Source organism: Chryseobacterium sp. Y16C, assembly GCF_022488405.1.
GTDB lineage: Bacteria > Bacteroidota > Bacteroidia > Flavobacteriales > Weeksellaceae > Chryseobacterium > Chryseobacterium geocarposphaerae.
Genome location: NZ_CP092711.1, coordinates 4554963 through 4670305, shown reverse-complemented (window position 1 = coordinate 4670305; position 115343 = coordinate 4554963). Strand labels below are relative to the sequence as shown.

General features: G+C 35.0%; 97 protein-coding genes, 4 tRNA genes and 3 rRNA genes (2 of these 104 cut by a window edge). 57 read left to right on the top strand and 47 right to left on the bottom strand.

Going from position 1 to position 115343, the window contains the following annotated elements:
- The 3 genes from prfB to MKS83_RS21280 form a co-directional block, all read right to left on the bottom strand.
- Nucleotides 1-833, bottom strand: partial view of a peptide chain release factor 2 gene (gene prfB / locus MKS83_RS21290; protein ID WP_100374893.1) — the 5' portion only. 280 nt of this gene lie to the left of the window's left edge; the window shows 833 of its 1113 coding nt (coding positions 1-833); the start codon lies at nt 831-833; its stop codon lies off the left edge, out of view.
- 101 nt (nt 834-934) lie between these two features.
- A complete protein-coding gene (locus MKS83_RS21285) occupies nt 935-2041 on the bottom strand; it encodes an NAD(P)/FAD-dependent oxidoreductase (protein ID WP_240581244.1) in 1107 nt (368 codons plus the stop codon).
- A gap of 152 nt (nt 2042-2193) precedes the next feature.
- Nucleotides 2194-3555 (bottom strand): AAA family ATPase, encoded by a 1362-nt coding sequence (locus MKS83_RS21280; protein ID WP_240581243.1) that lies wholly within the window; start codon nt 3553-3555, stop codon nt 2194-2196.
- 116 nt (nt 3556-3671) lie between these two features.
- Between MKS83_RS21280 and MKS83_RS21275 the strand changes: the two genes are divergently transcribed.
- From MKS83_RS21275 to MKS83_RS21265, 3 genes are all read left to right on the top strand, one after another.
- On the top strand, nt 3672-4574 hold the full coding sequence (locus MKS83_RS21275; protein ID WP_240581242.1) for an ABC transporter ATP-binding protein: 903 nt from the start codon (nt 3672-3674) through the stop codon (nt 4572-4574).
- Nucleotides 4575-4576: 2 nt separating this feature from the next.
- Nucleotides 4577-5422 (top strand): ABC transporter permease, encoded by an 846-nt coding sequence (locus MKS83_RS21270; RefSeq protein WP_240581241.1) that lies wholly within the window; start codon nt 4577-4579, stop codon nt 5420-5422.
- Between the two features lie 116 nt (nt 5423-5538).
- Entirely contained in the window at nt 5539-6210 is a 672-nt protein-coding gene (locus MKS83_RS21265) for a hypothetical protein (protein WP_240581240.1), read from the top strand.
- A gap of 115 nt (nt 6211-6325) precedes the next feature.
- On the opposite strand, the gene msrB is transcribed toward MKS83_RS21265, so the two are convergent.
- The 4 genes from msrB to MKS83_RS21245 all read right to left on the bottom strand — a co-directional run bounded on the left by msrB (nt 6326) and on the right by MKS83_RS21245 (nt 8823).
- Nucleotides 6326-7435, bottom strand: a complete 1110-nt coding sequence (gene msrB, locus MKS83_RS21260) for a peptide-methionine (R)-S-oxide reductase MsrB (RefSeq protein ID WP_240581239.1) — start codon at nt 7433-7435, stop codon at nt 6326-6328.
- Nucleotides 7436-7445: 10 nt separating this feature from the next.
- A complete protein-coding gene (locus MKS83_RS21255) occupies nt 7446-7904 on the bottom strand; it encodes a DUF417 family protein (RefSeq protein ID WP_240581238.1) in 459 nt (152 codons plus the stop codon).
- Between the two features lie 79 nt (nt 7905-7983).
- Nucleotides 7984-8235, bottom strand: coding sequence for a hypothetical protein (locus tag MKS83_RS21250; RefSeq protein ID WP_240581237.1), 252 nt, complete (start codon nt 8233-8235; stop codon nt 7984-7986).
- Nucleotides 8236-8268: 33 nt separating this feature from the next.
- Nucleotides 8269-8823, bottom strand: coding sequence for an RNA polymerase sigma factor (locus MKS83_RS21245; RefSeq protein ID WP_240581236.1), 555 nt, complete (start codon nt 8821-8823; stop codon nt 8269-8271).
- A 408-nt stretch (nt 8824-9231) separates the two neighbouring features.
- On the opposite strand from MKS83_RS21245, the gene alaS reads away from it, so the two are divergent.
- The 7 genes from alaS (at nt 9232) to MKS83_RS21210 (ending at nt 18539) form a co-directional block, all read left to right on the top strand.
- Nucleotides 9232-11835, top strand: a complete 2604-nt coding sequence (gene alaS, locus MKS83_RS21240; RefSeq protein WP_240583213.1) for an alanine--tRNA ligase — start codon at nt 9232-9234, stop codon at nt 11833-11835.
- A gap of 192 nt (nt 11836-12027) precedes the next feature.
- Nucleotides 12028-14484 carry a DUF5686 family protein gene (locus MKS83_RS21235; protein WP_240581235.1) on the top strand — a complete coding sequence of 819 codons (2457 nt, stop codon included), beginning with the start codon at nt 12028-12030 and terminating at the stop codon, nt 14482-14484.
- Nucleotides 14485-14565: 81 nt separating this feature from the next.
- Nucleotides 14566-15078, top strand: coding sequence for a hypothetical protein (locus tag MKS83_RS21230; RefSeq protein WP_240581234.1), 513 nt, complete (start codon nt 14566-14568; stop codon nt 15076-15078).
- Nucleotides 15079-15127: 49 nt separating this feature from the next.
- Entirely contained in the window at nt 15128-15307 is a 180-nt protein-coding gene (locus MKS83_RS21225; protein WP_240581233.1) for a hypothetical protein, read from the top strand.
- Nucleotides 15307-15975 carry a hypothetical protein gene (locus MKS83_RS21220; protein ID WP_240581232.1) on the top strand — a complete coding sequence of 223 codons (669 nt, stop codon included), beginning with the start codon at nt 15307-15309 and terminating at the stop codon, nt 15973-15975. Before MKS83_RS21225 ends, MKS83_RS21220 begins: the two co-directional genes overlap by 1 nt.
- A 128-nt stretch (nt 15976-16103) precedes the next feature.
- Complete coding sequence (locus tag MKS83_RS21215) at nt 16104-18293, top strand: hypothetical protein (protein WP_240581231.1); 2190 nt, start codon at nt 16104-16106, stop codon at nt 18291-18293.
- A 9-nt stretch (nt 18294-18302) separates the two neighbouring features.
- Nucleotides 18303-18539 carry a hypothetical protein gene (locus MKS83_RS21210; RefSeq protein WP_100374878.1) on the top strand — a complete coding sequence of 79 codons (237 nt, stop codon included), beginning with the start codon at nt 18303-18305 and terminating at the stop codon, nt 18537-18539.
- A 110-nt stretch (nt 18540-18649) separates the two neighbouring features.
- Here MKS83_RS21210 and folP read toward each other — a convergent pair whose 3' ends face one another.
- Nucleotides 18650-19495, bottom strand: coding sequence for a dihydropteroate synthase (gene folP, locus MKS83_RS21205; RefSeq protein ID WP_240581230.1), 846 nt, complete (start codon nt 19493-19495; stop codon nt 18650-18652).
- A gap of 112 nt (nt 19496-19607) precedes the next feature.
- Between folP and MKS83_RS21200 the strand changes: the two genes are divergently transcribed.
- The 4 genes from MKS83_RS21200 (at nt 19608) to tpiA (ending at nt 22526) form a co-directional block, all read left to right on the top strand.
- Nucleotides 19608-20174: a DUF1599 domain-containing protein gene (locus MKS83_RS21200; RefSeq protein ID WP_240581229.1), complete on the top strand. Its 567-nt coding sequence runs from the start codon at nt 19608-19610 to the stop codon at nt 20172-20174.
- A 1-nt stretch (nt 20175) separates the two neighbouring features.
- A complete protein-coding gene (locus MKS83_RS21195; protein ID WP_240581228.1) occupies nt 20176-21285 on the top strand; it encodes a BT_3928 family protein in 1110 nt (369 codons plus the stop codon).
- A 46-nt stretch (nt 21286-21331) separates the two neighbouring features.
- A complete protein-coding gene (locus MKS83_RS21190; protein ID WP_240581227.1) occupies nt 21332-21682 on the top strand; it encodes a TerB family tellurite resistance protein in 351 nt (116 codons plus the stop codon).
- Nucleotides 21683-21767: 85 nt separating this feature from the next.
- Nucleotides 21768-22526: a triose-phosphate isomerase gene (tpiA, locus tag MKS83_RS21185; protein ID WP_240581226.1), complete on the top strand. Its 759-nt coding sequence runs from the start codon at nt 21768-21770 to the stop codon at nt 22524-22526.
- 117 nt (nt 22527-22643) lie between these two features.
- Here tpiA and MKS83_RS21180 read toward each other — a convergent pair whose 3' ends face one another.
- The 3 genes from MKS83_RS21180 to dnaG form a co-directional block, all read right to left on the bottom strand.
- On the bottom strand, nt 22644-23906 hold the full coding sequence (locus MKS83_RS21180; protein ID WP_240581225.1) for an esterase-like activity of phytase family protein: 1263 nt from the start codon (nt 23904-23906) through the stop codon (nt 22644-22646).
- Between the two features lie 321 nt (nt 23907-24227).
- Entirely contained in the window at nt 24228-24914 is a 687-nt protein-coding gene (gene clpP, locus MKS83_RS21175; RefSeq protein WP_100374872.1) for an ATP-dependent Clp endopeptidase proteolytic subunit ClpP, read from the bottom strand.
- Between the two features lie 118 nt (nt 24915-25032).
- Nucleotides 25033-27018 (bottom strand): DNA primase, encoded by a 1986-nt coding sequence (dnaG, locus tag MKS83_RS21170; RefSeq protein WP_240581224.1) that lies wholly within the window; start codon nt 27016-27018, stop codon nt 25033-25035.
- A 133-nt stretch (nt 27019-27151) separates the two neighbouring features.
- On the opposite strand from dnaG, the gene MKS83_RS21165 reads away from it, so the two are divergent.
- The 11 genes from MKS83_RS21165 (at nt 27152) to MKS83_RS21115 (ending at nt 41769) form a co-directional block, all read left to right on the top strand.
- Nucleotides 27152-27724 carry a hypothetical protein gene (locus MKS83_RS21165; RefSeq protein ID WP_240581223.1) on the top strand — a complete coding sequence of 191 codons (573 nt, stop codon included), beginning with the start codon at nt 27152-27154 and terminating at the stop codon, nt 27722-27724.
- Nucleotide 27725: 1 nt separating this feature from the next.
- Entirely contained in the window at nt 27726-28133 is a 408-nt protein-coding gene (gene tsaE, locus MKS83_RS21160) for a tRNA (adenosine(37)-N6)-threonylcarbamoyltransferase complex ATPase subunit type 1 TsaE (RefSeq protein WP_240581222.1), read from the top strand.
- Between the two features lie 64 nt (nt 28134-28197).
- Nucleotides 28198-29391 (top strand): alanine dehydrogenase, encoded by a 1194-nt coding sequence (locus tag MKS83_RS21155; protein WP_240581221.1) that lies wholly within the window; start codon nt 28198-28200, stop codon nt 29389-29391.
- Between the two features lie 80 nt (nt 29392-29471).
- Nucleotides 29472-29843: a hypothetical protein gene (locus MKS83_RS21150; RefSeq protein ID WP_240581220.1), complete on the top strand. Its 372-nt coding sequence runs from the start codon at nt 29472-29474 to the stop codon at nt 29841-29843.
- Between the two features lie 216 nt (nt 29844-30059).
- Nucleotides 30060-30830: a histidine kinase gene (locus MKS83_RS21145; RefSeq protein ID WP_240581219.1), complete on the top strand. Its 771-nt coding sequence runs from the start codon at nt 30060-30062 to the stop codon at nt 30828-30830.
- Entirely contained in the window at nt 30808-31518 is a 711-nt protein-coding gene (locus MKS83_RS21140; RefSeq protein ID WP_240581218.1) for a LytR/AlgR family response regulator transcription factor, read from the top strand. Before MKS83_RS21145 ends, MKS83_RS21140 begins: the two co-directional genes overlap by 23 nt.
- Nucleotides 31519-31627: 109 nt before the next feature.
- Nucleotides 31628-32017, top strand: coding sequence for a hypothetical protein (locus MKS83_RS21135; protein WP_240581217.1), 390 nt, complete (start codon nt 31628-31630; stop codon nt 32015-32017).
- 104 nt (nt 32018-32121) lie between these two features.
- The gene (locus MKS83_RS21130; protein ID WP_240583212.1) at nt 32122-34398 is read left to right on the top strand and encodes a cation:proton antiporter; all 2277 of its coding nucleotides are present in this window, start codon (nt 32122-32124) and stop codon (nt 34396-34398) included.
- Between the two features lie 321 nt (nt 34399-34719).
- Nucleotides 34720-37860 carry a SusC/RagA family TonB-linked outer membrane protein gene (locus MKS83_RS21125; protein WP_240581216.1) on the top strand — a complete coding sequence of 1047 codons (3141 nt, stop codon included), beginning with the start codon at nt 34720-34722 and terminating at the stop codon, nt 37858-37860.
- 19 nt (nt 37861-37879) lie between these two features.
- Complete coding sequence (locus tag MKS83_RS21120) at nt 37880-39355, top strand: SusD/RagB family nutrient-binding outer membrane lipoprotein (RefSeq protein WP_240581215.1); 1476 nt, start codon at nt 37880-37882, stop codon at nt 39353-39355.
- 68 nt (nt 39356-39423) lie between these two features.
- A complete protein-coding gene (locus MKS83_RS21115; protein WP_240581214.1) occupies nt 39424-41769 on the top strand; it encodes a phosphocholine-specific phospholipase C in 2346 nt (781 codons plus the stop codon).
- A 264-nt stretch (nt 41770-42033) separates the two neighbouring features.
- Here MKS83_RS21115 and rrf read toward each other — a convergent pair.
- The 5 genes from rrf to MKS83_RS21090 form a co-directional block, all read right to left on the bottom strand.
- Nucleotides 42034-42142 (bottom strand): 5S ribosomal RNA (gene rrf / locus MKS83_RS21110).
- A 154-nt stretch (nt 42143-42296) separates the two neighbouring features.
- Nucleotides 42297-45050, bottom strand: a 23S ribosomal RNA gene (locus MKS83_RS21105).
- A 158-nt stretch (nt 45051-45208) separates the two neighbouring features.
- A tRNA-Ala gene (locus MKS83_RS21100) sits at nt 45209-45282 on the bottom strand.
- A gap of 81 nt (nt 45283-45363) precedes the next feature.
- Nucleotides 45364-45437: transfer RNA gene (locus MKS83_RS21095), tRNA-Ile, on the bottom strand.
- Between the two features lie 283 nt (nt 45438-45720).
- Nucleotides 45721-47238, bottom strand: a 16S ribosomal RNA gene (locus MKS83_RS21090).
- Together the 16S, 23S and 5S rRNA genes with 2 tRNA genes alongside form the textbook arrangement of a ribosomal RNA operon.
- A gap of 761 nt (nt 47239-47999) precedes the next feature.
- Here MKS83_RS21090 and MKS83_RS21085 point away from each other — a divergent pair.
- The 4 genes from MKS83_RS21085 to MKS83_RS21070 all read left to right on the top strand — a co-directional run bounded on the left by MKS83_RS21085 (nt 48000) and on the right by MKS83_RS21070 (nt 51490).
- Nucleotides 48000-48845 carry a prephenate dehydrogenase gene (locus MKS83_RS21085; RefSeq protein ID WP_240581213.1) on the top strand — a complete coding sequence of 282 codons (846 nt, stop codon included), beginning with the start codon at nt 48000-48002 and terminating at the stop codon, nt 48843-48845.
- Between the two features lie 141 nt (nt 48846-48986).
- On the top strand, nt 48987-49253 hold the full coding sequence (locus tag MKS83_RS21080; protein ID WP_100377898.1) for a DUF2089 family protein: 267 nt from the start codon (nt 48987-48989) through the stop codon (nt 49251-49253).
- A gap of 18 nt (nt 49254-49271) precedes the next feature.
- Nucleotides 49272-49844, top strand: a complete 573-nt coding sequence (locus MKS83_RS21075; RefSeq protein WP_240581212.1) for a YIP1 family protein — start codon at nt 49272-49274, stop codon at nt 49842-49844.
- A gap of 5 nt (nt 49845-49849) precedes the next feature.
- Nucleotides 49850-51490, top strand: a complete 1641-nt coding sequence (locus MKS83_RS21070) for a serine hydrolase domain-containing protein (protein WP_240581211.1) — start codon at nt 49850-49852, stop codon at nt 51488-51490.
- Nucleotides 51491-51544: 54 nt separating this feature from the next.
- On the opposite strand, the gene MKS83_RS21065 is transcribed toward MKS83_RS21070, so the two are convergent.
- From MKS83_RS21065 to MKS83_RS21035, 7 genes are all read right to left on the bottom strand, one after another.
- Nucleotides 51545-52963 carry an L-serine ammonia-lyase gene (locus tag MKS83_RS21065; protein WP_240581210.1) on the bottom strand — a complete coding sequence of 473 codons (1419 nt, stop codon included), beginning with the start codon at nt 52961-52963 and terminating at the stop codon, nt 51545-51547.
- A gap of 201 nt (nt 52964-53164) precedes the next feature.
- On the bottom strand, nt 53165-54508 hold the full coding sequence (locus MKS83_RS21060; RefSeq protein ID WP_240581209.1) for an ammonium transporter: 1344 nt from the start codon (nt 54506-54508) through the stop codon (nt 53165-53167).
- 108 nt (nt 54509-54616) lie between these two features.
- Nucleotides 54617-55258: an alpha/beta hydrolase gene (locus tag MKS83_RS21055; protein WP_240581208.1), complete on the bottom strand. Its 642-nt coding sequence runs from the start codon at nt 55256-55258 to the stop codon at nt 54617-54619.
- Nucleotides 55259-55323: 65 nt separating this feature from the next.
- On the bottom strand, nt 55324-55950 hold the full coding sequence (locus MKS83_RS21050; RefSeq protein WP_039372854.1) for a YceI family protein: 627 nt from the start codon (nt 55948-55950) through the stop codon (nt 55324-55326).
- A gap of 78 nt (nt 55951-56028) precedes the next feature.
- Nucleotides 56029-56595, bottom strand: a complete 567-nt coding sequence (locus MKS83_RS21045; protein WP_240581207.1) for a YceI family protein — start codon at nt 56593-56595, stop codon at nt 56029-56031.
- 143 nt (nt 56596-56738) lie between these two features.
- Nucleotides 56739-57788: a glucokinase gene (locus MKS83_RS21040; protein ID WP_100377905.1), complete on the bottom strand. Its 1050-nt coding sequence runs from the start codon at nt 57786-57788 to the stop codon at nt 56739-56741.
- 114 nt (nt 57789-57902) lie between these two features.
- The gene (locus MKS83_RS21035; RefSeq protein WP_100378222.1) at nt 57903-58466 is read right to left on the bottom strand and encodes a hypothetical protein; all 564 of its coding nucleotides are present in this window, start codon (nt 58464-58466) and stop codon (nt 57903-57905) included.
- 238 nt (nt 58467-58704) lie between these two features.
- On the opposite strand from MKS83_RS21035, the gene MKS83_RS21030 reads away from it, so the two are divergent.
- On the top strand, nt 58705-60090 hold the full coding sequence (locus MKS83_RS21030; protein WP_240581206.1) for a DUF1800 family protein: 1386 nt from the start codon (nt 58705-58707) through the stop codon (nt 60088-60090).
- 91 nt (nt 60091-60181) lie between these two features.
- A complete protein-coding gene (locus MKS83_RS21025) occupies nt 60182-61366 on the top strand; it encodes a DUF1501 domain-containing protein (RefSeq protein WP_240581205.1) in 1185 nt (394 codons plus the stop codon).
- Nucleotides 61367-61461: 95 nt separating this feature from the next.
- Here MKS83_RS21025 and MKS83_RS22260 read toward each other — a convergent pair whose 3' ends face one another.
- The 5 genes from MKS83_RS22260 to MKS83_RS21005 all read right to left on the bottom strand — a co-directional run bounded on the left by MKS83_RS22260 (nt 61462) and on the right by MKS83_RS21005 (nt 67437).
- Complete coding sequence (locus MKS83_RS22260; protein WP_262916675.1) at nt 61462-61593, bottom strand: hypothetical protein; 132 nt, start codon at nt 61591-61593, stop codon at nt 61462-61464.
- A 63-nt stretch (nt 61594-61656) separates the two neighbouring features.
- Entirely contained in the window at nt 61657-62676 is a 1020-nt protein-coding gene (locus tag MKS83_RS21020; protein WP_240581204.1) for a helix-turn-helix transcriptional regulator, read from the bottom strand.
- A gap of 57 nt (nt 62677-62733) precedes the next feature.
- Nucleotides 62734-63066, bottom strand: coding sequence for a hypothetical protein (locus MKS83_RS21015; RefSeq protein ID WP_240581203.1), 333 nt, complete (start codon nt 63064-63066; stop codon nt 62734-62736).
- A 43-nt stretch (nt 63067-63109) separates the two neighbouring features.
- Complete coding sequence (locus MKS83_RS21010) at nt 63110-63442, bottom strand: HopJ type III effector protein (RefSeq protein ID WP_100377911.1); 333 nt, start codon at nt 63440-63442, stop codon at nt 63110-63112.
- Nucleotides 63436-67437 carry a DEAD/DEAH box helicase gene (locus MKS83_RS21005; RefSeq protein ID WP_240581202.1) on the bottom strand — a complete coding sequence of 1334 codons (4002 nt, stop codon included), beginning with the start codon at nt 67435-67437 and terminating at the stop codon, nt 63436-63438. Before MKS83_RS21005 ends, MKS83_RS21010 begins: the two co-directional genes overlap by 7 nt.
- Before the next feature lie 101 nt (nt 67438-67538).
- Between MKS83_RS21005 and MKS83_RS21000 the strand changes: the two genes are divergently transcribed.
- The 4 genes from MKS83_RS21000 (at nt 67539) to MKS83_RS20985 (ending at nt 71284) form a co-directional block, all read left to right on the top strand.
- Complete coding sequence (locus MKS83_RS21000) at nt 67539-68921, top strand: RtcB family protein (RefSeq protein WP_240581201.1); 1383 nt, start codon at nt 67539-67541, stop codon at nt 68919-68921.
- A 309-nt stretch (nt 68922-69230) separates the two neighbouring features.
- Nucleotides 69231-69338: transfer RNA gene (locus tag MKS83_RS20995), tRNA-OTHER, on the top strand.
- A 193-nt stretch (nt 69339-69531) separates the two neighbouring features.
- The gene (locus MKS83_RS20990) at nt 69532-70716 is read left to right on the top strand and encodes a hypothetical protein (protein WP_240581200.1); all 1185 of its coding nucleotides are present in this window, start codon (nt 69532-69534) and stop codon (nt 70714-70716) included.
- Nucleotides 70717-70732: 16 nt separating this feature from the next.
- Nucleotides 70733-71284, top strand: a complete 552-nt coding sequence (locus MKS83_RS20985; RefSeq protein WP_240581199.1) for a hypothetical protein — start codon at nt 70733-70735, stop codon at nt 71282-71284.
- A gap of 316 nt (nt 71285-71600) precedes the next feature.
- Here the strand turns inward: MKS83_RS20985 and cobC are convergent, their stop codons facing one another.
- From cobC to cobT, 3 genes are read right to left on the bottom strand one after another with little or no spacing between them, the layout of a single operon-like run.
- Nucleotides 71601-72164, bottom strand: a complete 564-nt coding sequence (gene cobC, locus MKS83_RS20980) for an alpha-ribazole phosphatase (protein WP_240581198.1) — start codon at nt 72162-72164, stop codon at nt 71601-71603.
- Complete coding sequence (locus MKS83_RS20975; protein WP_240581197.1) at nt 72149-72931, bottom strand: adenosylcobinamide-GDP ribazoletransferase; 783 nt, start codon at nt 72929-72931, stop codon at nt 72149-72151. The genes cobC and MKS83_RS20975 overlap by 16 nt, the downstream gene beginning before the upstream one ends.
- A complete protein-coding gene (gene cobT, locus MKS83_RS20970) occupies nt 72932-73936 on the bottom strand; it encodes a nicotinate-nucleotide--dimethylbenzimidazole phosphoribosyltransferase (protein ID WP_240581196.1) in 1005 nt (334 codons plus the stop codon). It lies immediately after the preceding gene.
- A 414-nt stretch (nt 73937-74350) separates the two neighbouring features.
- Here cobT and MKS83_RS20965 point away from each other — a divergent pair, with 414 nt between their 5' ends.
- From MKS83_RS20965 to MKS83_RS20950, 4 genes are all read left to right on the top strand, one after another.
- The gene (locus tag MKS83_RS20965; RefSeq protein WP_240581195.1) at nt 74351-75097 is read left to right on the top strand and encodes a DNA polymerase beta superfamily protein; all 747 of its coding nucleotides are present in this window, start codon (nt 74351-74353) and stop codon (nt 75095-75097) included.
- An 83-nt stretch (nt 75098-75180) separates the two neighbouring features.
- On the top strand, nt 75181-77181 hold the full coding sequence (locus tag MKS83_RS20960) for an ATP-dependent nuclease (protein WP_240581194.1): 2001 nt from the start codon (nt 75181-75183) through the stop codon (nt 77179-77181).
- Nucleotides 77166-79205, top strand: a complete 2040-nt coding sequence (locus MKS83_RS20955; RefSeq protein ID WP_240581193.1) for a UvrD-helicase domain-containing protein — start codon at nt 77166-77168, stop codon at nt 79203-79205. Before MKS83_RS20960 ends, MKS83_RS20955 begins: the two co-directional genes overlap by 16 nt.
- Entirely contained in the window at nt 79202-80293 is a 1092-nt protein-coding gene (locus tag MKS83_RS20950; RefSeq protein ID WP_240581192.1) for a DNA polymerase beta superfamily protein, read from the top strand. The genes MKS83_RS20955 and MKS83_RS20950 overlap by 4 nt, the downstream gene beginning before the upstream one ends.
- Nucleotides 80294-80361: 68 nt before the next feature.
- On the opposite strand, the gene MKS83_RS20945 is transcribed toward MKS83_RS20950, so the two are convergent.
- A complete protein-coding gene (locus MKS83_RS20945) occupies nt 80362-80715 on the bottom strand; it encodes a TfoX/Sxy family protein (RefSeq protein WP_240581191.1) in 354 nt (117 codons plus the stop codon).
- 165 nt (nt 80716-80880) lie between these two features.
- On the opposite strand from MKS83_RS20945, the gene MKS83_RS20940 reads away from it, so the two are divergent.
- From MKS83_RS20940 to MKS83_RS20915, 6 genes are all read left to right on the top strand, one after another.
- A complete protein-coding gene (locus tag MKS83_RS20940) occupies nt 80881-81396 on the top strand; it encodes a DUF2975 domain-containing protein (protein WP_240581190.1) in 516 nt (171 codons plus the stop codon).
- 1 nt (nt 81397) lies between these two features.
- Nucleotides 81398-81604, top strand: a complete 207-nt coding sequence (locus MKS83_RS20935; protein WP_233111037.1) for a helix-turn-helix domain-containing protein — start codon at nt 81398-81400, stop codon at nt 81602-81604.
- 192 nt (nt 81605-81796) lie between these two features.
- Nucleotides 81797-82669: an ABC transporter ATP-binding protein gene (locus MKS83_RS20930; RefSeq protein WP_240581189.1), complete on the top strand. Its 873-nt coding sequence runs from the start codon at nt 81797-81799 to the stop codon at nt 82667-82669.
- A 2-nt stretch (nt 82670-82671) separates the two neighbouring features.
- Nucleotides 82672-85839 carry a M1 family aminopeptidase gene (locus MKS83_RS20925; RefSeq protein ID WP_240581188.1) on the top strand — a complete coding sequence of 1056 codons (3168 nt, stop codon included), beginning with the start codon at nt 82672-82674 and terminating at the stop codon, nt 85837-85839.
- 143 nt (nt 85840-85982) lie between these two features.
- On the top strand, nt 85983-86423 hold the full coding sequence (locus tag MKS83_RS20920; protein WP_240581187.1) for a MarR family winged helix-turn-helix transcriptional regulator: 441 nt from the start codon (nt 85983-85985) through the stop codon (nt 86421-86423).
- A gap of 5 nt (nt 86424-86428) precedes the next feature.
- Entirely contained in the window at nt 86429-88864 is a 2436-nt protein-coding gene (locus MKS83_RS20915) for a TonB-dependent receptor (protein ID WP_240581186.1), read from the top strand.
- Nucleotides 88865-88929: 65 nt separating this feature from the next.
- Here the strand turns inward: MKS83_RS20915 and MKS83_RS20910 are convergent, their stop codons facing one another.
- The 5 genes from MKS83_RS20910 to rpsO form a co-directional block, all read right to left on the bottom strand.
- Nucleotides 88930-89283: a hypothetical protein gene (locus MKS83_RS20910; protein ID WP_240581185.1), complete on the bottom strand. Its 354-nt coding sequence runs from the start codon at nt 89281-89283 to the stop codon at nt 88930-88932.
- Nucleotides 89284-89392: 109 nt separating this feature from the next.
- Complete coding sequence (locus MKS83_RS20905) at nt 89393-89827, bottom strand: cold shock domain-containing protein (RefSeq protein ID WP_100377932.1); 435 nt, start codon at nt 89825-89827, stop codon at nt 89393-89395.
- A 369-nt stretch (nt 89828-90196) separates the two neighbouring features.
- Nucleotides 90197-92419 carry a polyribonucleotide nucleotidyltransferase gene (locus MKS83_RS20900; protein ID WP_100377933.1) on the bottom strand — a complete coding sequence of 741 codons (2223 nt, stop codon included), beginning with the start codon at nt 92417-92419 and terminating at the stop codon, nt 90197-90199.
- A 181-nt stretch (nt 92420-92600) separates the two neighbouring features.
- The gene (locus MKS83_RS20895; protein ID WP_240581184.1) at nt 92601-93740 is read right to left on the bottom strand and encodes an acyloxyacyl hydrolase; all 1140 of its coding nucleotides are present in this window, start codon (nt 93738-93740) and stop codon (nt 92601-92603) included.
- A gap of 178 nt (nt 93741-93918) precedes the next feature.
- Nucleotides 93919-94188, bottom strand: coding sequence for a 30S ribosomal protein S15 (gene rpsO, locus MKS83_RS20890; RefSeq protein WP_100377935.1), 270 nt, complete (start codon nt 94186-94188; stop codon nt 93919-93921).
- A 173-nt stretch (nt 94189-94361) separates the two neighbouring features.
- On the opposite strand from rpsO, the gene MKS83_RS20885 reads away from it, so the two are divergent.
- The 3 genes from MKS83_RS20885 (at nt 94362) to MKS83_RS20875 (ending at nt 97089) form a co-directional block, all read left to right on the top strand.
- Complete coding sequence (locus tag MKS83_RS20885) at nt 94362-94916, top strand: pyruvate decarboxylase (protein WP_240581183.1); 555 nt, start codon at nt 94362-94364, stop codon at nt 94914-94916.
- An 84-nt stretch (nt 94917-95000) separates the two neighbouring features.
- Nucleotides 95001-96323: a magnesium transporter gene (mgtE, locus tag MKS83_RS20880; RefSeq protein ID WP_240581182.1), complete on the top strand. Its 1323-nt coding sequence runs from the start codon at nt 95001-95003 to the stop codon at nt 96321-96323.
- Between the two features lie 25 nt (nt 96324-96348).
- Nucleotides 96349-97089 (top strand): ABC transporter substrate-binding protein, encoded by a 741-nt coding sequence (locus tag MKS83_RS20875; protein ID WP_240581181.1) that lies wholly within the window; start codon nt 96349-96351, stop codon nt 97087-97089.
- Between the two features lie 89 nt (nt 97090-97178).
- Here the strand turns inward: MKS83_RS20875 and MKS83_RS20870 are convergent, their stop codons facing one another.
- Together MKS83_RS20870 and MKS83_RS20865 are read right to left on the bottom strand one after the other, a co-directional pair.
- Nucleotides 97179-97628, bottom strand: coding sequence for a GAF domain-containing protein (locus MKS83_RS20870; RefSeq protein WP_100377939.1), 450 nt, complete (start codon nt 97626-97628; stop codon nt 97179-97181).
- A gap of 13 nt (nt 97629-97641) precedes the next feature.
- A complete protein-coding gene (locus MKS83_RS20865; protein WP_100377940.1) occupies nt 97642-99069 on the bottom strand; it encodes a nicotinate-nucleotide adenylyltransferase in 1428 nt (475 codons plus the stop codon).
- A gap of 54 nt (nt 99070-99123) precedes the next feature.
- On the opposite strand from MKS83_RS20865, the gene MKS83_RS20860 reads away from it, so the two are divergent.
- The 3 genes from MKS83_RS20860 (at nt 99124) to MKS83_RS20850 (ending at nt 101373) form a co-directional block, all read left to right on the top strand.
- Nucleotides 99124-99891 carry an MBL fold metallo-hydrolase gene (locus MKS83_RS20860; protein WP_100377941.1) on the top strand — a complete coding sequence of 256 codons (768 nt, stop codon included), beginning with the start codon at nt 99124-99126 and terminating at the stop codon, nt 99889-99891.
- A gap of 80 nt (nt 99892-99971) precedes the next feature.
- A tRNA-Leu gene (locus MKS83_RS20855) sits at nt 99972-100051 on the top strand.
- Between the two features lie 392 nt (nt 100052-100443).
- Nucleotides 100444-101373, top strand: coding sequence for a hypothetical protein (locus MKS83_RS20850; protein ID WP_240581180.1), 930 nt, complete (start codon nt 100444-100446; stop codon nt 101371-101373).
- 450 nt (nt 101374-101823) lie between these two features.
- Here the strand turns inward: MKS83_RS20850 and MKS83_RS20845 are convergent, their stop codons facing one another.
- The 8 genes from MKS83_RS20845 to MKS83_RS20810 all read right to left on the bottom strand — a co-directional run bounded on the left by MKS83_RS20845 (nt 101824) and on the right by MKS83_RS20810 (nt 110635).
- Entirely contained in the window at nt 101824-103536 is a 1713-nt protein-coding gene (locus MKS83_RS20845; protein ID WP_240581179.1) for an adenosylcobalamin-dependent ribonucleoside-diphosphate reductase, read from the bottom strand.
- Nucleotides 103537-103576: 40 nt separating this feature from the next.
- The gene (locus MKS83_RS20840) at nt 103577-104944 is read right to left on the bottom strand and encodes an MBL fold metallo-hydrolase RNA specificity domain-containing protein (protein ID WP_240583211.1); all 1368 of its coding nucleotides are present in this window, start codon (nt 104942-104944) and stop codon (nt 103577-103579) included.
- A 103-nt stretch (nt 104945-105047) separates the two neighbouring features.
- Nucleotides 105048-105467 (bottom strand): Hsp20/alpha crystallin family protein, encoded by a 420-nt coding sequence (locus MKS83_RS20835; RefSeq protein WP_240581178.1) that lies wholly within the window; start codon nt 105465-105467, stop codon nt 105048-105050.
- Nucleotides 105468-105533: 66 nt separating this feature from the next.
- Nucleotides 105534-105914 carry a hypothetical protein gene (locus tag MKS83_RS20830; RefSeq protein WP_240581177.1) on the bottom strand — a complete coding sequence of 127 codons (381 nt, stop codon included), beginning with the start codon at nt 105912-105914 and terminating at the stop codon, nt 105534-105536.
- Nucleotides 105915-105993: 79 nt separating this feature from the next.
- The gene (locus MKS83_RS20825) at nt 105994-107046 is read right to left on the bottom strand and encodes a response regulator (RefSeq protein ID WP_240581176.1); all 1053 of its coding nucleotides are present in this window, start codon (nt 107044-107046) and stop codon (nt 105994-105996) included.
- On the bottom strand, nt 107046-108257 hold the full coding sequence (locus MKS83_RS20820; protein WP_240581175.1) for a PAS domain-containing sensor histidine kinase: 1212 nt from the start codon (nt 108255-108257) through the stop codon (nt 107046-107048). The genes MKS83_RS20825 and MKS83_RS20820 overlap by 1 nt, the downstream gene beginning before the upstream one ends.
- Before the next feature lie 124 nt (nt 108258-108381).
- Complete coding sequence (locus MKS83_RS20815) at nt 108382-109257, bottom strand: universal stress protein (RefSeq protein WP_240581174.1); 876 nt, start codon at nt 109255-109257, stop codon at nt 108382-108384.
- Between the two features lie 7 nt (nt 109258-109264).
- Nucleotides 109265-110635, bottom strand: a complete 1371-nt coding sequence (locus tag MKS83_RS20810) for a L,D-transpeptidase family protein (protein WP_240581173.1) — start codon at nt 110633-110635, stop codon at nt 109265-109267.
- A 461-nt stretch (nt 110636-111096) separates the two neighbouring features.
- Here MKS83_RS20810 and MKS83_RS20805 point away from each other — a divergent pair, with 461 nt between their 5' ends.
- From MKS83_RS20805 to MKS83_RS20780, 6 genes are all read left to right on the top strand, one after another.
- On the top strand, nt 111097-111762 hold the full coding sequence (locus tag MKS83_RS20805; protein ID WP_240581172.1) for a BON domain-containing protein: 666 nt from the start codon (nt 111097-111099) through the stop codon (nt 111760-111762).
- A 20-nt stretch (nt 111763-111782) separates the two neighbouring features.
- Nucleotides 111783-112091, top strand: a complete 309-nt coding sequence (locus MKS83_RS20800) for a hypothetical protein (protein WP_240581171.1) — start codon at nt 111783-111785, stop codon at nt 112089-112091.
- A 617-nt stretch (nt 112092-112708) separates the two neighbouring features.
- The gene (locus tag MKS83_RS20795; protein ID WP_240581170.1) at nt 112709-113209 is read left to right on the top strand and encodes a terpene synthase family protein; all 501 of its coding nucleotides are present in this window, start codon (nt 112709-112711) and stop codon (nt 113207-113209) included.
- A gap of 175 nt (nt 113210-113384) precedes the next feature.
- Nucleotides 113385-114425 carry a terpene synthase family protein gene (locus MKS83_RS20790; RefSeq protein ID WP_240581169.1) on the top strand — a complete coding sequence of 347 codons (1041 nt, stop codon included), beginning with the start codon at nt 113385-113387 and terminating at the stop codon, nt 114423-114425.
- A 252-nt stretch (nt 114426-114677) separates the two neighbouring features.
- On the top strand, nt 114678-114848 hold the full coding sequence (locus MKS83_RS20785; RefSeq protein WP_240581168.1) for a hypothetical protein: 171 nt from the start codon (nt 114678-114680) through the stop codon (nt 114846-114848).
- Between the two features lie 284 nt (nt 114849-115132).
- A protein-coding gene (locus MKS83_RS20780) for a Dps family protein (protein ID WP_240581167.1) crosses the window boundary here: on the top strand, nt 115133-115343 show its 5' portion. The gene runs 203 nt beyond the window's last position; only the first 211 of its 414 coding nucleotides appear in the window; the start codon lies at nt 115133-115135; the stop codon falls past the right edge of the window.

Sequence of the window (115343 nt, the reverse complement as noted above, 5' to 3'; positions counted from 1 at the left end):
TTATTTTGCAACTGTGAACGGGATTCTGAGTTCTCAATAATAATTCCTGTAGGGGCATGACGAAGACGAACAGCGGTTTCCACCTTGTTAACGTTCTGTCCTCCTGCTCCGGAAGACCTCATCGTTTCAAATGAAATATCTGCAGGATTAATATTAATTTCAATAGTATCATCTACCAAAGGATAAACATATACGGAAACAAAGCTGGTATGACGTTTTGCATTAGAATCGAAAGGGGAAATTCTTACCAATCGGTGAACTCCGTTTTCTCCTCTCAGATAACCGAAAGCAAATTCTCCTTCAATTTCCAGCGTTACGGTTTTGACTCCGGCAACATCTCCTTCCTGGAAGTTCAGTTCACGGATTTTATATCCTTGTTTTTCTGCCCACATGGTATACATTCTCATCAGCATAGAAGCCCAGTCACAACTTTCTGTTCCACCCGCTCCTGCTGTGATCTGAAGTACTGCAGAAAGCTCATCTCCTTCATTGGAAAGCATATTTTTGAATTCCAGGTCCTCCACTTTCTCTACCAACTGAGGAAAAGCTTCATCCAGTTCTTTTTCAGAGTCCGGGTCTTCTTTAGCAAAGTCCATTAAAACCTGTAGATCTTCGAACTGAGTATTGATCTCATCATAAGCTTCCACCCATTTTTTCTTGGAACGAAGCTGTTTTAAAAATGCCTCAGCCGTTTTCGGATTATCCCAAAATTCCGGTGCAGCAGTTTTCTCATCATCATTGGCAATTTCTATCTTCTTTTTATCGATCTGAAGATATTTATGTAAATCTTCAATCCTGGATTGAATTTCTTTTATCTGGTCGTTGTTAATCACGATTGTTTATTTTTTGCAAAAATAAGCATATTTGTTTTAAGGCAACAGATATTATAAATACTGATTTAATGAATTACAGAAGTTAGATCCTTCAATCTAAATCAAATCATTTCAGCAACGATCTCTCCAATTTTCGGAGCCAGTGCTACTCCCATTCCGGAAAGTCTCACCGCACAGAATTGTCTCTCAGAAGCCTGTTTTACGATAGGTGTTTTTTCTGAACCTATTGCCATAATTCCGGACCAGCGCATCGAAATTTCAACATCCTGATTAGGTATGATGACTTCTTTCAAAAAGCTCTCCAGATGGTTTTGCAGAAATTCTGTAGTTTCAAAAGCAGTGGTTTCTTCCGTTTTAAAATCCTGATTTCTTCCGCCTCCTAATAAAATTCTGTTTCCGAGATTCCTGAAATAATAAAAGCCTTCATCATAATGAAAAGTACCTTTTAACCGTAAATTTTCAATCGGTTCGGTTAGAATAATCTGTCCGCGAGCCGGGATAATTTCTTCGTCTTCTAAAAATTGGGAAGCAAAAGCATTGGTACAATGAATCAGCTGATCAGCTATAATCGAAATATCTTCGGATAGCTGAACTTCAATTTCATTTGTCTGCTCAGAAATATTTTTCACTTCTTTTCCGAAGAGAAATTCCACTTTTAATTCATGGCATTTTTCTATTAATTTCTGTAATAATTTTCCTGAATGCAAACTTCCTTCACATGGATTTTCAATTAAATATTCAAATTTTCCGAGTCCAAATTCTTTAATTCTGCTTTGATTCAAAAAGTAAGTGTCTTCAATTCCTGTAATTGATTTCAGCTTTTTATTAACCTCATCAATTCTCTGTAAAGGCTCATCATGATTAAGAATTTCGAAACCTCCATTTAATTCAAAGTCGATTTCCGAGTTTTTAAAATAGGCCTGAATCTTCTTCAATCCATCAAACCTCATCTTTACAAGATCGAGTGTTTTTTCCCAACCCATTTTTTCAGAATCGGCAATCACTTCGGTCAGACTTCCAAAACAGGCAAAACCTGCATTTCTTGTTGAAGCTCCTAACGGAACGGAATTTCTTTCAATAATCAGAACCGATTTTTCAGGGTATTTTTCTTTGATCGAAATTGCAGTCCATAATCCTGTAAAACCAGCTCCGATAATGATGATATCCCGTTTCCTGTAAAAGGTTTCAAGTTCCCAAACACTGATCATGAGTAATGAATAATTGGTAATGAGTAATATTTTTGTGAATAATGAATAGTGAATCGTCAATACGCTACACTTGTGAATTTTTTTCTTTTCTTATCTGTTTAATCATTCACAATTGACTTGCGAAGCAAAACTCACAAGCGAAGCGCACCAAATTATTCTTTACTATTTTCCTCTTCTTCTCCATTATGATGAAATCCAATCGCTCTTGTTGGAGCTTCCACCACTCTATAGGCATCCAGTTCCGCTTTTAAGCCTTGTACTCTGTATTGAAACTGATCGAAATTATTAATCATAACATCACTCAAAAATCTGGCAACCTGATCCAGATATTCTTCGGTGAGCTTTCCAGCAGCATCTCTTAATGCACCATTCAAAAGGTTTTGATCTATTTTTAAATTTTCATTTTTGGTTCTCTGATACAGGTTTTTAATTCTTTTTTTCAGGCTTTGCGTGAAATCAATAAGCATTGTATTGCTAAAAACCTTCATTTGTGAAGCAATGTCTTGCCAAAAGGGAATCTTATCGGCTTTATTGTTTTTAAGAATTTTATATAACAGAGAATCATTTTCCAATCCTTTGGTCATGGCAAACAAAATGATCTCAGAACGCTCGGCTGCATTAGGCGGAAATATAGGAACCATCACATCAAATCTTCCGGGAGCTAAAATTTCTTCATCAATTTCAGATACGGAATTTGCAGAACCTACCATTAATAAATCAGCCTCTTCAAATTTACTGATATAATGGAGAATAATTTCCTGCGTTTCAAGATTACATGAAGTAACGTTAGTTTCGGGACTCCTTTCCATCATCACTTCTTCAAAATCTTCCAGGAACAGCAGTACTTTGTCGTCTTTCATCATGGTTAAAAGAAAGTCATTAAAGTTGGTTTTGTTTCCGTCTACAAAGGATGTTCCCAGATAATGTTTTTTCACTTCTTTGAACTTATAGCCTATTATTTCCGCTATTTTATTGGCCCAAAAGATCTTTCCGCTTCCGGGAGGACCATATAAAATAATTCCTGCCGGTTTATTGATTCCCCAATCCTTAATCTGTTGGGGATTTAAAAAGGGCTCTAAGACCCCTGAAATATAGAAAAACAAATCTCTATATCCGATAAAATCTCTGTGTCTGAGACTCGTTTTGTGGCCGAAATAATTGTAGACAAACTCGTAATTCCCTCCCAGCTTATTATCAATTCCATAGCTTGAAATGGAAGATTTAAAAAATCCGTTATCAAAGATATTCGGATGGATTTCCTTTATGGCTTTTTCTACTTTCTCCTTAGGCTGCTTAATGGTCTCTGCAATTTGTTCTAAGGTTTTATTTTTGTCTAAATCTTTTTCGTAAAGTTTTAAAAATTCAATATTTTCTCTGGCAAATTTTTCAAAGTCTTCTTTGACTTCAAAATTGGTACTGATGCAAGCGCCTAATTCAAGATCAAAATCCTGAATAAACTGTTTTATCGCTTCTGCCGAAACGTTCAATTCTTTTGCTAATTCAATTAACTTCATAGTGACCGATTAATGCTATCAAATTTAATGTATTTAGCATTAAATGTAAATTGATTTATGATAATTCTGTAACATTTCTTAATTTATATAGACTACTACTATGTAAAACAAATTACATGGAAAAAATTTTATCAGTAAAGAATCTGACAAAAAAATTCAAAAGAGTTGTGGTAAACAATATTTCTTTTGACGTCGAAAGAGGAAATGTCTACGGACTTCTGGGTCCCAACGGAAGCGGAAAGTCTACAACTTTCGGGATGCTGCTTTCTACCATTAATCCTACAAGCGGAGACTGGTATTGGTTTGGTAAAAAAGGAACTGATCCGGATACCCTGAAGAAAATCGGAGCCATTATTGAACAGCCGAATTTTTATCCTTATCTGAGCGCGGAAACCAATCTTAAAATCGTTGCAGAGATCAAACATACTCCTTACGCCAGAATTGAAGAGGTTTTAAAAACCGTCGGTTTATATGAAAGGAGAAAAGACACCTTTAAGACTTATTCTTTGGGGATGAAACAGCGTCTTGCGATTGCTTCTGCCATGCTGAATAATCCCGAAGTTCTCATTTTAGATGAGCCTACCAACGGACTTGATCCGGAAGGAATTATCCAGATCCGAGAAATTATCAGCAATATTGCAAAGCAAGGTATCACCATTATCATTGCAAGTCACCTTTTGGATGAGATCGAAAAAATATGCAGCCATGTTATCGTACTAAAGGAAGGGACTTCGCTTTATTGCGGAAGAGTGGATGAAATGACCTCCAACAATGGTTATTTTGAGTTAAAAGCTGATAATAACACACAACTTTTAAGCGCTTTGAATGAGCTTCAGTGGTTTACTACAATCAGTCAGGAGGAGGATATGATAAAAGCTTACATTCGTGATGACGCCTCAATTTCTGCTTCAACCTTGAATCAGAAGCTTGCAGAAAAAGGGATTTTTCTATCCCATTTGAATAAGAAGAAACTCTCTTTAGAATCACAATTCCTTGAACTTGTAAAAAACACAAATTAATCATGACAAAACTATTAAAACTTGAATACTATAAAAACCTTAATTACAAACCATTCAAGGTTTTTACGATCTTATATTTTGCCATTCTTATTGCTTTACTTTTTATCGGATTGGTTGATTTTGATCTTTTTGGAGCAACGATTAACCTGAAAGAGGAAGGAATTTACAACTTCCCGGAAATCTGGAATTTTACCACATGGATTGTAGGGCTGCTGAAAATATTTTTAGGATTAATCATTGTTTTCTCGATTTCACAGGAATTCAGCGACAGAATGTTTAAGCAAAATACAATTGACGGATTAAGCAGAAAGGAGTTTATTGGTTCAAAATTATTAACAATCAGTATTTTTACGATTATATCAACAATGATTGTATTCGTAATCACTATGTTGTTAGGATATCAGTATTCTGATACAACAGAGTCTGCAAAGGTTTTTGAAGAAATTTTCTTTATCGGAAACTATTTTATAAAACTGTTTACCTTTTTCTGTTTTCTGATGTTTCTTTCTGTATTGTTAAGAAAATCTGTTTTTGTTTTTCTTGCATTTTTTGTTTTATGGATTATCGAAAGTATTCTTTCAACCGTAGAGGTTTTCATGAAAGTAAAAGGACTGCAGGGACCTCAAAGAAATGAAGTTTTACAAAATGACTTCTTTCTCTCCCGTCTTTTCCCGCTGGAAAGTATGTCTAATTTAATTCCCAACCCAATGGTGAGGCTGAATATGGCAAAAGCAATGGGCCTAAAATATGAATTCCATTATCCAACAGAAAGTCTCATTGTCTGTCTGGTGTGGTGTGCTATTTTCATTTTCGGATCCTACTGGATTTTAAGAAAAAGAGATTGGTAAATATTTGATTGAAAGATCTAAGAATTTAAAAATTAAAAGATTATAGTGATCCGAAATGGGTCACTTTTTTATTTTTTGGCTCAAAATTTTCATTCGGTTTTACAAAAATAATTGCTGTGAAGAAAATTTTCTACATTCCAGGATTGATCAGTGCTTTGATTATTCCTTTTTTATTTTGGTATTACATCAATCCTTATATTGACGAAACTAATTATAATATCATGGACATATGGCTTCCTCCAAAATTGGATAAGAATAAAAGTAATGTAAGCTCCACTTTTGAACCATTAAGAAATTGGAAGTACAAACAGATCAGTATTGAACCTGGCAAGGCTAAAGAAAATTCTGATTTTTATGTTTCAGAACTAAAAAAGTTAGATCAAAATAATATAGAAAATTCCGGAATCGAATTTATTCTTAATGATAAGAACACTTACGGAGATTTCGCTTCGCTTCTTAATGATATGGCTGTTGCAAAACATGAAACTTATGCCTACGATTTAGAAAAAACAGGGCATTTTTTTGCTACTGTCAATTATAAAGACCCTAATGCTGTAGAGGAAAAAGTCGAATGCCTTCTGTGTAATGATACAGTTTATTACGAAGATCCATCAATGAGAGAGTCAATTTTAGATTTAATAATGAGGAGAGAATCTTACAATAGATTTTTTGAAAACATTTCTAAACTCCCTAAACAAACTTATTACATCATCTTTGGATTTCTATTCTTTTTAAATATTTCCATGTTAAGCATCAAGGAAAGATTTCAGTTGCAAAGGTTAAGTTAAATAAATAGATTCTTCATTCCGCTTGTGCTTCATTCTGAATGACAAAATGCTAAGCATTTAAAAATAAAAAGACTGCCTTTCGACAGTCTTAAAAACACCTTACTTAATTATATATTTACTTCTTATCTTTTTCAAGTAAAGAAATATAGTCTCCATATCCTTTGGCTTTCATTTCCGCTTTGGGAATAAATTTCAGAGAGGCTGAGTTGATACAGTAACGAAGTCCGCCTTTGTCTTCTGGTCCGTCATTGAAAACGTGTCCTAAATGTGCATCTCCCGTTTTGCTTCTTACTTCCACTCTTGTCATTCCGTAAGAACGGTCTAATTTCTCATCAATCAGCTGCTTAGAAATTGGTTTTGAAAAACTTGGCCATCCACAGCCTGATTCAAATTTATCGGTTGAAATAAATAAAGGCTCTCCCGTTGTAATATCCACATAAATTCCTTCGCGGGTTTCATCCCAGTATTCATTCTGGAATGCTCTTTCAGTACCATTTTCCTGAGTTACATTATACTGTTCAGCCGTTAATTCTTTTTTTAATTCTGCTTTATCTTTTTTTTGATACTTCATTTCTTTTGTTTGTTTTTTAGGAAGTGGGTTTGCCTTTCTCGCCATTTCAAATAATCCAGGTTCAATATGGCAATATCCTCCCGGGTTTTTGTCTAAATAATCCTGATGATAATCTTCCGCCTTGTAGAAATTTTTCAAAGGAATCGTTTCTACCACAACAGGTTTGCTATAATTTTTAGCTAATTTTTGAACCTCAGCTTTTACAATAGCTTCCGTTTCTTTATCTGTTGAATAAATCCCTGTTCTGTACTGATCCCCTCTGTCATTTCCCTGCTTATTCAAACTCGTAGGATCAATGGTTTTAAAATACAAATCAATTAATAGCTTTAAATCTACCTGTTCAGGATCATATTTCACTTTTACCGTTTCCGCAAAGCCCGTAGTATGACTTACCACTTCTTCATACGTAGGATTTTCTTTATTTCCGTTGGCGTATCCAACCTCTGTTCCTACCACTCCGCGAATTTGTTGAAAAAAGTGCTCAGTTCCCCAAAAACATCCTCCTGCAAAATAGATTTCTTTTACGTTTTTATTATCCATAACGGTCTCATTTTTTTCTTTAATTTCTGTGGATTTCGGCTTAGAATCTCCACAGCTTGTAGCAAAAACTGCTATACCCAGAATTACTCCAAGCAATATTAATATGTTTTTCATTTTTATCTTTTTATTTGTGATCATTTTTTTCATTTAAAATCATTAAACCAAATCCTAAAAGCATCAGATCTTTTAAGATAAAGAAGTCTGTAACCGGAATCCCGTCTACCATTCTCCAGATTCCCGGAGTTGTAAATAAATAACTTATTGTCGTAAGAAAAGTTACAATCATTCCGATGGCCGCATACTTTCTGAGAGATGCAAATTTCACACTAAATAGTAATAGTAAAGCAATGATAATTTCTATCGCTCCGATAGCATCTGACACTGTTTGGACACTTACAATATCATATACGAAAAAAGTGAGAAAATGGTTTTCTACCAAGTGTTTTATTCCTTCTGCTTCTGTCGGAGTAAATTTGAATATTCCAATCCAAAGCATAATCAAGGCAGCCCCGAAAAGCGAGATATAATATCCGATTCTGCCTGTTCGGTTTTCTTTGTTGATTTCTAATAAAGTTCCGTTCATTGTAATGATTTTGAATTAATACTTTGTTTATTTTCAAAAGTATAGTCGGAACATTTTCAAAATCCTGACAACGATTTTATTAAAGATCTAAATTTTCAATTACTTTTTCTTTAAAGTTCTGAATTTCAGAATTATTAATTTTATCGTTTTTGTCCTGGGAAAGTTTTCTTTTTAAAATATCATCTAAAATTTCCAGTTTTTGTTTGTAAGCTCTGCACCATTTACAAATTTTAAGATGCAGGGAAAGCTTCCAGTTCTCTGAGGAAGAAATGTTTTCAGCATTGCGTTTTTCCATGAGCAAAGTCACTTCACTGCATGGTAAAAAGATCATATGTATTAGTTTTTTTAACATCTTTTTTAATCCTTATGATTTTGCAAACCAGTTAAACTCCAGACACTCTCGCAACTGCATTCGGCTTCGTTGTAAAATCTTCCAAAGATTAGTCGTGGAAATATTCAATTCCTGACTCACTTCAGGTGCTTTTTTTTCTTCAAGATAATACATTTTCATCAGAATCTTCCATCTGGAGGGTAAATCTTCAATACAATCTTCCAATGTTTTATTAAAATCTTTGTCATCGAGAAGCTCGATTTCTTTGTTGGAAGCATTCCAATCATTAAGAACATCATCATTTTTCCACGAACCAGTTTCATCAAAAAAATGGTCTAGTTTTATTGATGGTTCGGATTTATATTTTTTACGATAAAAGTCCGCAACTTTTCTGTTTAAAATAGTCATCAGCCAGGTTAATGGCTGACTTTTTCCCTCAAAAGAATCATATGACGAAAAAGCCGAAATAAAAACTTCCTGAACCACATCTTCCGCTTCAACTTTATCTGAAAGCAGATATACTGCCCTTCTCAACAATGGTCCTGAATATTCTTCTATCCAAGTTTTGATTGTTTCGTTTTTTGTCATACTCAACTTTTATCTTTTCAGATAATCACGAAGATAATAAGTTAAAAGGAAAAGAACAAGAAAATGTATTGCATAAAATTCCCCTCCCATGGAGGGGCGGCGAAAATTCGAAAGAATTTTTGACGGGGTGGTTTTCAACAATATCATTTATCCTTCACCTTGATTATAGCTTTTCATGTTTCGGGCGGCGGCAAAGCCGCCGCCCGAAACATGAAAAGCTCTGAAAAAGAAAGTTACAGGCTGGATAATGGAAATTTATAAGATCGGGAATAATAGATTCCACTTGCGTCGAAAATGACAATAGCCAACAAACCATTAAAACATAAAACTATTCTTTTACATTACTTTAAAAACCTTAAATTTGCATCTTATCAAAAAATTGTAAAAAGCAAAGCAATATATATCATTATGACATCACAAGAGATTCGTCAAAAATTTTTAGATTATTTTCAAAGTAAAGGTCACCTTATCGTTCCTTCGGCTCCTATCGTGCTGAAAGACGATCCTACCCTTATGTTTTCCAACTCAGGAATGACGCAGTTCAAAGATTATTTTTTAGGGTACAAAGAACCTAAAGCCTCAAGAATTGCCGATACTCAAAAATGTTTAAGAGTTTCAGGAAAGCATAATGATCTAGATGATGTAGGTAGAGACACTTATCACCACACCATGTTTGAGATGTTGGGGAACTGGTCTTTCGGTGATTATTTCAAAAAAGATGCTATTGCTTTTGCCTGGGAATTGTTGACGGAAGTGTATGGAATTCCGAAAGAAAATCTTTATGTAACTATTTTTGAAGGTGATACCTCTGAAAATCTTGACAGGGATCAGGATGCTTATGATTTCTGGAAATCTCATATTTCCGAGGATAGAATTATCAACGGAAACAAAAAAGATAATTTCTGGGAAATGGGCGCAAGCGGACCTTGCGGACCTTGTTCTGAAATTCATGTTGATTTAAGAAGTGATGAAGAAAAAGCGGAAGTTTCTGGACTTGAACTGGTGAATAACGACCATCCTCAGGTTGTGGAAATCTGGAATCTGGTTTTCATGCAATACAACCGTAAAGCAGACGGAAGCCTGGAAAATCTTCCTGCCAAACATATTGATACAGGAATGGGCTTCGAACGTCTTTGTATGGCGCTTCAGGGAAAATCTTCCAACTATGACACCGATGTTTTCACTCCTCTGATTGCTAAAGTTGAAGAACTTTCAGGTAAAAAATACACAGGAGTTTTAGAGGACGAGAAAGATATTGCAATCCGTGTTGTGGTAGACCACATCAGAGCCGTTTCTTTTGCGATTGCAGACGGACAATTACCATCCAACGGAGGAGCAGGGTATGTGATCAGAAGGATTTTAAGAAGAGGAATTTCTTATTCTTACAGATTCCTGGATATGAAAGAGCCATTCCTTTATAAATTGGTTGCTGTGCTTCAGGAACAAATGGGCAAATTCTTCCCTGAATTGGAAAAACAAGGCGTTTTAGTGACTGAAGTGATTAAAAGTGAAGAGGAATCTTTCCTAAGAACGATTGAAACAGGATTAATCAGAGTTGAAAAATTAATCCAGCAGACGATTGCCAACAATACTAAAGTGTTGCCAACGGAAGAAGTTTTCGAATTATATGATACATACGGTTTCCCGGATGATTTAACGAGAATTATTGCTGAGGAAAAAGGATTAACGATTGATGAAAAAGGATTTGAAGTTGCTTTAAATGAACAAAAACAACGTTCAAAAGCTGATTCTGCTCAAAAAGTATACGATTGGGTAATTTTAGAAGAGCAGGAACCCAACTTCGTAGGTTATGACCAAATCGAAGCGGAAACTTATATTACAAAATACAGAAAAGTAGAAAATAAGGACGGAGAATTTTATCAGGTTGTGTTAAGCAATACCCCTTTCTACCCTGAAGGTGGTGGACAAGTGGGTGATAAGGGTGTTCTTGAAAATGCTGCTGAAAGTTTCGAAGTATTGGAAACGAAAAAGGAAAACGGATTGATTATTTCTTTAATCAACGGACTTCCTAAAGATGCAAGCGCTGTTTTCTACGCTAAAGTAAATGCGACCGACAGAAAGAATTCCCAGGCCAATCACTCTGTGACTCACTTGTTACACGAAGCGTTAAGAGATGTTCTAGGAACTCACGTTGAGCAAAAAGGTTCTTACGTTGGTCCTGATTATTTACGTTTCGACTTCTCTCATTTCAACAAAATGACGGAAGAAGAATTGGCTTTGGTTGAGGAAAAAGTAAACGCAAAGATCAAAGAAAGCATTGCATTACAGGAGTTCAGAAACATTCCGATTCAGGAAGCACTGGAAAAAGGTGCAATGGCTTTATTTGGTGAAAAGTACGGTGACAGTGTGAGAATGATCCAGTTTGGAAGTTCAAAAGAACTTTGCGGTGGAACTCACGTGAAAAATACAAGTGAAATTGGTCATTTCAAAATTGTTTCTGAAAGTTCTGCTGCTGCAGGAATCAGAAGGATTGAAGCGATTTCAGGGGATAAATCGGAAGAATATTTTAAAAATTTAGAAAAGCAGGTCACTGAACTTTCTCAGTTGCTAAAATCTAAAGATGTTGTTCGTTCTATCGAAAAATTAATCGAAGAAAATGCAACTTTGAAAGCTGAAGTTGAAGCCTTTAAAAAAGAAAAAGCTAAAGGAGAGATCGGTGACTGGAAAAACGCTTATGAGCAAAAAGGTGACAAACAGCTTTTGGTAAAGAAAACATCTCTTGATGCAGGTTCTGTGAAAGATATTGTGTTCCAGTTAAAGAGAGAGATCCCTACTTCTGTAACGATTATCCTTTCTGATGCAGACGGAAAACCAATGATTACCGTTGGAGTTTCTGATGATTTGGCAGCAAATTATCAGGCTGGAGCAATCGTAAAAGATTTAGCCAAAGAAATTCAAGGAGGAGGCGGTGGAAACCCAGGTTTTGCAACAGCAGGAGGAAAAAATCTTGATGGTTTGGAAAATGCTTATCAGAAGGCATTGAGCATTTAATATCTTGTTAAAAAGATTTAAGAAAATATAAAATAAAATTTTATTTCTCATTATTTAGGGAATTAAAAAATAAATAAAACCACTGTATCCTATTCAAATACAGTGGTTTTTATTTTTAACAAAAGATTATATTTTTTTGCAATCTTTTGTAACTTTCTTATCAATAGTTTTGTCTTATATATAAAAAAGCTAATGTCAAAACTTTTATCTACTCTATTTCTATTTTCCGCAGTATTCTTTTTTGGGCAGACTCAGCTCAAAGTAATCAACAAATCCAATAAGCAGCCCATTCATAATGCAGCAGTATATTGTGATGATGAGCTTTTAGGAAAAACAGATTTTAACGGTAACTTATCGTTAAAAACAAAATGTAAAAAGGTTGAAATCCTGGCCAGTAATTATGAAGATGTTTCGGCAGATGTAAAAAAATCAATGGAAATTTCTATGCAGCCTTTGTCCGAAAAAATGGATAATATTGATAAAGTCATTATCAGTGACAAAAGTGACCCTAAAGCACTAAGGATTTTGGATGAGGTAAATAAAAGAGCCAAAGAGAATTCTCCGAAATCTTTAGATTCTTATAATTTTAAATCATATTCTAAATTTTCTATTGATGTAGACAAAGACTCAATTGATACCTATAAAAATTTCTTAGCGGTCAGAAAAGATTCTCTTTCAAAAGTCGACAAGAAAGATTTCAAACAGAAAGAAAAGGATAAGAAAGATTCTTTGATTGCAGAAGATTTCATCAGTGCTTCGGAAGAAAGCCAGATGTTTCTTTGGGAAAAAGCGACCGAATACAAATATTCAAAAAACTTTGGTGAAAAAACGAATATTATCGACAACAGAATGTCCGGGTTTAAAAATCCGATCTATGAAGCTTTAGCCATTAACATCTCCAATTTAGACCGAATTCCGAGGCAATTGAGACCTGAAAACAGAAAGCTGTTCAACTTCTATCTTTCCGACACATTACAGCTTGACGGAAGAAAAACATATTTGATCAAGTTCAAGGAAATTACAGACAAAAAGAAACAAAACCCAAGAAAATTCAATGGGAAAATCTACATCGATTCTGAAACTTATGCTTTAAAGAAATTTGAAAGTATAAATAAAAAACAGAACGAAGGAAATATTGTTTCCGTCTGGAAACCTATTAACGGAAAATGGTTTTTAGATTCTGAAGATATTAAGGTGAAAATGGGAGATCAGAGTTTCGATACTTCAAAAAAAGACAGTTTAAAACCCGGAGAGAAGCCTAAATATAATCAAAAGAAATTTGGAAACTATCTCTATGTTAAAAACCGCTTCTTTGATTTCGATATTAACGGAGCACAAAAAGCATCAGAATTTAAAGGATATTCTCTGGAAATGAAGAATTCGGACGGAAGTCTTCTGGAAAAATACAGAACAGACAGTCTTACCGCCAGAGAAAGTGCAACATACACGAAAATTGACAGCTTCGTTCAGAAGAATGATTTTGAGAAAAAACTAAATACTTTAACGCAGCTCATGCGAGGGAATATCCGTTATAAAATGATTGATTTTGATATTACCAAGCTTTTCAGCTATGACAAATATCAAGGGATACGTTTAGGAGCAGGCCTGAAATTGAATGAAAACTTTAACAAAACCTTTTCTCCTGACGGTTATTTTGGGTACGGATTTAAAGATCATACATGGAAATATGGATTAGGTTTGGATGTGAAGCTTTCTGATAAAAGAACTTCTGTTTTCAGGCTTGATTATGTAGATGATGTTTTTGCAGCAGGGAGATTCAGCAACAATATGTGGGATATGATGATGAAAGTTTCAGATATGAATCTGGATCTTCATAATGGTACTTTTTATAAAAACCAAAAATGGGGAGCCTCATTCCTATACGATATTTCCAATTCACTAAGCATGAAAATTGCTGTGAATAAAGAAAAACAAAAGGCTCTTTTCGATTATCAGTATAAAAATCTCGGAAACAGCTTCGATAATACAAGCGCAACATTATCTTTAAAATTTGCTCCGAATGACAAAAACATCATGACACCAAGCGGAAAATATACCTACGAAAAAGCTTATCCGCAAATATTCCTGAATTATGAAAAAGGATTTGAAGCTTTAGGAGGAGATTTGGATTATAACAGATTGGACGCCTTGATTATTCACCAGTTCAGATCGAAATTAGGATACACCAATATCAAGCTTTTCGGAGGAATTTCTTCAGGAAACGCTCCGATATGGAAAAATTTTGAAATTGCAGGACAAAATGATGCGAATGTAGATCATTGGTATTCCAATATCAGCACACCTTCCAATTTAGGATTTGCGACGATGCCTTCAGGAGCTTTTTTTGCCGATAAATTTGCTGCCTTTAAAATTTCCCAGTCACTTCCATTCAGATTCAAAACTATCGGAGCAAGATATTCCAGTATCGAACTTGAATACCAAGCTGCTATTGGAAATTTAAAAGACAGAGAAAATCATCAGTTCCAGTTTCAGGTTTTAGATCATTATTATCAGGAAGTAGGATTAATGTGGAACCGATTTTTAGGAAGAAGCTTCGGAGTCGGATTCTCTTACAGATTAGGATATTACCAAACGACTCAATTTAAAGACAACTTTGGGATAAAAATTAAATTTAATCTTTTAAATTAAAGTTTATTTCTCATAAATAGTAAAATTATAAACAGAAACTTGCCGGTTTCTGTTTTTTTATTATCTTTCAAAAAAATAATCATGAAAAAAATACTCGTTGTCTGTTTCACAGCAATACTCCTTACAGCATGTCAATCCAAAAATGATAAAATCAGGAACTTTATAGACATGTACAACAGATCATCTTCTATGATGAGCAACTACATGATCAAGTCTACCAAAGCCATCGATTCCGGAAACGGTGAAATCACCATCGAAGTAAATACTTCAAATGAAGCAGGTGACGAAATGCAAGCAGATATGATGAAAACATCACTTCCACAGCTTATAGGACAAGCTATTAAAAGTGAACCTACAGGAAAAGAGCTTCTTAACAAAGGAGTAAAGTTTAATATTAAAATTTATGGTGTTGGCGCAAGACTTATAGCAGATGAAGTGCTTGATAACAAAAATATAAAAGGGGATGCCGGAAACGACCTCAAATCGATTTCTGCGGGAAGTTCCGGTCCTGATCAACTTAATGCTGTTCTCGATATTTTTAATAAAAATCTTCCGTCGGAAGATCCGTCTTCGGGAATAAAAATCAGCAGATGAAGAAAGCAATATTGTTTACACAGCTCAGGTTCCGGAAAGCTTCCAAAAATTGCTTAAGGTAGAAGGTGCTGAGCAAATTGTGAAAGATGAAATGCTCAGATCACCTCAAATTCAGCAGATTTTTTCCCAGACCGAAAGATTGGGAGTAAAGAATCTTATCTATAAATACACAGATTCTCAGGGAAAAAACATTAAGGACATCATCATTACTAAAGAAGATCTGAAATAATGAATGAAAAACCCGTTTGGAAAACCATTTTAAGTGTTGCTGTTTGTTTATTTGCGGTGATAAGACTTGCTATTACATGCAGTAAAACCTCAAACAGATCTTCATATTCTGATACCAGCTATGAGAATGTAAACTCTCTTATTCAGAATTACAGAAATGAGGATTTACAAAGTAATGATGAATCAAATGATTTATTTTACGAAAATTATGACAGTATAAATAAACTTAATGAGGCTGAAAAAGCAATTTTCCGTGTTGCAAAAGTGAAAAGTGACACCTTGGTTCCTATAGACCTTACTTCAAAAATAAGTGTAGAACCTAAAAGCTTTATCCAGAAAAATCATGATGACTCTTTACAAATGGCCGTAAAGCTTCCCGATAATACAAGCATATTTCTCCATGCATATTCTTCTAAAGACGACATGATGGATAATTTTAAAGCATTAAAAAGGAAAAAAAATATTGCCAACATACAAGTGAAGGTTGATGATCCCAACTCCAAATTCGTAGGCTACACCTATCAGTACGGAGGAAAAAAATATAATGGCTATGCCTTATTGGCAACAGAAAATGGACAGTTTACTTCTCTTGAATTTGAAAACAATAAACTATCTAAGGAAGATCTCCAAATGAAAGCCATTACTTTTGTTTCTCAGATTGCTAAATAAAAGACTCCCGGAAATCCGGGAGTCTTTTATTTTAGTTGCCAAAGAATATTCCTATAAAACATGCTATTAATATCAATTAACAAAACTTTTCTAAAACCATAAATATTACTAATTTTGAAAAGTTTTTTATGAAAAGGATTTTATTGTTTCTATGTTTCTTTGTTTATGTTTTTGGTTATTCCCAATCAAAAATCACATCCATTGAAACCGTTATCATTGAAGATAAAAGTGATCCGATAGCCTTGGAAATTCTAAAAAAAGTAAACGCCCTTTTTAAACAAAACTCTCCTAAATCCCTGGATTCTTATTCTTATAAATCTTACGAAAAAGTTTCTTTAGACATAGATGAAGACAGTATTTCACAGTTTAAAAAATTTTTCGACAATACCCTTTTTAAGAAGAAAAGAGAACAGGATTCTCTCAATAATATTACCGTACGGCAGATATTTTCAAAAAGCAAACTTTTCCTCTGGGAAAGAGCCCAGGAATTTTTGTACTCAAAAAAATACGGTGAAAAGATCAATATTCTGGATAACAGAATTTCCGGTCTTAAGCAGCCTATCTACGAAATGCTCGCGCTCCAGCAAAGTAACAGAGATGTCGTTCCTGACCAGATAAAGTATGAAAACAGGAGACTTTATCGTTTTTTCCTTACTGACACGGTTGAAATGGACGGAAGAAAAAATTTTGTCATCCGTTTCCGGGAAGTTAATTATAAGAAAAACGACAAGAAAAGAAAATACAACGGTGCTATTTATATTGATACCGAAACCTATGGTATCAAAAAAATTGAAAATTTCAGTAAAAATAAAAACGACGGAATCATTACCAGTACATGGGTTTTTTACAGCAATAAATGGTTTCTTGCCCAGGAAACTGTAAAGCTGAAAATGAGTAATATGGTAATGGAAGAGGAGAATAGAGAAAAACACGAGAAAAAGGATAAAAAGACTTTCGGCACTTATGCTTTTCTCACTTCCAGATATTTTGATTTTCAGTCCCCTATCCAGCAAAACAAAAGCGATTTCAAAGGGTATACTTTTACCGTAAAAAATGCAGACGGCAAAACATTAAGTCAATACAGAACAGATCCTTTAACGGAGAGAGAAACCAGTACGTATGCAACGATAGACAGCCTTGGAAAGATTTATAATATTGACAATAAAGCTCAGGTTTTGTCAGGTTTACTAAACGGACAAATACGGGTGGGAAGCTTAGATTTTGCAATTGATGAAATTGTAAACTACAATGCCTATGAAGGTTTCAGAGTCGGATTAAAGACCAAGCTTAATGAAAATTTTAATCCCTATTTTTCCCCCGATTATTATTTTGCTTATGGTTTCAAAGATGATCAGTGGAAATATGGAATTGGGTTAGATATTAAAACTACTTTAGAAAAGAATTCATTTTTCCGTATTGAGCATTATAATGATGTAACCGCTTCCGGAGAATTCTACCGAAAACTCTGGAGCTTCAAGATGCGAACATCCAACTATGGAAATAATCTTAATAACAGCAGATACTTTCAGTTTAAAGGGGTCGCAGTCTCTTATACGAATGATCTGACTAATGCACTGACCTTGGTTTCCAACGTAAGAAGAAATTCAGAAAAAGCAATGTTTGATTACGATTTCAGAGATAAAGGCAACGCTTTTGATAACTTCAATACTCTGATCACCCTAAAATATTCTCCGAATTCCACCAATATCATGACTCCGCAGGGAAAATCCTTGCTGGATCAGAAATTTCCTGAGTTCTACCTGAATTATGAACAAAGCTATAAGATCTTCGGAGGAGATCTCAATTATTCCCGTTTCGACCTGCTTTTTCTTTACAATTTAAAAACCATGTTGGGAACAACAGGCTTCAGGCTTTATGGAGGAATGGTTTTTGGAGCGGCCCCGATCTGGAAAAATTTTACAATGAACGGACTGGCTTCTCCGCGAAACGACTTCAACTTCAACCTTACCTCCTATCTTGGTTTTGCAACTCTGGAAGGAGGAAAATATTATAATGATAAATTTGTAGCTTATTACTTAACTCACAAGCTTCCGTGGTATTTTAAAAGCTTCGGGCAGAATATTTCAAGTTTTGACTTTGTACTTCGCGGAACCATTGGTAATATGGAACATCCTGAATACCATGATTTCAGATACAGAACACTTAACAGATTGTATCAGGAAGTCGGATTGGAATGGAACAATTTTCTTTCCAGTTATTTTAATTTAGGATTGTTTTACAGGGTCGGTTATTATACAACACCGAATTTTAAGCAAAATTTTGCGATACAGTTTAAACTCAAATTATTGGAATTTTAAAATCAGCATATGCAAAAAATAGAAATAAAAGCAGATCAGTTTTTCGAATTATTAAAACTAAAGGACACCTCCATGTGGGAAATTTTTGCCCAAATGATTGATGGAAATGAAAAAGAAATTATTTTTCTTGATGGTGAAGATAAAATCCTTTTCAACTACATTCTTCCTTCCACAAAAGAAAAAATGGAGGAAGACAGAAAAGAATTCTCAAAACAGTTTGCTGATAAACTGGCTAATTTAAACTAAAAAATATTGCGCAGAATGTCATTCTGACGAAGGAATAATCTCTTAAATACAAAAGATTCTTCACTTCACTTTGCTTCACTCAGAATGACATTCCGTATATTATTCTACCTTTATTTCAAAAATTCTTCCAAAGTTTTCTTTGCTTCAGCTACATCATGTACTCGAAGGATTTTAGCTCCTTGCTGCAATACCTTTAAATGAAGTTTCTGAGTTTCTTCATTAATATCTAAAGGAGATTTTCCCAATGGTTTATAAATAAAAGATTTCCTTGAAATCCCGATCAACAGAGGAAACTTTCCAAAACCAAGATATTTTACCTCTTCAAGCAGCTTCATCTGGTCTTCTACTGTTTTTCCAAAACCAAAGCCGGGGTCTAATATAATATCATTAACTCCCATTTCTAATAATTGCTTTGTTTTTTCAGAGAAGTATTGATTAACAGATAATGTGATGTCCTGAAATTTTATTTTATCATGCATGGTTTCGTAGGTAGGATTCACATGCATCAAAATATATGGAAGTTTTATTTCAGCAGCTGTTTTAAACATATTCTCATCAAATTGTCCTCCGGAAATATCATTAATAATATCTATGCCTTCATTATAACCGAATTTTACCGTTTCGGCGTAAAAAGTATCTAAAGAAATCAGAGCTTCAGGAAACTCCTTTTTAGTTAAGGAAATTATTTTACCGATTCTTTCAATTTCCTCTTTACTGCTTAAAAACTCTGCATTCGGGCGGGTCGACTGCGGTCCAATGTCAATAATCTCAGCCCCTTCTTTTAATAATTGTTCAGCATGCTTCATTGCTGAGGTTTCATTATTGAATTTTCCGCCATCTGAAAAAGAATCCGGAGTAAGATTCAGGATCCCCATGATTTTGGGAAAAGACAGATCTACGATTCTTCCATTACAGTTCAAAGAATGCTCATTGATAGATGATGAAATATTTTGCATATACAAAAATACTAACTTCCGGCTTCCCTCCCCTAACTTCCAGCTAAAAAACTAAATCCTTATTCCTGCTACCTAAAACCTATTTTGTATCTTTGAAAGATTAAGAGAATTTATGCTAAAGACATCAATACAATTCGAAAAAATTATCAGTCAGTGTCGTGATTTGTTTGGTAAAAAATTACAAGATTACGGAGCAGCCTGGAGAGTACTAAGACCCAGCTCAATTACGGATCAGATCTATATTAAAGTCAACAGAATCCGTACCTTACAAATGACCGATAAAAAAATGGTGGATGAAAGTGAGGAGGATGAATTTATTGCGGTTGTTAACTATTCCATTATTGGGCTTATTCAGCTCGAAAAAGGTCTTGCCAATGATTTCAGCGAAAATAAGGACGAAATCTTAGCGCTTTATGATAAATATGCCAATGAAGCTCAAGCTTTGATGGAAAGAAAAAACCATGATTATGGTGAAGCGTGGAGAGATATGAGGATTTCTTCCATCACGGATTTAATTTATCAAAAGGTATTAAGAACAAAACAAATTGAAGACAATCAGGGGAAAACCATTGTTTCTGAAGGTTTAGACGCGAATTATTTTGATATGCTTAATTATGCTGTTTTCTGCCTGATCAAATTCTCTGAAAAAGAAGAAAAAACCGAACCAAAAACTATTTAATATGTTAAAAGCTTTATTACGCTTCATTATTGGAATTATTTTCATTCTTTCGGGCTTTGTAAAAGCGGTGGACTTAGTAGGTTTTTCTTTCAAGATGGAAGAATATTTCGCTCCCAATGTCTTTGATATGCCTTTTTTAGAAAAGTTTGCATTACCACTTTCTGTATTTGTGGTTATTTTGGAGCTGCTTTTAGGATTTATGCTCTTATTAAAGTTAAAATTAAAATTCACGCTGTCTTCACTGATTGCGCTTTGTATTTTCTTCGGATTCCTTACTTTTTATTCCGCTTATTTCAACGTAGTAACGGATTGCGGATGTTTTGGAGATGCTATTAAATTCACTCCATGGCAAAGTTTCATTAAAGATGTTGTTCTTCTGGTCGGCTTAATTGTCGTATTTATCTTATACAGAAAAGAATTCAAGAAAAAAGACTCTTACAGCTACAGCCCTAAAAAAGAATCCAATACATTCAAATATATTCTTTTAGGATTGTTTTCTATAGTAATGATCTTAATTGGAGCACACGGAATTATTCATGAACCTCTTATCGACTTCCGCGATTACAAAATTGGAACTGACATACAGGCCGAAAAACAGAAAATCAGCAAAAATCCTTTAGTTTACAAAACTTTTTACAGCCTTAAAAATGAGAAAACAGGAGAAATTGTAAAGATTAACCAGGATAATTATATCAAAGAGACCAAATACTGGGCAGAAGGTTCTCCATGGAAAATAGAAGAAGGAAAAAATGAATCTGTTTTAATAAAGCAAGGCTACAAATCTGAGATTGTCAAATTGAAGATTGAAGATCCTACCGGAATTGATCTGACAGAAAGCATCCTTCATGCTCCTAAAGCCATTTTGGTATTTTCATATGCTCCTAAAGATGTTTCTCCAGAGCTGTTAAAACAGGTGGAAGCAAAAGCAAAATCTCAGGGAGCTACAGTGGTTTACGGAGTTTCAACTATTGCAACAACCTTCAAAACAATTCCGAATGCAATGATGGACGGAACAGCTATTAAAACGATTGCCAGAAGTAATCCTTTTGTTCTGATCCTTGAAAACGGAAAAATTACAGACAAACTTCCTGCAAAAGATTACCTGCAGTAATTGGAAAAATTTTAAAACACTAAACTTTTAATATAACATTGTAAGAATGCAAAAATCAAATAAACCTATTGCGGGTTATCATTTATTAATGATACTTTCTTCTGTAGACGGAGAATTTGCTCCTGAAGAAGGTCTGCTTATTCAGCAATATCTGGCAGATGAATTTCCTTTCAGAATGAATCTTGATAATGAACTTGAAACGTTGGCTCTTTTACAGCCCGAAGAATGGAAAGATCATTTTGAGTTTCACGCACGTTGTTTTCATGAAGATTCAACGGAGAGTGAGCGTGAAAAATTTGTACAGTTTGCAAAGTCTTTAATAAAAGCAGATAATGTGGTAACTGATGCAGAACATACGTATTATAAGCTTTTAAAAAATTTATGGAATATTAATTAATAATTGAAAATTAGAGATTACAAGTAGAAATTAGTAAAAACACGAACTTCTAACCTCTAACAATCTAACTTCTAAATAAAAAACTATGAGAAGAAAAATAGTTGCAGGAAACTGGAAAATGAACAAAAACGTAATTGATGCTCAACAATTAATGACTCAATTATTAGAATATAAAAACAATAATACGACCAACTGCGAAGTTTGGATTGCTCCTCCTGCATTATATTTAATGATGGCAAAAGATATCTTCGAAAAGGATGAAATCGGAGTATTTTCTCAGGATATGAGTGAGCACGAAAGTGGAGCTTATACCGGAGAAATTTCTGCTGATATGCTTGAGTCTATTGACGCTACTGGTTCATTAATCGGACATTCTGAAAGAAGACAATACCACGGTGAAACAGACTCTCACTGCAACAGAAAAGTAAAATTAGCCTTAGACAAAGGTTTAATTCCTGTGTACTGCAACGGTGAAACTTTAGAACAAAGAAAAGCGGGCCAGCATTTTGAGGTGGTAAAAAACCAGACAGAAGTTGCTCTTTTCACCCTTTCTGCTGAAGAAATTAAAAAAGTAGTAATCGCTTACGAACCGGTTTGGGCAATCGGAACAGGTGAAACTGCAACACCTGAACAAGCTCAGGAAATCCACGCTCACATCAGAGGAATTATCGCTGCAAAATATGGACAGGAAGTGGCTGACGAAGTTTCTATTCTTTATGGAGGTTCTGTGAAACCTGATAATGCAAAAGAGATTTTCTCTCAACCTGATATTGACGGTGGTCTTATCGGTGGAGCTGCTTTGAAATTAGAGGATTTCTCTAAGATTATTGAGGCTTTTAACTAGTTTAAATACAATATTATAGAAAAGATCGCCCTTGGGCGATCTTTTCTATTTTTCCTAATAAATTAGGAAAAATAGATCGGCGGCATCTTCGATGCCGCCGATTCAAAAAAAATCTAATTATTGAATATCGACTATATACATTTCACCTTTATCCTGTTTACCCGTTTTAGGTAAAGTTTTTGTTTTAGGATTTCCGTTTCCGTCATCTGCAACCCCGAAATCATCATCATTAAAAACGGCCAGTTTATTATTTCCTAAATACACAATTCCTTCGAATTTATCGTGCTCATAACCAATTTTGGCAACCAAATCAACGGCTAACGTTTTCGTAACAGGTTTTAATCCTGCAGCGTTGATTTCATCCCAGGTAGACTGTTCAAGGGTTTTTCCATTGATCTTCATTCCGTCTACTGCCGTTAAATCCGTTCCCGAAACATCCGAAGCATTGGCCAAATTGATTCTGTACACTTTTTTAAGTCCACCCACAGAACCAAAATTCCCGTCTCTTTCGATTACCAGAAATTCAGTATTACTGATTGGGGTAATATCGCAAACGGAATCAGAAGCTCCTCCATCCTGTCTGTATAAGTATTGTTTGGTTTGACCCGTTGCCAAATCAAAAGTCACAATTCTGGTTAAAGTCGTATTTGTTGCCAGAGCTTTTGTAGGAACATACATGGTAGACTGCATCGTACCTACCAACTTTTTTCCATCGGGTGTCATACACATCCCTTCCATTCCACGGTTGGGTCTTCTTTTGGCAAAAACAGCAGGAAGTTTTCTTGTTCCGGTATTTACGCCAATCGGACTGATTCTCTCCAGTTCTACTCCATCTGCGCTATAATGAACAATATGAGGACCATATTCATCAGAAACCCAGAAAGTACCATCTTTTGCTGCCACAATACTTTCACTATCCAGTCCATAATTATCCGTTCCTAAAACACTTCCGTCTGCAGCATAAGCAATTTCTCCCGTACTTCCCATTCCTACAGGATTTGGAAGACCGGTAATCGGCTGTCCAGAAGGATTTTTAAGCTTGATATATTTAATTACCTCAATATTGCCGCTTGCATTGATTTTAAAATGCATAATGGTCGGTGTAAAATCCGGGACAAGGATTTTAATTCCATTCGAGTAGGCTACATTCGGACCACGATCGGTAATTACATAAAATTCTCCTTTCTGCGTGGGGTGCGCTGTTGCTCCGGAACCGAAACCTCCATTGATGATATTAACTCCGTTCAATGTTTTTAGCGTTGAAAAAGGAAATTCCTGCGGAAGTTTAGAATAGTCAATATCCTGATTGATTGCATTATCATCATTGTTACAGGCAGCCAAAGCCATACAGGCAAAAACAGGTAATAAGAATTTTTTCATGAGTCGCTTTTTATTGGATGCGAAAGTAAATAATGATTGTAAACTGATGTTGAATGGAATATTAAATTTCTTTTGTCTTAAACTTTTATTTCAAAATTTGGAAACAAATACCCGGTCGGTTTTTAGAATTTCAAAATTCCCCTCCTTTGGAGGGGGGCGAAAATTCAAAGAATTTTTGACAGGGTGGTAAAAATAAATTGTAAATAATCAATGTATAGAAATCACTATATTTCACTGTTAATAAAGCTCTTAGTTACAATCAAAAAAAATAAAAAAACGCACCAAATACCTTGATGCGTTTTCAATATTTTTAAAGAAAAATTATTTTTTCTCTTTAGATCTCTGTAATACCTCATCTACCATTCCGTAGCCTTTTGCTTCTTCAGAAGTCATCCAGTAATCTCTGTCAGAAGCTTTCTCTACCCAATCAAATGTTTGCCCAGAATGTTCAGCAATGATGTCATATAATTCTTTTTTAAGCTTCAACATCTCTCTCAGGTTGATCTCCATATCAGAAGCCACCCCTTGAGCTCCTCCTGAAGGCTGGTGAATCATCACTCTTGAATGCTTAAGAGCAGAACGTTTACCGTTTTCACCCGCAACCAATAATACAGCTCCCATTGAAGCGGCAATTCCTGTACAGATTGTTGCTACATCTGGCTTAATGATTTGCATGGTATCATAAATTCCTAATCCTGCATATACACTTCCACCAGGAGAATTGATATAAATTTGAATATCTTTTGAAGGATCTGCACTTTCTAAGAATAGAAGCTGAGCCGTTACGATATTAGCAACCTGGTCATCAATGCCTGTACCTAAGAAGATAATTCTGTCCATCATTAGACGCGAAAAAACGTCCATTTGGGCAACATTTAATCTTCTTTCCTCCATAATGTATGGTGTAAGATTTGTCGGTCCAAACATTCCCATATACTGATCGGTTACCAAACCGTTGTTTCCTAAATGCTTTACAGAGAAGTCTCTGAATTCTTTTTTAATGTCCATATTTCTATTGGTATTATTTTAAATTTTTTTCAAAGTTTAAATTACAACTTTTATTCCTAAAATTATATAAGACTTTTTGTCACAGAAGATCAATGATTAATAAACAGTTTGTCTGAAATTATCTTTTTCTGTCCCCGTAAATACCTTTAATCGGAGAATATTCAATAATATCGCTCAAACGCATGGAAGCCTGTTTCAACAATGTTATTTTTTGAAGCAGTTCAAAATACTTTACGGGATCAGAATCCCGGTGTTCATCAAGCTCTCTGGCTGTCTGTTTTATTAAATAATCTATATATCTGTATTTATGAAGCAATACATCTCCTTGTACCTGCTCAGCAATTTTGTCCCCGTAATTGGGCGGATAAATATTTCGGGAAGCCCAGTTTTCAAGATCATCCAACGGAATTAATGCATCCACAACTTTTGAAGTAATCTCTTCATCCATAAAAGATACAAAAAAGTTTCCGCTTCTCAGTTCGTCATTTTGAATCCCCTCCTTTACCTGATCAATGATCACTTCATTTCCCTTTACTAAAAATTCATAATGCTCTTCTTCAAAATGCTGCAGAATTTCTTCAATGACGGTGATTTGATATTCTTCATTGTGATCATCTTTTCTTTTCAGAATTACATCTCCAAACATCAGCATATGATCTACAAGCTTGTTTTCCATAAATAGGACATCATACAAAAACGGATCCCCCTTTTCTTCATCCAAAGGTACAATCTCCATTTTCACAGGAGCCGCATTTTCCTTCTGCTGCTGAACGTGCTGATTCTGATTTTGGGTCACCTGGCGCTGAACATCAAGCTCATTAAACAAACTCTGTTCAGAAAGCCCGAATTTATTGGAAACTTCTTTTAGGTAAACCTCTCTTTTTAAGGCATTTTGAACAAAACCAACTGATTTTACAATATCTCTGATGGCTTCTGCCTTTTTAATCGGATCATTCCCGACTTCTTTTAAAAGAATTTCTGCCTTAAAATCAATAAAATCCATCGCTTCATTTTCGATGAATTTTTCTACATATTCCTGCGGATATTTTCTTGCAAAAGAATCAGGATCATCGCCATCTGGAAACAGAAGAACACGAATGTTCATGCCTTCCGTCAATAACATATCAATGCTTCGGAAGCTGGCTTTAATTCCGGCATTATCCCCATCAAAAAGAATCGTAACGTTTTCCGTTAATCTTTTGATGAGCTTAATCTGCTCTGTTGTCAAAGATGTTCCGGAACTGGCCACAACGTTTTCAATTCCCGACATATGAAGGGAAATCACATCCATATATCCTTCTACCAAAAGGCAGACATTCTTTTTAGAAATCGCCTGCTTACTTTGGTTTAATCCATAAAGAACATTGGATTTGTGATAAATTTCGGTCTCCGGAGAATTAAGATATTTTGCGGTCTTAACATTATTTTTAAGAATTCTCGCTCCAAAACCTAAAACCCGCCCCGAAAAGCTGTGAATCGGGAAAATGACTCTTTCTCTGAAACGGTCTACTCCTGCAGGGGTATTTTCCGGAAAAATGGAAAGTCCGGACTTTTCTAAAATCTCTTTGGAATAGCCTTTTTCTAAAGCATATGTTGTAAAAGCATTTTTCTTTTCGGGAGAATATCCGAGCTGAAATTTTTTGATGATATCATCCCGAAGTTCACGTTCTTTGAAATAAGATAGTCCGATAGCTTTTCCCTCTTCAACCTCCCATAGGAAATTTTGGAAATAGTCATTCGCAACTTCATGAATCTTATATAGTAAATCTCTTTCGGACTGTGCATTTTTGGCCTCTTCCGAAAAGTCTTTCTGATCTTCTTCAATTTCAATTCCATACTTTTTAGCAGCATGGCGAAGCGCTTCAGGATAGGTGAAATTCTCAATTTCCATCAAAAAAGAAATAGCAGTCCCTCCTTTTCCGGTTGAGAAATCTTTCCAGATCTGTTTAGCTGCAGAAACTACAAAACTCGGTGTTTTTTCATCATGGAACGGACTGAGTCCTTTATAATTAGACCCTGCCCTTTTCAGCTGCACATATTCGCCAACAATCTCTTCTACTCGTATTGTTGAAAATATTTTATCTATGGTCTGTTTGGAAATCATAAGACAAAAATATACAAATTTATATTGAAATTGATACATTTACAGACAACTCAATACTGGGTCTTAGTAATTTTTTGATTTTTAAATGATTTAATTTTTAATTATTTTTGAAAATTAAAAATCAGGCTTTAAATTGGCAGAAAACAACTACAAAACCTTTAACATTTATAAACCATCAACTGGTTTTGTATGGACACGCGCAAGAATATGTTATCTTCTAATCGTTTTTCCATTACTACTTATAGGTTTTGTTCTGTATGTTTTAAAAATTCCTGATCAGGAAATTCCAAAATGGTTTTCATGGATCATCACTCCTCCCTTATGTATTGGTATTATTGGCGGTTTCATTAATGTATTTTTCCCTGAAGAATTAAAAGGTAAAATAGAAGGCAAGCTTATTTTCGAAAATGAAAAAATAACGATTGATAACGAGATTTTTTTTATTAAGGAATTAAAACATCTTGAAATTGTACAAAATAACCATGAAGGTAGATATATTTATAGAAATGGCTTTAGCGGAATGTTTTCGCAGGGCTGTAATAATATTCTAAAGATTCGGGATTTAAATAATCAAGAAAGAAAATGTTTTTTCCAGATAAGACAGCCTAGGGAACTTTTACAGATATCAAATCAGTTAAATCATTACATAGACAACTATGGCTTGCTTTCAAAAGAGGCAAGAAATCATATATTAAATTATAATTGAAATGGAATTTACAATCAATACAATAGAAGACTGGCAAAAAATAGCAGACACCATTATTCCTCAGTTACAGCATAATATTTTCCTTTTAAAAGGAAACTTAGGTGCCGGAAAAACCACTTTCACACAATTTTTACTTAAGAATTTGGGAAGTACTGATGAAGTAAATTCTCCAACCTATTCTATTGTGAATGAATACAATACTCCAAAGGGAAAAGTATATCATTTTGATCTGTACCGATTAAAAAATATAGAAGAAGTTTATGATATTGGGATTGAAGAATATCTCGATAATGCTTTTCTGTGTATTATAGAGTGGCCGGAAGTGTATGAAGATGAGCTTTACGGACTTAAATACCACGAAATGAGCATTGTAAATACCGGTGAAAACAGAGAAATTTCATTCGATTAAATATTATGTATCTTTGCTTATTGAATTCAATTGACAAATAATTATCTGTAAGATATAATTTAAGATGAGTACTACAAATATTTTCACCCCTTTTACTGAGGAGGAACTGATCCCCAAAGCGGAAAAGCTTGAGGTGATTAAAAAAGGTAAACAGTTCAGTATTGGAGTTCCAAAAGAAACCTGCCTTAATGAAAGGAGGACCTGTATTACACCAGATGCTGTACAGGTTTTGGTAGAACATGGTCATGAAATTATTATAGAATCCGGAGCCGGACAAGGTTCGTTTTTTACAGATTTACAATATGCTGAATCGGGGGCCAGAATTACAAACGATCCGAAAGAAGCATTCGGACAGGATTTAATTTTAAAAGTTAACCCGCCTACAGAAGACGAAATTGAATTTATGAAACCGAATACCTATTTGGTTTCTGCACTTCAAATTAATCTGAGAGATAAAGATTATTTCCTAAAACTGGCAGAGAAAAAAGTAAATGCCATCGCTTTCGAATTCATTGTTGATGAATATAAGCAACTATCTTTGGTACGATTAGTTGGAGAAATTGCAGGTACGGTTTCCATCCTTTATGCTTCAGAGCTTTTAGCTTTATCAAATGGTTTAATGTTGGGAGGAATTACAGGGGTAAGACCTGCCGAAGTAGTGATCTTAGGAGCAGGAATCGTAGGAGAATTTGCAACAAAAGCAGCCATCGGTTTAGGAGCAAGTGTAAGGGTTTTTGACAACTCACTTTCCAAACTAAGAAGACTCCATACCATTGTGGACAGCAGAGTTCCCACTTCCATTATCGATCCTAAAGAGCTCCGTAAAGCATTAAGACGTGCCGATGTAGTTATAGGAGCACTGCCAAGATTAAATATGACTCCGATTGTGACGGAAGATATGGTGATGAAAATGAAAAAAGGAAGTGTTATCATTGATATTACGATTGATAACGGAAAAGTGATCGAAACTTCTGAACTCACTACTATGGAAGATCCTTATGTCATTAAACATGGCGTTATCCATTGCGGACTTCCGAATCTTACCTCAAGAATGCCAAGAACAACAACAAAAGCTATCTCCAATTTCTTCCTTTCCTATATTTTAAACTACGACGAAGAAGGAGGTTTCGAAAACATGCTGGTTCGCAAAAATGAAATGAAGCAAAGTCTTTATATGTACAAAGGAAGACATACGAAAAAAATCATCTGCGACCGTTTCGGACTTACTTATCATGATATCAATCTTTTAATTTTCTAATGAAATCGCCAAGGTTAGGAAACAAAATCTTCAAACATTTGACGCGATTCCATACGGCCTTTAAAAAGTAACAACTACGTATGAAAAAACTTAAATTCTACTTAATAGGTCTCATTCCGGGACTTGCTATTGTATTTTTTGTCTTAAATAAAAAAGGAGCAAGCTGCAGCGGTTACCTTCCCAACAGCCGTGTAATTGCCGAAACCTTATCCAAAGATTTCAAGTATTCCGAAAATTTTAAAGCAGAAATGAATACACTAAAAATCAATGAAAAATTCTTAAAAGACAGCATTATTACTCTTGGAAAAGTAGATTTTGACAGAAGTCATGCCCAAAAACAGCCTTGCCCGGATTATGTTTTGGTGTATCCCGAGAAAAATCCCACGTATGAAATCACTTATGAAAAATGTGAGGAAAGTGTGACACTGAATTCTTTGAAGAAATTAAAATAAGTAACAATTATTTTAACAATAAGGATTTTAAAAGCATTCAAAAGAGTTTTACTTTAATCAAATAACAGCAATAATCTTACAAAATATCTCTGATATTGATTCAATTAACCTTAATAACTTAATGTTCTTAATGGTTAAAACTAAGCTCATTGTAAGAAAATATTGAGATGCTTCGACTCCGCTCAGCATGACATTGTTAAATTAATAGAATAAACTATGGAAGGCAACTACTACATGATTCATGATTATCTGATCTTCATCGGAGTATTTGCTATTTTCTTTTTTGTGACGGTAAGTATTTATTTGTTCAGTCAGAATCAAAAATTTAAGATCCGTAATGCGAAACTTTCGGAAGCCAATAAAATAATCCAGCAACGACTGAATGAAGTACAGCTTGAGCATATCGGAACAAAATTAAATCCGCATCTTTTTAAAAACATTTTAAACTCTGTTCAGTCTCATGCCTATCAGACATATATGTCTTTAGACAAGCTTGCCAACGTTCTTGACTATATTTTATACGAAAGCAACAGTAAATTTGTAAGCCCAAAAGATGAGCTGAACTTTGCTTTAAGTCTCATTGAGATCAATAAAATAAAAGTAAATCCTCTTTTTGATTTCAGAATCAAATCTAAAATCAATAAGTCTGATGAGATTTATGAAGAGAAAGTTTTTGCGCCACTTCTTTCGGTTGATCTGATTGAAAATGCTTTTAAGCATACTGATTTTCTTGCCCAGGATTCATTTATTTCCATTCAGATGGAGCTTGAAGATCGTATTTTCACCATGAGAGTAAGCAATAAGGCTTCTTTAAAAAATGTGCTGGAAAAAGAAAAAAGCGGCTTTGGAAGCCAGTCTTTGGATCAGCGATTAAAAATGATCTACAATAACCATTATTCCCTTCAAAAACATTCAAAAAACGGTATCTTCACGGCAGAATTAAAAATTAATCTGGGAGAATTCTATGATAAAATGCGTTATTCTTGATGATGAATTACTGGCAATCAGCTATTTAAAACTTCTATGCGAGCAAATTGATAACGTAGAAGTTGTAAAAGCATTTAATGATCCCAAAGTATTTTTAAACGAAATTAATGAACTGGATTGCAACATCTGTATTTTAGATATCGAAATGCCGGGAATGACTGGCTTACAGGTCGCTGAATTAATTCCGGACTCAAAGAAAATCATTTTTACAACCGCTTACAAAGAATACGCAGCCGAAGCATTTGATCTGAATGTTGTGGATTATGTAAGAAAACCTATCAAAAAAGAACGCCTGATACAGGCATTTGAAAAAGCAAAGGATCTACTTCAGAATTCCCAGAAGAAAAGCCTAATCGAGTGGAATACCAACATTGGTAAAACCATTATTTTTACGGAGCAGATTGCCTATATAAAAACTTCCGAAATTGATAGCCGAGACAAGGATATCATTCTAAATGACGGAACCACGATTGTTTTAAAAAACCTGAATTTTAAAAATCTTCTTGAGATGCTTCCTTCAAAAGATTTTGCCCAAGTCAATAAAAAAGAAATTATTGCCCTGTCTTCTATTAAAGCTTTTTCTACCAACGAAATTATCACAACCATCACGACAGAAGGAGAAGCTTTCCTGAAATTGCAAATTGGAGAAACGTATAAAAATTCATTAATGGAAATGTTTGGCAGGTAGATTTTCCAGACCTTTTTGCTTTTATTACAGAATTTGTCGGTTTCATTGCACCCTGTATTTTAAATTGTTTTACCCGTGTACTTTTGCATCCGGTTGAATAATTTTATACATGAAAAAATTTCTCTATGCTGGTGGAATGCTTATTTCCAGCCTTTGTTTTTCACAAGAAGCAAATTCTAAGATCAAGGCGTCATTTTTTGACGGAATTGCTGTAGCGGGGTATGTCGATCACGGAGCTTTCATCAATTTTACCGGACCGAACATCAGTTTTAAAAATAAAGATTTAAAACTAATATTGGGAATGCTTCCTTCTCTTAGAATTAAAGAAGACAAGTCGTCAGGAACAAGAAACAGTGTCATTACACCGAATCTGGGAGCAGGTTTAACAGTCGTTTATAAAAAATGGGCAGTACAGCTTCCTGTTTACTACAATTCCAAAACAGCAACTCAAAATGGCACCTGGAAAGCAGGAATTGGGCTTGGATATTCTCTCAGGTAGATTTTCATTACATTATTTGTGACATTGATTACATTTTAGAAATAAAAACAATTATCATAATTATATTCTTATCAACTTTGCATAAAATATCTGGAATCATGAACTTGGGAAAATACAAAAACATTATTTTTTATATCACTACCATCGCAGTTTTTTCCTGCCTGATGTACTTTTTTATTGTGGAAGGACAGACTTTAGAAGTGAAGGAAAATATTGTGACAAAAATCAGCGGTGGATCTACCTGGGATAATTTTTTAGAATCTTTCAAAACTAACCTTCACCATCCATTGGCTCTACTGTTGGCACAAATTGTCACCATCATATTGGTAGCAAGGCTTTTCGGATGGATATGTATGAAAATAAAACAGCCTTCTGTAATTGGAGAAATGATTGCCGGTATTGTTTTAGGTCCCTCGCTTTTGGGAATGTACTTTCCTGAATTTTCAGCATTTCTTTTTCCAAAAGAATCTTTAGGTAATCTACAGTTTTTGAGTCAGATAGGATTAATCCTGTTTATGTACATCGTAGGAATGGAACTGGATCTGAGTGTTTTAAGAAAAAAAGCGCATGATGCCGTTGTCATCAGCCATGCGAGTATTATCATTCCTTTCGCTTTAGGAATCGGGCTTTCATATTACATCTATCAGGAATTTGCACCACAGGGAATTCAGTTTACATCTTTTGCTTTATTCATCGCTATTGCAATGAGTATAACGGCATTTCCTGTTTTAGCAAGAATTGTTCAGGAAAGAAACCTTCAAAAAACAAAGCTGGGAACAGTCGTGATTACTTGTGCTGCAGCCGACGATATTACAGCATGGTGTATTTTGGCAGCCGTAATTGCTATTGTAAAAGCAGGATCTTTTGCCAGTTCTATTTATGTTATCTTAATGGCAATCGGGTATGTTTTCTTAATGATTAAAATTGTAAGACCATTCCTGAAAAGGATTGGTGATCTCCAAGCCGGAAAAAATACCATCAATAAACCAATGGTTGCTATTTTCTTTTTAACGCTGATTCTTTCAGCATATGCAACTGAAGTTATTGGTATTCACGCATTATTCGGAGCATTTATGGCAGGTGCAATTATGCCTGAAAATACTAAATTCCGTACTATGTTTATTGATAAAGTAGAAGATGTTGCCTTGGTACTTCTACTTCCATTATTTTTTGTGTTTACCGGACTCCGTACCCAAATAGGGCTTTTAAATGATAGTCATTTATGGATGACAGCCGGGTTTATAATTCTTACCGCAGTAATCGGGAAATTTGCGGGAAGTGCATTGACCGCCAAATTTTTGGGAATTAACTGGAAAGAAAGTCTGACTATAGGGGCTTTAATGAATACCAGAGGATTAATGGAGCTCATTGTATTAAATATAGGATACGATTTAGGGGTATTAAGCCCTGAAATCTTTGCAATGATGGTTATTATGGCTTTATTTACAACCTTTATGACAGGTCCCGCATTGGATTTCATTAATTTTATTTTTAAATCTAAAAAATCTGAACACGAAGAAAATTCGGACCATAATGATGCACAATATAGAGTTCTTCTTTCTTTTGATAATCCGGAATCAGGAAGTACCTTATTAAAACTTGCTCATGATTTTACCAGCAAAATGAACGGAAACAAGAGCATTACTGCAATGAACATCGCTCCCGTTGAAGAAATGCATGCTTATGATATTAATGAATACGAGAATGAACAGTTTAAAAACGTGATCGACACCTCTCATGATTTAAAATTAAAAGTTACTACTCTTTTTAAAGCCTCTACAGACATTGAAAATGACCTAACCAGTATTTCCAATAAAGGCAATTATGACCTTCTTCTCATTATGCTTGGTAAATCCATGTATGAAGGGAGCTTATTAGGCAGATTGTTAGGCTTTACCACAAAAATTATAAATCCTGAAAAACTTCTCAATACCGTAAAAGGTAAAGGAAATATTTTCAACAACTCTCCTTTTGACGACTTTACATTGCAAATTCTGGATAAAACCAATATTCCTGTAGGAATTTTAGTTGAAAAAGATTTCAAATCAGCTGATAAAGTTTTTGTTCCGATCTTTAATTTAAGTGACTTTTATCTGCTTGAATATGCAAAAAGACTGATTAATAACAACAATTCTCAAATTATTATTTTAGATGTTGCAGGACAAATAAGGAATAATATTGAGGTAAAAGAAATTATAAGAAGTATCGAACAAGTTGCACCCAATCACATCACCCTATATAACGAGAAGAAAATTGAGAAAGAATTTTTAAATTCTCAGGATCTCATGTTGATCAGCAGTAAAAGTTGGAAAAATCTGATTGATACCAAAAGTTTATGGCTTTCTGATATTCCTTCTACGTTGATTATTTCAAATCCTTAATACACATTATTTAATAAACGATACAGACTGCTTTTTTAGGCAGTCTTTTTATTTTTATATGAGTTAACAACCGTTTTTAGTAGTCCATCTAAAAACAGATAAAATATCCAATTAAAAAAAATCTTTACATCAGTCTCAATTCCCTGCTGTAAAGCCTTTCTTATAATAATATAAAAAAGTAAAATTTTCCAAAACAAGCCGTATTTTTTGCTTTATCATTGTATTAATTTTTCCTCTGTTTAAGGCCGAAATCATATTTTTATTTTAATACAGCCTTAAAATCATTGTAACAATGCTCCGCTAAATTTGCCATCAAAAAAAATGAAAAAAACATTAGCTACTTTCGCTATTTTTTTACTCCCTCTCTATCTTACTGCCCAAGAAATTACCATTTCCGGAAATGTAAAATCCGAAAACGGCTCTGGTGTTTCAGGCGCAAGTATTACCGATAAAAATACAGGAAAAACAGCCATCACTGATGCAAACGGAAATTTTACCATTTCAGCAAATCCAAAAGATATTTTAGAGTTTTATGCTCCCGACTTTTCAACCTATACCATTGAAGTTTCCAACAGAAAAAACTATTCGGTAGTTTTAAAAAAGGTCTCCGAAAAACAAATTGAAGGGGTTGTGATCACCGCTTTAGGAATTGCCAAAAAGAAAGAAAAAATAGGATATTCTACTCAGGAAGTAGGAACCAAACAGTTTGAGACCATTACCACACCAAGTATTGGTAACCTATTTTCCGGACAGGTTGCCGGATTAAACGTTTCCAACCCTACAGGAATGCAACAGGCTCCGGAATTTACGTTAAGAGGAAATTCAAATCTGGTTTTTGTTATTGACGGAGTCATTGTTGAGAAAGAAGTTTTTCAGAATTTAGATCCGAATAATATTGATAATATCAACGTACTGAAAGGAGCGACCGCTTCCGCTCTTTACGGGTCCAGAGGGAGATACGGTGCGCTCTTAATTACCACAAAAAGTGCTAAAAAGAAAGGCTTTACCGTAGAATTCTCTCAAAATACAATGATTACCGCTGGATTTACCAACCTTCCGAAAACACAAACGGAATACGGAAACGGTTCGCACGGAAAATATGAATTCTGGGACGGAGCTGACGGTGGTGTAAATGACGGAGATATGATTTGGGGGCCTAAATTTGTTCCTGGAACCAAGATTGCCCAGTGGAACAGCCCCATCAGAGACAAGCAGACCGGAGAAATTATTCCCTGGTACGGAACCGTTGCAGGAAGTCAGTACAACGACAAATCGAGGTACGAAAGAGTTCCTATCGACTGGAAATATCATGATAATTTAAAAACATTCATGAAACCGGCTGTAATTAACAACAACAATTTCTCAATAAGCTATAAAAACAATAAAGATATCTACCGGCTTTCCGGAAATTTCATGAATTATGATGACCGTATTCCGGGAGCATACCTTCAGCGCTATGGTGTCAATTTTTCATCAGAAAACCATATCAGCGACAAATTGATTTTTGATACGAAGTTTAATTTCAACCAAACTTTCACACCCAATATTCCTAACTATGATTATAACCCAAGTGGTCACATGTATACCATCTTAATCTGGATGGGAGGCGATGTAGACGGAAGAGATTTGAAAAATCATTTATGGGTTCCGGGACAGGAAGGGAAAACACAAGCCAACTGGAATTACGCCTGGTATAACAATCCATGGTTCGGTGCTGAATATTATAAAAATAAAAACAGAACCGACATCATCAATGCACAGGCGGGATTGGAATACAAAGCCACTCCGGATTTTTCGGTAAAAGGTAAGATTTCAATAGTTGAAAATCATAACAAGCAGGAAATCCAAAGTCCCTATTCCTATTTTAACTACAGTGCTCCGAGAAGCGGCGGTTATATTTTGAACGATACCAAAACATGGAATCTTAACTCGGATGTTTTAGCAACTTATAAAAAGAAAATTTCTGATAATTTTGATTTCACCATCAATGCGGGAGGCTCAACATTTTACTATAAAAATGATATTGATAATGCTTCCACAGACGGTTTAAAAATTCCGGAAGTGTATTCACTGGACAATTCAATCGGTTCCGTAAAATATTACGATTACCTGAAAGAAAAGCTGATCTACAGTGTCTATTCAACCATAGACGTTGGATTATACAATGCTTTCTTTATCAACGTTTCAGGGCGTAACGACTGGTCTTCAACATTACCCAAAGCCAACAGATCGTACTTCTACCCTTCTGCTTCACTAAGCGCCGTGATTTCTAATCTGGTGAACATGCCTAAAGCAGTCAGCCTGTTAAAATTATCAGCTTCCTGGGCAAAAGTTGCTTATGACTTCCAGCCTTATTCGATCAGGAATTATTATCTGAATAACAGCGGCATTACCTTCAACGGAAATCCTACCTATTATTATCCGACCGTATTGAACTATGAGAATTCATTAAAACCGGAACAGACAAAATCTTATGAACTTGGACTAAGCGCAGTTTTTTTGAATAACCGCATTACCTTAGATGCCACTTATTTCAGAACGCTGGATTATAATAATATTCTTCAGTTCCCAAGCTCGCCGTCTTCAGGATTCACTTCTCAATATGTAAACGGTAATGAGTATACAACAAAAGGGGTTGAAATTTCATTGGGCATTGTTCCTGTGAAAACCAATAATTTCACCTGGAAGTCTTTGATCAACTGGAGTACTTACGAACAAAAGCTGACTTCCATCTACGGAGATATGCCGAATTATAATAACATCACACTAGGCGAAAGAATGGATAGCTTTTATGATTATACATGGCAGAAATCTCCGGACGGAAAAGTGATTCTTAATGCCAATACCGGAATGCCGACAAGAGCAACAACTCCTACAAATTTAGGACATTTTAACCCGGACTGGACATTTGGCTTCAACAATACCTTCAAATATAAAAAGTTAACCTTAAATATCGGTATAGACGGAAGCATCGGCGGTGTTATGAGATCTCAGGTCGTAGAAAAAATGTGGTGGGGAGGAAAACATCCGAATTCCACCATGTACAGAGACCTGGAATATGCAAACCCGGGAACATATTATTTTGTACCGGATGGTGTAAATTATAATCCTGCAACCGGAACGTATACACCACACACAAAAGCAATCAGTTTTCAGGATTGGGCACAGAACTATCCTTACCAGGCAAGAGTTACTGAGGATGAAAGCGAATTATTTGCTAACGTATTCGACAGAACTTTCGTGAAGTTGAGATCGGTAATCCTTGAATATGACTTCTCTTCTTTATTAAATCCGAAAGGTATGGTAAAAGGTTTTACAGCTAATATTTCAGGATACAATCTTGCCATGTGGAAAAAATCTAAAAACCTGTACTCGGATCCTGATTACAAAATCAAGTCAGGAAATGACATCCAGGATCCTTCCAGCAGATGGTTCGGAATCGGTTTTAACCTTAAATTTTAACTAAAAACATTCAATCAAAATGAAAAATATTATAAAATTACTAAGTCTTGCAGGATTATTGGCTTTGGCTTCCTGTGAGACAAATCTTGATACAATTAATGAAAACCCCAACGATCAGGCAAGTGTAGATCCCAAGTTTCTTTTAACCTATGTTTCTCAAAACGCTTTTCAGGTAAATGGTGACAATATGTATGCTTCCAGAATGATGATCGGAACAGACGGAGAAAACGTATATCAATATATGAAATGGAATGACGCTTCTTTCGATGTATATACAAAAGGGCTTTTGAATACAGGAAAAATGATGCAGGAAGCTGAGAAAATTAACAATAAAAATTATCAGGCGATCGGCAAATTTTACAGAGCTTATTATTTTTTCAATTTAAGTTTAAAATTCGGGAGTATTCCTTACTCAGAAGCTGTAAAAGGTGAATCGGGGATTACACAACCTAAATATGACAGTCAGGAAGCTGTAATGGCAGGAATCTTATCCGAATTGAAAGAAGCGAATGATTTAATCAATACGAATGATAAAATTGAAGGCGACATTATCTATAAAGGTGACGCTTCAAAATGGAAAAAACTGATCAACTCTTTTCGTCTGAAAATTTTAATTACGCTTTCTAAAAAGCCTACTGTTGGAAATTACAATATTGCAACGGAATTTGCTTCCGTAGCAGGAAGTCAGCCATTAATGACTTCTATTGCAGACAACGGAGAACTGAAATTCGCAGACGCTGCCGACAGCAGATATACAATGTTCAATAACAGCGGTTATGGTTCAAGTTTATACATGGCCAATTATTTTATCAATTTGTTTAAAGACAGACAAGATCCTCGTTTATTTACTTTTGCAGCGCAAACCACAGGAGCAAAAGAAGCTGGAAAACCGCTTACGGATTTCACAGCTTACAACGGAGGAAACCCGACTTCACCCTATTCTGACAATGCTGCTTTAATTACTGCAAAAAATATTTCTAAAGTAAACGACCGTTTTTATAAAGATGCTACGAATGAGCCTTCCAGCGTTTTAAGTTATTCCGAATTAGAATTCATTCTGACGGAAGCTACGGCGAGAGGCTGGATTTCTGGCTCGGCAAAAACGCATTATGACAATGCTATTAAGGCAAGCTTTACCTTTTATCAGACCTATGTTAAAAACCCGAATCAGTATTTTGCCGGATTTGATGTGAATCAGTATTTAGCTACGCCTTTGGTGATGTATGATAATTCTGCGACCCTGCCTGTTCAGTTGGAAAAAATCATGACCCAAAAGTACATGACGATGTTTCACCAGTCACAATGGACCTCTTATTATGATTATCTGAGAACCGGTTACCCGAATTACCCTTTACAAACGGGAGTTTCAGCACCTTACAGATTCAGATACCCACAGACAGAGTACAATTACAACAGTGTAAACCTTAAAGCTGCATTAGCATCCCAATACGGAGGAAATGATAATATCAATTCTAAGCCTTGGTGGTTACAGTAAAAACTTACTAACTTTAAAAATCGCAGGAAATTCACTTTCTTGCGGTTTCTTTATTTAATGATTGGAATATGAACAGAAGAACATTTTTAGAAAAATCTAGTTTACTTTTAGCAGGATTAGGGACATCCACCATGTTGCATCCTTCTATTTTAAAAGCTTTAACCATAGAACCGAATGCCCAGTCTACCTTTTATGATGCAGAACATATCGTAATTCTGATGCAGGAAAACCGCTCCTTTGACCATGCTTTCGGAACTATGAAAGGAGTAAGAGGGTTTTTAGATCAGAGAGCTTTCAGGAAACCGGACGGTCATTCCGTTTTTTTTCAAAAAAATAATGACGGAAAATATGCTGCTCCTGCCCGTTTGGATCTAAGAAACACAAAATCTACATGGATGAGCTCTCTTCCGCATTCCTGGGACAACCAGCAAAAGGCTTTAAACAATGGAAAATATGATCAATGGCTACAGGCAAAAGCTTCGGGAAATAAAGATTACAAAGAAATTCCACTTACATTAGGCTATTACAATCTTGAAGACTTACCATTTTACTATCAACTGGCAGATGCATTCACAATTTTTGACCAATATTTTTGCTCCTCTTTAACGGGAACAACACCCAACCGGCTTTTCCATTGGTCGGGAACACTTCGTGAGCAGCAAAACGGTAAGGTGAAAGCTAATGTTTACAATGAAAATATAGATTACGATAAAGCAAGGCAGGCAAAATGGAAAAGTTTCCCGGAAATACTGGAAGAACAGAATATTTCCTGGAAAATATATCAAAATGAAATCAGTCTACCCAAAGGAATGTCTGGTGAACAGGAAGCCTGGCTAAGCAATTTTACTGATAACCCAATTGAATGGTTTACGAAATTCAATGTGAAATTCTCGGATGGTTATCATAAAAATATCCCGAATATAATATCTTCTTTAAAAAAAGAAATTGAAAAAAATCCGAAACAGAAAGAAAGGCTGGAACAAATAATTTTAGAACTTCAAAATGACTGGGAAGAATTTAAACCTGAAAATTTTGCTAAACTTTCTCAAACTGAAAAAAATCTTCACGAAAAAGCATTTACGACCAATTCCAACGACCCCGATTATTGGAATTTGGAAATCGGACAAGATGAAAATGGTGAAAGATTAGTTATTCCGAAAGGTGATGTTTTATACCAGTTCAGAAAAGACGTTAATGAAAAAAAATTACCGTTAGTATCCTGGCTGATTGCTCCCGAACATTTTTCCGATCATCCCGGTTCACCTTGGTACGGGGCGTGGTATATTTCTGAAGTACTAAATATTTTAACCCAAGATCCTGAAACCTGGAAGAAAACGATTTTTATTATTAATTATGATGAGAACGATGGATATTTCGATCATGTTCTGCCGTTTTCACCTCCGATGAATCCCAGTCAGCCAATTGATATGAATGGCAAAGAAGGAGTTGAATACGTAAATAAAAATCAGGAATATATGACCTCTCAAAAGCTGAAAGATCATGAAAAAATAGAAGGTACGGTCGGATTAGGTTACAGAGTTCCGATGATTATTGCCTCTCCCTGGACAAAAGGCGGTTATGTAAATTCCGAAGTTTCAGATCATACTTCCGTTTTACAATTTCTGGAAAAGTTTATTAAGAAGAAATTTGATAAAAATGTTACCGTAGAAAATATTAGCGACTGGAGAAGAGCAATTTGTGGAGATTTAACATCAGCATTCAACACAGCCAGTACAAAAATCCCAAAAATGGATTATCTTGACCAAAAAGACTACGCTAAAACCATTAATTCGGCTAAAAACAAACCCGTTCCCAATTTAAAATGGTATTCTGAAAATGAATTAAATAATAATTTGTTAGATATTCAGGAAAGAGGATTAAAACCATCCAATGCGCTTCCATATAACTATCTTGTCAATTTTCAGAATGAAAAAATAAAAATGATCAATTTCAACGAAAAAGGAGTTCCTTTACTTATCTACGACAGAAATAAATTTCAAGATAACGATTTCCATTTTTCTTATGCATTATATTCAAAACAAGAGTTATCACATGCTATCCAGTATGAAAAATATGATTATGAAGTTTTTGGACCTAATGGTTTTTACAGGCATTTTAAAGGAGAAAATAATCCTGAAATAGAAATAATACTCAATAATTCTCTATCTAAAAATGAAGTCGAGTTGGTGATTAAAAAGAAGAAAAAAGAAAATATTTCTATAATAGTCGAGAATCTCTATGAAAAAACGAAAAAACAGATTGATTTAAAACATTCTGAAGAGAAAATATTAATTGATCTTAGTAAAATGAAAGGTTGGTATGATCTAAAGATAAATATGAAAAACCAAGATTGGCAATTTTCAGGTAGAATTGAAACAGGAAAAACCTCAGTTTCTGATCCTCATTGGAGCTAATATTTAAATACTCTTTGTACATATTTGAAAGCCTTATACCTCTAACTGTATAAGGCTTTTCTTAAATTTTATTACTAATTATAGAAGTAAGGTTAAGGTATTTAAACCGCTAAAAGTTTCATATGAAGCTCATGTTAGGGGCTAAAAAATCCACATTTAATGCTTTGAATGAGATTAATATTATAAAGGTTTATGAATAATGCTTGTCTAAATGGTCTAAAAACAAAAAAGTCTCATACATATCTGTATGAGACTTTAAATAAAAACTGGCGGCGACCTACTCTCCCGCTTGTCGCAGTACCATCGGCGCTGGTGGGCTTAACTTCTGTGTTCGGAATGGGAACAGGTGAGCCCCACCGCTAAAACCACCCTAAAGGTTGTATATAAGGTTGCAGTTTGAAGGTGATAGGTTGCAGGTTTTCCTGCTACCTGATAGCTATCATCTGCTACCTGTTTTATCGGTAAATTTCATCACAAAGGCAAAACCATGATTGCACTTATAAGGCTTGTTTTAATGTAAACCAATAGGCTATAAATCTACGGGTAATTAGTACTACTCGGCTATGCTGTTACCAACTTTACACCTGTAGCCTATCAACGTTGTCATCTCCAACGACCCTTAAAAGATGTCTCATCTTGAGGCGAGTTTCGCACTTATATGCTTTCAGTGCTTATCTCTTCCAAACATAGCTACTCAGCGGTGCACCTGGCGGTACAACTGATACACCAGAGGTTTGTTCAATTCGGTCCTCTCGTACTAGAATCAAGCCCTCTCAAACATCTAACGCCCGCAATAGATAGAGACCGAACTGTCTCACGACGTTCTGAACCCAGCTCGCGTGCCACTTTAATGGGCGAACAGCCCAACCCTTGGGACCTTCTCCAGCCCCAGGATGTGACGAGCCGACATCGAGGTGCCGAACCTCCCCGTCGATGTGAGCTCTTGGGGGAGACTAGCCTGTTATCCCCGGAGTACCTTTTATCCTATGAGCGATGGCCCTTCCATACGGAACCACCGGATCACTATGTCCTGCTTTCGCACCTGATCGACTTGTTGGTCTCACAGTCAAGCACCCTTATGCCATTACACTCTACGCACGGTTACCAAGCGTGCTGAGGGTACCTTTGAAAGCCTCCGTTACTCTTTTGGAGGCGACCACCCCAGTCAAACTACCCACCACGCAATGTCCTTCTTTAAGAAGTTAGGCTCCAAGTAAGTAAAGGGTGGTATTTCAACGTCGACTCCACCAACACTAGCGTGCCGGCTTCAAAGTCTCCCACCTATCCTACACATTACTTACTCAAAGTCAATACGAAGTTATAGTAAAGGTTCACAGGGTCTTTTCGTCCCATTGCGGGTAATCGGCATCTTCACCGATACTACAATTTCACCGAGCTCGTGGCTGAGACAGTGCCCAGATCGTTACACCATTCGTGCAGGTCGGAACTTACCCGACAAGGAATTTCGCTACCTTAGGACCGTTATAGTTACGGCCGCCGTTTACTGGGGCTTCAGTCAAACGCTTCGCTTACGCTAACGCCCTTCCTTAACCTTCCAGCACCGGGCAGGTGTCAGACCCTATACAGCATCTTTCGATTTAGCAGAGTCCTGTGTTTTTGATAAACAGTCGCCTGGGCCTCTTCACTGCGGCCAACATTGCTGTTGGCGTCTCTTCTTCCGAAGTTACGAGACTATTTTGCCTAGTTCCTTAGCCACGACTCACTCGAGCACCTTAGGATTCTCTCCTCGACCACCTGTGTCGGTTTTGGTACGGGTTGCTTCACTTCGGCTTTTCTTGGATCCGATTACACTATAACAGCTTCGCCCGAAGGCTAGGCCTTGACACTTCCGTCCGTCTTCAATAGCTACATCGAACCGTCCCCTTTTTAGTGTGAGCAAGTATGGGAATATTAACCCATTGTCCATCCACTACCCCTTTCGGGTTCGCGTTAGGTCCCGACTAACCCTCAGCTGATTAGCATGGCTGAGGAAACCTTAGTCTTTCGGTGAGGGGGTTTCTCGCCCCCTTTATCGTTACTTATGCCTACATTTTCTTTTCTGTCCGCTCCACAATACCTCACGATACTGCTTCGGCGCAAACAGAATGCTCTCCTACCAGATGTATTAAATACAAATCCATAGCTTCGGTAATATGTTTATGCCCGATTATTATCCATGCCGGACCGCTCGACTAGTGAGCTGTTACGCACTCTTTAAATGAATGGCTGCTTCCAAGCCAACATCCTAGCTGTCAATGCAGTCCAACCGCGTTGCTTCAACTTAACATATATTTGGGGACCTTAGCTGTTGGTCTGGGTTCTTTCCCTCTCGGACATGGACCTTAGCACCCATGCCCTCACTGCCGCAGAACATTTATTAGCATTCGGAGTTTGTCAGGAATTGGTAGGCGGTGAAACCCCCGCATCCAATCAGTAGCTCTACCTCTAATAAACTCATTTGCGACGCTGCACCTAAATGCATTTCGGAGAGTACGAGCTATCTCCCAGTTTGATTGGCCTTTCACCCCTACCCACAGGTCATCCGAAGACTTTTCAACGTCAACCGGTTCGGTCCTCCACTTTGTGTTACCAAAGCTTCAACCTGCCCATGGGTAGATCACAAGGTTTCGCGTCTAATCCTACTAACTATGCGCCCTATTCAGACTCGCTTTCGCTCCGGCTCCGTAACTTAATTACTTAACCTCGCTAGTAAAATTAACTCGTAGGCTCATTATGCAAAAGGCACGCCGTCACCCAACTTGTGGGCTCCGACCGCTTGTAGGCGTACGGTTTCAGGTTCTATTTCACCCTTCTATTCGAAGTGCTTTTCACCTTTCCTTCACAGTACTTGTTCACTATCGGTCTTTCAGGAGTATTTAGCCTTGGAGGATGGTCCCCCCATATTCAGACAGGATTTCACGTGTCCCGCCCTACTCATTTATCATCTAAATATGCCTTTCAAATACGGGGCTATCACCCTCTATGGCTGTTCTTTCCAGAACATTCTTTTAAACATATAAAGACTTTTGGGCTAATCCGCTTTCGCTCGCCACTACTTACGGAATCTCTTCGATTTCTTTTCCTCCGGGTACTTAGATGTTTCAGTTCTCCGGGTTTGCTCCTCCTAAGAGGTAATACATCTTCAATGTATTGGGTTGCCCCATTCGGATATCTACGGATCAATTCGTGTGTGCCAATCCCCGTAGCTTTTCGCAGCTTACCACGTCCTTCGTCGCCTCTGAAAGCCTAGGCATCCGCCATACGCCCTTAACGATTTCTTTCCTATTTTTAGGTTACTCAAGCACTTATAAGTGCTCGGTTTTCTCTTTGTGATGTCTTTACCGTTAATGTCAATGATCTTATTTGCTTCTTTTTGGTTTAGTAAACAATTGTTGTTTTTGGCTCCAATCGTAACTTTTAAACTAAACCTCCAAAACTGTGGAGAATAAGGGAGTCGAACCCTTGACCTCCTGCGTGCAAGGCAGGCGCTCTAGCCAGCTGAGCTAATTCCCCCTCTAGTGCTTTTAGCTTTTGGATTATTGCTTTTGGCTTATTGCCATTAGCCCATCGCTATTTGCTATCCGCTTTAATTAGTAGTCTCGGGCAGGCTCGAACTGCCGACCTCTACATTATCAGTGTAGCGCTCTAACCAGCTGAGCTACGAGACTTTGTATGAGTAATGGGTGATGAGTAATAAGTAATATCCTTTTCCTCTTCTTCATTTCTCAATCTCTTTCCCTTTTACTAATTTCTAGTGGGTTATATTTTTATATATATTTATAAGTAATGGGTAATGAGTAATTTTAAACGATCCAATCACTTGGCTCTTTTTACTTTTAACTTTTTACTTTACTTATAAATCAACCAAACAAAAAACTAAAGCTTTACTTTGAAGTAAGTACATGATACATTTAAGTATCTTAATTTTGTTTTACGTCTAAAGACGCTCTAAAATGAGATGTTCCAGCCGCACCTTCCGGTACGGCTACCTTGTTACGACTTAGCCCTAGTTACCTGTTTTACCCTAGGCAGCTCCTTTTACGGTCACCGACTTCAGGTACCCCAGACTTCCATGGCTTGACGGGCGGTGTGTACAAGGCCCGGGAACGTATTCACCGCGCCATGGCTGATGCGCGATTACTAGCGATTCCAGCTTCATAGAGTCGAGTTGCAGACTCCAATCCGAACTGAGACCGGCTTTCGAGATTTGCATCACATCGCTGTGTAGCTGCCCTCTGTACCGGCCATTGTATTACGTGTGTGGCCCAAGGCGTAAGGGCCGTGATGATTTGACGTCATCCCCACCTTCCTCTCTACTTGCGTAGGCAGTCTCACTAGAGTCCCCAACTTAATGATGGCAACTAGTGACAGGGGTTGCGCTCGTTGCAGGACTTAACCTAACACCTCACGGCACGAGCTGACGACAACCATGCAGCACCTTGAAAATTGCCCGAAGGAAGGTCTATTTCTAAACCGATCAATTCCCATTTAAGCCTTGGTAAGGTTCCTCGCGTATCATCGAATTAAACCACATAATCCACCGCTTGTGCGGGCCCCCGTCAATTCCTTTGAGTTTCATTCTTGCGAACGTACTCCCCAGGTGGCTAACTTATCACTTTCGCTTAGTCTCTGAATCTTAAAAACCCAAAAACGAGTTAGCATCGTTTACGGCGTGGACTACCAGGGTATCTAATCCTGTTCGCTCCCCACGCTTTCGTCCATCAGCGTCAGTTAAGACATAGTAACCTGCCTTCGCAATTGGTGTTCTAAGTAATATCTATGCATTTCACCGCTACACTACTTATTCCAGCTACTTCTACCTTACTCAAGACCTGCAGTATCAATGGCAGTTTCACAGTTAAGCTGTGAGATTTCACCACTGACTTACAGATCCGCCTACGGACCCTTTAAACCCAATAAATCCGGATAACGCTTGCACCCTCCGTATTACCGCGGCTGCTGGCACGGAGTTAGCCGGTGCTTATTCGTATAGTACCTTCAGCTTTCCACACGTGGAAAGGTTTATCCCTATACAAAAGAAGTTTACAACCCATAGGGCCGTCGTCCTTCACGCGGGATGGCTGGATCAGGCTCTCACCCATTGTCCAATATTCCTCACTGCTGCCTCCCGTAGGAGTCTGGTCCGTGTCTCAGTACCAGTGTGGGGGATCACCCTCTCAGGCCCCCTAAAGATCATCGACTTGGTAGGCCGTTACCCTACCAACTATCTAATCTTGCGCGTGCCCATCTTTATCCACCTCAGTTTTCAATAATCAATGATGCCATCAATTATATTATGGGGTATTAATCTTCCTTTCGAAAGGCTATCCCCCTGATAAAGGCAGGTTGCACACGTGTTCCGCACCCGTACGCCGCTCTCTCTGTTCCGAAGAACAAATACCGCTCGGCTTGCATGTGTTAGGCCTCCCGCTAGCGTTCATCCTGAGCCAGGATCAAACTCTCCATTGTATGTTTGTCTTGACTCACTCAAAGTTTTTTAACGCTTTAGTTTTTCCTTACTTGGTTGTTATATTGTATGTCAATGATCTTTATTCTTTCGCTTTTCCCGAAGCAATCTCTCTGTCAGTGTCGCTCCGTATTTGCGAGTGCAAAAGTAATTATTAATTTCTTTACGACCAAATGTTTTTAAAGAAAATTTTAAAGTTTTTTTTTGTAACCTTAACCTCTCTACAAACCTTCAATCTCACTTCTGCGCTTCCCGTTTTACCGGACTGCAAAGATACAAAAAATTTTAACTCCCGCAACTTTTATTTTTAAAAAGTTTTAATCGTTTTTCCCGTATCTCCTAAAGTGATTTCATTAATAGTTATGCTTACTTAAAAGCCCTTCTGCGCTACCTACTTCCTCTCGTTTTCAGTTGGGCAAAGATAGTGGGTTTGGGTAATACGAAACAAGTTTATTTAACTTAAAATTGATATTCCCGTAATATTTTATCTTAACTCCCTGATTAGGTACGAGAAGAATTTAAAATAAAAAAACGCAAAGGATACTAAATACAAAAATATTCATACAATTATTCATGAAAACAAAATACTATATAGTATACATATCCACATTTGAAAATTATTTTATACCTTCGCGATATGATTTCTAACAACAGAACATATTATTATAGAATTATTAACTCAATTATGGGATAAGGAATTCTTATGTATATATAATTCAAACCTCGTCCTAGACGAGGTTTTTTGATTTTAAATTAGAAGAAAATGAAAATAGGTATTATTGGCGTAGGATTAATAGGCGGTTCGATAGCTTTAAAATTAAAACAGAAAGGCCTTACAACTTATATTTATGGAATTGATAACAACGAGCAACACCTTAATGAGGGTATAGAGCTTCAAATCATCAACGAGAAGGCAAACTTAGAGGAAGGAATCAAAAATTCTGACCTTATTATTATTGCAATTCCTGTAGATGCAGCCAGAAAACTCCTTCCAAAGGTTTTGGACTTGGTTTCAGATGATCAAACTGTAATGGATTGCGGTTCTACAAAGTCAGGAATTGTAGAAATGGTTAAAAATCACCCTAAAAGATCCAGATATGTTGCTTTTCACCCGATGTGGGGAACGGAAAATAATGGTCCGAAATCTGCCATAGCCGAAAGCTTCTCAGGAAAGGCCGGAGTTATTTGCAATAAAGAGGAGTCCGCAGAAGATGCTTTTACATTGGCTGAGGAGATTGTCTATGCTTTGGATATGCATCCTATATATATGAATGCCCAGGATCATGATATTCATACGGCTTATATTTCCCACATCTCTCATATCACTTCGTATGCCTTAGCAAATACGGTTCTGGAAAAGGAACGTGAAGAGGAAACGATTTTCCAACTAGCGAGTTCCGGATTTTCGAGTACAGTACGTTTAGCAAAATCACATCCTGAAATGTGGGTTCCTATCTTTAAACAGAATAAGGAAAATGTTCTTGACGTTTTAAATGAACACATTTCGCAATTAAGAAAATTCAAATCGGCTTTAGAAAAAGAAAATTACGAATATTTAGGAGAATTGATCTCCAATGCCAATAAAATAAGAGAAATACTTGATAAATAGTAACTTATATTAATCAACACCTTTCTAAAAACTTCCTTAACCGGAAGTTTTTTTATTCCATATATTCAATTGATTTTTAATTTTATTAAAAAAATATTTAACTTTATTTAAATTAATATTACATTTGTAAAAACATATTCAATGAAACTCCCCATTATTTGTCCTAGCTGCGATCATACTTTAAATGTAAGTCAGATGAAATGTCCCAACTGTACTACAGAAGTCAATGGAGACTATGAGCTTCCGGTTATATTAAAGCTGAATCGTGATGAACAGGAATTTATCCTCAATTTTTTCTTATCCAGCGGAAGTATTAAAGAAATGGCAAAACAAGCCGATCTCTCCTATCCTACTATGAGAAACAAAATGGATGATCTTATTCAAAAAATCAACTTATTAAAAAACTAAAGCAAAAAACTCATCAACATGAATTGGAAAACAGTTTTCAACCCATTTTCAAAATACAGCGAGAATCAGCTTCTTATTGCAGGAATAGTATCTCTGGGAATCACATTGGTATTATGTAATGTATTCAATTTACAGGTGGACAGTATTTTTCATTACCGGTATGCAGACGAAAAAGACTCATTCATTAAAAGTATTGGTTACAGCTTATTAAGCTATATCATTGCAATCATTATTTTTTTTATTCTCGGAAAAATCTATAATAAAAGAACCAGATTCATTGATATCATCAATACTATTTTAATTTCCCAAATCCCAGGAATTTTTATCATTCTGATCAGCGAGCTTCCTATTATTAAAAACAGTATGGAGTCTATAAGAGTAATGGCAGAAAAAAATCCGGCAAATATTTCTCCCGCAGATCTTGTTGTTATCTGTATTTTCAGCTTTTCAGCTCTTTTACTAATTGCTTACGGAATGACCCTTATCTATAATGGTTTCAAAACAGCGACCAATCTTAAGAACTGGAAACAGATCGTGATTTTTGCATTCTTAATTATCGTTACCACTATCACTTGTCAATTCATATTTTAAAAGCTATGAAAACTAAAATTTCATTTATTGTCTTTCTACTAAGTATTCAACAAATTTTCTCACAACAAATAGCCGGTTCATGGAAAGGAGATTTAGATATTGAAGGAAATAAACTTCCTTTTATTGTTCATATAGAAAAGGATAAAAATTCTTATAAAGCTTTACTTGACAGTCCCGCACAAGGAGCTGAAGGTATTTCTGCCGAAAAGGTATCATTTAGCAACAATGAATTGTTTATAGAAATTACAAGCGCAAATGCATCCTATAAAGGAAAGCTTGAAAACAATACCATATCAGGTAATTTCATTCAAAACGGGAAAAGCTTTCCTTTAGTTTTAAAACCTTTTGATAAAAAGAATAATAAAGATGAAAATCTCGAGATCCTTAAATTATCAGCTAACATTCAGGAAAGTTTGAATAAAATTGATGATTTCATCTCTTATCTAGAAAAAAACAATGCCGAAGCAGGTGAAATTTCGATTTTTAAAGGAGGAAAAGAGATTTATAAGAGAAGCTTTGGAGAAGCAAGTCTTTCCCAAAAGGATAAAGTAACTTTTCAGATTGGCTCTATTACCAAATCGATGACCGCCATAATGATATTCAAGCTTATTGAGAAAAAGCAATTGAACCTGAATGATAAACTTTCAAAGTTTTATTCTAAAATTCCAAATGCTGAAAAAATAACGATTTCTCAAATGCTTCATCATTCTTCAGGACTGGGAGATTATGTTACGGGCAAGAATACCATGAAGTGGCTTACAGATAAAGTTTCTGAAGAACAGATCATGAATCATATTATTGAGCAGGGTTCTTTATTTGAACCGGGAACTAAAGTTCAATATTCCAATTCCGGATATTATTTATTGACAAAAATCTTAGAAAAGGTCAGTAAAAAATCTTACGCAGACAATTTAAAGGAAACATTTGTACAGCCTCTACAATTAAAAAACTTTTATACAGTGAGCCAAAAGCCGACAAACGTTTTCAGTTCTTACAATTATACCAATATATGGGAACCTGTGAAAGATTTTGATTTCAACAATGTAGTAGGTGTAGGTGATATTGCCACTACTCCAACGAATTTAAATATCATTATTAATGCTCTTTTTGCAGGAAAAATTGTTTCTAAGGAAAATCTTTCTGGCATGATGCCTAAAGAGGACAGGTTTGGAATGGGACTCGCTTTAGTTCCTTTTTATTCGAAAATGTTTGTAGGACACAGCGGCGGTACGTATGGGACCAATTCATTAATGATTTATAACGGCGAAGATGATATTTCCATTGCTTATTCTTTAAATGCTGACAGAATTGGAGCCAATAATTTCACTATCGATATTTTAAGCATACTTTATAATAAAAAATTTAGCCTGCCTAATTTTTCAAGCATAAAAATTTCAGAAACCGAGCTAAAGCAATACGTTGGTGATTATTCATCTAAAGATATTCCACTTGGTATTAAAATTTTCATTAAAAACGGAGGATTATTCGGACAGGGAACAGGGCAACCTGAGTTTCCACTTGAATATGTAGAGAAAGATCAGTTTAAGTTCGATAATGCCGGTCTCAAGATGACTTTCTTTCCTGAAAAAACAGAAATGCAACTGGAGCAAGGCGGCGGAAAGTTTTTATTCAACAAGAAAAAATAAATAAAAAACCTCAGATTTTATATCTGAGGTTTTTTGTATCTAAATTAGAGTTACTTAACATTCCGGAACATTCACCGCAATCGCCAATCCTCCTTCCGAAGTTTCTTTAAAACGGTCACTCATAGCCAATGCTGTTTCCCACATGGTCTGAATTACCTCATCTAAAGTTACTTTTGCTTTTGTCGGATCACTTTCTAAGGCAATATTTGCTGCTGTGATTGCTTTTATCGCTCCCATCGTATTTCTTTCAATACATGGAATCTGAACCAATCCTTTGATCGGATCACATGTAAGTCCTAAGTGATGTTCCATTGCAATTTCCGCTGCCATTAAAACCTGACCAACATTTCCACCAAGAATTTCCGTTAAACCGGCTGCTGCCATCGCTGATGAAACTCCGATTTCCGCCTGGCAACCACCCATCGCTGCAGATATTGTTGCATTTTTCTTAAATAAAGTTCCTATTTCACCGGCTACCAATAAAAATCTTACGATATCATCTTCACTTATAGAGTTTGTAAAAGCTTGAGAATACATTAAAACTGCCGGAATTACTCCACTTGCACCATTAGTAGGAGCCGTAATGATTCTTCCAAAGCTTGCATTTTCTTCATTTACCGCCAATGCAAAACAAGCAATCCATTTATTGATATTGGTGAAGTTTTCTTCAGCATCCACCACCTGCTGAAACCACTCATCCTTATTTTTATAAATTTTGTCTCCTAATAGTTTTCTATTAAGTCCGGCCGCTCTTCTTGTCACATTTAATCCCCCCGGAAGAACTCCTTCTTTATTTACCCCTTTATAAATACATTCTTTAATCTGCTGCCAGATATAAAGTGCTTCATGTCTCGTTTCTTCCTGAGTTCTCCAGCTTTCTTCATTCATCAGAATTAGGTCTGAAATCCTGCTAAGCCCTAATTTTTCACAATATTTTACTATATCCGAAGATTTATGGCAAGGATACAAAGTACGGACACAATGTTTTTGAATCGATTTTTTCTCCTGGCTCATGATAAATCCACCCCCTACAGAGTAAAAATCCTGAACAAGCTCAGTTCCGTCTTCAAAAATTGCCTTAAAAATCATTCCGTTCGGATGATAATCAAGCGACTTTTGCATATTTAAGACCAAATGATGACCGTAAATAAAAGGAATTTCTTTTTCACCTCCCAGATTGAGAATTTGATTATTTTTTATTTTTTCAATTTTTTCATCAATTTTGGTAGTATCGATTGTCTTAAAGTCTTCACCACTTAATCCCAACATTCCGGCAATATCTGTCCCATGCCCGATTCCCGTTTTTGCCAGTGAACCGAAAAACTCAACAAACACTTCCTTCACCTCATCTATTGATCTTTCTCTCTTTATAATTCTAATAAATGCAGAAGCTGCATTCCAAGGTCCCATTGTATGTGAACTAGAAGGGCCTATCCCTACCTTAATAATCTCAAAAACCGATATTGATTCCATATAGAAAATTCATCATTTTTCCTAAACACAAAGATACACGATAAATTGAAAAGCAAAAGCCGAAGATGAAATTTCACCTTCGGCTCAAAATTAAAACTATATGAACTCAAATATTATTGATGTGAATTATCTATAATGAATTGGCTAGCAGGTGAATTCTTAAAATTGACTGCAAAACGAATTGACAATTCACAATTGACTTTAACACAGGCTTTCTTCATGTTGAGACATATCCAGTCCCATATTTTCTGACTCTTCAGAGACCCTTAGAGTGATGATACTGTCTGTAATCTTATACAAAAGCAGTGATCCAAAAAAGGCAAACAATGAAACAAGAACCAACGCAATCATATGATGGGCAAATACTTTAATTCCCCCATGAAGAAGACTTGCATTCTCACCATGAGCAAAGATTGCTGTTAAGATCATTCCCATAATCCCTCCTACTCCATGACAGGCAAATACATCCAAAGTATCATCTATCTTCTTTAAAGCTTTCCAGTTAACCATTATATTAGAAACAATTGCCGAAATGAAACCGATGAAAAGACTTTCCGAAACAGAAACAAAACCACAAGCCGGAGTGATCGCAACCAAACCTACTACTGCACCGATACAAGCTCCTAAAGCAGAAACTTTTCTTTTATTAATTCTGTCGAAAAAGATCCAGGTCATCATTGCAGAAGCTGAAGCTATCGTTGTACTTCCAAAAGCTGTAGCAGCAGTTGCATTGGCACTCAAGGCAGAACCGGCATTAAAGCCAAACCATCCGAACCAAAGCATTCCTGTCCCCAACATTACGTATGAAATATTGGATGGTTCATGGTGAGGATTTTTTCGGTTTCCAACAACAATGGCTCCCGCCAAAGCCGCAAAACCGGCACTCATATGAACTACTGTTCCTCCGGCAAAATCTTTTACTCCGAAATATTTATTCAAAAGTCCATCCGGATGCCACACCATATGACATAAAGGAGTATAGATAAACAGGCTAAACAAAACCATGAACAGCAGATAAGAAATAAACCTTACTCTTTCAGCAAACGATCCTGTAATTAAAGCTGGTGTAATGACTGCAAATTTCATTTGAAACAAAGCAAAAAGAATAAAGGGAATTGTAGAAGCCATTGCTTTATGCGGCAACACCCCTACTCTGCTGAAAAAGGGATAGCTTAAGGGATTACCGATTATTCCGTAATGTTCTCCGTCAATCGTAAACCCAATAGAATCTCCAAAAGAAAGCGAAAAACCGACCACTACCCACAAAATGGAAATCACTCCCAAAGCTATAAAACTCTGCAACATGGTAGAAATCACATTCTTCTTCCCAACCATTCCGCCGTAGAAGAATGATAAACCAGGCGTCATTAATAAGACCAAGCCTGCAGCTGCCAGAATCCAGGCCACATCTGCCCCAACAATTTTACTTTCGTCAAGAAATTCTCCGGTATTCGGAAAATCAACAATGGGGCTCCAAAATAGCCCTCCGACTGCAACTAAAGAAATGATCGTAAAAGAGACCACCCATTTAAGTCCTACTTTCATAAAAATTATAATTACCCCATCAAAAATAGGAATATTTTTTTAACAAAAGAATAAAAACTTAAAACAACCCCATTAAATAAATATTAAATTTAAAAATAAAATACATTTTTATTCAAACTCCCCCTCTAAAATACGGGATACTTCTTTAAATTTTGTTGCTGGAAAAAGATGGGTACCACCTTTGATAATATAATCAGGTTTTGAGTTTTTAATAGGAAAGACAATATCTCTATCACCCAGGATCTGTACGACCTTCGATGTTTCTTCAAATTTCCATTCGGAGATCTTTTCAACGGACCATTTTAAATAATAAGGATCTTTCACCCTGAAATATTGTAAAACTTTTGGTTTTTTAGGATCGAAAAACTTTCGAAGCACAGAATAAGCTCTTGTTGTTTTTTCATTGAATAGGCTTTCCGGCAGAATTTTAGGAATTCTTGTAATTTCTCCGGCTCTTATTAATCTGGATTTTTCTTTATCGGATTTTATGCTTCCCAAAATCACCACTTTTTCAGCAGGCTTCAGTTTGTTAATCTCCTGAACCATAATTCCTCCAAAAGAATATCCTAAAAGGTAGAATGGTTGTGAATCATCAATCTTCTCGGCCATTCTCTTTATATATGCTGCAAAGCTTTCATTCTTCTCAGGAATCAGCCAATCTATAAAGACAATTTCGTGTTGTTTAGGAAATTCTAGTTTTTCCAATACTTTAAAATCTGCTCCCAACCCGCTTACTATATAAATTTTCATACTACTAAAATAAAAAATATGGGCAACTTCTGAAAGCTGCCCATATTTAAATATTGTTAAAAAAATTATTTCTTTTTTACCGGAACTCTGTTTTCGTTATCCAGTTTTTCTGTAGAAATCTTGAACTGAATATCCATTTCATTTTTAATAAAGTAATCTTTCAATGAAGACTGGTAGAATACTTTGAAATCTCTTCTGTTCAATGAGAACTTGGCAGATTCAATGATTACTGTAAACTGAGTGATGTATACATTTGCAGGGAAAGAAATCGTCTTTCTAACACCTTTCAATGTAAAGTCTCCATATACTGTTGAATTGTATGTTCCGTTTGCTAATGGTAAAATTTTAGTTAAATGAAACTTTGCAGTCGGGAATTTTTTAACCTCAAAAAAGTTTGTGCTTTTTAAGTCGTTTGTAAGCTTTATTTGATCTTCTTCAGAAACATCTCCTGCCATTAAGCTTCTCATGTCAATAATAAACTCACCATCTATCAAAACCGTCTTATCAAAATTGAATTTTCCGCTTTTTAATTTTACAGTTCCAGAGTGTGATGTTTCCTGAGTTTTTACAACCTTATAGCCCCACCATCTGATTTCAGATGAAGTCACTTTTATCACTTTATCTCCTTTCTTTTGAGCAAAAACAAATGACATGCAAACACACATCATAGCCAACAATAGTAATCTTTTCATTCTTTTTTATTTACAATTCAACAAAAATAAAAAAAAGTGTAGAACTTCTACACTTTTAACAATCTTTTTTTGTTTAAATTATTTAGCAGTCACTTTTACTGTCATGTCGATATCATCTTTCACAAAAACATCCTGCATTGTAGACTTGTAAGCAACATCAAATTTTTGTCTGTCGAAAGAGAATTTATTAGACTCAATAGTTACAGCTCCGTTAGCAACTGCAATTTTAGCAGGGAAAGAAACAGGATTTGTTTTACCTTTTACTGTAAGATTTCCTGTTACTAAGCTATTGTACGTTTTATCGTTGTTTTTCTTTACAGAAGTGATTTTGAAAGTTCCTGTAGGGTATTTTTCAACTTCGAAGAAATCTCCGTTTTTCAAATGCCCGTTAAGCTTTTGCTGATATTCACCTGAAAGGTCTGTCGCATTGATAGAAGTCATGTCCAAAACAAAAGTACCTCCTACAACCTGGTTTCCTTTCAACACTACGTTACCAGACTTTACTTTGATCGTTCCGTCATGAGAACTTGCTTCAGATTTTGCCACCTTATAACCCCACCAGTGCACATCAGATGCTACCACTTTTTTTGTTTGCCCGAAAGCTAATCCACCAGCTAAAACCGCTAATAAAAATATTTTTTTCATTGAATTAAGTTATTACTTGTTATTTACTGATGCAAAAATAGATAACTTACTCAATAGATTTCATTGATGTACATCAATAAAATTAATTATTTTCATGAATAATATCATCAAAAAAAATCTCCGAATTTCTTCGGAGATCTTTTTTATTCTTGATAATAAGCCGTATAGAGCGCCGCTCCGTTTAATGGCGTATTATTGTTCTTTATCAGGTAGATCGGAATGTTTTTCAGCATTTCTTCCATCTTATCACTGATTTTATATTTTTCGTAGAAGTTTTCCTTATTGATATAAGCTCTTATGGACTGAGGAATTTCTCCTGCAATCAGCAATCCTCCTGTTGCTTTAAGCTTAAGTGCCAAGTTGTTGGCTTCTCTTGCTAAAAACTCTAAGAAAGTATCCAGCGCTATTTTACAGATCAGAACATCCTCTTCCATAGCAGCCTTAAATAATTCCTCAACAAAGTCACCTTTTGTAAGCTTCTCTCCTAACCATTCTGGTTCCGGATGTCTTTTTACGTCTCTCAAAAATCTGTAGATATTGAATAATCCTGTTTTTGAAAGTACATTTTCCCAACTTACAATTCCATAAATATTATTCAAGAACTGATAGAATTCTACTTCTACGTTGGTACGCGGAGAGAATTCAGAGTGACCTCCTTCCGAAGCAAAAGGTCTTAAATATTTTCCATCAAAGAAATATCCAGCTTCACCTAATCCGTTTCCGGGTGCAATAATTGCTACATTTCCTTTTTCCAAATGTCCACTTGTATAAATAGGATCCAAATCATTATCTTCTAAAAGCGCCATACCGTATGCAGAAGCTTCAAGGTCATTCAGCATATCAGCTCTTTCGAAACCGAATTTTGTGATAAATTCCTGCTGATCAAAACTCCAGCCTAATCGTATAGGATTACTTTTCCCATTCATCACAGGTCCCGGAATTGCGATTCCCAATCGTTTTACGTTTTCTAGCTGATTATCCTGAATAAATTTTTCTAAAATCTCTGAAAAAGAAGAAAACGATTTCGTAGGATAATGAGTCTGAATTTTTATATTAAGTCCCTCGTTACCGGAAACAAAATAACCTAATGTTGTCACATCTTCACTAAGGCTTGCTCCAATAATCGAAACATTGTCATTATTACCATTCTTTACTCCTGGTAGATAAAGCGGAAATTTTGGATTTAAGTTCATAATCTCAAATTTTATCAAATATAATAATACTTTTTGTAAATTCTATAGGGAAATAAAAAACCTTTTCACAAAACTGAAAAGGTTTGGTTAATAATTGTTTATAATAAAATATTATTATTTTCCTAAAGGAATATTATAAGAGAATCCTACTCCGATGTTCCCCACATTATAGTCCTGTCCGGCTAAATCTCCCTTACTTCCTGCAAATACTTTCTGATATTGCACAAAGAAATTCCAGCTTTGGTTGTGGTATCCGATTTCCGGTTTAATATAAAACCCGCCGTCTGGTCTATCCACTGTAGAATTAGAAGCAACTTTATCATCACCTACCAGGAATCCATATCCTAAGTCAGTTCCAAAGTAAAATCCTGTTTGTTTCGGATAAATTCTGATTAATGCTCCTACAGGAATTACCCCAACATCATTATTATTATATCCGTTATTATCTTTTCCAAAATAGTGAGTATATCCCGTTGCGATACCTAAACCAAATCCAGGTGTAATAAGATTCTGGTAAGCAACATCTACACCAGCTGACGCAGAAACATTATCAGAAGGAACTGCTAAACCAGCATTCGCTCCTACTTTAATCATATTATTCATTTTTGAGTCCTGCGCACTTAATACACCCGCTGTTAAAATTCCAGCAAATAAAATTGCTTGTTTAAACATTTTCATAACTCTTGATTTTTTAAATTTTACTAACCAGAAAGATGTAAAAATCGTGCCAAGCAAAGAAAATCCAGTCTTTTTAACATTAATTAAAATCACAAGATAATGATTTTCAATTAATTATACTTCACTAAATTTAAATGATTGTTTAATCAATTTTTCATAAAAAGCAATATTAAGAATTATTAACCCGTTATTATTTTAACCTTTTTTCAACAAATCCATCCAAAAGCAAAATACCGATATGACTCTCCCATCGCTCATCAATAACAAACACCTTCTCTGGCGTGCAGGTTTCGGAGCAGGAATCAACCAGTTTGAGGATCTTCACAAAAAAGATATCAAAAGCTTAATGCATGATCTGTTTACAGAAGAAACCTTTCTTTTCATCAATTATGATACCCCTGATATTGTTGAAGGCGGTGATTATATGATGAACGATAAAGCTCCAGCCGAAAAGAAAAAGGAAATGCAGAGGGTTTACCGCGAACAAAATGAGGAACTGAATCTGAATTTTCTTGACAAGATGGTGAACAGCAAAGAGCAAATGAGAGAAAAAATGGCATTTTTCTGGCACGGACATTTTGCTTCAAGAGTGGTAAACCCAAAATTCAACAGGCAAATTCTGAATGTTATACGAAAAAATGCGCTGGGAAATTTTAAAGATCTTTTATTTGAAGTCAGTCAGGCTCCTGCCATGCTGAATTTTTTAAATAATCAGCAAAATAAAAAGGATCATCCTAATGAAAACTTTGCGCGGGAAGTAATGGAACTTTTCACGATGGGAAGAGGAAACTATACGGAAAAAGATATCAGAGAGGGCGCAAGAGCATTTACAGGATGGGGATTTGACAAGGAAGGGAATTTTGTGGAGAGAAAAAAACTTCATGATGAAGGTACAAAAACATTTCTAGGTAAAACCGGAAACTTTACTGGAGCAGATGCTTTAAATATCATTCTCGAACAAAAAGCAACTTCCAAATTTATCACTACTAAAATTTATAAGTTTTTCGTGAATGAAAATGTAGATGAAACCATTGTTAATAAACTAAGCGAAAGCTTCTATCAGTCTAATTACGACATCAAAAAACTAATGACAGATATTTTTTCGAGCTCATGGTTTTATGATAAGAAAAATATCGGCAACAGGATAAAATCTCCAATTGAACTGATGGCCGGAATGATGCGAACACTTCCTATGAATATTCAAAATCCGGAGAACCTCATCGTTTATCAGAAATTATTGGGACAAATGCTGCTGTATCCACCTAATGTTGCAGGCTGGCCGAACGGAAAATCGTGGATTGACAGTTCTACACTGATGCTGAGACTTCAGATTCCTCAGATCTGGTCAGGATTAAGGCCACTCGATTATCGTCCCAAAGAAGATGATGATCTGGATATGGGATTGAAAAATAATACAAACACCTTAGCAAAAAGCTTTAAAAACCCGAATATCACCATTGACTGGGCCCGTGTGGAAAAGATATTTAATGGAAAAAATGTTGAGGATTATCTAATTCAAAACAATAAATCATTAGATATAAGCTCCGTGAAAAATTTCTCGGACAGTACCGTGAAAATGAATGTCATTAATCTAATGTCAACACCAGAATATCAGTTAATGTAGTTTTTTAGAAAGCAGGTAGCAGATTTTAGCTGATAGTTAAAATTGATTGAATCACCTGCAACCTATCATCTTTACCCCAAAACTTAGTTGTATGTTAATTAAAAGAAGAGAATTCCTAAAAATAAGTTCATTAGCTACCGCATCTTTATTGATGCCGAACTTCCTGAAAGCAATGACATTCGATGAAGCACTGGAACCGAACGATAAGATATTAGTTGTGCTTCAGTTCACAGGTGGAAACGACGGTCTGAATACCATAATTCCGACCCGAAACGATATTTATTTCAAAGAAAGAAATACAATTGCCATTCAAAATTCATTACAATTAACCGATGAAGCCGGTATCAACCCCGCACTTTCCTATTTTAAAGAATTATATGACAACGGTGAACTTTCTGTGATGAATAATGTAGGGTATCCCAATCCAGACAAATCCCATTTCCGAAGTATGGATATATGGCATTCCGCAAGCAGAAGCGATCAATATCTTGAAACCGGCTGGCTGGGAAGATTCCTGGATGAAGAATGTTATCGTTGTGAACATCCGACACAGGCATTAGAAGTTGATGATATGTTAAGCCTGGCCTTAAAAGGTGAAAATAACAAAGCATTTGCCTTTAAAGATCCGAAAAGGTTATATCAAACCAGCCAGGAAAAATATTTCAAATCATTATATGACCACCATCATGATGACGAGACGGTTTCTTATTTGTACCAGACTTTAGGTTCAACCATCAATAATGCCGGTTATATTTTTGAAAAGAGTAAAGCTAAAAAAACGGAACAGCTCTATCCGAATTCTCAGCTGGGAAAAGACTTCAAAACCGTTTCTTCACTCATAAAATCTGATATTAATACAAGAGTATATTATCTTTCAATCGGAAGTTTTGATACACATGTGAATCAGAATGAAAGACAGCAAAAACTGTTTGGAGACATTAATGAAGCGGTAAAATCTTTTGTTGCCGATATGAAAAGTAACGGACTTTTCGACAACATTCTATTGATGACTTTCTCAGAATTTGGTCGCCGCGTTGCCCAGAATGCGAGTAATGGAACCGATCATGGGACAGCCAATCAGATGTTTTTCATCAGTGGAGGGCTGAAAAAGAAAGGCCTTTTGAACACACTTCCTGATTTAACGAATTTAAATGAAGGAGACTTAATTTATTCTGAAGATTTCAGAAAAGTATATGCTACGATTCTTAAAAACTGGCTGAAGGCAGATTCTTCTAAGGTATTAGGCTGGAAGAATGGAGTGTATGATTTTATCTGATTTTTGAAATGCAACACATCATATAAAAGCAAAAAGAGACTGTTACAAAATCAACAGTCTCTTTTCTATAATATTAAATCTAACTACTTCTAATTTTATGCAGGAAGTTTCTTAGGCTCTGCTTCCTGTGATTTTTTATCCAGTTTCTCGGAAATTTTCTTTACTATAAACTCAATTACCAAAGGTGCTACAACCGCGAGAACAGCTTTAAATATTCTTGATTTCATACTATTTATTTTTTTATGTTTTTTTAAGAGATACAATTTTTAAGCCATAAGTTAAAAAAACACTCAGTCTTCATCATTAGTGATGAAATTTTCATAGTTTTTATGAGCCGCCATGAATTTCTCCTGCAATCTCAGTCTTAATTTTCTCGGTTTGTGAACCACCAAAGATTCTCCAAACCCCAGTAAAAGTCTTTCCAATTCATAGTTGAGTTGAACACAGATTTTGAAAATTGCACCTTCATTCGTTTCACTTACAATTTCCTGACTGGCATGAAAGGGCTTTGTTTTAACATAAGGTGCGTTGGCAGCATCTACGAAGAACACAACATTTCTAGGAACCATAGTGGGAGAAACTGTGACACCTACAATATCTTTAAAATACTCATCTCCATCCAGGTTTTTATCAATATATTCGATTTCTTCTTCAATCTGAATGCTTTCCATCCTGTCTAATGCCAGATTATAAGCATAGTCTTTATTAAAACAGATCAGAAACCAACGGTTATTAAACTCTTTCAGCAATTGCGGATGTACAATATAAGAATCCGATTCTCTGGCTTTAAAGCTTTTATAGGTAATTTTTAAAACTTTTTTATTTAAAATTGCATCATACAGAATATCAATATGTTCCAAACCTTTTAGCTGCTCATTTTTATCCAGGTGGATAATTGATTTCTGACTGGTTGAATGAATAGAGTCTTCCAGTTTTTGGATCACCCCGTTCATTTCCTTAAACATCGAAAAATCCTTGAACTGCTTTAAAATCTGCACCGCATTGTTCATTGCTTTCAGGTCGCTTTCATTTACAGAAATGTTATGGATGCTGTATTCAGGATCGCTGTATCTGTAATATTTTCTTTCATAGACTTCAATTGGCGCTTCATACCCGAACTTTTCACTTCTCATATTCTGCAAATCCAGCTGCACCGTACGTTTGCTTACTAAAGATTCTTTTCCTTCAAACTCAAATAATGCTTCGGAACACTCGTCGATCAGATCTTCAAGAGTATATTTTTTATACTTATTCTTTAAGCATTTATCCAGTGTTTTGTATCGAATGAGAGCATTTTTATTGGATGACATTTTGCTGAGTTTTAAATTAACGAACTGTTAAAATTGTAAATGAATTTTTTCTGGCATTTACTCCAAATCTTCTCCTGTAATTGTTTTATGAAAATGATCTGTTGAATACATCCTGCCTTCATATGTAAAGCTTTTAGAAAACGGATGTACTTTGACCACATAATATTGTGAGCCATCAGGATAAATTCTAAACTTTATTTTCAAAATTTCTTCATCGACCTCCTCAATATGATCAAGATTAAAGTATGAAATTACAGGAATAATTTGTTCACCTGTTATTGCATTTTCCAATCCGAAACCGTTCACCCATAATGACATTCTGAATTCATTCAGCTCTGTAATAAGCTTAAAATTTCCATTACAAAATATTTTCTCTTGTCTGTATTCCATATTATAATTCGGAGCTTGCTTTGAAATAATTTATATAAAATTTCTATTTCCTTTGCAAAGCCTCACCTTCAAAAGCAATTCCGTCCCAGCCAAATTCCATAAAGTTTCTGATATTCTGATGATCTGTGCCTTCAGGATTTTTCAGCACATCTTCTCTGTAAAATTCTCCGAAAAGATTCAGGGTATCTTCTTTTGATAAATTATTCAGTTTTGCATAACTGAACACTTTACACGAACCATTGTTCTGGTTTTCTTCATTCACTGTATTACCATTGGTAAATTTTGTCGGTGTAAAATTGTAATGATCATCAATATGAGCAATTACTTCTTTAAATTGAATAGTTTCAGGTGCATTTTTTAATTGTTCTGTCATGATATTTTTTTATGTATTTTCTGTATTTCGGCATCAAGATTTTGCCAGCAGTTCTGGCTCCATATTCTTACGTATTCTGAGCCTGTATTCCGTACGATCTTTTCTTTATGTACATCTTCCAGATAACCGAGGTTTCCGGAATATTTTTCCTTACTCATTGTTTCGACAATAATAGACTTCCCATCTTCTTTTTCAATAAGAATGTCAAATTCATAGCCTCCGAAATGATGACTTTTCAGCACATTCAAATGAGCAAAGTCTTTCTGTAATCGGTTATAAATTACATCAATCAAGGTATTCGAACTATTATTCTTCTCCGAATGACTGGCATATCCGAACTGATCCAGTGTATCCAGAATTTCAATTCTTTGACTTTCATTTTTATCGCTCACCGCCTTACAATACGCCAGATACGCATACAAAACAGCTTTTCTGTTATTTGAGCCTTCCTGTTCCAGAGCTTCTTTATAATTTGAGAAAACATCTTTAGGAATCGAGTTACAGACATAAATTTTTTCCTTCGCACGGGTAATAATTACGTTAAGCAGTTTATACCCTTTTGTATGATTGATCGGACCGAAACTCTGGATAAATTTTCCGCTGGATTTTCTTCCATAAGTGGTTGAAATAATGATAATATCTCTTTCATCTCCCTGAATATTTTCAAGGTTTTTAATGAACAATCCGGCAGCTTCCAGTCCCTGGATTTTTTCCCTAAAGACTTCATTTCCGGGAAGGCTGGTTTCCTGAACAATTTTTCTTTTAATATAATTTCGCTGCGAAATATTGAAGGTTGCAATTCCCACCGAAGGATAATTCCCATCTTTCAAAGGCTGAATATTCTGTAAGATTTCCAGCACTTTATCCGCTTCTTCCTTATTCGTATGTTCATCAAAAATTCCGTCTACCTGAAAAAATTCAATCGGTAACATTTCAGATTTTGTAGGTAGAGGCTTCAAACGCGAGTTATAGAACGCATGATTTGAAAAATCGATCAGATAAGGATGTTTAGAACGGTAATGGAAATCCAGATGATTTTTTTCAAACTGACTTTCTGTTGCAAAATCCAATAAAGATTCGATATTTAATAAGGAATTTTTATAGGTGATCACCTCATTTTCAGATTCAATATCGTCTTCATCTTCAATTGTTCCGTCAAAAACTTTGCTGAAATAATTGGAAGGAGGCATTTGATGCTCATCTCCTGCAATAATGATATTTCTTCCTTTCAACATGGCCGGAAGATTGTCTTCCAGCTTCAGCTGACTGGCTTCATCGAACACCACATGATCAAAGTAAAAGTTCTTCCCCTGAAAAAGATTGCTGCATGCATCAGGAGTCGTAAGAATGATCGGAAAAAAGCTGGTAAAAAGATCAATATCTTTCTGAACAATCTGTCTTAATGTTAATCTTTTATGATTTACACTACTTCTCTTGTTATAAAGATTGGCAACCGTAATGTCTTTATTTGTTTGTTCAAACTTCTTCACTGCATTTTGCTGAGCATCATTCCAGAAATACTGAATAAAATTCTGCTGGGAAGATCTGTACTGTGTTATGTTTTTCGTAATTTCCTCGTAATTCTTTTCGTTAAAATTAAGTTTTGAATCAGAATATTTATTTAACAATAACGGAAAATAGGCAGCATAAAAAGAAGCTTTCCAATTGTTAACCGAATAAAGCTTCTCCACTATCTTTTTCTGAAAAACACTTAAAGGCTGGTAAAAGTAAAACCAGTTATATTCAGTTAACAGAGGATTTTCAGGATGATTTCTATATGTTCTGTATCGGTCTAAAACAGAAATCAGATACTGATCAAAGTTTTGATAGGTATTTCCAAAGTTCAGATCTTTCACCCACTGATCATTAGAGATATTTTTCTTCAACTGCTGAATTCGTTGGAAAATCATCTCCGTTTCTTTTCCCGAAATCACAGGATCGAAAATATTCAGGAAATCAATGCTATTGAACTGTTGTTCCAGTTGAGAAGAAAATTCAGACTGAAGGTTTTGTATTTTCTGGCGGTAATTCAGAATTTCGTTTCTATTGTTCCAAAGATTATCGGACAGTTCGATCGAAGGGAAAAATTCATTTAAACTTATCTGTTTAATTGCCGAGCTTATTTCCAGTAATCTTTTCTGATTATTGATCTTCTTTTTCTTTGCAGAAGAAAATAACGCCATGAACTTATAGAAAAATCCGTTCGTAACTTCCGGGTGAAATTCTTCAGAGTTCTGGTTTAGCACAGAAGTAATCACTTCTATTTCATTGATTAGAGAGGATAATTTTTGCAGGTTCTGGTTAAAGTTCTGCTTTTTCTTTTCCTCATATACAGGTTTAAAGTCAACAATCAACGACTGAATCTCATCCCATCTCTTTTCATAATCATGGAAAGAATCATCTAAATTCTGCAGGCTGTTATGAAAATTCTCACGAATCAGCTTTTCAGGATTGATAAATGAAGATTTTTCAAAAGGTTGATATTCCTGATAAATCTCTTTTCCTTTTTCTAAAACATATTCAATTTCTTTCCCCTCCTCTTCTGAAAAAGAAAACTGAATGTCCTGAACATCTATATTTTCTTTGATTTCTTGAAACTTTAAGAGATCACCTACAATTTCCGTCCAGTTTTTACCTGAAATCAAATCTGAATTCAGGAGCTCATGAACCGTATTAATAATTGTTTTATGCTGTAAAATTTCTGTCAGCTGATCTTTCAGAGACTGAACAGAATAAAGCTGTTCTTGTTTTTTAAAGTCTGCTGGATCAATGGTATTTCGGACAGCATCTACTACAAGTTTCCTGTCGGAAACACTGTCCTTGATCATAATACAATATCGTTCCAGACCGAGTTTATGAAGTGCATGATACAACACCTCCAATGCCGTTTGTTTTTCGCAGACAACAATGGTTTTTTGTTTGTTTTCCAGTGCATTGACCAAAACCGCAGTCAACGTTTGGCTTTTTCCTGTTCCCGGAGGCCCCTGAATCAGAATTTTCGTCTGTGATTTTAGTGATTCCAAAATTCCCTGCTGGGAAGGATCAGTTTCTACAGAAGTTATAGATTGAAAATTTGCTTTTATTTCGTTTTCAAGAGGTTTAAATTCTCTCTTCAACGATTCATAATCATTGATGATGTTTTGTTTCTGAACTTCAAAAATGGAAAAAACACCAGATTTAATGATGATCGCATCGCCATTGTTCTGAAGCTGTTCTTCATAGGAAGCTTTCGCTTTGATCAATGGGATTTCTTCATAATTATTAAGAATAAAATCAAGGTTCTGAGTAGTTTTAAGCTGATCCAAAAGGGTTTTGCAAATCTGTAACAGTTCGGGTTTATCTATTTTTCCGTCAGCAAGCATTTCTTCGGAAATCTGTTCTACTACAATTCCCGAATCATTTTGCAGGTGATTAATCAGAACTTCATTTACATAAATCGGATCATCTTCTGTTCTGCTGATTTCCCAAGTATTCAGCTCATTGACCGGTTTTATATTCACAGACCAGATCAGAATAGGAGAAGCAGAAATTTGTCCGTCCATATCTTTCCTGATTAACATTGGAAACCCGAACCCCAAAGAATTGATTCCTTTCTCAGACTGTATTACTTCATTTTGAAAGATCAGGTTTTCCAGACTTATGGAAAGTTTTTCTAAAGCCGTTTCTCGCGTTTTATCTTTAACCAAAACAACTTCTGTTGTCTCATTTTTGGATTCCTCTTTTTCTTCATCAAACAAGTAAATATTATCTTTTTCTTCAGTTTTAGAAACCTCATCCGTAATTTTATCGTGAATGGAGAATTTAAAATTAACGTTCTTCTGCGTTAAAAGGTTAATGATAAAATGTTCGGGAAGACTTTTATAAATTTCAGAAAGCCGGGCAAGATCAAATTTATATCTTGAATTTCCGGGAATAGCATTTAAATGAACACCTCTTCTATTACCTGTTTTCAGCTTGTTTTGAAATGCCTGAAATATTTCCGGATTTAAATTTTCCATCTTGTGTAAAATAATTTTGAATAAAAATATAAAATTTTTCTAATACGCAAAAACATTGCACACTTTAGTTTTTACTTTGCATCAACAAAATGAGAGAACACATGGAATTTAATGGAAATCACTTAATCGAATTAGGATATAGATCTGCAAAATGGTTCAAAGAAGCGATTGCATATATCAATGAAAATAAACTGGATGAAAATCAAATCAAGGAATATTTAGAGCAATTTAAACAACCTGAACTGATTCCTCTTCATGAAACTGCAAAAGATTTTGTGATCAACATCCGAGCGGAACATGAAAGTGAAAATGATAACGTGGAAAAAGTAATCAATACGATGAACGTCCTAATGAAAACGCCGACTTTAGTTGCCGGAGCAATTATGCCCGATGCGTGTCCTACAGGTCCGGTTGGTCAGATTCCTGTAGGTGGAGTTGTTGTGGCGAAAAATGCGATTCATCCCGGATTTCATAGCGCAGATATCTGCTGTTCGGTGATGCTGACAGATTTTGGAAAAGCAGATCCTAAAGAAGTTTTGGATGCCGCTCATTCTGTAACGCATTTCGGATATGGAGGAAGACCAAGAGGTGAGCAATTGGAGATGTCTCAGGAACTTATGGATGCTTTCAGAGCCAATGATTTCCTGAATGATGAAAAACTGATAAGCATTGCCCGTTCTCATATGGGAACGCAAGGTGACGGTAACCATTTCTTATTTATCGGAATTTCAAAAAATACCGGAAATACAATGCTGGTGACGCACCACGGTTCAAGAGCTCCGGGAGCTGCTTTGTATGATAAGGGAATGAAGGTGGCCAATAGATTCAGAATGGAAAATTCTCCTGAAACGTTAAGAGAAAACGCCTGGATTCCGTATGATTCTGAAGAAGGAAAATCATATTGGGAAGCGCTTCAACTGATCAGAACATGGACGAAAGAAAACCATACTTCTATTCACGATGCGACCTTAAATAAACTGGGGATCGAGAAAGAGGACAGATATTGGAACGAACATAATTTCGTTTTCAAAGATGGAGATTTATTTTACCATGCAAAAGGCGCAACACCTTTGGATGATAAATTCATGCCGGATATTACAGGACCAAGATTGATTCCTTTAAATATGGCAGAACCTGTTTTGATCGTAAAAGGAACAACCAATGAAAGAAATCTAGGATTTGCGCCACACGGAGCGGGGAGAAATTTCAGCAGAAGTCAGCATAAAAAGTCTTTGGCGCATAAAACGACTGAAGAAATTTTTGCAGAGGAAACAAAAGGGCTTGACGTTCGTTTCTTCACCAATGAAATCGATATTTCTGAGCTTCCAACTGCTTATAAAAGTGCCAAAAACGTGAGAGCACAAATTGAGGAATACGGACTTTGCGAAGTTCTGGATGAAGTAATGCCTTACGGATGTATTATGGCGGGTGATGTTCAGAAGAATGCGCCATGGAAGAAAAAGAAGAAGTTTAGAAAGGCTTAAAAATTTCTTTTGACTTGAATCAAAAGAAACAAAAATTCAAGACTTGGAAACTTCCGCTAAAAATTAAAACTTAATCCTAAAATTCCCAAAACTAGCGCGAATTAATGATTGGTTCTTCGGTTCAAGATTTTAATCGCGCTTCGAACAGTGGGAATTTTTTAACGGATGAAATTTTAATTTTCTTAACGCTCCATTTTCCGAGGTCGGCTTATTGAGGTTAAGAATTCAAAATCGATTAACAAAAAAATAATAACCAACCTTGCAGGTATGAAAGCCTGTAAGGTTCATGAAAACTTTTACAATAAGGTAGGAACAGTAGCTCAGATGGTAGAGCAACAAGAGTACTTTTCGCTGCTGGCAAAAAAAGTTCCTATGAATTCCAGTTGTGTGTCGCAGGTTCGAGTCCTGCCTGTTCCTCAAAATAATTAAGGCAAAGAAAGTTCCTATTTATAGACATTACTTTCCGCCTTTTTAAAAACTCTAAGGCAAAGGGAGTTCCTATAATTTTTGGAAAAATACTCCCCGCCTTTTATAAACTATAGGTAAAAGGAGTTCCTATATTATTCACTTAAAGAGAACTACTCCTCACTTATTTTTTAAATTAAAAACAATGAAAACATTACAATTATTCAATGCCGTATTAGCAAAAGAATCTGATGCAAAAGCATTTATTTCGGACAATGGTTTTATTATTGAGCCTAACGCGATGTGGGCAAAAAAGGAAATTATTTCCTATTATGCCAAAGAAAAACTGAATGGAACTGATTTAAATAAAACCTTTCATAAATCGTGGCAGAAAATAAAAAACAGCACAAGATTTCAATTGTTGGTTGAACAGATCAACCATTATGTTTCGACGTATGGAAGCAATTTTCAGGCTGAAATATATATTCCGAATGAAGTATTGGATATTCCTGGCTTAAAGTTGAATTTTAAAGTCATTAAAGCCTATTCAAAGGAAGAAATGACGGAAAAATGCCTTGCTCTTTTGAAGTCCGGAATTGCGTTGAAAGAAGAAACTATCGATGATATCCTGAACATTCTGCATCACGAGCTGGAATACGATTTCACAGGAAAGGAAAACATCCGAAATAAAGAAGCAGTGATAAAAATTGCCGACCGATACGATATTTACCCTGAAAATCCTGTTGAGTTTTTCCGATATGTAATTTATAAAACAACGAAAGAAACACTTTTAATTAAGAATGATGATTTAATTAACGATATTAAGCAGAGTAAATTCAATCCAACTTATCTTTTTGAAAGTTTCGGACTGGAAAAAATGGCGGAAATTTTTAACCGTTTCAAACCTTTATTTTTAGCATATAAAAACAGAGCGTCAAAAACGATTAATAAAATTTCAAAGCTGTCAAAAGTTTATCATCAGCCATTAGTTTCAAACCCTTTGAATAACGCAACAAACATTTTGCTGGAAAACAGCGATTTGCATTGGCTGGAAAACGCGACTCCGTTTGCATTATTTAAAGCTTTGTCGGCTTGTTATTCAAGAATGTATGGTCAGGATACTTTTGTGTATAGAATCCGAAACGGAAAATCGTGGACAAAAAAATCCACCGCAACTTCTGTGAATGAATTGAATTATGATTTTATCTTAAATTATTTAAAATCTAAATATAATTTAACCGGAAAGAAAATCTATTTTCCTAAAGATATAGAGTTTGCTTTACCGACTTCCGAAAAAATGTTTGTTGGAAATATTCCGACCGGAACAAGATTTTACGGAGAAAGTCTTGCTGTAGGAATTTATTGGGAAAACGCATGGGGGTGCTTATGATCTCGATCTTTCAGGATTGAACATTGCCGGAAAAATCGGTTGGAATGCAGCATATAATCAAAATGAAGGACAATTGATGTATTCCGGAGATATAACTTCTGCGCCAAACGGTGCCGTAGAATATTTGTATGCTAATAAAGGCTTATCCTCTCCTACATTGGTAATGAACAACGTTTTCAGCGGAAACAGCGATTGCGGTTATAAAATCGTTATCGGAAAAGGTGATGCCATTACCTACAATTATATGATGAATCCTAATCATCTTTTTGCCGAAGCCAAATGTAATTCGGCTCAGAAACAAACGATTTTGGGGATGTTACTGCCAAAAGACGGGAAACAGTGCTTTGTATTGCTGAATTTCGGAGCCGGACATTCTCATGTTTCAGGAAATAATGAAGTCTCTGTTATGGCAACAAATGCCTTGTATCAGCAATGGTATGAAGCTATTTCTTTCAATCATCTGGTTGAAGAGTTAGGGGCACATATTACTCCAAATAGAGAAGCAGCAGAGTTTGATTTTTCTTTGGAAAACTTAGAAAAAGATAGCTTTATCAAAATTTTCAAATAACTTTTACTGTCATTTTAAGTGAACTCTTGAAATGGCAGTTTTTGTTTAAAGTCATTATTTTCTTTTGTCTTGAAACAAAAGAAACAAAAATTCAAGACTTGGAAACTTCCGCTAAAAATTAAAATTTAATCCTAAAATTTCCAAAACTTGCGTGAATTCCAAATAAGCTCTTCGATTCAAAATTTTGGTCACGCTTCAAATAATGGAAATTTTTTAACGAATAAAATTTTAATTTTCTTAACGCTCCATTTTCCTAGGTCAGATTAATGGGTCAAGAATTTATGCCCCATACAAAATCTACATAATTAATTAAATATTACATACTTATAAAATTTATATTTCTAATAGAAACTAATCCGTTTTTTACGCCAATCACTGTTTTCTTTCCGTAATCGATCTGAATACTGAACATATTTTTCAACGGAAACTGGAGAATAGCCTGAAGGATCAGCCGAATAACTCCAGCATGAGTTACAATTAAAACTTTATTGACGCTTTCTTTCGAGATCAGTTCATTCCAGAACTCAGAAACCCGGCTTTGCATTTCTAACAGATTCTCTCCGTTTTTGGCTTTTATAGTAACGAAATCTTCATACCACGGATTGATTTCTTCTTCGGGAATTTCGTCCCATTTTTTCAGTTCCCAATCCCCGAAATTCATTTCACGGATTCTTTCATCCGTTTCATAATGCAGCTGAAAATATTTTGCCAATAATTGACATCGTTGTGAAGGACTTGAAATAATCAAATCAAAATCTTGACCAATTTGAATGGCCTTAAAATCTTCTTCAAAGTCTTTTCTTAAAGGTATTTCTGCAAATCCGTAACACAAATGATCCGGATTTTCTACCGCAGTATGACGAATTAAATGAATTTCCATACGATAATGGTTCCCAGATACAATAAAACTTCACTAACCTGCTGAACCGTTCCCAAACAGTCACCGGTATATCCTCCGATATGTTTTTTAAAATACCAACCCAGGTACATCTTCCCGATGTAAGCCAATATAAAAGCCGGAATTAACCGCCAATCCGGAAGCACTAAAAATGCAATCAGAACCGCCAAGAAGCTTATGAATAAAGACTTTCTATCCAATGGCTTATTCGCCAATGGTTTAGACTTGCTTACATCAATATCCGTAACATACTGATGCGTGTAAATCATCGTTCCCGAAATAAACCGGCTCGAGGTATGCGCGAAAATAATAATGGCTAATGTTTTCATTACATCCAGACTTCCTAACTTCTGAATGCTGAAAAATTTCAAGGCAAATAATAAAATGATTCCGATTGCTCCGTACGCTCCTACACGGCTGTCTTTCATGATGGTCATGATTTTCTCTTTCCCATAACCGCCTCCGAAACTGTCACAGACATCGGTAAAACCATCTTCATGAAAAGCTCCGGTCAGCAAAACACTCGAAATCATCATTAGAACAATCGCTATTTCAAGATTAAAAAGCTGAAAGGAAAGATAGAAAATAGCAGCGTTGATGATTCCGATCAATAGCCCCACCCACGAAAAATATTTCTGAGACCTGTTCATAATTTCACTTGAATAGGGAACTTTGAACGGAACCGGAATCCTAGTAAAAAACATCAGCGCAGTGGCAAAGTAAATCAGTTCATTCTTTACCGCTTTCATTTAATCTTTATTTGAAACATTGGCATCCTCAAAACTCGACATTTCGTCCAGGAAGTTAACTGCACTTTGAATCAGCGGATAAGCCAATGCACAACCTGTTCCCTCTCCTACTCGCAGATTAAGATTCAGTAAAGCTTTTTGCCCTAATAATGCTAATAATTTGATGTGTGCATATTCATCGCTGACATGACAGAAAATACAGTTGTCTAGAATTTCAGTATTCTTTTTAGCCAGCGAAGCAACAGCAACCGTTGCGATAAATCCGTCAATTAAGATCAGCATATTCTGTCGGTATGCTTCTTCCATGGCACCCATCATCTGAGCAATTTCCAATCCACCAAAAGTTTGGGCAATTTCGTCAGCTGTTTCAAGAGTCGGATATTTTTCTATACATTTTGAAAGAATATCAATTTTATTCTGCAATTGAGCATCATTTAAACCGGTTCCTCTTCCCACACAATCCACAATCGGAACATTGAATAGCTGGCTCATCATTAACGAGGAAGCTGAAGTATTACCAATTCCCATTTCCCCGAAACCGATAATATTACACCCTGTTTCAGAAATTTCTTTAACAACAGACCTGCCGTTTTCTAGTGCCAGTTGATATTCATCAATGGTCATTGCCGGTTCTTCCAGGATATTTCTGCTGGATTTCCGCACTTTTTTATTGATCAAATCCAAACCTTCTGGAAAATCAAAATTGACTCCTGCATCCACAATTTTCATGTCAAATCCATTCTGTCTGCAGAAAACATTGATCGCCGCTCCTCCTCCTAAAAAATTCATCACCATCTGATACGTAACTTCCTGTGGATAAGCGCTCACTCCGGCTGTTGCAATTCCGTGATCGGCTGCGAAAACAACTATATGCGGTTTGATTAATATGGGAGAAGTTGTCTGCTGAACCATTCCGATTTTATGAGCCAATTGTTCTAAAAATCCTAATGCTCCTAATGGTTTTGTCTTGAAATCGATTTTGTGTTGTAGTTCGTCTGCTAACATTTATAGAATGTAGATTTTTTGTCTTTTTATTAAATTAAATGATGGAGTGCAAATTACTAAATTCCGGGTATTAAACAGATATTTAATTTTCTTTTGTCTTGAAACAAAAGAAACAAAAATTCAAGGCTTGAAAACTTACGCTAAAAATTAAAACTTAATCCTAAAATTCCCAAAACTTACGCGAATTCAAAATTTATTTTTTGATTTAATATTTGTATCGCGCTTCAAACAGTGGGAATTTTTTAACGGATTAAGTTTTAATTTTCTTAACACTTCAGTTTCCCAGGTCGCTTTTCGAGCTCCACTACTCTATAACTTTCCAATCCCTGAAAACACTACAATTCTCAAACAAAAAACCTCAACGTAAAAACATTGCGCACGTCCTCTTTTACTTTGCATTATAAATTAAGAACAATGACACCAAAAATAATAGAGAAATTAAAAGAAGTTGAGGGAAAACGCAACGTAGAAATACTTCTCGCTGTAGAATCCGGAAGTCGAGCGTGGGGTTTTGCCTCTCCCGACAGCGATTACGATATACGTTTCATCTACCGACACGAAAAAGACTGGTATCTTTCGCCGTGGGATAAAGATGAAACCATAGAATTTATGACCGAAGACGATCTGGACGGTTCGGGATGGGATTTGAGGAAAACTTTTCATTTATTATTGAAGTCGAATGCAGCTTTGCTAAGCTGGTTCTACTCTCCTATCGTTTATGTGAAAAATGAAAAATTTTACGATTTATTCAAACCTTTGGCAGATGAATGCTTTTCCCCGATAGCAGTTTCTTACCATTATCTGAGCATGAGCAAAAAATATCTGGAAGCCTGCAGAAGTGATGAAGTAAAACTGAAATCTTATTTCTACTGCCTTAGAACTGCCTTAACCGGGAAATGGATCTTGGAAAAAGGAACCGTTCCACCTGTTTTATTTAGTGAATTGCTGGTTTTAGTAGATGATTTCACTAAAGCAAAAATAGAAAATTTAATAAGCTTAAAGGTCACAAAAGGAGAATCTTATTACCATCCGAATGACTGGGAATTGCTTGGATTTTTGGAGAAAATGGTAATGGATAATGAGGAAAAAGCGAAAAGCCTGAAAGGAGGAAATGCAGATAAAAATAAGATGGAGAGTGTTTTTAGAGAGATATTAATGTAACAAATTATGCGATTACGGGAATCCGTAGTCGTTTTTTGTCAATAGAAAATATATTTGTTAAATTTCATTATTAAAACTAAACCATGTATATAAGCAAAATTCGAATTAAAAATTTCAGATTACTAAAAGACACTACCTTTTTGCTAAATGAAAATGAGAAACAGGAATTATCACTTTTAATTGGACGAAATAACAGTGGGAAAACATCATTTATAATGCTTTTTGATAAGTTTTATAGAAATGAAAGTTTTAAATTTAATTTCTATGACTTTTCTACATCATTAAGAGACAAAATTTTTAAGATAGATGAGAATACTGTGATTGAAGATTTATCTATTCAAATGATTCTCGAAATAAAGTATGATATTAAAGATTCTTTAGAAAACATATCTGACTTTATATTGGATTTAGATCCTGATGTAAATATTGTAAAAATTCTATTTGAATGTTCAATTGATAAAGATAGATTAGTTAAAGATTTACAACAAGTAAAAAAATATAAAGAAAAATTTATAGAAAAGAATTTACCAGATTATTTAATTAGCAAAAACATTTATGTCTTTGAAAATGAAGCAGACTTAGAGGTTCAGAATAGAGGGAATTTAGTAAAGAAAGATATTTCTGCAGTCAGAAAATTGATTAATTTTCAAGTTATTCACGCAAAAAGAAATGTCTCAAGTTCTGAAACTAGCGGAAATGGCAAAGGGGCTTTATCCGAAATGACTACCAAATATTTTAATAAAGAACATAAAGAATCTTCTGCTGATTTTTTTGAAATTAATGATGCAATATCAACAATGGATTCTACTCTGGACGATAAATACAAAACACACTTTGAACCATTTTTAGAAAATGCAAAGAAATTTCTTGATATAAAAGATCTGAGAGTTATCTCAGATTTAGAATCGAAGCAATTATTTACCAATCATTCTAAAATTGTTTATGGAGATGGTTCAAATAATCTTCCTGAACATTTAAATGGATTAGGCTATGTGAACATTCTTTATCTATTACTTCAAATTGAAGTTAAGAAAAAATATTTTTTAGATGAAAAGAAAGATATAAACCTTTTATTCATTGAAGAGCCTGAAGCTCATACTCATCCTCAAATGCAATATGTTTTTAGTCAAAAAATTCAAGATATTATACGAGAGATTAATAAAGAAGCTAATTTACAAACCTTTATTTCTACCCATTCTTCTCACATAGTTTCACAATGTAATTTTTCTGATTTACGTTACTTTAAACTCAAGGATGGAAATATTAATGTTAAAAATTTTTACACTGATTTAGATGCTAAATACAAAGGCAAAGAAGAATATTTTAAATTCTTAAAGCAATACTTAACTCTATATTCTTCTGAACTCTTCTTTGCTGAAAAGATTATATTTATTGAAGGAACTACAGAAAAATTATTACTGCCGTACTTTATCAGTCAATATGATAAATTGGTAGTAGCTCCCCAAAACAAAATATCATCACAAAACATTTCTATAATTGAAGTAGGAGCTAATTCGAAAGTATTTAAGTATTTTTTGGAGTTTTTAGAAATTAAGACTCTGATAATTACTGATATTGATACCACTAAAATAGTAATAACTCCTGCTACAGCAGAAAAAAAAGAAAGTTCAAGCAATAATGCTTGTCCTGTGATTGAAGGAGATAATACAAGTAATTATTCTATTAAAGAATTTTTGAATATACCTGAAAAAACAGAAACTACTAAACTTGCCCAATGGTTTAATAAGCTTAAGGAAAATACATTACAAGATGATTCTCACTTTATAAAAATTGCTTATCAGATTAAAGAATCAGGATATCACGGCAGAAGCTTTGAAGATTCATTTATTAGCTTGAATTTAAAAGAAATTGTTAAATTCAAGGAAAGTGATATTTTGGGAATTCAGAATAAAGACAAATTAATTGACTCAAGAACTGATTTTTATGAATTGACAAAGGACATTTTAAAAATAAATGGAAAATCAGATTTCGCTTCTTCACTTTTATATTTAGCATTAACTGGTAAAGTTGAGTGGAAAACCCCATTATACATTAAAGAAGGTTTACAATGGATAGCAAACTAAAACCAATCGAACATATAAAGCAAATTATTGATGATAATCAAGATGCTGAAAAAGAATTTAAAAATTTTGTTTTACAAGGCGGAGCAGGAAGTGGAAAAACAGAATCTTTAAAACAAATTCTTGAATATATTTCTGACACTTATCCAGACAAAAAAGGTGTTTGTATTACACTAACAAATGTTGCAGTTGATGAAATTAAAGCTAGAATTGGAGAAAATAAAAATTTCATTGTTTCTACAATACACTCTTTTTTAAACGATTTAATTAAAGATTATAAAAAAAATATTCACGAAGTAATCTTTGAAATTTTTAAAGTAGAAAAGATTATTAGAAAAGAACTAGATACTGGAGAAGATGAAAAGGAGTATAAAAAGAATGAACACGAAAAATATAAAAAATTATATGGAAAATATGCTGGCAAACTATTTACAACAACTGGAGAAAAGACTTCTAAAGTTATAGGTAAGAGAGAATACGATAAAGAACCAACAAAATTCAATAATGATTTAAATATTGAAGCAGATAAATTAAATGAAAAAATATTGGAGATTATTAAATCCATTGATTATAACAAAATCCGATACAACGAAACTCGTTATAATAAGTTCAATGAACTATCTTTTGGACACGATGAGTTATTACATATTGCGTCTCTTCTATTTAAAAAACATTCTTTATTGGGTAAAATTGTAAGTGACAAATTTGATTTCATACTGATTGATGAATATCAAGATACAAATGAAAAAATAGTTGATATTTTTTTAAATTCAATCCCAAAAAATAATAAAACAACTATTGGATTCTTTGGTGATTCTATGCAAGGAATTTATGATGATGGAATAGGAGATGTAGAAAAAGAGATAACTGAGAATAAATTAATCAAAATTGAAAAAGAGGATAATTTTAGATGCTCTGATAAAGTTATTGATTTTATAAATACGATAAGAAACGATGGTCTTGAACAAAATTTAGCTTTAAAAAATGCTGAAACTTCTGAAGATAGAAAAGGAGAAGTAAAGTTATATTATTCTATTTACGACAAAAAACCAACCACACACAGTAGTTTTGAAGATAAAGACAAATACTTTGAATATCTGAATCAATTAATAACTAAAGTTTCGGCGGATAATCCTGAAGTTAAAAAATTAATGTTAACCAATAAATCTATTTCAAACGAACTAGGTTTTAGGATTCTTTATCAAATATTCAATGATAGATACACAGAAGTTAAGGAAGAAATTGAGAAAACTTTAGAAAGGATTCAATTAATAGAAATATATGAGCTTTGTTCTGCTTATAAAAATAAGAACTATAATTTCGTTTTTGTAAAACTAAGGAAATGCGGTTTCGAATTAAAATCCGTTAAAGATAAAATAAGGATAAAAAGGCTTTTCGATGAATTATTAAATACTAATCAATCAGTTAACGAGGTCTTAAAATTTGCATTTGACAACAAATTGATAAGTAAATCTGATTCATACAAACAATACATTTCAAATAGAGATGCTTATCTCGAAAATTTAAAAAATGATGTTAGATTTCAATATTTAGAGTCTTTGTATTTTGATGAAGGAAATTCATCAACGAAAATGACAGCAAAGGATGCTTCTGTTTCTACTGAAGAGTTTGAAGAATTTGAAAAAAATCTTAAGAGAAAAATATTCTATAATGATTTATTTTCTGAAAAATTAAAATTCCCTGAAGTCTTGAATTACTATAATTATATTGATGAAAATAATACCTCAGATTATATAACTATGCATAAGACCAAAGGTTCTGGAATTGAAAATGTAATGGTTGTAATGGACGAATATTTTTGGAACAAATACAATTTTAGAACTATTTATGATGATGAGGAAGACTTATCAAAGAAGTTAAAAAATAAAAAGCTTTTCTATGTAGCCTGTTCAAGAACAATTAAGAATTTGATTTGTGTGAGATTAGTGTCTGATGAAAAAGAGGAAAAACAATTATTAACCTTTTTTAAAGGAGTTGAAATAAAAAAAGTAGACTATAATACATGACCATCCAAGACATAAAAAACAAAAACCTCATCCTCTTCCAAGCCATCTCCGGAAGCCGATCTTTCGGATTGGCAACAGAAAGCTCAGATACAGATATTCGCGGCGTATATTATTTGCCGAAAGAAGAGTTTTTTGGTTTAAACTATATTCCGCAAATTTCCAATGAGACAAATGATATCACGTATTATGAAATCGGGAGGCTTGTTGAATTATTACAGAAAAACAATCCGAATATGTTAGAAATTCTGGCAAGTCCGGAAGACTGTATTCAGCATAAAAACCCTTTGATGGATTTGCTGAAACCTGAAGATTTTCTTTCCAAATTATGCAAAGATACATTCGCGGGTTATGCCATTTCACAGATCAAAAAAGCAAAAGGGCTCAACAAAAAGATCCTGAATCCGATTGCTCAAGAAAGAAAATCCATTCTCGATTTCTGTTATGTTTTACAGAATCAAGGCTCAATTCCATTGAAAAAATGGCTGCGAGAATTCCCCTCCACCGGAGGGGTGTCCGAAGGACGGGGTGGTTTAATTCAGGAAAAATGCGGTTTGGTAAGCATAGACAATACCAAGGGAATGTTTGCTCTTTTCTACAACGAATCAGGAGATTTACATTACAAAGGAATTATCCAGCATGAAGAAGCCAATCAGGTTTCCGTTTCATCGGTTCCGAAAGGTGAAAAAGTATTGGCTTATCTTTTCTGTAACCTCGATGCTTATTCGACTTATTGCAAAGATTATCGTGAATACTGGAAGTGGGTTTCGGAGCGAAATGAAGACCGTTATAACGTTAATCAGAGTCACGGACAAAATTATGACAGCAAAAACATGATGCACACCATTCGTTTATTGCAGTCGTGTGAGCAGATTTTTAAAACCAGTTCGTTGAATATCCGTGTGGAAAACCGAGACGAATTATTAGACATCAAAGCCGGAAACCGGTCGTATGAAGCGGTAATGGAAAAAGCAGAAAGTCTTATTAAATCTATTGAATATTATCATTCGATCTCTACGCTTCCCGATTTTCCGGATTTGGAAAAAACAACAAAAATCTTAATTGAAATAAGAGAACAATTATACAGCTAAATATTTTCCAGCCAATTCTTAATGCTTTGTTGTTAAGAATTGGTTGAAATCTAAGGAGATTCAATGGATTATTTTTTCTTCGAATTCTTTGAAACTTTAGCTATAGGATTATAATCCAGACATATTTTTATCCAATATTCAAAATCTTCAGGCTTTTGAAAACCTTCAGGTTCTACATAACAATATCCTTTAAGCTGTTTCCCTTTCATGATCATTGGCAGAAACCCCTTTCTTTCCGCAACTTCATCTTCCAGATGCGGATCATAACGACACATCAGGTTATCGTGGCTCACATTGATGCACATTTTCCCATTCACCAGGAAAGATAATCCGCTGAACATTTTTTTCTCAACAATTTCGAGACCAGGAATTTCGGAAAGCCGCTCACGAATTCTGTCTGCGAGTTCAATATGATATGCCATGATCAGAAAATTTATATTTCTAAATTAATTAAAAACTGCCATACACTAAGACTTTCTGTATTACATCCTTAATTTTTAGAAGTCATAAAATAAAATTTTATTTAAAATAATTATTGTTTTACGATAATTAATTATACATTTGCATTATCTATTAATTATCAAGTCATGAATCAGACAAAAATTATTTCACAGATTCTCTACTACATTTGCTTCATACTGGCAATCGGCTATTTGCTGACTGCAGTGTATTCAATCCTTTGCCTCGTAACCGGATTTAGTATAACACCGTATAAAGAAAATGCATACTTTCATATCAACTATCCTTTTACCGATAAGCCTTTTTTGAATATTGAGAATAATTATCCGTATATCCTATTCTCTTTTTTATTGGTTTTAGTCACATACGGAGTATTCTTTTGGTTTTCAGCCAAAGTTTTTAAAGTTTTCTTTCAGTCAAAATTATTTACGAAGGATAACATTACACACCTGAAAAGGTTTTACCTCTATAATATCTTTTTTCCATTGCCTATAGTTGTGATCGCGAGCTTCTTCGTGGAAGTGGAAAGTATAATATGGGGATTGGTTTTTATTCATTTCATGCTGGGAATTTTCTGCTTATTTCTTGCGAATATTTTTAAACAGGGATTACATTTGCAAAACGAACAAGATTTAATTATATAAAATGCCAATTATAGTCAACTTAGATGTAATGCTTGCCAAACGTAAAATGCAGAGTAAAGAATTGGCAGAAAAACTGGGAATTACTCCCGTTAATCTCTCCATCCTGAAAACAGGAAAAGCCAAGGGAGTCCGTTTTGATACATTGGAAGCGATCTGCAAAATACTGGAATGTCAACCGGGAGACATTTTAGAATTTAGAGATGAATGATAAGGAATCAAGAATCATCGATTATTTTGATCATTTTATGTGAACTTTTTTGAAATTAAAACTCTAGTCTTTTAATAATAACTTTTGTGACTTTTACGGTTACATTACACCTTTCAGTATAAAATCTTAAACATATCATTTTAAAAAGCAATGGAAACATTGCCAGTCCTTCTATTATCCAAACCCAACAATATGAATACTTTATCTATCAACAACCTCAACCTCACCTATAAAAATGGCTTTCAGGCGATTCAAAACATTTCGCTGGAAATCGGAAACGGAATGTTCGGGCTTTTAGGTCCTAACGGAGCCGGAAAATCTTCTTTAATGAAAACCATTGTAGGACTCCAGAAACCCACTTCAGGAAATATCATCTTCAATGGTGTCGATATTGCTGAAAACCCTGATTATATCAAACAAAATTTAGGCTTTCTGCCTCAGGATTTCGGAGTTTATCCTAAAATCTCTGCTTATGATCTATTAGAACATATTGCAATTTTAAAAGGGATTAAAAACAGTACCGAACGCAAAAATCAGGTCATAAGCCTGCTTGAAAAAGTAAATCTTTCTGATTTCAGAAACAAAGAGGTTCATACCTTTTCCGGGGGAATGAGGCAACGGTTCGGAGTCGCACAGGCTCTATTAGGGAATCCGAAAATTATTATCGTTGATGAGCCAACTGCAGGTCTTGATCCCGAAGAACGCAACCGTTTCAATTCTTTGCTGAATGATATCAGTAAAGAAGTTATTGTCATTCTTTCCACTCATCTCGTGGAAGATGTCCGCAATCTGTGTTCACAAATGGCCATTATAAACAAAGGAAAGCTTCTGAAGAAAGGAAAACCCAATGATCTGATCGCTGAACTGAATCAGAAAATATGGTCAAAATCCATTGATAAAACTGAGCTGGATCATTATCATTCGACCTATCAGATCATCAGTCAGCAATTAATTGAAAGGGAATTATACATTACCACATTCTCCAACGAAAAGCCTAAAGATTTCATTCCTGTAAATCCTTTACTGGAACACGTCTACTTTCATTCTCTTATTCAAAAAATCTAATCATGAACGCCTTATTTTTATTTGAAGTCCAGCGCACTACCAAGCATTGGCTTACTTACCTTATTGCCTTGATCCTGATCGGAATTGGAATATTTTGTGGAAATAATTTCAACCTGAGTGCCGGAGAAGGTATTTATCTGAATTCCCCTTATACCATTGGTTTTATGACCGGAATGCTAAGCTTATCCGTGATATTCTTTGCCACTATTTTTGCCAGTCAGCAACTTTTTAAAGACCAGGATTCAAAATTCGACAGTATCTTGTTTTCCCTTCCGTTTTCAAAAAGGGTTTACATAAGCGGAAGATTTTTTTCTTTCTTTTTACAGACATTCTTAAGCTTTGCTTTTTTGATGACCGGGTTTATAATCGGACAGAATGTGCGTACGGGAAGCGAGATGCAGCCTTATTTTAATCTTTGGTATTATCTATTTCCGCTGTTAATCTTCGGGTTTATCAATTGTCTTTTAGTCTGTAGCTTTTTGTTTCTCATTTCATTGGCTACGAAGAAAAAACTCCTGGTCGTGATTGGCGGATTACTGCTTTATGTATTATATATGATTGTTCTGCTGTTTTCCAATTCTCCTTTTATGGCAGGAAGTATTCCACAGTCACTGGAATCGCAGCAGATAGCCGCATTCACAGATCCTTTTGGCTTATCTGCTTATTTTTTTGAGGGAAGAAACCTTTCTGTTTTTGAAAAAAATAAATCGACCATTCCCTTTTCTTCCTATTTATTGGTAAACAGGATCATTTTCCTGATCATTTCGGTGGTGTTTTTACTGCTCTCCTACCGTCTTTTTTCATTTTCAGGATTTTCCGGTAAAAAGAAAAGAAAAACTGAGATCAATACAACATTTTCAAAGATCAACCCGAAAGCATATTCGGTTGTAAGCCCCGATTTCGGAATAGTTTCATCGCTGCAATCCGTCTTATCCTTTACCAAAATCGATCTCATTTATCTTTTTAAAGGAATTGTCATGGTTGCTGTTTCCGTTCTGCTGCTATTTTTTGTCGGGATGGAAATGTACGCTGAAATTGAAAAAGGAATCCGGCTTCCGCAGAAATATGCAAGTTCCGGCTTGATGGCCACTACGATATCCGAAAATTTTCATTTGCTGGGCTTGCTTATTGTTGCCTACTTCATCAATGATCTTTATTGGCGAAGTAATGCTTCGCAATTTTCCCTGATTGAAAAAAGCACTTATTTTCACAAAAATAAATTAACCGGTCATTTCTTATCCATCAGTGTTTTATTATTCTTTTTTACCGGAATATTGATTTTGGAAGGATTAGTTTTTCAGTTGAGTTACAACTATTTTCATATTGACTGGAGCGCTTATTCAGGAACAGTTCTTTTTAATACTTTTCCGCTTATTCTTTTTTCAGGGTTTGTTCTCCTCATTAACGATCAAATCAAAAACCGGTTCATTGCTTTAGGCATTTCTGTTGTATTACTGATCATCATGGCGACTCCCATTACTAAAAAGATTATCTCTTATCCGTTACTGAGGATATTTGCAGATTTCAAAGGCACTTACAGTGATTTTAACGGGTATGGAATTTATTCCACAGCTTTTGCGGAAAGACTTTTGTTCGGATCAGGAATTATTTTTCTTTTATGGATGATAAACGAATGGTTTAAAACTAAGAAATGGAACCTAAAAAAAGCTTCCTTTACTGTTTTACTATTAATCATCGGTTGTCTGGCAGGAAATCAATTGATGAAAGGATATTCACCTAAAAATGATGAAAAGATTCTTCTAAATGCAATTCATTATGAAAAACAATTCCGACGGTATGAAAATCTGCCACAACCTGTCATTACCAATGTTAATACGCAAATTGACCTGTATCCATCTCAAAGGTCTTATGAAATTAAAGGGAAATATACTTTGACCAATCAAACTGATAAAGCTATTGATAAGATTCTCATTAATTTCCATCCGGATTTGAAGATACAATCTGCAGTTCTTCAAACCGCATCAGAAACAAAGAAAATCAATCAAACCATCACCGAAATTCATTTAAAACAGCCATTACAGCCTGATGAAACCGCTCACCTTGATTTCAAAATCTCCTATCAATGGTTTGCTGTAAACGGTCATGAATCTTTTAATGCGATTGTTGAAAACGGTTCTTTTATGAGAATCAGCAGATATTATCCTGCGATTGGCTACCAAAAAGATTATGAAATTGAGGATCAGAAAAAAAGGGATGAATTTAGGCTTGGAAAAGCACGGGCTGTAAAAAAATTAGAAGCGCCGGAAGTTTTTAATAAAGATTTCATCACTTTAAATATGATCATTTCTACCGAAAAAGATCAAACAGCCATTGGAACAGGAGATCTTATGGCCCAGTCAATAAGAGGAGAAAGACGCTTCTTTCATTATCAATCGAAGAACATTCCTTTCCGTTTCGCTCTTTCTTCGGCAAAATATAAGCAGAAAATAATCAATTATAAAGGCATCACAATTAATGTATTGTATCATCAAAAGCATGAAGAAAATGTAGACCACCTCATCAACAATGCCAAAATAACTCTGGATTATTGTAATAAAAACTTTGGAAAATATCCTTTCAAAACCATTAATTTTGCTGAAATTTCCTCATTTACCAGAGGTTTTGCGGCTACAGCTTATCCTTCTGCTATTTTTATGCCTGAAGATATGATTTTCCATGCGAATATTCATGCAGATAAGCAGCAGGATGTCATTAACGAACTTGCGGGACACGAACTTTCTCATCTTTGGTGGGGAAACAGCCAGATTGATCCTGATGACCGGGAAGGTTCTCCTATGCTCACAGAAACGCTTGCCATGTACACGGAAATGATGCTTTACAAAAAAATGTACGGCAAAGAAAAATTGATGGAACGAATACAGGTTCATCAGCAAATCTATGATAATGAAAAAGGATTATCTGAAAATGAGCCGATCTATAAAGTAACCGGAAATAATACGCATATTTCTTATTCCAAAGGCGCCATTGCTATGGTGCAGCTCAGTGAGCTGATTGGGGAAGAAAAAGTTAATACAGCCCTGAAAAATTTTCTTCAAAATAATAGGTATCCTAAAAAACCGACTACTCTTGATCTTCTCAAAGAGTTTTATAAAGTTGCTCCTGGTGAGCAGATCAAAAAGAAAATCAATGGATTATTTACCACTATATAGTTTTAAGACCACCGTCTATACGGTGGTTTTTAGTTAATTTAAAAAATTTATTTCCTCGTTGTAACAAAATAAAATTTCATGCAACAAATTAATTGATATATCAATAATTGATTCATCATTATTATTTAATTAAAATATTTCCCATGGAAAAATTAGATTCAATCATATTTTACAATATCGATAAAGCGATCAGATCCTATAGAAATTATGCACAAAGACAATTAAAAGCAAATGGATTCACCATAACGATCGATCAGTGGCTGATTATTAAAGCGATATTGGAAAATCCTGGAATTACTCAAAATGAGATTGGTGATCTTGTCTTTAAAGACAATGCCTCCGTCACAAGAATCATTGAATTGCTAGTGAAATCAAAATACATCATTAGAAATCCTAATCCCAACGACCGCAGAAAAACCAACCTTGAAGTTACAGAATCCGGAAAGGAAATCATACAAAAAGTACAAAACCTTGTTGAAGAAAACCGTAAAGTCGCTTTAGAAGGTATTTCCAAAAAGGAATTGGAAATCATGAACAATACATTACTTAAAATATCTAAAAACTGTCTTAACCCTAAAAAATAAACACTATGATAAGAATATGCATATTCATTTTTATGTGGCTTCTCTCTATGTTCACCATGCTGAAAGCTCAAAATATCCAGAATTACTCTTTATCCGGAAAAATAGATTCTGAGAAGGTAAATCAAATGGAAATCAACCTGTTTAATGCTGAAAACAAATTAGTAAAAACAGAAATTGCAGATGCGAAAGGAAATTTCAGTTTCAATGATCTTGCTTCCGGAAATTATACTTTAAAAATCAATAAAAACGGAACTGAAGCTTATCAGTCTGAAAATATAACCATAACAGGAAATACAACCCTTCCTTCCATTCAATTGAATGAAAAACTGATTGAAGGAATAACTATCACTAAAGCTAAACCCTATATTGAAAGACAGGGCGGAAAAATGATCTTGAATGTAGAAAACAGCATTGCCGCCACTGGGAACTCAGCCTTTGAAGTCCTGGAAAAAGCTCCGGGTGTAAAGGTCGATAACAACGATAATATCAGTCTTCGCGGAAAAGGAAATCTTCTGGTACAGATCGACGGAAAAAATACGCCCATGACAGGAACAGATCTTGCCAATTACCTTCGCGGAATTCCGTCTTCAAGTGTTGAAAAGGTAGAGTTTATTACCAATCCCTCATCAAAATATGATGCGGCGGGAACTTCAATCATTAATATTAAACTTAAAAAAGATCAAAGAAAAGGAACAAACGGAAGCATTTCAACGGCTTGGGGAACGGGAAAGTATATTAAAAATAATAATAGTTTCAATATTAATCACAGAAATAAAAAAGTAAATCTTTTTGCTAATTACAGCTTTGCCTACCGTGAATTTTACAACAAATTGCTTCTTGACAGAAGTTTTTACGATAACGGAAATTTCACGCAAGGTTATATCCAGGATAATTTTCTGAAAATGAACTTTAGAAATCATATCGCCAAAACCGGAATGGATTACTATATGAATGATAAAAATGTTCTTGGATTTTCAGTGGGATTTGTCAGCAACAAGTTTGATCCGACGAGCAATAATGAAACCTTGATTGTAGATAACAACCATCAACCTTCAGGAACCTCCAATACCAAAAGTAACAACCGGGATCACTGGAAAAATGTATCTTTTAATCTTAATCATAAACTTACGATTGATTCTCTGGGTTCTGAGCTTACAACGGACTTGGATTACATCAACTATTCCAACACTTCTTTGCAGAATTTTATTACCAATAATTATGATGTTAATGGAAATCTCTTCCCGTCAACATCTTTAAATCCGAATCCTTATAACCTGAAAGGAGATTTGGGCGGAAGTCTGAATATTTATTCCTTAAAATCCGATCTCACAAAGGTGTTTAAAAAGAACTGGAAATTAGAAACCGGAATCAAAACAAGTTTTGTGAAAGCGGATAATGACCTTCAGTTTTTTAATGCCAGTTCAGGAAATTTAGTTCTTGATAACTCAAAAACCAATCATTTTATTTATGAAGAAAACATCAACGCAGCGTATGGAAATGTGATTAAAAACTGGGAAAAATTTAAAGTAAATTTTGGGTTGAGAGTAGAAAATACCAATATTACGGGAAATCAGATCACGACAAACCAAATCAATAAAAAGAACTATACACAGTTATTTCCGAGTGCTGTTTTTTCTTATGATTTAAACAATAAAAATACAGTTGAGCTTAATTTCAGCAGGAGAATTACAAGACCGACTTATAAACAGTTGAATCCATTTAAATTCTATCTGGATCTTACCACTTACCAGGCAGGGAATCCTGATCTGAATCCGCAAACAACAATGAATTATGAATTTACCTATAGTTTCAGCAATAAGTATTTTGCCACATTAAGCTACAGCAAAACCAAAAATAATATTACCGATGTACTGAAGCCAACGATAGAAAATGGAAAAACGGTCGTAGTTCAGGCCAATGAAAACCTAAGTTCTGCTTCCTATTACGGACTGAATCTGATTGCTCCTGTAAAAGTGGCAAAATGGTGGGACATGAACAATAATGCAAACTTCTACTACGGAAGCTATACGGGAAATATTGCAGACACCTATATTAAAAATCAGGGGAATTTTACTTTTGATCTCAACAGCATCAATTCATTTAAACTAGGAAACGGATTTACCGCAGAATTAACCGGAAATTATAAAGCAAAAGAAGTGTACGCTTATATGTTCTTAAAACCAATGTGGTCTGTAAATATCGGTGTTCAAAAGAAATTTAAAAACAATAGTACCCTGAAGTTCTCTTTCAACGATATTTTCTTCACCAGCAATCCGGAAGCAAGAAATGTTTATACGAGCTATGTAGAAAACTTTATTGTGAGACGTGATACTAGAGTGGCAACACTTTCGTATACGTATAATTTTGGATCAGGAAAATCCGGACAACCAAGAAAGACAGGTGGCGCAGATGATTTGAAACAGAGAGTCGGAAATGGATAATTAAGATTATTTCGTTCCTCGCAATGACATTCAACAAAACCTCCAAAAAAACTGGAGGTTTTGTTTTATTTATTCTTCTTTAAAATGTAATAAATCGCTTTATCTTTATCATCATTCATCGTATAGGCAAACTGAAAGGAATATCCGTTTGCAGACATGAAATTAAGCGCATCCATCATAGAATTGAACTTCATATTCCGCCCTCTTTCGTCTTTGATGCTTGTTCCGTTTTTGAAGGAAATCGATTTGGTTTCCTGCCCGAAATCAATTTCCACGTTTACCTTCGTACTTAAAGATCTTCCGGTGCCGATAATCTGTACATAATCAACATCAATATCTCTTATGGGAACATCATTTACCGTTTGAGCGAAGGAAACAGAGGCAAAACCAATAAGGAAGAGAATCAATAGTTTTTTCATAAGTTTTTGTTTAAAGATAAATAATATTCCGTCATTATTAAACAGACAAAATCCCTCAAAAAATGAGGGATTCTACTATATCTGAGAAATTAATCTGAGGTGGGATTAATTATTTTACCAGTCTGATCTCCGTTGCAGAAAATCCTTTTGGAGATTTTTCTTTTTCAAAAGAAACTTTATTTCCTTTTTTAATCGGATCTATACAATTGTTATTGTGGAAGAAGATATTTTCTTTTGTTTTATCTTCCGTAATGAAACCGTATCCTTTTTCACTTAAAAAAGTTACGATACCTGTTTTTAAAGCTTCTTCAGCTTCGATTGGAGCCGCCCCCAACTGGATGTTATCAAGATCAATTTCTTGTTTTGCATCCTGATCAGGAGGTGTAGATGTTAATTGTCCGTTTGCATCTACATACATAAACATTTCGTCAAGGCTTTTACCTTTATCATTGTTTTCTTTACGCTCTTCACGACGTAGAGCTTTTTCTTTTTGTTTTTGCTGTTTCTTTTTGAAATTTTCTTTTTTAGAGAAAGAATCCGCCATATATCTTTTTAAATTTAATTGTTACTGAGTACTGTTTTAAGTTTAAACATCGTATAATATTCAAACTATACAATATTAACCTCTTCCAAAAGAGATGTAATATGTTTTCCGGCTGTCTTTATTTGAACAGATTGTTCTGAGAACAATTAATAGATGAAAAAAGAAAAATGACATTTCAAATAATCACAACACCTGAAAGCAGAGAACCTGTCTTTAAGATAATATACAAATATACGGAAAACAAAGACATAAAACAACTTGAATCTGATTTAAATAATTGAGTTTCAATTCACTTAATTGCTCCTTTGAACATTAAATCAAGTATATACAAACAAAAAACCACCGAAAAATCGATGGTTTCTATTTTTATTAAGCCTGATCTGCAGGTTTTTCACCTTGCGGTTTAGCTTGATGTTGTCCTTCCGGTCTTGGTTTCCCTTCTGGTCTATCCTGTCTAGGTTTTCCTTCCGGTTTTGGAGGTCTTGGCAACAAAACTTTTCTCGAAAGCTTCATTTTCTTACGATCGTCGTAACCCATGAACTTCACTTCTACCTCATCACCTTCTGCATACGGAACCTTGTCAAGACGAGCCCACTCAATTTCAGAAATATGAAGAAGCCCTTCCGTCCCTTTCGCAATTGCTACGAAAGCACCAAAATCCATTACTTTCACTACTTTACCTTTGTAAACTTCACCTACAACCGGTACGAAAGTAATCTCATTGATCTTAGCAATAGCAGCATTGATTTTCTCTCTGTCTGTCCCTGCAATTTCGATACGTCCGATTTCTCCGATTTCTTCAATTGCAATAACAGTATCTGTATCTTTCTGTAACTGCTGAATAATTTTTCCACCAGGCCCGATTACAGCACCAATGAAGTCTTTCGGAATCTCCATTACTACCATTTTCGGAGCGTGAGGCTTCACGTCTGGTCTTGGCTGAGAAATAGTTTCCGTGATTTTATTTAAAATATGTAATCTTCCATCTTTAGCCTGCATTAATGCTTTTTCCATGATGTCCATAGAAAGCCCCTGGATTTTAATATCCATCTGGCAAGCCGTGATACCGTCTGCAGTACCTGTTACTTTAAAGTCCATATCTCCAAGGTGATCTTCATCTCCTAAGATATCGGAAAGTACTGTAAATTTACCAGACTTTTTATCCGTGATAAGCCCCATTGCAATTCCTGAAACAGGTTTTGTAATTTGAACCCCCGCATCCATTAGTGCTAATGTTCCTGCACAAACTGTTGCCATGGAAGAAGAACCGTTAGATTCAAGAATATCAGAAACGATTCTGATTGTATATGGATTTTCTGCAGGAATCACTGCAGTTAATGCTCTCTGAGCCAAGTTTCCGTGTCCTACTTCTCTTCTTGAAGTACCTCTTAAAGGTCTTGCTTCACCTGTAGAGAACGGAGGGAAGTTGTAATGTAAGAAGAATCTTTCGTCATGCTGTGTGATAACGCTGTCGATCATGTTGGCATCTTTCACAGATCCAAGAGTTACTGCTGTCAATGACTGAGTTTCCCCTCTTGTAAATACTGCAGAACCGTGTGCTCCGGGAAGGTAATCAATTTCTGACCAGATCGGACGAATTGTTTGAGGATCACGTCCATCAAGACGGATATTGTCTTCAAGGATCATCTGACGCATTGCCTCTTTCTCCACATCATGATAATATACTTTTACGAAAGGAGTTACTCTTTCCAGTTCTTCTGCATTATCTACATATTGAGCAAGGAACTCTTCACGTACTGCTTTGAATTTTTCTGCTCTTTCTTCTTTGCTTGACGGAGTTTTTGCTACTTCATATACCTTGTCATAGCATTCTTTCCATACTTTTTCACGAATATCTTCATCATGAACTTCGTGAGAATATTCTCTTTTCGGGAAAGACTTACCTACTTTTGCAGCCAATCTTTCCTGAGCTTCGATTTGTTTTTTAATTTCAACGTGAGCGAAGTTAATCGCTTCAATCATTTCCTGCTCCGTGATTTCTTTCATTTCCCCTTCTACCATTACGATAGAATCTTTTGTAGCTCCTACCATAATGTCGATATCAGCTTTCAATAAGTTTTCGTAACTAGGGTTTACAGATAACTGTCCGTCTATTCTTACTACTCTAGCTTCAGACATCGGCCCGTCGAAAGGAATATCTGTGATTGCAATAGCTGCAGAAGCGGCAAGACCTGCCAAAGCTTCAGGCATTACAGCTTTATCATAAGAAATCAATGAGATCATTACCTGTACTTCTGCATGGAAATCTTCAGGAAATAACGGACGCAATACTCTGTCCACCAATCTCATTGTTAAAACTTCATCATCAGAAGGCTTAGCTTCTCTACGGAAAAAGTTCCCCGGGATTCTTCCTCCTGCATAAAATTTTTCTCTGTAATCTACCGTTAATGGTAAAAAATCCACACCCGGATTTGCTTCTTTGTTGGCTACAACTGTTGCTAAAAGCATTGTTCCACCACACTTTACAACTACAGATCCATCAGCCTGTTTAGCCAATTTCCCTGTTTCGATAATGATCTCCCTACCATCAGCAAGAGTCACCGTTTCTGTAAACGCTTGAGGTATACTCATAAAAATTTGTCTTCTTTGTACTCCGTATTGAGTACGATTATTATTTAAACTCTTTAAATTTTCGTTTGCAAATTTAATGTATTATTTGGATAAAACCCGTTTTTAAGTGAAATTGCTTTTCTGCCAAGCCTTTAATTCGTTAAAAAAACATCCTATTAATCATCATTTAATACATTACACTCTATTTTCGGACTTTTTTTGAAAAAGTGTATCCCAATTTCCACTCAAGATAATTGGCGACATGAAAATCGTAAGCATTAATGCCGAAGGAAGCAAACAAGCGGTCTGTCACCTGATATTGCAGGCCTATCCTTTGAAAGAAAGGCGTTTTATCATATTTCCATGTTTTCTTGAAAAGATAATAGCCGGCTCCGATATTCACATATAATTTTCCCATAATCAAACGATAACTGGGAATAATACTTGCCAAAACCTGATTTCTAGAAAACCTTTTTTTATCATATACAAAGCCATTTTCAAGATACATCGTGTGATTATATTCATCATCCTGGGTAATTCCCACTCCGATTCCGTATGCTGACTTTTCAGAATACTGGCGGAAATAGAAGGCTTCCGCTCCATAAATATTGTAAATATATCCCTGATAATAATTACTGGGATCGCGATCGGTTCCTTTATAAAAGGCGCTTTTCCGGGCGGCAAATACAGAAAATTCCACCGTATTATATTTATCATGAACTATTCTAACAGTATCTGATTTTTGAGGACTTATTCGTTCAGGGTAGTATACTAAACTTAGTTGCGGAGCAACACTGTTCAGCCCTCTGTTCGGTGTTTTTAAAGAACCATTGGAAAGATGATTGAATCTAAGATTCAGCCCTAAATCAAAATGTTTGCCTATTTCATAATACAATCCGGTTCCCAAGCTGATGAACATATTTGTTTTTGAACCGATAGAACTGTTAAGATATCCCAGATCGGAATTATAAGGAGTCGAATTGAAAGAGATTCCAAAATTAATACTATGATACCATTTAAGTTTATCCCATTGCTTTATTTTGGCATTATATATTCCATAGATAGAATAAGGGCTTCCCAATTGTTTATTAGTAAGATAATCAACAGCAATAACACCAACTCCGATTTGTGGATAATTATATAAGGATTCCCAATCTCTATTTCCGTTGGTCTGCTTTAGAAATTCAAAAGAATATGCTGCAAAAGCTTTGTGCGGATAGCTCTTTAAATGAATATTGGTTGGTAAAACCATTCCATATTCTGTATTTGCACTGGCGGTCCAAAGTTTTGGCTTTAAAGAATCCGCTTCTTGTGCTTTGTAAAAAACGGAAAATAAAACCAAAAAATAAATATAAAAACTCTTCAAAATCAATCTTAATTAAAAAAAGAAACAAATTTAAATATTCATTTAAGAAAACCGAGAAAAAACATTTAAAATTCGGTTATTCGTTATGTATTTCGCAAAAATCCATAAAAAAAGCAACTCCTTTCGAAGTTGCTCTTGTGAAAATCTTTATAGATTATTTTCTTAAACCTAGTTCAGCAATAATTGCTCTATATCTTGCGATATCTTTGTTTTTAAGGTAATCTAGTAAACTCTTTCTCTTACCTACTAATTTCACTAGAGATCTCTCTGTGTTGAAATCGTGACGGTTAGCCTTTAGATGCTGAGATAGGTGATTGATTCTGAAAGTGAAAAGTGCAATTTGTCCTTCAGCACTTCCTGTGTCTTGTGCAGATTTTCCGTGTTTTGCGAAAATTTCCTGCTTTTTTTCTGTTGTTAAGTACATTCCAATATTGTTTAATGATTATTATGTAACGGGTGCAAAATTACGACTTTATTTTGATTCTACAAACATTATTGATTTCATGTATGGAAATTGATAGAAAAAAATGTTAAAAATTTCTTAAAAAAATTATGTCATCCCACTAAAAGACAGTAATTTTGCAATCGAAATTACAAATGGGAAGACTTTTACTTTTTTTAGCCATTACTTCTTTTTTACTGATCGGAAATGCTTCAATGAAAGCACAAAAAAACACCGACGACAAGATAAAGAAAGTCCTTTACTTCAATCCTGAAGTAGAACCTGATATTGAGGAAATAAAAGAACCTACCAATAATGCATTTTTCAGCGCTGTTTCTGATAACACCAGCAATATGAAGAAAAACAAAATGCTGAGAGCTGAAGTGCAGATTCCTTATGACAGCATCGACAAACAGACCATTATCGATTATTGCAGCAATAATGCAACTGATTTTGCTATCGTTCCTAAAGTAAAGTATTTTAAAGTAGGCTTAGGAAAATATGTATTTTCCAATCAGGTTGTCATCAGTATGAAGCTTTTTGATGCAGCAGGAAACCTTCTTACGGAAACAGATTACGACACCTACCGTAAAAATATGCGCTTATTAGGATCTACTGAAAACTCCATAAAAATTGGGACCAACGGCGCTATAAAAGGTATTCTAAAGAAATTAAAAAAGATCAGGCCTACAGCAGAAGCCGGATTCTAGGCTTTAAATATTCCTTAAATTTTATACATTATTCCCGTTTCTTGAAAATTTAAATTATTTTTGCATATCCAAAAATTTCACGTTTTGAATTCCAGAGACGAACTTATCTTTAACCCTGCCGATATTGCCGAAACTCTTAGTGGACTTCCCGCTGATGAGAGGCTTTTAGCATTTTTGAAGGTTCCGAAAGAATACAAAGCCGACGTTTTTTCGCATCTTGACCCTGACTTTCAGGAAGAGACTATCAGAAGTATCGGAAGCGATGAAGTTTCCGAGATTCTGAATGCCATGACACCGGACGACAGGACTGCCTTATTTGAGGACTTTCCGGATGAACTGATCAAATATTCCATCAATCATCTTAATCCGCAGGAAAGAAGAATTGCCCTGAAACTTTTAGGCTATAATTCTGATTCTATTGCCCGTCTGATGACTCCTTATTACATCCAGATCCGTAAGGAGTGGACCGTAAAAAAATGCCTGCAGCAAATAAAAAAAGTGGGCAAAAAGGTGGAAACCATGAACCACTTATATGTAGTGGATGAAAGAAACCGCCTGATTGATGATATTGCATTAGGAAGTTTATTATTGGCGGAAGAAGATACTTTAATATCTGAAATTACCGACAATCACTTTGTTGCGATCACCACTACCACTTCAAAAGAAGATGCTGTGCCGTATTTTGAAAAGTATGACCGGGCAGCACTTCCGATTATTACAGAAGCCGGAGTTCTGGTAGGAATTGTTACTATTGACGATATCCTTGATCAAATTGAGCAGCAAAACACCGAAGATATTCAGAAGTTCGGGGGACTGGAAGCCCTGGATGTTCCGTATACTCAAACCTCTTTAATTGAGATGGTGAAGAAAAGAGGAATGTGGCTGATTATTTTATTCTTTTCTGAAATGCTGACCGCTTCGGCAATGGGTTATTTTGAGGATGAAATTCAGAAAGCGGTTGTTCTTGCTCTATTTGTCCCGTTAATTATCTCCAGTGGAGGAAATTCCGGTTCTCAGGCTGCCACACTAATCATCAGAGCAATGGCTCTTCAGGAAATTGGCTTAAAAGACTGGTGGTACGTTATGAAAAAAGAGATTTTCACCGGTTTATTCCTGGGAAGTATTTTGGGAGCAATCGGATTCTTACGAATTATGATCTGGCATGAAGCAGGCTTCTTCAATTATGGAATGTACTGGCCTTTTGTTGGACTCAGTGTAGGAGTTTCTTTAATTATGATCGTACTTTGGGGTACCCTTTCAGGATCTATGGTTCCCTTTATCCTAAAAAAATTAAAACTGGATCCTGCAACCTCTTCTGCTCCGTTTGTAGCAACACTGGTAGATGTAACAGGACTTATCATTTATTTTTCTGTGGCCGGACTTTTCTTAACCGGTAAACTTTTGTAATTTTAGACAAATCTAAAATAGTAGTATGAAAGTTGTTTCTCTTGTTCCCTCTATTACTGAGGCATTATTTGATTTGAGTTTAACAGAAAACGAAGTTGTAGGAAGAACAAAATTCTGTATTCATCCTGGAGAAAAAGTAAAAAATGTAACTGTTATCGGCGGAACAAAAAACATTAATATTGATAAAATCAAAGCTCTGCAGCCCGATTTAATTCTTGCCAACAAAGAAGAGAATATAAAAGAGCAGGTAGAAGCTTTGATGGATGATTTTAAAGTTATTGTTACCAATGTAGAAACTATTGAAGACAATTATTATTTGCTCAAAAACCTTGGTAAAATCTTTAATAAAGAAGATAAAGCACAACTTTTTAATCTTAAAATTTATGAGGTTTTAAATCAGGCAAAAATTAATTCCAACATAAAAGTAGCTTATCTTATCTGGAAAAACCCTTATATGACGATAGGTTCAGATACTTTTATTCACAAAATTCTGACTGAAATCGGATTTGAAAATATCTTTAAGAACAGAATCCGTTACCCGGAAATTCAGACCAAAGATTTAGCAGAAGCTGATATTATTATGCTTTCTTCCGAACCCTTTCCTTTTAAAGAAAAACATATTGAAGAGTTTAGAGAATTTTACCCTGACAAAAAGATTATGATTGTAGACGGGGAAGCTTTTTCGTGGTACGGAACCCATATTGCAAAATGCGAAAATTATTTTAAAGAATTGCTTCAGGAAATTGATGCGTTTCAAAATTCTTAATGATCAAAATTCATTTACATCAGTCATCATATGAAAATAAAAAACCTCCGGCTCTTCAAGCCGGAGGTTTTTTTATTAAAAATATTCAATTATAATATTTTAGATACTTCATTACAAAGCCATTCCAACAATTCTCTGTCTTCAGCCGTAAACGGATCAATGGTATGTGAATCAATATCAATCTGTCCGATATTTTTACCGTCTTTGAAGATAGGAACTACAATTTCAGCTTTAGTATCAATTGAACAGCTTAAATAGTTGCTTTCTTCGTTCACGTCCGGAACAACAAATGTTTCGTTGGAAACAGCAACCTGCCCGCAAATCCCCTTCCCGTAAGGAATAATGGTATGATCTGTAGGGGCTCCAACATAAGGGCCTAATTTCAGCTCGTCTTTATCTCCATTTTTAAAATAAAAACCCGTCCAGTTGAAATAAGAAATTTCCTGATCCAAAAGGTGGCAAACTTTTTCAAGCTTCTCCTCCGTATTATGTTTAGGACTTTCCAGAATAGAGGAAAGTCTTTTCTTTAATTCTGACATTATTATATTATTTTTAAGAGAATTGTTTTAAAGAAAAATCTTCTTTAAACCCAAACATTCCTCGTTCTTTAATCATTTCTGCAACACCTTCCGGAACCTGAGTTTCCCAGCCTTTGATATTACATCCAATTTTTTTCAAAATATCTCTTGAATAAATTTCCAAAAACTCCGGATTATAGTTGGTAATATCTACAATACGTTCATTGAGCTTGAAATATTTATACAATTCTTTCAGGTTCTCTCCTACTTTAAGGGTTTCAGAGTCCAAAAGCTCGTGCGTCTCCGGATCTTTGTAAGGATACAGATACACTCTCATCCCGTTTCTGAAAAATTTACCGAAAGCTTCCAATATTCCTCCTGACAAATCTTTATAGTATTTCTCATCAAATACCATCAATAGATTATTCACTCCCATTGCAACTCCGATATTCCCATTGGTGTAAGAAGCAAAATAATCAATCAGACGATAATATTCCGAGAAGTTTGAGACAATTACAGTATATCCAAGTTTCCCAAGAACATCTACTCTGTCCAAGAAATCTCTTTCATCTATATCTCCGTCTGCACGAAGGTTTGAAATAGTAATTTCTATTAAGACTTCCGTTTCATCATGAGTACATGCAGCATCTTTCATGAACATGCTCAATCCATTCTGAAGCATATCAATATTCACCTTGGTTACAGGCCTGAAACTCCCTCTTACTGCAAAAATATTTTTCTTGTATAAAATGTCTGCAGGAAGCATGTTATTCCCCTGTGAATTGAAGATCACGGCATCTGTCATTCCGTTTTTCACTAGCTGCAGAGACATCAGTCTGTTGTCAACATAAGCAAAAGCCGGCCCGTTAAAATCGATCATATCAATTTCAAGGTTGTCTTTGGCTACATCATCATACAGAGATTCTACCAAAGTCCTTGGATTGTCATAATAATTGAAAGCTCCGAAAATAAGGTTTACTCCAAGGTTTCCTAAAGTTTCCTGCTGTAAAGTAGCATCATTTTCTTTAAACTTTACGTGAATTACGATTTCGTTATAATCTTCATTTTCTTTTACCTGAAAACGGATCCCTACCCAACCATGACCTTTAACGGTTTTATCAAAATTAATTGTAGTTACCGTATTGGCGTAAGAAAAGAACTTTCTGTTGGGGTTGTTTTCTCTGGAAATCCTTTCTTCAATCAATGCCACTTCATAGCGTAACATTTTTCGAAGTCTGTTTTGGGTAACATATCTGTTTTTTACCTCTTTTCCATAGATTGCATCACTAAAATCTTTGTCATAAGCAGACATTGCCTTAGCGATTGTACCCGAAGCTCCTCCTGCTCTAAAAAAGTGTCGAACAGTCTCCTGCCCTGCTCCAATTTCCGCGAAAGTACCATAAATAGTAGGATCTAGATTAATTGTTAATGCTTTTTGTTTAGGAGTTAGTTTCTGATACATTAGGACATTAAATTTTTCGTAAATTTACCAAAATTAAACCAACCTCAAAAGAAAATGAAGTTGAAATTTTTAGGAACGGGAACTTCCCAAGGCGTACCCGTTATTGGCTGCACTTGCGAAGTGTGTACTTCAGAAAACCCCAAAGACAGTCGACTCCGCTCTTCTGTAATGGTAACTACAGACGAAAACAAAAAAATACTTATCGATTGCGGTCCCGATTTCAGACAGCAAATGCTTTCAAACCACGAGACACACGTTGATATCACCTTGCTTACCCACGAACATAACGACCATGTAATTGGGCTTGATGATATGCGCCCGCTGATTTTTAAAAGTGGGAAAAATATTCCCCTTTATTGTTATCAAAGAGTAGGAAATGAAGTTAAAAACCGATTTCCTTACGCTTTTGCAGATGTTAGATATCCCGGAGCTCCTGCGTTTGACCTTCATGATATTGAAAACAAACCTTTCCATGTTCTAGATATAGAAATTACTCCGGTTGAAGTAATTCATTTTAAAATTACCGTTTTCGGATATAAATTTAAAAACCTTGCCTACATCACTGATGCAGGTTTTATTTCAGATACTGAAAAAGAAAAATTAAAGAATCTTGATGTCTTAATTTTAAACTGTATCAGAAAGTTTGATCCTCATCCTGCCCACTTTATTCTTCCGGATGTTATAAAACTATTTGAAGAGCTGAAACCTAAAAAATTATTTTTAACTCACATCAGTCATCATTTGGGCTTGCATGATATTGAAGACAAGCAACTTCCGCCCGGAATGCACCTTGCCTACGATGGTTTGGAGATTAATTTCTGAAAAATTTTCTTTAAAAAACTTTGGAGTATAAAGAAAAGTTTCTATATTTGCACACCGATTCAAAACAAGGTAACACACTTGCCCAGGTGGCGGAATTGGTAGACGCGCTGGTCTCAAACACCAGTTCTTAGGAGTACCGGTTCGATCCCGGTCCTGGGTACAAAAAACCTCTAAAATCATTTGATTTTCAGAGGTTTTTGATTTTTAGGGTGGTCAAAAGGGTGGCTAATTTTCCTTTGACATTATCGTTCCATCAGTAAATTTAAATTCATAATCCTTATATTCTTCCCAGAAATTATTAGAAATTTTATTTACTAATTGTTCACGAGTTGCTTTATTGGAGCTTGAAAAATAGCAAATCTATTACATCAAGTTTCTAAAAAAACAATTAAAAAGAAACCTATTATTGCTATGAGTGGGGATAAAATGACAAAATTCTATCAAAGAATTAATAAATTTAAATCAAATATAGGAAATATATAAAATCTTAGTTTTTTTATCCTTATCGTAATAAGGTTTAAATCTTAAATAAATTTTTTATTAGTTTTAGCAATGAAAGCAACATATATAAATATTGAAGAGACGCAAAAAATAAAGAATATTTTACTCGAAAATGGAGACAAATTTGATTATGCTCAAATTCTAAAATTATGTAATACTGCATTTCCGAGAATTCCAATTTCAATATATAATTTTCAAAATTTACCTTTCGAACTAAATCAAAGAGAGGCGGGAGGTCTTAATATAATTTACAGAGCTCGTGAAATAAAAAATACAGAAAATAAACCTTTTGATAAGATTGATGAGATATCTTACATTCCTGAAAGTTTAAAGTATTTAATAGCGGATTTTGGCAGAGCCAACAAACCTAACGAGTCAATGTTCTATGGAGCTTTTGATTATCCCATTGCCTGCACAGAATGCATTGTTAACGGAAGAGAAGTTTTAGATAAAGGTTCATCCTTATTTACGATAGGAATGTGGCAAATAACTGAACCTCTAACATTAGCTCAAATCCCCCATTCTGAAAATACTTTTAAAGATTTTTATGATACAGTAGGCTTTAAGTCAGAAACAATACAAAGTGAAGATATTATAAAAGCAAATGAACAAATCAAAAAGCAAATAAACTCAGAATATGATTATAATAATTTAATGTTTTTTGCAGATCAATTTGCTAGATTTGATGAAGGAAATTCCTATAAACTAAGTAATTATTATAGTGACAGAGTTTTTAATAAAATAGAAAACTTGAAAACACAATATGAGATCGAAGGCATTATATATCCTAGTATTGTAAATTCATTTCAAAAGGAAAATATTGTCTTAAAACCATCTGTTGTTGACAAAAAATTAAAATTTGCTGGCGCAATGTTAGTTTGGTTTATTCCAGCACCAGATGGAAAAAGCGGCGCAAAATTTATTCCAGTTAAACAGCATATTAAAGCGGATGAAAATGGGATCTTACAATGGGATCTATAATAAAGTAATAGATATAATCTTTTATAAATATTGTGAGTTTAATTTTGAACAAAGAAGCAACGAATGACAAGCGTTTTGAAGAAACGAGAAGTCTGAGGAAGTGACGACTGAAAAATTTATTAATAGTTTTAAACCGTCAAAAATTGTTTGTTAAAGAAAATATACTTACTTTTATCAACGAAAAAACATGGTAAAAAAATCTGAACAGTTTTTTCTTTTTAAGTTAAAAATAAACTTATAAAAATCCATCTCAATAATTGTAGAGATGGATTTTTAGTCTTAAAGACTACAATTCTAATAATTAATTAAACCTTTCAGTAAATTATCTATTAATATTGAATTGCTTTTTAAGTTTGATTTCTTAATCAGTCTCCCTTCACTATTATAAATAAGAATTTCATTTACCTTTTTATTAAGATACAGATATTGAATCAATTTATACAGCTATATTCAACAACCTATAACATTGCATTTCTGTAGTACCTGACCTGCTCTGCTACCATAACGATACACCGTTATCCCTTTAAGGCCATAGCTATAAGCAGTTTTATAAATATCTGAAATATCCTGTATGCTAGTCTTTCCAGGGAGGTTAATGGTTTTAGAAACTGCATTATCAGTATATTTTTGAAATATTTTCTGATGTAATAAATGATATTGCCACGGAATATTTAATCCTGTTGTAAAGATATCTTTTACCTTCTTAGGAATATTTTTGCATTCATTTAAATTCCCAGTTTCCAAAACGATCTTTTCCGTTTCTTCATTCCATAAACCCAATTCTTTCATTTTTTGAATAAATACAGCATTGATTTCAGTTTGGATTTTACCTCCTAAAATACCCATTCGTCTGTAAGCCAAAGCGAATAAAGGTTCTATTGAATAAGAAGTATTGGCAATAACTGAAATAGTTCCGGTAGGAGCAATACTGTTGCAGGTTGCATTTCTCATCTTTCTGTTAGAAACCCCGAATTTACTGAGTCCCCAGCCTGGAAAAGCACCTCGTTCCCAAGCCAGTTTTTCTGAAGCACTATAGCTTTCTTTCTGAAAAAACTTCATGAGTTTTTCTGCCAATACCAAGGCTTTTTTAGATGCATATGGAATATTTAACAGAATAAGCAATTCCGCCCAGCCCATTACTCCTAACCCTATTCTTCGGGAATGTAAAGTAGTGATCTTAATTTCGGGAAGTGGATAATGATTGAGTGTAATGACATTATCCAGAAAACGGATTCCAATATGAATAATCCGGGATAATTCAAGCCAGTTTATTTCATATTCCCCACGAGTACATATTGTTATTCTTGAAAGATTAACAGAACCCAAATTACAGCTTTCATTATCAAATAAAGGAACTTCTCCGCAAGGATTAGTTGCCTGTATCCTACCCAGATCAGGTGTAGTATTGGAATTGTTAATGGCATCGAGAAAAATCAATCCGGGATCACCCGTTTTCCAAGCTTGCTGTACAATCAATTCCCAGAGCAATTTTGCAGAAATGATTCGGGTTACTTTTTGAGTATGTGGACTAATGAGCTGCCAATCCAAATCATCTTCTACTGCTTTCATAAAAGCATTGCTGATTCCTACTGAAAGGTTAAAGTTTTGTATAGATTTCTTATCTGATTTTGACATGATGAATTCTTCAATATCCGGATGATCAACATTTAGGATTCCCATATTAGCTCCCCTTCTTTTACCTCCCTGTTTTACATATTCAGTGGCAGCATCGTAAATTTTCATAAAAGAAACAGGACCGCAAGATTCTCCCTTATTAGAACTTATCAGATCTCCTTTGTGGCGAAGAGCTGAAAAATTAAACCCGGTACCTCCTCCACTTTGGTGGATTAAAGCCGCATTTTTAAGGGTTGTAAAAATACTTTCCAAACTATCTTCTACAGGTAATACAAAACAAGCGCTTAATTGTGCGTGATCACAGCCCGCATTCATAAGTGTGGGTGAATTAGGCAGAAATTTCAGTTCACTCATTGCATTATAGAAGGCTTGGCTCCATTTGGCAGTATCTTTATTCTCGCAACCGGAAATATATTCTGCAACCCGTTTGAAGAGGGCCTCTGGAGTTTCTATTACCATACCTTCATCATTTTTCAGAAGATAACGGTCTTCCAGAATTTGTACGGCATTTTTGGTAAGAAGTTCCATAGAGTAAATTTTAAATCAATTAACGATATCCTCCCTTATCTCAACAGACCACTTCCATATCTTTTATCAGAATTTTAACAGGTATTTTCAAATCTGTCTGGATTTTAACCCGTAATGCTTCCAATGCGGAGGGCTCACCGTGAACCAACATGATCTGTCGAGGCGGATTCTTATATTTTCTTATCCATTCTATCAGTTCAGATTGATCAGCATGGGCAGATAACCCCGTTAATTCCACTATTTTTGCTTTTACCGGATAGTATTTTCCGTGAATTTTTAACTCATGAGATTCATTAAGCAATGCTCTACCGCGAGTACCTTCTGCCTGAAATCCAACAATCAATACTGTATTCCGGCTATTTCCTATATCATGCTTTAAATATTCAAGCACACGTCCTCCTGTAAGCATACCACTTCCTGCAATAATTATTTTACTTTGCTTATCATGAACGATTTCCGCAGTATTTGCATATTCTCTATTAATATTGACATGCTCAATAATTTCCAGCCATTTATCCCGATCTACAGTAGTATACTCAGCATATTCAACCATAATATCAGTGGCCGAAGCTGCCATAGGGCTATCCATTATTATTGGAAGGTTATGAGGTATTCTGTTTTGTTCCTTAAGCTGATAAAGAATATAAATAAGTTCCTGTGCTCTGCCCACAGCAAAACTTGGAATAATCACATTGCCATGGTTTTTAACAGTATGATTGATCCAATGCGCCAAACTATCATACAAATCGGTACTGTCATGAAGCCTGTCTCCGTACGTTGATTCCATCACTAAAAAATCAGCTTTGGTGAAAAAATCAGGTGGCGGGAGAATAGCACTGTGGCTACGTCCTATATCACCGGAAAAAATTATCGTTTTATCAAAACACACAATTTCTACAGAACAAGCTCCAATGATATGACCACAAGGCTTGAATCTGCAGTGTATGTGATTACTTAACTGTATGCTGGTATTTTCCTTAACAGTAAAAAATTGTTTAAAAGATTTTTCAGCATCATTTATCGTGTATAGGGGCTTTGCAGGATGGTGCTTTGTATAATGATGATAGTTTGCTTTTTCTGCATCCTCTTCCTGTAATTTTGCACTGTCAAGTAAAATTAATTTGGTTAGTTCCCTCGTGGGTTCAGTCATATAAATTTTACCTTTAAACCCGTTTTTTACAAGAAGGGGAATATATCCGCAGTGATCCAGATGAGCATGGGTAAGAATGACAATATCAATTTCCGCTAAATCGATACTTAAAGATTCCCAGTTTTGTTCACGAAGTGCTTTTATCCCTTGAAACAAGCCACAGTCGATTAATATGGTAAGCTCGGAGGTTTTCAGTAAATGTTTGGATCCGGTAACCGTTCCCGCTCCTCCAAGGGATTTTATAATCATTGTATCCATTTCTTTTTTGTTGTAAACCTGTTGCTCATTGAAAATGTAATGTCTTATGACTAAGACCATTTTCAAGTGCTCAACAGGTTTTATGAATTAATAGTGAAAAAAATCAGCGTATTTTAATCTCTTTTACCTCTCTTTTATCCAGATTAGTTTTACTGATCGTAATATTTAACAATCCGTTTTTATAATTGGCTTTTATATGACCTAAAGTGATGTTTTCCGGTAAACGGAAACTGCGGGAAAATGAAGAAGCAGAAAACTCTTTTCTTACAAAATTTTCCTGTTCTTCTTTTTTCTCCTCACTCTTTTCAGCACTGATAATAAGTGATCCGTCTTCCACTGCTACCTTAAAATCTTTTTTCTTAAAGCCCGGAGCTGATACTTTAACCCTATAGACACCATTCCTGTCAATAATATTAATGGTAGGTTCCATTTTCATTGATTCATCTAAAAATCCATCCTTATTCCAGAAGTCTTCTATTACACGATCCATTGGAGATTGAGTGCTTTTTTCTAAAGTTTTCATAATAAATCTATTTTAAATTAATACTCCAAAGGTATTAGTGAAACAGCATGCAAACTATGATCTCAGTTAGGGTTTCATATGATCCTGGTCACGATTTTCCCAACCATCTAAGGTTTTAATGATCAAGGATGCAGCCAGTCTTGGATCAGAGCATTTAATAATATGGAATTGTATTCCGGAATTTTTAATAATTGGTAAATCAATAAAAAACTCTTCCTTCGATTTTAAAATGAGGTATTGTATTCCCAATGAAATAAGTTTCAGGATAAAACTATGTGAAAGTTGATTTTCCTGATGTATGATAATGACAACATCTTTTGCCTCTGCAAAATGAACTGTGTTTTCATTCAAAGGATCTGTTATGATGGTAATCTTGTGTGTTTTACGATTAGCCAACGCAAGAAGTTCTTTTTCTTCTTGATTTATATTATAAACTATCACTTTCATAATGTCTTTTGAATAATCAAATGTATTGAACCCAATAGAACTATTCAATGTATAAAATCATTATAAAAAGTGACAGAAATTAGTTTTTTAATTTTTGAAGACGTGAAACATCCAATATTGTAATCCTGCCCGCATTTCTATCTATTAAATGTTCTTCTTTAAAATCACTGAGAATCCTGCTTACTGTTTCAATAGCCATTCCCGCCATAGAAGCCAGGTTTTCCCTGGAGATCTCAAAATTTTCAGTATCTCTATATTTACCGTATAATTTAAGCAGTACCTCTGCCATTCTTTTTCTTACTGAAAAATAAGCAAGCTGCAATAGCTGCTCCTCATGACTGATAACATTTCCGGCAAGAATTTTAATAAATTTTTCTGCTACATCGGGATATTTGTAAAACAATTGGTCGATAACTTCTCTGGGAACTGAACATAGGGTGGCATCTTCCAGAACTTCTGCCGTTTCTTTGTATTCTTTTCCTGCAAATAATGAGGTAATGCCAAAATAATCTTCAGCGCTATATACTCCGGTCATCAATTCCTTCCCGTCGTCTGTCATTTTTGTTGTTTTTACAGAACCGGATATCATTAAATATACCATACTTGCTGCATCTCCTTCATAATATATCACCTGCTTTTTTTTAAAAGACTTTATTTTCCTCTCATTAAACGCTTTTTGCAATTCTTCGAGTCCATGTGATGCCTGAAATAAATTGGTGATTTGTGTAAGATTGGAACTGTAAATATTTCTCTGTCGTTCCCTTTTTTTCAGACGGCTTTCTATAGCGTTCAGAAGTTCTATGTCATCATAAGGTTTTGTAAGATAATCATCTGCCCCCATTTCTATGCCTTTCCTTATTTCCATCCTGTCTGCTTTTGCCGTTATGAAAATAAAAGGAATAAGTGCAGTATCTTCTCTTTTACTCAAAAGATGCAGTACTCCATAGCCATCAAGTTCCGGCATCATAATATCACACAGTATAATATCCGGAATATGTTTTATGGCCAGATCTATGCCCTGTTTACCGTTGGAAGCCTGATATACTTCATAGTTGGCAAGCTCAAGAATTTCAGAAGTACTCTCACGAATGTCTTCATTATCCTCTATGATCAGAATCTGTATTTTTTTCATCACAACTCAATTGGAATGTTATTATAATTTTTAGGAAATGATAAAGTAAACTCAGTTCCTTTACCAAATGTGCTTTCAAATTGTATCTTCCCATCCATAAGACTGACATAGCGCTGAACAATATTGAGACCTAAGCCGGTCCCGGGAATATTTCCTGTATTGTGAGCACGGAAAAATGGCTGGAAAAGAGCAGAATGATCTTCTTCAGGTATTCCTATTCCATTATCCTTTACCGAAAATACATATTGATTTTTTTTTATTTCTGTGGAAAACTCAATCAGGGTATGTTCCCCGGAATATTTTATCGCATTACTTATCAGGTTCATCAGGCAATTCTTCAATAAATTTTGATCTAAATTGATTTCACTTTCTGATCCTGTATGCTGATAAATTATAATTTGATCTTCTTTGGTGATGAGCTGCATTTCTTCCGTAAGTTCTTCTGAAAATTTGATGACATCAAATAGACAATGATTGGGATGTACAATCCCTGCTTCCAGCTTTTCCAATGAAAGAAAATCATTGAGAATACCGTTCAGACTCCCAATAGCTGTTTTGATTTTATGAAGGTGTTTTACGATCTGGAGACTATCCGAAACCTGAAGGTATTTCTCTATCAAAATAACAGACAGCTGCATAGAACTTAAAGGAGTACGAAACTCATGAGATGCCATTGATACGAAACGGCTTTTCATACGGTTCAGTTCCTTTTCTTTTTCCAGCGATACATTCGCTTCGTCCTTTGCCTCTTCCAACTCGTAAAGCATTTTTTTAAGCGATTTTGTACGGTCTTCGACTAATTCTTCAAGCTCCATCGTATAATTTTTAAGAAACTCTTCCGCTTCTTTTTCTTTGGAAAGATCATGGATAAACCCTGTGTAAATAGTACCTTCCTGAAACTGAACTTCACTTACAGCAAGCCTGAAAGGAAATTGTGTGCCATCTTTTCTTAATCCTTTTACTTCTCTTCCTTTTCCAATGATTTTTTTTTCGCCGGTATTCTGATAATTGAGTAAATAACCATCATGCCGGCTCCTATCCGGTTCCGGCATTAATACTGAAATATTTTTCCCGATTAATTCTTCTGCTTTGTAGCCAAATATTTTTAGTGCGGAGGGATTCAGGCTTTCTATTCTCCCTCTGTCATCAATGGTAATAATACCGTCAATAGCCGTTTCAATGATGGCTTGTAACAGTTTGGCACTTTCCATAGTTATCGTATTATGCAGCAATATAAAGTTATGCATTTTAGCACAATGAACATGTATGATCTATGAAAATGTTTATGTATTCAATATTATCCGTACTATATAAAAACTATATTTGATAATCAATTCAAAAATGAATATGACCGTTTTCAGGAATGGTTAATAATGGAATTTCTAATTCGAAAGCCTGTCTTGTGGCATGACTTCCCAAAAATAGTCTTTTGAAAAAACTTTTGTCATGATGTCCCATTACCAGCATATCAATGTCTTTATGTTTTAGTATTTCCAAACCGTAATCTATATTTTCACTGTATATGCAGTTGTAGCAAATTTTACCACTCAGATTCTTTAGAAACATCTCTTTTTTATGCTCATAATCAACATCCTGGATTACATCATTATTACTCTGAATAATATGGGTAATCAAAAGCTCAGCATCAAAATACTTGGCAAATCCAATTAATAACTGAGCCGTTTTAATGTCTTTTCTATTCAGATCTGTTGCGAAGGCAATCTTCTTCAGGCCATTATATTTATAGCCTAACGGAATTAAAAGAAGTGGATACTTTGTGCTTTCAATCATCTGTATGCTGTTGCTTCCGAAAACAAAACGAGTAAGCATCCCTGCTCCCTGCATACCCATAACAATAAGGAGCGGGTCTTTTTCAGCTGCCATATTGGTGATCACATGAACTGCGTCACCTCCTTCACATCTATAATGTATCGAAGGATGAAATGGAAAAGCTTCATCTCCCCATAGAACTTTTCCTCTGTCTTCCAGCGCCTTTGCCAACTTTTTAAGCTCTTTTGTATTTTCTTCGTATAAATCTGGATATTCATACGGCGACCAGGCAGTCTGACCAAGCATTGGACTTTCAATCGGTACTCCAAAGGCGTGACATAAATCGATACTGGATTTCAGGGCATTGGCCAAATGCAGAGCATAAAAGGCAGCATTTCGCGCTGACTTTGAGTAATCTGTGGGTACTAAAATTGTTCTCATAATCTGATTATTTATTTTGGTTAAACATATTTTCTAATGAATCATCTAGATGATAAATATCTTCATATAATACAGGCTTTCCATCCATTATTAGGCAGGTCAGATAGGCTATAATAATCGGAACAGGTTCCTTTAGAACAAAATCTTTCCTTTTATACTCTGACATTGCACTTTCCAAAACAGGAATCTTGTTTGCAGAACCATCGTTTTTTAGCATGAGCGTTGCGAGTTCTTTAGCATTCTCAACACGAATACAGCCGTGGCTCAAAGCTCTTTCATCTTTATTGAACAGTTGTTTCTGAGAAGTATCATGGAGATATATTCCATAAGAGTTTTCAAATCTAAAAACCACCGCTCCCAGTGCATTATCACAACCTGATGACTGTCTTACACTGTACCGATGAGGATTTTGACGGATCTCTTTTAGTTTTGATGAATTTATTTCAACCTGGTTCCCGTTTTTATCATAAACCGAGTAATGATGGCTCTCTAAATATTGGGGGCTTTTTAAGATTTTAGGCAGCATTTCTTTTATGAAAATACTTTGGGGAACCTTCCAGTCGGGTGCCGTTGTAAAATAATTGATTTTACTTCGCAAAACTGGTGTTTTGGTTGTAGGCTTCCCTACAATAACTTTAAAATCAAATACATCATCCTGATGATAAAGTTTCAATGTATAGGAAGGAATATTTACCAGAATATAGGTTGTCTCTTTAGTATCAATCCATCGTAAACGCTCCATATTGATGATGATTTTTTCATATTCCCTTTGTGGGGCTATACAGTCATTTTCCGAATAGAGGGTATTTAAATAGTTTTGAAAGTCCGCGTATTCTTTTATTTTAGGCTGCACCTCAAGGACTGTCTTAAGGAAATCTTTCTGTTGTCTTGCATTCAGCAGTATATCGTCGGATCGAAATCCATCAATATCATTGGAATCGACATATGATGATTCGTACAATGGGTTGTATTTTCCCAAATGCAGATTATTGATGAAAGTGATCAGCGCATCCGTCATCAGAATATCGAACTCAGCTTTCTCTTTTTCACTCGTTTCCGCAGGAGTATCTCGCAATTTTCTCAATTTCTGAAGAGAAATGGCATCCCAATGATAGTCAGATAGAGACAGTCCAAATCGATAGGAATATTCCAACAGTAACATTGCAATTTCAGACTGATCTGATCTTTGTGCAGTTATCCATGCATATTCATCATTATTTCTGGTATAAAACCTAATAACCGATTGGGGGTAATGCAGTTTTGAGAGAGCAACATTGTCTTTAAGTGAAGAAATAATTCCCTGCGATGTTTTTAAATCCTGACCTTGTGTGATTATTGCAAAGCAAAGAATAATGGTGAATGTTAAAAAAGCTTTCATAATCTGAAATTTATACCACAAATTTCCAAATTACTTTACCGTCAAATAATGATTGGCATCACTAAAAATAATGATGCCGCTATACTCTAACCTATCTTTTATCAAAGTTCTCCAAATATGCACTATAAGTAAATTGATTTAGAGTTTTATGCTTATAAGAGGTTGAATTGATGAACTGACCAGCATCATTTTTCGCAGTGATACGTATCATATTATTTTTCATACAGTTTGGTGACCTTTGGGATGAATTAACCTAAACATTATCATGAAAAAAATACAACATCATAAGCTTATCATTTTTATGCGCAACACTTCTCAATTCTTATGTATCACACTAAATATATCAATCAGTTAAAAGAAAAATATTTTGAGCAACAGAATTAAAAAGATGGTTTTAATGCAATTATAAAATTCTTCCAATTAACAAACTTTAAACATTTATTAATCCAAAAAAAGTTGAAATGAAAACAAATGCAAAATTACAAAGAGATGTTCAAAATGCCATTAAATGGGAACCATTATTACATGCTGCAGAAATTGGCGTTATTGCAAAAGACGGTGTTGTTTCTCTTACCGGTATAGTCGACAACTATGCAAAAAAAGCTGAGGCAGAAAATGCTGCCAAAAAAGTTGCAGGTGTTAAGGCTTTAGTTGAAAACATTGAAGTAAAATTTCCAAGCGAATTAAAAAAGACTGATGCTGAAGTAGCCAAGGAAGTATTGGGTGCTTTACGATCTAATTACTCTATTCCTGATGATAAAATAATGGTAAAAGTGGAAGATGGATGGGTAACCTTAGAAGGTGAATTACCATGGCACTACCAAAAAGAGGAAGCAGCCAGCGTGGTAAAATATCTTACCGGCGTAAAGGGGTTGATCAATAAAATTACAATTAAATCAGAATTGGACGATGCGATACAAAAAAAAGACATTCAGGACGCATTGAAAAGAAGCTCAATTTACGATAATGATATTAAAGTAGCCGTTTTAGGAACAACAGTAACTTTAACGGGAACTGCAAATTCACTGTATCAGAAGGAAGAAGCCGGCCGTATTGCCTGGAAAACTCCGGGTATATGGAATGTAAAGAATGAACTTGAAGTTAATTATGAGTATGACTTTTATTAACCAGGAATTAATCTGAACTCATGAGCAAATTAGAAAATAAAGTAGCCATTATAACCGGTGCTGCTGAAAGTATAGGAATAATTACAGCTAAAATATTTTTAGAAGAGGATGAAAACGTTTTGCATATAAAAACAAAAAATGCCCACTGGAACGTGGAAGGAACTGACTATCATGACAAACATACTTTCCCGTTATGTTGTATACAACATAACGGGGACTCCCAACAGGAAGATGCCGATCCCGTATTCAAGAAGAAAAAGGACGGCCATCTGGGTATGCCAGTTAACAGACACTATATTTTTATTACAGACCCTTCTTTTGAGATTTAAAACCGTAAATCATTACATTTCATAAAGGATAGTTAATTATTGAAAATATTTTTTCAATCAAAAGAGTTGAAGTTTAAAATTTTCTTAAAAAAAATTAGTCTATATTGAATAATTTTTTAATTTAGTAAGAGAAATTAATACCACAAAATGTTAACCACCAAACTATTAAATATGAAAAATATATTATTCCATAGAATTAAAAAATGAAATCGTTTCTTGATTCATTAGTTTACTATTGCTGCCTATACAGACAATTTAGTCACCTGCCTGAATAAAGTACCGTTATTTATCAATTACCCAATAAAATAATCAAATAGTCATGCATGTATTTGCAATGATTAATTTGGAATTGATATTATTTGTAATTTTTGTTTTCTACCATCTATCATCAAACAAGATTATAGATGGTACTGCATTGTTAGAGATTAAAACAAGACCAATATTCTATGAAAAATTAATAAACCATACAACCATGAACACCCTATCATTACTTAATAATCATTTTAAGTACCCATTCCCAACATTAAAAAACCCTCCTGCAGATCTTCTGCAGGAGATTACCGAAAAGACTGGATCGACGGAGAATATATGTGGCTTTACGAGCAAAATCCAGATCTTTGCAAGAAGTACAAAAAAAACCAAAACAGCTCATTCTGAATGGCAAAATTAATACTGAAGAAGTAACCATTCCTTTGGGAACCATGCTATTTTCGCTAAGACAGGAGCTTCTGCAATTTATCCCCGAGGAATCAATCTCAAGATTCACTCAAATGATTAACAGATATTTCATCGGCTTAGCAAAAGGAGTAAATAATAAAAAAAATAAAAAATTCCCTACGATAACAAAATGTATTGCCCTGCGGGAAGATTCCATCTGCTTATATCCTTTTTTGCAGCTGACAGAAGTGGAAACCGATGTTATCCTTCCTCAGGAAATTCATGATCATCCCGTGATACGTCGTTTGCAGGCATTAGCATGCAGATCTCCCTTGAAGAAGCCTGTCTGGAAGATCAACGCCTTCACAATGAAGATCTTTGGGAATTTGTGGAATTACAATCTTCTCTTCCTGATTTTGGCATCTGACAGGATGCCGTTGTCAACTGGATCCATTATATGAGCATGGTTTTAAGTGGATGGAAGAATATCTCTACAAAACTGGCTCGTTATAATGCTATGGAATTTCCGGATGCGGAAGAGCTGAAAAGCAGGCTGAATCAAATATAAAAAAGTATAAAAGAAAACTACTCATGATTGTCATATTCTATTAACGTTCTTAAAACAAAATTAAACCTATGAACATAAGAGAAGAATTAATTTTACCCAAATGCAAATATCCTTGGGAAACAATTGAAAGTCCTATTGCTAACGCCTTTGATGAAGAGGAAAAAAGCTGGTATGATAATGATTATACTTTTATTTCTGAAGAAGGGATAAAAAGATGCAAACCTCAGTTCTTATCCAGAGTTGCTACTTATATGAATCCAACCTGCAATAGTATAGTACATATGCGCCCTTGTGCAAGATTAATGATCTATATTACAATTTTTGATGATTTTTTTGGATTAACGCCAGCTGATGAATTGCAAGCTCAGGCCAATCGCGTCTATGAAGTAATGATGGGTGATGATCCCGCTCCTGATGAAATAGGTATTTTGAGACAAATGGCACAAGCGAGGAAAGAATGGATTGCCAATGGTATGCCTCAGTTTTGGATAGAGCGTGTATCCAAAAATTTTTATGAATTTATTGTATATGGTATGAAAGAGGAAATACCTTTCAAACAAGCTGAAAAAATAACCTATCCCTTGCTTCCTCATTATTTTAGTTTCAGAAAATATTCAATCGGTATGTGGCCTTATGGGGATTTAATAGATCCTGCTACCAATTCTCCTTTGCCAGTACATATTTATAACCATCCTGTTATACAGCGCTGCAGAGAATTACTCTCTCTGATTATTACCATACAAAATGATTTTGCCTCTCTAATGAAAGAAATTGAAATTGAAAAAGAATGTTTAAATATTATTTTCATTTTAAGACACCACGAAAATCTTTCTTATCAGGAAGCCTGTGATAAAGCCATGAAGCTGCATGATGAATATTGTCAGGAGCTGGATGATCTACACAAATCTCTCCATCACCTGAAATTTGGTGAATTTCAAGAAATGGCATATGACCATGTTTATCACATTAAATTGCAGATAAGCGGTTGTGCCAATTGGTATTATAACTCCGGGACCAAAAGGTACGAACATAAGGCTTTTATTGTTCCACAATACGGCAGAGAAGGAGATGATATTCAGATCCCACACAGTGTTTTTGTGAAAAAATAATTCCATAAGATCTAATAGTAAAACAGGAAAATTGAAAGTAAAGTTCATTTTCCTGTTTAATTCTTAGTACTGAAAAGATAATAATACAGAAAAGGATTTTTAAAATTAATGGATCTCCACAATGCAAATATTACTGTGTCAAAACAAAAGAATCTTTTATGTTCAGAGTACGATTACTAAGATTCTTCACTAAAAATCAGCTGATTATATCACTTCATGGTCTTTTAAATAATACCAAAATTAAGATTACGCATGAAAACTGATAGAATAAAAGACAGGCTTGCTGAAAAATTAAGCAATGATTATGATACATGGCATAATGTATTAAACAATACACAACCAAAAGACTATGTTTGTAACCACTGGAAAGCAGAAATTAATCCAACAGATATTGAGATAGATACTCTCAATAGAGTTTTTTGATGAATGATGTTTTTTTTCTACTAATGGAACATTTGAGATAATGAAGGTATATCTTGCAATAAAGCCTTTACTGCAAAAGGTAAATTTAACTTTGATAATGCAAGCAATCTAAAAATTGAGGAAATAAAAATTGAGATTGAAATAGATATTTTTAGACTACTATATGTTATTTAAAATGGAGCTCAATTGAGCTTTACAATAACGTTGACAGGGTTAAAAATAAAACAACACAAGACAGAACATTTCCTTATAGCTAACAGAGGTAACTATTCTTTAGTACTAAAATGGATTATTTAAAACATACTTTTTTCTGGTCAGGTATATGGTTAACAAAGTATTTGGAACACAATATAATTAAATTCTTAACATTATTTTTTGAAACTCAATCCAAACAATTGGATAATATCGTAAACAGTATTGCAGAAAGGATACGGTCTCTCGGTCAGTATGTATCGGCAACTCTACAATCGTATTTAAGGTCAACTCATTTTACAG

Excerpts from the sequence above, each read along its gene's own strand:
- MKS83_RS21285 (WP_240581244.1), bottom strand. The coding sequence starts at position 2,041 with ATGATCAGTGTTTGGGAACTTGAAACCTTTTACAGGAAACGGGATATC.
- MKS83_RS21280 (WP_240581243.1), bottom strand. The coding sequence starts at position 3,555 with ATGAAGTTAATTGAATTAGCAAAAGAATTGAACGTTTCGGCAGAAGCG.
- MKS83_RS21275 (WP_240581242.1), top strand. The coding sequence starts at position 3,672 with ATGGAAAAAATTTTATCAGTAAAGAATCTGACAAAAAAATTCAAAAGA.
- MKS83_RS21270 (WP_240581241.1), top strand. The coding sequence starts at position 4,577 with ATGACAAAACTATTAAAACTTGAATACTATAAAAACCTTAATTACAAA.
- msrB (WP_240581239.1), bottom strand. The coding sequence starts at position 7,435 with ATGAAAAACATATTAATATTGCTTGGAGTAATTCTGGGTATAGCAGTT.
- MKS83_RS21255 (WP_240581238.1), bottom strand. The coding sequence starts at position 7,904 with ATGAACGGAACTTTATTAGAAATCAACAAAGAAAACCGAACAGGCAGA.
- MKS83_RS21250 (WP_240581237.1), bottom strand. The coding sequence starts at position 8,235 with ATGATCTTTTTACCATGCAGTGAAGTGACTTTGCTCATGGAAAAACGC.
- MKS83_RS21245 (WP_240581236.1), bottom strand. The coding sequence starts at position 8,823 with ATGACAAAAAACGAAACAATCAAAACTTGGATAGAAGAATATTCAGGA.
- alaS (WP_240583213.1), top strand. The coding sequence starts at position 9,232 with ATGACATCACAAGAGATTCGTCAAAAATTTTTAGATTATTTTCAAAGT.
- MKS83_RS21235 (WP_240581235.1), top strand. The coding sequence starts at position 12,028 with ATGTCAAAACTTTTATCTACTCTATTTCTATTTTCCGCAGTATTCTTT.
- MKS83_RS21230 (WP_240581234.1), top strand. The coding sequence starts at position 14,566 with ATGAAAAAAATACTCGTTGTCTGTTTCACAGCAATACTCCTTACAGCA.
- MKS83_RS21220 (WP_240581232.1), top strand. The coding sequence starts at position 15,307 with ATGAATGAAAAACCCGTTTGGAAAACCATTTTAAGTGTTGCTGTTTGT.
- MKS83_RS21215 (WP_240581231.1), top strand. The coding sequence starts at position 16,104 with ATGAAAAGGATTTTATTGTTTCTATGTTTCTTTGTTTATGTTTTTGGT.
- MKS83_RS21210 (WP_100374878.1), top strand. The coding sequence starts at position 18,303 with ATGCAAAAAATAGAAATAAAAGCAGATCAGTTTTTCGAATTATTAAAA.
- folP (WP_240581230.1), bottom strand. The coding sequence starts at position 19,495 with ATGCAAAATATTTCATCATCTATCAATGAGCATTCTTTGAACTGTAAT.
- MKS83_RS21200 (WP_240581229.1), top strand. The coding sequence starts at position 19,608 with ATGCTAAAGACATCAATACAATTCGAAAAAATTATCAGTCAGTGTCGT.
- MKS83_RS21195 (WP_240581228.1), top strand. The coding sequence starts at position 20,176 with ATGTTAAAAGCTTTATTACGCTTCATTATTGGAATTATTTTCATTCTT.
- MKS83_RS21190 (WP_240581227.1), top strand. The coding sequence starts at position 21,332 with ATGCAAAAATCAAATAAACCTATTGCGGGTTATCATTTATTAATGATA.
- tpiA (WP_240581226.1), top strand. The coding sequence starts at position 21,768 with ATGAGAAGAAAAATAGTTGCAGGAAACTGGAAAATGAACAAAAACGTA.
- MKS83_RS21180 (WP_240581225.1), bottom strand. The coding sequence starts at position 23,906 with ATGAAAAAATTCTTATTACCTGTTTTTGCCTGTATGGCTTTGGCTGCC.
- clpP (WP_100374872.1), bottom strand. The coding sequence starts at position 24,914 with ATGGACATTAAAAAAGAATTCAGAGACTTCTCTGTAAAGCATTTAGGA.
- dnaG (WP_240581224.1), bottom strand. The coding sequence starts at position 27,018 with ATGATTTCCAAACAGACCATAGATAAAATATTTTCAACAATACGAGTA.
- tsaE (WP_240581222.1), top strand. The coding sequence starts at position 27,726 with ATGGAATTTACAATCAATACAATAGAAGACTGGCAAAAAATAGCAGAC.
- MKS83_RS21155 (WP_240581221.1), top strand. The coding sequence starts at position 28,198 with ATGAGTACTACAAATATTTTCACCCCTTTTACTGAGGAGGAACTGATC.
- MKS83_RS21150 (WP_240581220.1), top strand. The coding sequence starts at position 29,472 with ATGAAAAAACTTAAATTCTACTTAATAGGTCTCATTCCGGGACTTGCT.
- MKS83_RS21145 (WP_240581219.1), top strand. The coding sequence starts at position 30,060 with ATGGAAGGCAACTACTACATGATTCATGATTATCTGATCTTCATCGGA.
- MKS83_RS21140 (WP_240581218.1), top strand. The coding sequence starts at position 30,808 with ATGATAAAATGCGTTATTCTTGATGATGAATTACTGGCAATCAGCTAT.
- MKS83_RS21135 (WP_240581217.1), top strand. The coding sequence starts at position 31,628 with ATGAAAAAATTTCTCTATGCTGGTGGAATGCTTATTTCCAGCCTTTGT.
- MKS83_RS21125 (WP_240581216.1), top strand. The coding sequence starts at position 34,720 with ATGAAAAAAACATTAGCTACTTTCGCTATTTTTTTACTCCCTCTCTAT.
- MKS83_RS21120 (WP_240581215.1), top strand. The coding sequence starts at position 37,880 with ATGAAAAATATTATAAAATTACTAAGTCTTGCAGGATTATTGGCTTTG.
- MKS83_RS21115 (WP_240581214.1), top strand. The coding sequence starts at position 39,424 with ATGAACAGAAGAACATTTTTAGAAAAATCTAGTTTACTTTTAGCAGGA.
- MKS83_RS21085 (WP_240581213.1), top strand. The coding sequence starts at position 48,000 with ATGAAAATAGGTATTATTGGCGTAGGATTAATAGGCGGTTCGATAGCT.
- MKS83_RS21080 (WP_100377898.1), top strand. The coding sequence starts at position 48,987 with ATGAAACTCCCCATTATTTGTCCTAGCTGCGATCATACTTTAAATGTA.
- MKS83_RS21075 (WP_240581212.1), top strand. The coding sequence starts at position 49,272 with ATGAATTGGAAAACAGTTTTCAACCCATTTTCAAAATACAGCGAGAAT.
- MKS83_RS21070 (WP_240581211.1), top strand. The coding sequence starts at position 49,850 with ATGAAAACTAAAATTTCATTTATTGTCTTTCTACTAAGTATTCAACAA.
- MKS83_RS21065 (WP_240581210.1), bottom strand. The coding sequence starts at position 52,963 with ATGGAATCAATATCGGTTTTTGAGATTATTAAGGTAGGGATAGGCCCT.
- MKS83_RS21060 (WP_240581209.1), bottom strand. The coding sequence starts at position 54,508 with ATGAAAGTAGGACTTAAATGGGTGGTCTCTTTTACGATCATTTCTTTA.
- MKS83_RS21055 (WP_240581208.1), bottom strand. The coding sequence starts at position 55,258 with ATGAAAATTTATATAGTAAGCGGGTTGGGAGCAGATTTTAAAGTATTG.
- MKS83_RS21050 (WP_039372854.1), bottom strand. The coding sequence starts at position 55,950 with ATGAAAAGATTACTATTGTTGGCTATGATGTGTGTTTGCATGTCATTT.
- MKS83_RS21045 (WP_240581207.1), bottom strand. The coding sequence starts at position 56,595 with ATGAAAAAAATATTTTTATTAGCGGTTTTAGCTGGTGGATTAGCTTTC.
- MKS83_RS21040 (WP_100377905.1), bottom strand. The coding sequence starts at position 57,788 with ATGAACTTAAATCCAAAATTTCCGCTTTATCTACCAGGAGTAAAGAAT.
- MKS83_RS21035 (WP_100378222.1), bottom strand. The coding sequence starts at position 58,466 with ATGAAAATGTTTAAACAAGCAATTTTATTTGCTGGAATTTTAACAGCG.
- MKS83_RS21030 (WP_240581206.1), top strand. The coding sequence starts at position 58,705 with ATGACTCTCCCATCGCTCATCAATAACAAACACCTTCTCTGGCGTGCA.
- MKS83_RS21025 (WP_240581205.1), top strand. The coding sequence starts at position 60,182 with ATGTTAATTAAAAGAAGAGAATTCCTAAAAATAAGTTCATTAGCTACC.
- MKS83_RS22260 (WP_262916675.1), bottom strand. The coding sequence starts at position 61,593 with ATGAAATCAAGAATATTTAAAGCTGTTCTCGCGGTTGTAGCACCTTTG.
- MKS83_RS21020 (WP_240581204.1), bottom strand. The coding sequence starts at position 62,676 with ATGTCATCCAATAAAAATGCTCTCATTCGATACAAAACACTGGATAAA.
- MKS83_RS21015 (WP_240581203.1), bottom strand. The coding sequence starts at position 63,066 with ATGGAATACAGACAAGAGAAAATATTTTGTAATGGAAATTTTAAGCTT.
- MKS83_RS21005 (WP_240581202.1), bottom strand. The coding sequence starts at position 67,437 with ATGGAAAATTTAAATCCGGAAATATTTCAGGCATTTCAAAACAAGCTG.
- MKS83_RS21000 (WP_240581201.1), top strand. The coding sequence starts at position 67,539 with ATGGAATTTAATGGAAATCACTTAATCGAATTAGGATATAGATCTGCA.
- MKS83_RS20990 (WP_240581200.1), top strand. The coding sequence starts at position 69,532 with ATGAAAACATTACAATTATTCAATGCCGTATTAGCAAAAGAATCTGAT.
- cobC (WP_240581198.1), bottom strand. The coding sequence starts at position 72,164 with ATGGAAATTCATTTAATTCGTCATACTGCGGTAGAAAATCCGGATCAT.
- MKS83_RS20975 (WP_240581197.1), bottom strand. The coding sequence starts at position 72,931 with ATGAAAGCGGTAAAGAATGAACTGATTTACTTTGCCACTGCGCTGATG.
- cobT (WP_240581196.1), bottom strand. The coding sequence starts at position 73,936 with ATGTTAGCAGACGAACTACAACACAAAATCGATTTCAAGACAAAACCA.
- MKS83_RS20965 (WP_240581195.1), top strand. The coding sequence starts at position 74,351 with ATGACACCAAAAATAATAGAGAAATTAAAAGAAGTTGAGGGAAAACGC.
- MKS83_RS20960 (WP_240581194.1), top strand. The coding sequence starts at position 75,181 with ATGTATATAAGCAAAATTCGAATTAAAAATTTCAGATTACTAAAAGAC.
- MKS83_RS20955 (WP_240581193.1), top strand. The coding sequence starts at position 77,166 with ATGGATAGCAAACTAAAACCAATCGAACATATAAAGCAAATTATTGAT.
- MKS83_RS20950 (WP_240581192.1), top strand. The coding sequence starts at position 79,202 with ATGACCATCCAAGACATAAAAAACAAAAACCTCATCCTCTTCCAAGCC.
- MKS83_RS20945 (WP_240581191.1), bottom strand. The coding sequence starts at position 80,715 with ATGGCATATCATATTGAACTCGCAGACAGAATTCGTGAGCGGCTTTCC.
- MKS83_RS20940 (WP_240581190.1), top strand. The coding sequence starts at position 80,881 with ATGAATCAGACAAAAATTATTTCACAGATTCTCTACTACATTTGCTTC.
- MKS83_RS20935 (WP_233111037.1), top strand. The coding sequence starts at position 81,398 with ATGCCAATTATAGTCAACTTAGATGTAATGCTTGCCAAACGTAAAATG.
- MKS83_RS20930 (WP_240581189.1), top strand. The coding sequence starts at position 81,797 with ATGAATACTTTATCTATCAACAACCTCAACCTCACCTATAAAAATGGC.
- MKS83_RS20925 (WP_240581188.1), top strand. The coding sequence starts at position 82,672 with ATGAACGCCTTATTTTTATTTGAAGTCCAGCGCACTACCAAGCATTGG.
- MKS83_RS20920 (WP_240581187.1), top strand. The coding sequence starts at position 85,983 with ATGGAAAAATTAGATTCAATCATATTTTACAATATCGATAAAGCGATC.
- MKS83_RS20915 (WP_240581186.1), top strand. The coding sequence starts at position 86,429 with ATGATAAGAATATGCATATTCATTTTTATGTGGCTTCTCTCTATGTTC.
- MKS83_RS20910 (WP_240581185.1), bottom strand. The coding sequence starts at position 89,283 with ATGAAAAAACTATTGATTCTCTTCCTTATTGGTTTTGCCTCTGTTTCC.
- MKS83_RS20905 (WP_100377932.1), bottom strand. The coding sequence starts at position 89,827 with ATGGCGGATTCTTTCTCTAAAAAAGAAAATTTCAAAAAGAAACAGCAA.
- MKS83_RS20900 (WP_100377933.1), bottom strand. The coding sequence starts at position 92,419 with ATGAGTATACCTCAAGCGTTTACAGAAACGGTGACTCTTGCTGATGGT.
- rpsO (WP_100377935.1), bottom strand. The coding sequence starts at position 94,188 with ATGTACTTAACAACAGAAAAAAAGCAGGAAATTTTCGCAAAACACGGA.
- MKS83_RS20885 (WP_240581183.1), top strand. The coding sequence starts at position 94,362 with ATGGGAAGACTTTTACTTTTTTTAGCCATTACTTCTTTTTTACTGATC.
- MKS83_RS20875 (WP_240581181.1), top strand. The coding sequence starts at position 96,349 with ATGAAAGTTGTTTCTCTTGTTCCCTCTATTACTGAGGCATTATTTGAT.
- MKS83_RS20870 (WP_100377939.1), bottom strand. The coding sequence starts at position 97,628 with ATGTCAGAATTAAAGAAAAGACTTTCCTCTATTCTGGAAAGTCCTAAA.
- MKS83_RS20865 (WP_100377940.1), bottom strand. The coding sequence starts at position 99,069 with ATGTATCAGAAACTAACTCCTAAACAAAAAGCATTAACAATTAATCTA.
- MKS83_RS20860 (WP_100377941.1), top strand. The coding sequence starts at position 99,124 with ATGAAGTTGAAATTTTTAGGAACGGGAACTTCCCAAGGCGTACCCGTT.
- MKS83_RS20850 (WP_240581180.1), top strand. The coding sequence starts at position 100,444 with ATGAAAGCAACATATATAAATATTGAAGAGACGCAAAAAATAAAGAAT.
- MKS83_RS20845 (WP_240581179.1), bottom strand. The coding sequence starts at position 103,536 with ATGGAACTTCTTACCAAAAATGCCGTACAAATTCTGGAAGACCGTTAT.
- MKS83_RS20840 (WP_240583211.1), bottom strand. The coding sequence starts at position 104,944 with ATGGATACAATGATTATAAAATCCCTTGGAGGAGCGGGAACGGTTACC.
- MKS83_RS20835 (WP_240581178.1), bottom strand. The coding sequence starts at position 105,467 with ATGAAAACTTTAGAAAAAAGCACTCAATCTCCAATGGATCGTGTAATA.
- MKS83_RS20830 (WP_240581177.1), bottom strand. The coding sequence starts at position 105,914 with ATGAAAGTGATAGTTTATAATATAAATCAAGAAGAAAAAGAACTTCTT.
- MKS83_RS20825 (WP_240581176.1), bottom strand. The coding sequence starts at position 107,046 with ATGAAAAAAATACAGATTCTGATCATAGAGGATAATGAAGACATTCGT.
- MKS83_RS20820 (WP_240581175.1), bottom strand. The coding sequence starts at position 108,257 with ATGGAAAGTGCCAAACTGTTACAAGCCATCATTGAAACGGCTATTGAC.
- MKS83_RS20815 (WP_240581174.1), bottom strand. The coding sequence starts at position 109,257 with ATGAGAACAATTTTAGTACCCACAGATTACTCAAAGTCAGCGCGAAAT.
- MKS83_RS20810 (WP_240581173.1), bottom strand. The coding sequence starts at position 110,635 with ATGAAAGCTTTTTTAACATTCACCATTATTCTTTGCTTTGCAATAATC.
- MKS83_RS20805 (WP_240581172.1), top strand. The coding sequence starts at position 111,097 with ATGAAAACAAATGCAAAATTACAAAGAGATGTTCAAAATGCCATTAAA.
- MKS83_RS20800 (WP_240581171.1), top strand. The coding sequence starts at position 111,783 with ATGAGCAAATTAGAAAATAAAGTAGCCATTATAACCGGTGCTGCTGAA.
- MKS83_RS20790 (WP_240581169.1), top strand. The coding sequence starts at position 113,385 with ATGAACATAAGAGAAGAATTAATTTTACCCAAATGCAAATATCCTTGG.
- MKS83_RS20785 (WP_240581168.1), top strand. The coding sequence starts at position 114,678 with ATGAAAACTGATAGAATAAAAGACAGGCTTGCTGAAAAATTAAGCAAT.